This is a genomic window from Mesorhizobium sp. USDA 4413 (assembly GCF_056280365.1).
On record NZ_JBVPRP010000001.1, the window covers coordinates 3,340,422 to 3,445,808 of the forward strand.

The window sequence follows — 105,387 nt, forward strand, 5'->3', positions numbered from 1 at the left end:
CCCGGACCGACCTCGATCACCGTCGACTCGCCGAGATCTCCGGCCGCGCGCGCGATTTTGCTTGTGAGGTTGAGGTCGAGCAGAAAATTCTGCCCGAGCGCCTTCTTGGCTTGCAGCCCATGCCGCTCGATCACCTCGCGCAGCGGCGGCAACCCGTCGATCGTGGTGCGTCCGTTCAATGGAGCCTCATGCGGCGGCACGCCGTCCGCTGTCGGCCAGCCGGCGCGCCAGCCTCAGCGCGGCGATCAGGCTGTCGGCGCGCGCTATGCCCTTGCCGGCGATGTCGAAAGCGGTGCCGTGATCGGGCGAGGTTCGGATGAAGGGCAGACCCAGCGTCACGTTCACCGCCTCGTCGAAGGCTAAAGTCTTGGCCGGGATCAGCGCCTGGTCGTGATACATGCAGAGCGCCGCATCATAGGAGGCGCGCGCGCGCGGATGAAACATCGTGTCCGCCGGCAGCGGCCCGATCGCGTCGATGCCTTCCGCCTTCAACATCTCGACCGCCGGGGCGACGATTGCGGCATCCTCGGAGCCCATGGCGCCGCCTTCCCCGGCATGCGGGTTGAGCCCGGCGATCGCAAGCTTCGGCCGCTTGATGCCGAACCGGCTCTTGAGATCGGCGGCGGTGATGCGCGCGGTCGCGACGATCAGCTCCGTCGTGAGCACCTTTGCCACCTCGGCCAATGCGATGTGGATGGTGACCGGAACGGTGCGCAGTTCAGGTCCCGCCAGCAACATCACCGGCCTCACCTCCTTGCCGGTGTGGCGCGAGGCCAGATGCGCCAGATATTCGGTGTGGCCGGGAAAACCGAAACCGGCATCGTAGAGCGGCTTCTTGGCGATCGGGCAGGTGACGATCGCGGCGGCGCGGCCAGCGAGGCAGTCCGCGACGGCGCGCTCGATGGCTTCGATAGTGCCGGCGGCGTTGGCCGGGTCCGGTTCTCCCGGGCTGTCGAAATGGCGCGCATCGAGCGGTACGACGGGCAGGGCCCGGGCAAAGTGATGCGCTGCCTGTCCCGGCAGCGTCTCGGCAATCGTGACATTCGCGCCGACGAGCCGGGCACGGGCTTCGATGAGGGCGGGGTCGGCGATGAGATAGAAGGGCGGTACGCCGGCGCTGTCGCCCGCCTGCCAGGCGGCGATGGCGATCTCGGGTCCGATGCCCGAGGGATCACCGACGCTGAGCGCGAGCGGGGCATCGGTTTTCTGCATACTCATGCCGGCTCGCGGACCGGGCCGCTCATGGTTTGGGCGAACTCGCTGCTGTGTCGAGACACGCTTGTCGCTCTAGCGTTCGACGATCTTGGCCTTCTGGCGCAGTTCGGCGACGTATTTCTTGCTGAGCTCTTCGGCGTCCTTGTCGTTGCTGCCCTCGGCCTGGAACACCATCTGCGCGGCCTTGTCGTCGGAGACCTCGCGCGAGGAGCAGATGCCGATGAACTCGACGCCGCGTTCGGTCTCGCGCGTCGGCGTCGCGCCGCCGACCTTGGTCGCCTTGATCTGCTCGGCCCAGTCGGACGGCAATTGCGGCGCCAGCACGCGACCGAGGTCGCGCACGGTGACGTCGAGCAGGCCCTTGGCGAATTCGCGCGTGGTGTTGCAGCCGCTGAAGCGGGCACGCATGGCGTCGGCCTCGCGCTTGCGTTTGGCGAGCGTGGCGGCGCGCTCCGATGCCGGCACCACGAAGATCACCTGTTGCAGCATGTATTCCGTTGCGGTCGGCTTGGCGCCGCCCTTGTCCAGCATGCGCCGCACGGCGTCCTGCTCGGTCACCGAGCCGCCTTCCCCGGAGCGATAGCGCGCACTGAGCGCCTGGTTCCAGGCCATCTGGGCGCGGATGAATTCCTTGAAATGCTCCTTGGTGACGCCCGATTGCGCCATGATCGCGTCGAGCTTCGCCAGCGGCATCTTGTTGCCCGATGCGAAGCGCTGGTAGGCGGCGTCGACCTGCTGGTCGGTGATGCGGATGCCGAGCCGCTTGGCCTCGGCCAACCGCAGCGTCTGGTTGATCATCTCCTCCTTCGCATCGCCTTTCTTATGCTGAAGCTTGAAGAAGGCGGCGCGGTGCGCGATGTCCCCGGTGGTGATCGGTATGCCGTTGACGATATACTTGATCTCAGCGGCGAAAGCAGGCTGCACAACAGCCGTGACCGGGACCGTGGTCGCCGCCACCAGAAGCGCGAATCCCGCCGAAAAAAGGTATTTCCTCATCTTGCCTTCCCGATTTTCCCCACCATGACGGCGCCGCGCGTCCTCCGAACGCCTGCGCGATGCCGTCGACCCATGGCCCTCTTATGCGGCGAAACGATGTCGCCGGCCCATGACGCCGAGAATTGAGCCTATACTCAAGGGATCACGCGTCAAATCAAGACCCAAGCACCATGAGCACACGGCTCCGAGCCCATGCGCCGCGCCGTGGTCACTGGATCGAATCGACTGCGCTTGTTGACGAACCGAAATCGCCGAGCGTGCGGAACGACAGGTTGAAACCGATGTTCTGCGACACTTCCCTAGTGACGGTGTCGCGCGTCTGCGAATACGTCATGATGTAGGTGAAGCAGGAATCGTTATAGGCGAAGCCGACACCGTCCTTGACCAGCACATTTGTCTGGAGGTCGTAGGTGCCGGTGCCGAACAGCCGCCAATTCTGCGCCAGGTGCGTCGAGGCGCCGAGCGTGAGCTCGTGACGATCGGTGGTGAAGCCATAGAGCGGCTGCGCCCCGATGAAGGCATATTTGGCGCTGAGCGATATCGGCAGGCCGGAATAGGCGGCCTTTACTTCGGCGCGCCTGACCTCCCAACTCTGCTCGTCGAAACGCCCGCTCAGCGAGCCGGAGAAACCGCTCGGGCTGTTGAAGCCGACAAGGCCGACATAATCCGAGCTCCGCTTGTCCAGGCCGGACTCGGCCCCGACATTGACGAGATCGGGCGCGGCGAAGGAGTTTTCGCCGGCGAGCTGGTACGACTGGCCGAAGATGGCGTTCGTGGCCCAGCCATTGTCATAGGCGCCCGAGTACCGGAAGCCGACATTGGCGCGCGTGCCGCCTTCGATGCGGTCATAGCCGGAAAATTTATCGCGCTCGAACAGCGTCGTGGCATCGAAGACGAAACTCTGCGCGTCTTCGTTGGGGACGGCCAATCCGCCGACATATTGCTCGTTCGGACGCACGAAAACCTGCGCCGTCGGCTCCAGGACATGGCTGGAGCTAGGCATCGAGAACAGCAGTGGCCAGCGCGCCTCGAGGCCGAGGGTGGCCATGTAGCGGGCAAGCGAGGAGCGCATGTCGACGTTTTCGCCGAGATTCGTCGCCATCTGGTTGACGGCATCGAGCGAAGCCTGATTGGCGTTGACATAGCCGGCGTCGCCGCGGAAGGCGAGCAACGGGGTCAGTTGCAGACCGCCATCGGTTGTGAAGGTGCGCTTCCACTCGGCTTCCGCGCTCAGCCGGCTGGATTCGCCTTCGATACCGCGCACATTGTTGAAGGAAGTGTCGACAGCCGGGTTTGCCAGCACGGCGTCCAGCCGGTTGCGGCTGATCACGCGCGTGTTGACGTTGAACGACAACTGGCCACCGGCCACGGACGTGTCGGGGATATAGGCATAGTCGAGCGACGGCAGCACCCAGGGCTGCTTGGCGGAGCGCGACGTCGGATCGCTGGAGAGCGTGTCTTCCTGCACCTCGAAGCGCATGGCGCGGACGTCGAAATAGTTGCGGTCGCTCAAGCCTGTCAGATAGATCGACGACTGGTGGACGAGGTCGCTGTAGCCCTCGATATTGTAGGTGCGCGAGAATTCCTTGTCGGTCTGCAGCAGCACGTCCCAGCCGAAATTCCAGCGCTCGTTGATGGCGAACTGGCCCTTGGTGCCCATCATGCCGCGGAACTTGTTCGGATCGTCGGCAGGCCCCGAGTTCACATTATGGCCGGCGGAATCGATGAACGCGTCGGGATCCTGCTGATTGATGCCGGCGATCTTCAGCGTGTATTGGCCGTTGTTGAAGCGCTGGCGCCACTCGGCCTCACCGAGGAAACCCTGCTTGGTATAGCCGCTGCCGGTGACGGTCAGGTCATAGGTCGGAGACAGGGCGAAATAATAGGGGACTTTGACGCCGACGCCGAGATGGTTGTTGTAGACGATGCCGGGGATCAGGAAGCCGCTCTTGCGCTTCACCGTGGGGTCGGCGATCTCGAAGGCCGGCAGGTAGGCGAGCGGGAAGCCGAAGAACTCGAAATTCGAGTTCTCGAAGCGGACCGTTTTCTTCTCGCCGTTCCAGATGATCTTTCGCGCCTTGACGCGCCAGGTCGGCGCTTTGTCCGGCTTGTCCTCGCAAGGTTCGCAGGCCGTGTAGACGCCGTTGTGGAAGGTGGTGAGCACGCCGCCCATACGCTCGGCGCTCTCGGCGGCGAAATAAGCCTTGTCGATCGTCTCGACGCGCAGCGCGTTGAGAAAACCGTCGGCGAAATCGTCGGTGATGTCGATATGGTCGGAATTGACCTTGGTGCCGTCGCTGTTGATCAGCTCGACGGCGCCGCTGGCGACCAGCCGCTTGGTGTCGCGATTGTACACCACGCGCTGGGCGACCAGCTTGTTGCCGCCATAGTCGATCTGCACGCCGCCGACGGCCGTCACCGTATGCTTGTCATTGTCATAGACAAGCGTGTCGGCGGCCAGCAGCATCTGCGAACCGGACGGGACGGGCTTGGCAGTAATCTGCTGCGCCAGCGCGGGTGCCGTCGGCACCGCACAGGCGAACAGACATGCCAAAGCGGTCGCCCCATAGAGGCGTGCCAAACCGGCCTGCCTATGGTTGCGCAAGACCGCCTCCCTCACTAGCCGTCTTCCTTGTATAGCAGAAACGTCACCCCAAAGAACATAGCCACGACAACCGGAACCCATGCAGCCACCACCGTAGGCACGAATCCGGCTACACCGAATGCCTTGACCAGTACCGAAACGACATAAAGCAGAAAGCCGGCCACGACGCCACCCAGAATCATCGTTGCCGACTGCCCCATTCGCGCAAATCGCATTGAAACCGTTGCAGCAATCAGCGTCATGGCCACGAGAAGGAACGGCAACGCCACCAGCGAATCAAACTGCATGGCGAAGGCGTTTGCCTTGAGCCCGAAGGACCGGGCGATCTCGATCTTGTGCGGCAGCTCGTAGAAAGGGATGGTTTCCGGGCGCGCCAGGCGCTCCTGCACGAATTCCGGCTTGAGATTGGTCGGCACCTTGTCGAAGGCCAGCGCCTGGATGTTGCCGCCCTTGAAGACCTTGACGTCCTGCAGTTCCCAGTAGCCGTCGCGCAGGAAAGCCTTGGCGGCATCCTTTCGCTCGGCGATGTTGCCCTGCGGGTCGAGGACGAAAAACACCGCATCCGCCATCTCAAGCCCCTGGTTGAGGATGGCGCGGGCGCCGATGATGGTGTCGCCCGATTCGGTCTTTTGCCTCAGCCACGGCGTGACGTTGGTCGTGACGGCATTCGACTTGCCGGCCCTCAGGTCGTTCTCCATCTGCTCGGACCAGGAAAAGCCATGCGCGGCGATCGGGTTGATGATGGCGACCGACAGCACGCCGAACATCAGCGCGCCGACGCAGCAGGGGAACAGGAACTGCCAGGCCGACACGCCTGCCGAACGCGCGATTACCAGCTCATAGCGGCGGTTGAGCGACACCAGCGTCGCCATCGCAGAGAACAGCCCGACGAACGGCACCGTCTGCAGCATGATCATCGGCATCCTCAGCGCCGAAATGGCGAAGGCTATGCCGTAGGTGAAGCCGGGCAGCCCGGTCGTGCGGCCGGAAAGCTCGGTAAAGTCGATCAGGAACACCAGCGCCAGCAGGCCCAGGAAGAACCAGAAGGTGATCGAGACGTAGCGGAAGAAGAAATAGCGGCCCAGCGTCCAGCCCATGGTCAGGCTCCCTGGCCCGAAGCGCGCCGGGCGAGCCAGAGCTTGAACGTCGTCCAGTTTTCGCCGGCGCGCTTGGCAAGGCCCGTCAGCCAGTCGGCCCAACTGACCGGCAATTCCATAGTGCGGGACGAGACGATGAACCAGACCGAAACCGCGGAGGCGATGAGCGGTATGCCGTAGAGCAGATAGACATAGTACCAGACCTTGTCGGCTTTACCGGCGGCGAAGAAGCCCAGCCACCGCACGAAAAGCGCGATCGCGATCGCCGTGATCAGCGGATTGATGCGCGCTTCGCGATGCGAGCGCGCATCGCCCGCCACCGCAAGCGCGATGAGCGCGAACACCAGCGAATAGGACCATTCGGCGAAGCGCTGGTTGAGCTCGGCACGGTAGCTGCCCGGTTCGCGCTGGAACATCTTGTCGTTTGGATCTGGGTTGAGCAGATACGCGGTCGTGCGGTCCTTGGGCAAAAGCGTGATGTCGTTCGCCGCCGACATGAAGGCCGACATGTCGAAGGCGTAAGAGGTGAAGCGGATGACGGAGAGATCGCCGGTCACCGATTTGCGGTTGATGACGCCGTCATTCATCATCAGCACCTTCTCGTCGCCCTTTTCGACGATGCTGCCTGTCTTGGCATAGTAGGTGAGGCTGGCGCCTTCCTCGCGCGAATCGGCGACGAAGATGCCGCCCAGCCGGTTGCCGGGAAGGCGTTCGCCGACCTGCAGGTACAGGCCGTCATCGATCTTGCGGAACGTGCCTTCCTGGATGATCAGCGACACGAGGTCGGCGCGCGAAGCGGCTACCAGCTGTCGGTTCTTCTGCCTGGCATAGGGGTCTATCGCATTGTCGACGATGAAGGAAAAGGCGCAGGCAAAAGCCGCCAGCAGCAGGATCGGCCGCGCGATCGTCCAGCGCGAGGCGCCCGCGGCGCTGAGCACGGCCAGCTCCGAATCGGTGTTCATGGCGCTCAGCGTCTGCGCCACCGCCACCACCAGCGCGAACGGCACCACGATTGGGATGATGGAGGGGATGATGAGGGCCGCGACCTCGAAGAAGGTCAGCGCCGATTGGCCGTTGTCGGTGACGAGGTCGATCTTGGCCAGCACCTGCGTCGTCCACACGATCGCCAGCGTCCAGGCCAGCGCGGCGAGGAACATCGTCAGCGCCCGGCGCATGATGTAGCGTTCAACGACCTTCATGAAGGCTTTTCTCGATTTTGCCGAACGGCATCATGCCCGTCGACAAAGTAGTGATCCGGCGACGCGTGCACAACTGGGTCATAGGCGGCTCGCTCCGGATTGTCGCCCCACGCCGTCTGCCCCGGCGTGGCGGAGTCTCCGCGCCAATTGATAAGAAATGCGAAACATTGATGGTTAACAGCAGGTTACGGCTAAAAGCTGACGCCGTGCCGAGGCGAATCCTTTGTCTATTGTGGCGCTGATATAGACAGCGATTTCGGCCAAAGTCTTGCCAAATGGCTCAAAACGACCGAAATGTCGCGCACGCTTGCCAAACCTTTGCCGACCCCCGCGGCCATCCCCGAAAGCAGGACCTGATGACGTCGAGACCCTCCATTTCTTTCGCCAAATTCGCTGCGCCGAAAAAGGGCAGCGTCTTCGTATTCGCGGCAGATGGCGGCGGGCTTGGCGAGGCGGCGAAGGCCTGCGATCCGGCCGGCGCGCTTGCACGCGCGTTTCCGGTCGCGGATTTTTCCGGCAAGTTCGCAAGCTCGGCCGAGGTGCTGGCGCCGGAAGGAACGTCTGTCGACCGGCTTGTGGCGATCGGCGCCGGCAAGGTCTCGAGCCTTGACGACAATGCTTGGCTGAAGCTCGGCGGCGCCGTTGCCGCTTCGCTGCGCAAGGCGGCCGAGGTGGCCGTCGTCCTCGATCTGCCCGATCTGCAGCCGGATGGCCGCCAGGCGGCCAGCCTTGCCGCCGGCATCCTGCTGCGCAGCTATTCCTTCGACAAATACAAGACCAGGAAGGACAAGGAAGACGGGCAATCCGATTCAAAGGCGCCTGAGACCAAGAAGGCCGAGGCGGCCAAGCCCGCCAAGATAACCGTCCATTGCGCCGACCCCGCGGCCGCGAAGAAGGCCTTCGCCGGCGAGGAAGCGGTGGTGGACGGCGTTCTGCTTGCGCGCGACCTCGTCAACGAACCGGCCAATGCGTTAGGCCCGGTCGAATTCGCCGAACGCGTCAAGCTGCTGGAGCAACTTGGCGTCGAGGTCGAGATCCTGGCTGAAAAAGAAATGAAGAAGCTCGGCATGGGCTCGCTGCTTGGCGTTGCGCAAGGCTCGCCGCGCGGCGCCCGCCTTGCGGTGATGCGCTGGAATGGCGGCAAGGCCAAGGACGCGCCGCTTGCCTTCATCGGCAAGGGCGTCACCTTCGACACCGGCGGCAATTCGATGAAGCCGGCCTCCGGCATGGAAGACATGAAGGGCGACATGGGCGGAGCGGCCGCCGTCACCGGGCTGATCCATGCGCTCGCCGCGCGCAAGGCGAAGGCCAACGTGGTCGGCATCATCGGCCTCGTCGAGAATGCCGTCGACGGCTACGCCCAGCGGCCCGGTGACATCGTCACCTCGATGTCGGGCCAGACGATCGAAGTGTTGAACACCGACGCCGAAGGCCGCCTCGTGCTCGCCGATGCGCTCTGGTACGCCAACGACCGTTTCAAGCCGAAATTCATGATCAATCTGGCGACGCTGACCGGCGCCATCATGGTGGCGCTCGGCCAGCACTATGCCGGCCTGTTCTCCAACAATGACGAACTCGCCGGCCGGCTGTTCGGCGCCGGCCAGGCCAGCCAGGAGCGGGTCTGGCGCATGCCGCTCGGGCCTGAATACGACAAGCTGATCGATTCCAAGAACGCCGACATGAAGAACATCGGCGGCCGCTATGGCGGCGCCATCATCGCCGCGCAGTTCCTGCAACGCTTCGTCAAGGACACGCCATGGGCGCATCTCGACATCGCTGGCACCGCGATGGGCGCGCCGTCGAGCGAGATCAACCAGTCCTGGGGCTCGGGCTTCGGCGTGAGGCTGCTCGACAGGCTGATGCGCGATCATTACGAAGGGTAGGGGATGGCCGACATCCTCTTCTACCATCTGACCGAATCGACGCTGGAGGAGGCGCTGCCCGGCCTGCTCGAGCGCAGCGTCGAGCGCGGCTGGCGCGCTGTGGTGCAGACCGGCACGGAAGAGCGGCGCGACGCGCTCGACCAGCATCTGTGGACGTTCCGCGACGATTCCTTCCTGGCTCATGCCACCGACCGCGAGGCCTATCCGGCCGAGCAGCCGGTCCTGCTCACCACGGGTGAGGGCAACCAGAACGCCGCGCAGATCCGTTTCCTGGTCGATGGCGCCAGCCCGCCCGAGCTATCGGGATACGAGCGCGCCGTCTTCCTCTTCGACGGCCATGACGCCGCACAGCTCGAAGCCGCCCGCGGCCATTGGAAGACGATGAAGGAAGCCGGCCACGCCGTGACCTACTGGCAGCAGACGCCGGACCGGCGCTGGGAACGCAAGGCGTAGCATCACTTCACCATCGGTCCGGCGCTCAGACTTCCGCTGCCCGCCGAACCGAAGCGTCTTTGCGATCTTCAGCCCTTTGCCAGTACTGACAGCTGCTCAAGGCTGATCTTATGGACGAGCGGGTCGGCGTGCCGGTGCGCCAGCAGCCATTTGCCGTTTTCGCGGCGAAAAACCAGCGTCACCCTGAGCGGCCATTCCTGCTCCAGGCCACCAACCTTGCCATGCCCCCACTCGATGACGGCGAGCACCGCCATGTCGCCCGATGCGTAAGCTTGCACCAGTTCCATTCTTACCGTGCCGTCCTGAAAGTAGCTGGCGAGTTCGGCCAGATGTTTGGGGCTTCTGTCGAAACCTCTTGAGAACGGACCGCCGAACGGCTGCATCAAGGTGACGTCGGGCGCGATCTCGATCAGGTCGAGATAGGCTTTCATGTCGCCACGCACGAAGGCCGAACTGGCCGCCTCCGCCCTTGCCAGAAGCTCCTTCAGAGCCGCGTCGTCTATGGCCGCCTGCGGCGCGGCATTACTTGCGGCAGCTTGCATTGCCAGCGGCAGGGCGAGCGGCGCCGCCAGCGCCAGCCGCCTGGAAATTGCGTTGCTTCGGGCTTTCCGCTCGAGCGGCGCGCCGGCCTTGCCGGTCGTGTGTGTGGATTTGGACATAGAGAACCTCCTGGAAAGATCGGGAACCAAGCCAGACGACTTTCGCCGTCCGACCGATGCGGGACGATCTCACTTCAACCGAGATGAATCCAGTGATATGATTTCAGCAATATGCTGCACGAAATTGATCTATCGCGCGTCGACCTCAACCTGCTGGTCCTGTTCGAGACCGTCATGGAGGAGCGCCATGTCAGCCGCTCGGCGTCGCGGTTGAACCTGTCGCCGTCGGCGGTCAGCCATGGCCTCGGCCGGCTGCGCGGGTTGCTCGGTGATCCGCTTTTCCTGCGCACGCCGAGGGGCGTTGTGCCGACCGACCGCGCGCTGGAGCTCGCCGCGCCTGTCGCCGAAATCCTGGCGCGCGTGAGAAGCGTCGTCGCCAGCGCCGAGCCCTTCGATCCAACTCGCTCCAGCCGCCGCTTCGTCATCGGTGCGCCCGACGGCGCCTCCGCGGTCTTCCTGCCACCGCTGCTCGAAGTCCTGCGTCGAAGCGCGCCGGGCATCGACATCGGCATCCGCCAGCTGCTGCCGAGGGAAGGCGAGACCTCGCCATTGCCCGCCTGGAGCGATGTCATCGCCGAGCTCGAGGCAAGGCTCATGGATGTGGCGGTCATCCCGATCGACAATGCGCCCGAGCGCTTTCTTCGACGCACGCTCTATGAAGAGGATTTCGTCATTGCCATGCGCGCCGGGCACCGGTTCTCGCAGGACAGCGGCATCGAGGCATACTGCGCCATGGAACATCTCGTGGTGTCGCAGACAGGCGATGCGCTGGGCTTCGTCGATACCGCGCTTGCCGCGCATGGCCGGTCGCGGCGCATCGCGCTCACCGTCCCCAATTTCATGTTCGCGCTTGCCGTGCTGGCCGAAACGGACTTCGTCTCGGCGCTGCCGCGTCGTTTCGTGGGCATGCATGGGCGCCGCTTCGGCGTCATCGCCGTCGACGCCCCTGTGACGTTGCCGCGCTTTCAGATCACCGCCTTGGTGCCGAAGGTCGCGATGATGGACGCAGGTATTGCCTGGCTCGTCGAACGGTTAGAGCAGGCGGGACTGGCAGTTCGGCCGGCCAGCCCCGCCGCCGGTTGATCGACTCCGGAGTCGCAAGTGCCGCGCTTTTTGCTAGACAGGGCCAAGCTCATGCGGCGGGGGAGAATGCGGATCAAGATTGTCGGAACCGGCAGAGCGGTACCGGCTGAGCGGGTTACGGACGTGATTGGCAACGCGGCTGCTATCGACGCCCGCTGGCCGGGTCATTTCCGGCGCGGCTTTGGCTTTGAGGCCGCCGGCTTGTTCGGCCAGTGCCAGCCGTCGCCCTCGCCATGCGCGGGCTGCGGCCGCGCCACATAGGCGAGCGCGCCGTTGGCCTCCAGATAGACGCGCGACAGCATCTCGGCGAGCACGCCCGATGTCACCGCCTGCAGCCCGGCGATCACCAGGAAGAAGCCGGTGATCAGCATCGGCCTTGTGCCGATATCCTGGCCCCAGAAAACCTTGATCGCGAAGAGATAGGCCAGGATCAGCGAGCCGAGCACGCCGAGCACTATGCCGATGCCGCCGAAGAAATGGCCGGGCCGCGTGCGGTAGCGCAGGAAGAAGAACATGAAGACGAGGTCCAGCACCACGCGGAAGGTGCGCGAGATGCCGTATTTCGACTGGCCGTGGATGCGGGCGTGATGCGTCACCACTTCTTGCGCGATGCGGCGCGGCGTCGTCACGGTCGCGAGCCACGCCGGGATGAAGCGGTGCATTTCGCCATAGAGCCGGACGCTGCGGATGACGCTGCCGCGGAACACCTTCAGGCTGCAGCCATAGTCTTTGAGCTTGACGCCGGTGACGCGCGCGATCAGCCTGTTGGCGATGCGGGACGGCAGGCGGCGCAACCAGAACCCTTCTTTGCGGTCCTTGCGCCAGCCGGCGACGAGGTCGAGATCCTCGGTCAGCAGGCGATAGACCATGCGCGGAATGTCGAACGGATCGTTCTGCAGGTCGCCGTCGAGCGTTGCGATGACGTCGCCGCGCGCTGTGTCGAGGCCGGCTTGCATGGCGGCGGTCTGCTTGTAATTGCGCACCAGCTCCACGCCATGCACATGCGGCCCGTAGACTGCCGCAAGGCGCCGGATTTCGGCGGGCGTGGCGTCGGTGCTGCCGTCGTCGACCAGCACCACTTCCCAGGGCTGGCTGTAGTTTTCCATCGCCTGATGGATGCGGACCAGCAGCGGCTCGACATTGTCGGCCTCGTTGTACATCGGAATGACGATTGAGAGCTTGTGCTCGGGCATGACGGCGCCCTCGGGCAATCCCGATGCGGGGATGGGAAGCACGTTCATCGCGGTCATTTCCTTGCCGGTCCTGCCGCCGGGGTGTCCGGCAGCGTCGATTTCGAGGGGAACAGCCAGGCGATCGCACCGGTTGCGACCGCCGAGCACAGGATGAAGAGATGCAGCGCAAGCGCCGCCTGCAGGCCGTCCTTCATGGCGATGCCGGAATAAAGCAGCGCGGCGGCGGCGCCCGCCTCATAGGTGCCGAAGCCGGCGACGCCTTGCACCGGCAGGATGGCGGCGGCCTCCGCGCCGACGGCGCCGGGAAAGGCGGTCTGGAACGAGGTGCCAAGCAGCATCGCGAGCAGCCAGCCCTGCACGCCGAGCTTCAGCGCCCAGTTGGCGATCGTCCACCACCAGCCATAGCGCGAGCGCCCCGTCGCTTCGGTGAAGATGTCGCGCAATTTGCCGAGTTTTGAGACGATCCTGCCGCCCGCTGTCCAGTTGTGCGGCGCGCGCGCCCAGCGCGGCAGGTACCAGGCGGCGACGATCAGCGCCGCGATGCCGGCGGCCCTCAGCGCTGGATGCAGGCCCGGCCAGACCAGACAGGCCAGCACGCCGACGACGAAAGCGTCCTGCAGCCTGAACCACAGGAGCGAGGCGCTGGCGCGCACGATCGAGACGCCGAACACCTGGCGCAACAGGATCGGGAAGGCCGTCTCCCCGCCGCGGAACGGCACGATGTTGATCATCGCATTGTGGATCAGGATGACGCGCAGCGTTGCGCCGAAGCGACCGTTCACATCGTCGCGGAATTCGTCGCAGACGCGCAGCGCCCGGAGCACATAGGTGACAAACAGCGCCGCCGCGATCACCGCGAAGGCGCCGGGCGTGATGGAGACGAAGGCATCGCCGACCATCTTCCAGCGCTGGTCGCTGGCAAGCCATGCCAGCAGCGCCAGGGTGACGACTATCGATATCGCTCGCTTCAATCAGGTCTCCAAATGGGCCGCCCGGTTGGGGCGGAAGCGCAATCAGAGTCCCACACAGGGGCAACTCTCGGATGTCGGCCCGGCCGGCGCCGGTCCGATATCGGATCCGCGCCGGCTTTTTCAACGCGCTGTTCCTATAGAACAGCGGCGGCGGCGAATCCATAAGCTTGGTTGGAGCCTCGATCGGGGCGGCGAAAAGCGGGCGGGGTTCGCGCCCGCCCGCTTGCCGGATAAGTTATGCCGAGTAAGTCCTATTCTCCGCCTATCTCTTTCTTGAACTGGTCGAAATCGACCTGCATGCCGTTGAAGACGGTGCTCCAATGGCGCGTCAGCGCCGCCATCACGACGGCTTCTTGGATTTCCTCGTCGGTCGCGCCGGCGCGTTTGGCATCCTGCGTGTCCGACCAGATGCAGTATTGGCAGGGGATCTGCGCCGCGACCGCCAGCGAGATCAGCGACTTGACCTTTGGCGGCAGCGCCGTCTTGTCGCTGAGCTCGATGGCCTTGACCTCGGCCCACGCGCCGGGCAGACCGGCTTTCGGGAACTGTTTCACGAAGCTCGGCACGCCGCCCATCGTCGACTGGATGTCCTTGAGGGTGGCGTCGTAATCATCGGCCCGGGCAGGCCCGGACGCCAGCACGGCGGCAAACACGCCTGCAGCGGCGATGAGCGAGGCGGAACGAAGGCAGGAATGCACGGTTGAGGCGATGCGAATGACTGACATGATGTTCTCCTCTGGTTTTTGCTAGCCTTACGATGTAAGGTATACGGAAGATGAGCCTTACAGTGTAAGTTGTCAAGCGCCATGGATGCATCGAGCAAAAAAAAGCGAACCCGCGGAAAACTCTCCCGCGAGATGATCGAGGATGCCGCCTTCGAGGTGATCGAGCGGGAAGGGCTGTCCGGCTTTTCGATGCGCAAGCTCGCCGCCAGGCTCGGCTGCGAGGCGATGAGCATCTACCATCACTTCCCCTCGCAGGCGCATCTCTACGAGGCGCTGGTCGACCGCCAGATGAGCGGCCTCGTGATCCCAGACGACAGCCTGCCCTGGCGCGAGCGGGCCCGCATCGGCATGCAGGAATTCCGGCGCGTCGCGACCGAGCATCCGGCCTTCGCGCCTTTCATCGTCGTCTATCGCATGAACTCGCCGCCCTGCCTCGCCAAGCTCAACGCCATCATCGGCCTGTTCGAGGATGGCGGCTTCGGACCTGAGCTCAGCGCCCGTCTGTTCCGCGCCGCCGGCTATTATCTGATGGGCGCGGTCCTCGACGAGACAGCCGGCTACGCCAAGGGACCTTCGGCGGTCACCACCGTCAGCGACCAGGAGCTGGCGCGCGACTATCCGAGCGTCGCGAAAGCCGGCGCCTATTTCGGCACCACCGGCTTCGACAAGACTTTCGAGCTTGGCCTGGAAATGTTTCTGGACGAGATGGAGCGGGTCCGCGAAGCTGTCCGCGACCAAAACCGCTAGCAGGAAATGGCGGCTAGCCGAAAACAGCCAAGGCTCTGAATGCGCTTCCTCTCCGTCCTTCTCCTTATCGCCGGTGCCGCCATCGGCATCTTCTATCCTTGGGCGATGAGCAATTTTTCCGGCCATGCGATCGGCACTTACCGCGTCTATGAGGGCGGCCGCTTCCGGCCCGTCACCGTGCAGCTCTCCGCAGGCGACGCGCCGGTGCGGGTGTTGGTCGACCTGACCGCGCGGGCCGAACGGGTCGCCGGCCAGCAGCGCGCGGTGCTGACGCTGACGGCGGCGAACGGCGGCCGCACGGCGCTGGCCTCGGCGCTCTCCTTCAATCACACCGACAACCCGCGCCAGGCCAGCCCGCAACTGCCCGACAAGATTTTTCGCGACGAGGCCGGCGTCATCAAAACCGTCACGCCCGGTCCTTATGTCTTCACCGTCGGCCCCGGCGATGCCGACGGCATCGACATCCGCGCGGTCGATCTCATCCTGCGCGCCGGCACCGGCTCGATCGACGAACGCGCTGAGCCGGCCGGCTATACGCTGATGGGCGTCGGCCTTGCCGGACTGGTGCTGTCGCTGGTCTTCGGGCGCCGCGGCGGAGACCATCCGCAAAATCCCAATTCGCAGCCGCCACCGCCGCGCTGGGGCCGCAACGGTCCGCCACGAGCATGATGCCGAAAAATGTGAAGCGGTTTTCGGTCGACATCATGCTCTTGGGAGTGAGCCGCATATGAACTATCGCCACGCCTACCACGCCGGCAATTTCGCCGATGTCGTCAAGCATGCCGTGCTCGCGCGCCTCGTCGAATATCTCAAGCAGAAGGACAAGGCCTTCCGCGTCATCGACACCCATGCCGGCATCGGCCGCTACGATCTCGCCTCGGTGGAGGCCGGCAAGACGGGAGAATGGCAGGGCGGCATCGGTCGGCTGGCCGAGATTGCGCTCGAGCCGCAGGCAGCAGCGCTGCTTCAGCCCTATCTGGAAGCGGTGCGCGCGCAAAATCCCGACGGCGGCCTCCAGCACTATCCCGGCTCGCCGCTGATCGTGCGCCATCTCCTGCGCAACCAGGACCGGCTGACGGCGATCGAACTGCACCCCGAGGATGCCGCGCGGCTGAAATCCGTCTTCGCCGGCGATTTCCAGACAAGGGTGATCGAGCTCGACGGCTGGCTGGCGCTCGGCGCGCAACTGCCGCCGAAGGAAAAGCGCGGCCTCGTCCTCATCGACCCGCCCTTCGAGGAGGAGGGCGAGTTCTCCCGGCTCGTCGAAGGGCTTCGCAAAGCGCACCGGCGCTGGCCGGGCGGCATCTACGCACTCTGGTATCCGATCAAGGACCGCAAGGCGGTAACAGCCTTCCGCGCGGCGCTGAAGGAAGCCGGCATTCCGAAGCTGCTCGACATCGCCTTCGAGATCCGGCCCGCCTCGGACGAGCCCAGCCTCGATGGCAGCGGGCTGGTGGTGGTCAATCCGCCCTACACGCTGGAAGGCGAGTTGAAGGTCCTATTGCCCGCTCTGCACGAGGCGCTCGCCCTTCGGCAACCGTCGCGCTGGTCGCTCGAGTGGCTGGCGGGCGAATAGGGCGACCATGTCACCTTAAGTCAGCGCCGTAGGCGTCACGCCCGTCAGCCGCCGGCTTTCGCGGATCAGATGCGCCTGGTCGGCATAGCCGGCCTCGATGGCGAGCAGCGCGGTCGAGGCATCGCCTTGCTGCCGCTGCAGGCGCCGGTACCGATGGAAGCGCAGGATGCGGTCGAGCGTCTTCGGGCCATAGCCGAAGGCGTCCTCGAAACGCCGGCGCAGCGTCCGCTCGCTCATATGCAGCTGGCGTTGCAGGAACGGAACCAGCGGCGTTTCCGGCGGCAGGCCCTCGTCCAGGACGCCAAAGGCCCGGCCCATCTGTGGGTCGAGCGCCTCGCGGCCTTCGGTATGCATGCCGATCGTTTCTTCCAACTGCCGCAGCAAGGCCGGCAGGTCGGTCGCGGCCTTGATGCGGTCCGACAGTTCGCGAGCCCGCGTGCCCCACAATTCACCGAGGTCCAGCCGTCCGCCGACGATTTCGCCGGCCGGGACGCCGAGCCAGCCAGCGGCCGCGCCCGGCCGGAAGCGGAAGCCGACGATCACCGCACCGGCCGGCGGCGTCTCGATCTGCGGCTCCTTGTCCGGCCCGGCCACGCGGAAGCGGCCGTCGATCCATTGCAGGTCGATTGTTGCGTCCGGCGTGATGACGATCGGGGGAACGGCGCGCTCGTCCATGCGGTGAACCCAGACCGCACAGAAGGCGGCGGCGAGGCCGCCAGCGACGGGCCGCTCGCGAAAGAAGCCGGTGGTCTGCGCCAGAACCGGTTCCATTCTCTCTCCGATCTGCTCCAGCCGGGTTGCCGGATCGGTGCGACGGTCATTTTGGCCGAAATATTCAATGCCGGCCACCTCATCCATGGCAAAACGGACGCAACTTCATGGCGCTTCACGCGCTCGCATCAGACCGCGTCCGTTTGCGACTGTGGTCACGAATATAGAAAGGAGTGAAAGAAATGAAAGCTCGCATCACTGTATTGACGCTCGGCGTCGACGATCTGGAAACCTCCCTCAAATTCTATCGCGACGGCCTCGGCCTGCCGACCGAGGGCATCATCGGCCGCGAATTCGAGCATGGCGCCGTCGCCTTCTTCGAGCTTGCCGGCGGGCTGAAATTCGCCATCTACGAGCGCGCCAGCATCGCCTGGGATGCCACGGTGCCGCAAACCGGCCGCAGCCCTACGGAACTCACCATCGGCCACAATGTCGGCAGCGAGACCGAGGTCGACGCCGTGATGGCCGAGGCCGTCAAGGCCGGCGCGCGTGTGGTCAAGCCGGCGCAAAAGACCTTCTGGGGCGGCTATGCCGGCTACTTCCAGGATCCCGACGATCACCTGTGGGAGGTCGTCTACAACCCGGCCTTCATCCCCGAGGACTGAGCGAAGCAAGAAACGCCGCCGCAGGAGGCCGCCATGCCTGTTCAAACCATTCAAGCGCTTGGCGCTCTCCTCATCGGCGGCGTGTTCGTTTTCGCCGGGATCGAGCATTTCCTGAAATTCGGAGCGATGCGCGACTATCTGGCCGCGCAGAAATTTCCGGCCCCGGCCTTGATGCTGGCCGCCGGTTCGACGGTCGAGATCGTTGCGGGTTTCCTGCTTGCCATCGGTATCGCTCGGTCCTTCGCGGCCGGCGCGCTGGTCGTCTTCACGCTGGCGACGAACCTCATGCTGCTGCGTTTCTGGGTGAGCCAGGAGCCGGAGCGCCAGGTGCTGCGCAATGCGTTTCTGATCAACATTGCCGTCATCGGCGGGCTGCTGCTGGCCGGCACATTTTAGGTTGTATGGAGATGCAGGCGATGCCGGCATGACCTGAATCTCCACACAACCGAACTAGCTGGTGAAGTCTGGAACGAAGGTTTGCGGAAACCATTGTTTTCGCGACCGCTTGACCGCCGCCAAGCGAATCCGCACAGTGCGCGGAACCGACCTTGAGAGGCTATCATGACTCGCTTCGCTCATTCCGCTCTTGCCGCGCTGGTTGCGCTCTCCACTCCCTTTGCCGCTCCGCTGGGCTTCGGCCAGGCGGCGCAGGCCGCCGACCTTTCCGTCTACACTGAGGACGACGGCAGCGTCTGCGGCGAGGCATGGGTACTGAACAAGATCACCGACCGCTTCTCCTATCAGGTACATCACGTGCCGCATCTGCCGCAGGTCGCGATCACCGACTTCCGCAACATCCGCCAGCATCGCTACGAACCGGCGAGCGACGAATGGCCGATCGGCCGCCATTACTGCCGCGCCACCGTCAACCTGTCGGACGGCCGTGACCGCTCGATCTTCTACCTGATCGAGGAAGGCCAGGGCTTTGCCTCGATCGGCGACAATGTCGAATTCTGCGTCTTGGGCTTCGATCGCTGGCTGGTCTATAACGGCCGCTGCCGCGTTCTCAGATAATTGGCGCTGGCCGACAAACATTGAAGGCGCGCTCTACGGGACGTCCCTCTAGCCGCCGGGCATCTCCCCACGAGGGAAACTAGCGGCAGGGGCAGGGTCGCTGTCCCACCGACCTATCCTGAATGGCTTCTGGCTTTCAGGTCTCGTCGCGGGCCGCGGAAACAGGTCCGCTCGTAGCCTGCTCCGCTTCTGCCGACTCAGGCTACCTTGCCGCCCGATATGTAAACCTGGATCAGCTCGACAAGCTGCTTCTGCAGCTCCGGAGCGTCGAGCATGTTGCGCCGTGCCGCGTTGTGGATCACGCCCTCGACCGCCGAGGAGAGCACGCGCGCCATCGTCTCGGTATCCTTGCGGCGCTTGCGGTACTGCGCGACGGCCGCCGCGTAATGTTCGAGATAGCGCGCCTGGAACGAGGCATGCGCGGCGCGTGAGCCGCGGTCGCCGGGTGCCTCGTCGAGCAGCACCTGGTGCAGCGTTGGATGGATCGAGTGCGCGCCGATCATGCCGCGTACCAGCTCGCGCGCGAATTGCTTGAGCGGCTTCTCCTCCGCCGCCGCTTCGCGAATCACCGACAGCACATGATCGAAGTGACGGCGCCGGATCGCTTCGACCAGAGCCAGCTTGTCGGGAAAATATTGATAGAGCGAGCCGATGCTGACGCCTGCGGCTTCCGCCACCTTGTTGGTGGAGAAGCCCGCCCAGCCGAGCTCGCTCAGAACGTGAGCACCGGCTTCGATGATCGCCTCGACGGTGGCAATCGAACGCGCCTGGCGCGGCTGCTTGCGCATGCGTGTGGCCGGCTTTGCAATGCGAGTAGACATGCTGGCCTGTCTCCCGAGAATATAAACAAGATACTCACATTCATTTCACCAAAGCAAATGGGGCCGCGAGATGAGTGCCAAGACCTTGCTGAAGGGCATGCTCGCCTATCAGGCCTGGGCAAACGATGAGCTCGTGGAGAAGCTTGCCGGGATGGATCCGTCTCGGGACGGCCGGACAACGCCACGCCGCGCTCCGTCTGATGAACCATATCCATGTCGTGTCGCGGATTTTTGCCGCGCATCTGAAGGGCGTCGCCCATGAATATGCGAGCGACAATACGCCAGCCACGCCCGAACCGCGCGAGCTGCGCGTCGCCTTGGCCGAGGTCGATCGGTGGTATCTCGACTATCTGGAAACTGTTTCGGAGCAAGGGCTTGCCGAACCCGTCGCCTTCACCTTCACCGATGGCGACAAGGGCTGCATGACGAGGCAGGAGATGCTGACCCATGTCGTCCTGCACGGCAGCTACCATCGCGGCGAGATCGGCCGCATGCTGGCCGGGATCGCGGTCTCGCCGCCCTGGGATACCTACGCCGTCCATCTGCATCGCTCCGAGCCGGCGCGTCGCTTGCGGGCTGAACGCGAGCCGGCGGAGGTTCACGGCAGCGCTCGAATATGAGCTTTAAGCTCACTTTCAAATGCGCAAGCTTTGATCGTCTCCCCTGGCCGGTTCATCTGTAGATGTTTTCGCTGGACAAGATGAAGCCCGCGTTCGGCGGCGTGTTCTCTATTGTGAGCACTCTGCTCACATTGTGATATAAGCTTATGCCGCGGGCAGATGGATGATCGGGCGATAGAAGCGGGGCGAAAGTCTGCGGGCCGGGCCGTCACTTGGAAAGTGACAGATTCGCTCGCAATTTTTCCATACGATGCATCTTTGTGTAACCAAAATTCAATAACTGAAAATCATTGTGTTGCTTCGCTGGCTAGACAGTCGCGAGTCAGATATGCATAGACACGCCGGGTCACTCACGACCATCGGCAAAACGCAAGGGGCATCGCATGGCAAAGACGACAACCAAGGCGCCGGCAGCGAAAGCGCCGGCAAAGAAGCCGGCAGCTAAAGCTGCCGCGAAACCTGCAGCAGTGAAGAAGGCAGCAGCACCGAAGGCAGCCGCCAAGGCTCCGGCCAAGACAGCAGCCAAGCCTGCGGCCAAGGCCGCGGCAAAGCCCGCCGCCAAGGCAGCGGCCAAGCCGGCTGCCAAGGCAGCAGCCAAGCCCGCCGCCGCCAAGAAACCGGCAGCGAAGGCCGCGGCCAAGCCCGCCGCCAAGGCTCCGATGAAGGCCGCCGCCGCCAAGGCGCCGGCAGCCGTGAAGAAGGCAGCTCCGGCAAAGAAGCCGGCCGCCAAGAAGTAATCACGTAGCTTCGCTTGGCTGGCGCAAGCAGGTGAGGGCGGGTGCCACTCAGGCGCCCCTCTCGCCAGTTCGGTGTCAGAGCGAGCGAAGTCGGAGCGAACGCTCCTCCTAAAGCTCTCGGAAATTTTTGCTGCCAGCAAAACTTCCGGGAGCTTTTTATTGGCGTCTGCGCCGGCAAAAAGCATTGGCTAATCCGGTTCGGCCCGCTGGCCGTTGCCCTTCGGACCCTGCTCGGTCAACAGTGCCGCAAACAACTGGGAACCCGATCATGCCGAAACTGCTCTATGCTTCCACATCTCCTTATAGCTCGAAGGTCCGCATGGCGGCCGCCTATGCCGGCATTGCCGTCGACCTCGTGCCGGTCAAGACGGAGGACAAGCCCGCCGAACTGATCTCGGCCAATCCGCTCGGCAAGATCCCGGTGCTGGTGCTGGAGGACGGCCGCTCGATCCATGACAGCCGCGCCATCACCCAGCATCTCAACCGTCTGTCGAAGAATGCGCTGTTCCCGCGCAATCCGGACAAGCGGCTCGAGGCGGAAGTTCTGGAGGCGCTTGCCGACGGCATCTGCGACTGCGCGCTGTCGATGGTTTATGAGCGGCGCACGCGGCCGGAAGCAGTGGTCTATCAGCCCTGGCTCGACCGGCAATGGACGAAGATCACCACTGCGCTCGACCTCATCAACGCCAACCCGCCGAAGCTGCCGAAGAAGATCACCGCCGGCCACATGGCGCTGCGTGCAACGCTTGGCTATCTCGCGCTGCGCTTTTCCGGCCAATGGGAGAAGGGCCGCGGCCGCCTGGTCCGCTGGGCCGCAAGGTTCGATGAGAAGTTTCCGGAACTGAAGGGCAGCGTGCCGGGCTGAGGCGCGCTCCGACTGACCAAGGTGTGCGTCAAGTTGGAGCACCCCTCATCCGACCGAGCTTCGCTCGGCCACCTTCTCCCGCAAGGGGGGAAGGGGAAGATCGCGCACCATCTTGAACCCCACCCGCTTCCATGCTTGCCTGACATCACCCAAGTGGGAGCGGTGACATGGCAAAGCCCTCAACCAGCGTCGCACCCGACCCGATGGTCGCGCGCCTGCGCGCCGCCCTCGGCGGGCGCATCTTCACCGAGCAGAAGATGTTCGGCGGCATCTGCTTCATGATCAATGGCAACATGCTGATCGGCACCTCGAAGCGCGGGCTTCTGGTGCGTGTCGGCAAGGACGCGCATGCGGCCGCCGCAGCACGTCCTCATGCGAGCACGATGGAGATGGGCGGGCGCTCGATGGAAGGCTATATCCGTGTCGCGCCGGAAGGTACGATGACCGATGCCGATCTTGCCGGTTGGCTGCATCGCGCCTTGGCTTTCGTCGAGACGCTGCCGCCGAAGGCAAAGGCCAAACCGCCGAAGAGGTCGAAATGAGGGCTGGCTGAAGGACTGGCAACACTTGCTCGTTTCGCGGCACAAAAAAAGCCGGGCGCAAGGCCCGGCTTTTCCGTGTCGTGGCTTCTAAGACTTAGAACTTCATACCGACGCCGAACGTGACGCGATTGTCCTTCGACTTGACATTGCCGAGGGCGCCGAAGTCCTTGTCGCCGTAGTCGGTGTAGCGGTACTCGACCCGGCCGAACACGTTGTCGGTGATCTTGATGTCGGAGCCGACGCCGGCCGTCCAACCGAGCATTCCCTTGCTCTCGTCGGTGCCGGTGACGCTATCCGTGATCTTCTGGTTCTTGGCGGCGAGACCGCCGGTACCATAGAGCAGGATTTCCGGGGTCACCGCATAGCCGAGGCGCGCGCGCAGCGAGCCGTCGAGACCGCCCTTGGCGTTGATGCCAGCGCTGTCGCCCTTGACGCCGTTGTAGCCGAGATCGGCTTCGGCGCCATAGACGAAGTTATCCTGCTGCCAGTTATAACCGCCGAAGACGCCGCCGATGAAGCCCTTGGTCTTCACATTGACGCCCGCGTCACGAGCATCGGCATGGCCGCCGAAGCCGTAGCCTAGGCTGATACCGGCATAGGGGCCGGCCCAGGAAGCAACCGGAAGCTCGGCAACCGGAGCGGGAGCCGGCGGCTCTTCGGAAACGACGTCGGCCGCAAAGGCGGTGCCACCAAAGGCGAACAGCCCGAGAGCAGCGGCGAGCGGCGCGAATTTGAGATTGGTCTTCATTATATACTCCTTAAGCCACAAGACACTTAGGCTTGTTTGTCCATGAAACGCCCCGGGCCCGTCCGGGGGGATAAACGGGCTTGGCGCTCAACGGTTCCAAATGTCGTGTTGAAATGCGGCTGAAGCGAACCTGAACTTGGGTCATTCCCCGGCGCAAATGAGGCCGAAAGGTGACGTTGCATCTTCGCAACAGCGAATGTCAGCACGCTAACCATGTTGCGCCGCACACCGCTTGGTTCAACGGATCCAGCGACATATATTGCCCTGAACGATGCCCCAAAATCCGGCGGGGCGCAAGCACATCCGGGTCCTTCGCCACATTCCTGCCGCAGGTGGAAATGGCATTTAACGCTTGGCCCGTCATATTGTGCCGGCTTCCCGGAATCGTGAAGCTGATTGAGGATTGACACCATGAAACAAGCCACGGCCGTCGCGCTGGTGACGGGTGGAGCAAGACGGATCGGCAAGGCGATCGTCGAGGACCTTGCCGCCAATGGCTTCGCCGTCGCCATCCATGCCAACCGGTCAAGCGCCGAGGCCGAGGCGCTGGCGGGCAAGATCGCGGGTAAGGGCGGCCGTGCCGCCGTGGTCGCCGCCGACCTCACCGACATGGATGCCGTCGGCGATCTTGTCGGCAGGTCCGAGGCCACGCTCGGCCCTGTCACGCTGCTGGTCAATAACGCATCCTTGTTCGTCGACGACCGGGTGGAGGATTTTGACTGGAAGGCCTGGGACCGTCATTTCGCCATCCATGTGAAGGCACCGGCGTTGCTGGCGCAGAATTTTGCCCGTGCTTTGCCCGAAGGCAAGGAGGGGCTGATCGTTAACATGATCGATCAGCGCGTCTGGCGGCCGACGCCGCGCTATTTGTCTTATGCGCTGTCGAAATCGGCGCTCTGGACGCAAACGCAGATGCTGGCGCAGGCGCTTGGGCCGCGCATTCGGGTCAATGCCATAGGCCCCGGCCCGACACTGAAGAACAAGCGCCAGGATGACGAAGATTTCGGCAAACAGGTCGAGGGCCTGATCCTGAGGCGCGGCCCGCAATTGCCCGAATTCGGCGCCACGATCCGCTATCTCTGGCAGGCGCGCTCGGTGACAGGCCAGATGATCGCGCTCGACGGCGGTCAGCATCTTGCGTGGCAGACGCCTGATGTGACAGGCATGGTGGAATGAGTCCCGCCCAAAAACATAAGCGAAACGGCGCCGCTGACGATCTGCCGCCCGATGTCGAACTCGATATCGAGGACGAGGCGGCGGAGGAGATCGTCGAGCCGGAGTCAATTCCCGCCGGACCCGATGTCGCCTTCACCGCGATAGACTGGACGCCGCATGCCGGCGACGCCGACGGCATGGTCGGCGCCGAGGTGATCCAGACCTTCGTCAAGCGGCTGCCCAACCAGCCCGGCGTCTATCGCATGATGAACGCCGCCGGCGATGTGCTCTATGTCGGCAAGGCGCGCAGCCTGAAGAAGCGCGTCACTAACTATGCGCAGGGGCGTTTCCACACCGCCCGCATCGGCCGCATGGTGCGCGAGACGGCGACGATGGAATTCGTCGTCACCCGCACCGAGATCGAGGCGCTGCTGCTCGAGGCCAACCTCATCAAGCGGCTGAGACCCCGCTTCAATGTGCTGATGCGGGACGACAAATCGTTCCCCTACATCTTGCTCACCGGCGACCATGTCTCGCCCGGCATCTACAAGCATCGCGGCGCGCGCTCGCGCAAGGGCGACTATTTCGGTCCCTTCGCCTCGGCCGGCGCGGTCGGGCGCACCATCAATTCGCTGCAGCGCGCCTTTCTGCTCAGAAGCTGCACGGACTCCTTCTACGAGAACCGCACGCGGCCCTGCCTGCTCTACCAGATCAAGCGCTGCGCCGGTCCCTGCACCGGCGAGATATCGCATCAGGGCTATGCCGAGCTGGTCGCCGAGGCCAAGGATTTCCTCTCCGGCCGCAGCCAGAAGGTAAAGACGGAGATCTCGGCCGCCATGCAGCAGGCGGCGGAAGAACTCGATTTCGAGCGCGCCGCCATTTATCGCGACCGGCTTGCCGCACTTTCGCATGTGCAGGCGCATCAGGGTATCAATCCGCAGACGATTGAAGAGGCGGACGTCTTCGCCATCCATCAGGAAGGCGGCCAGACCTGCATCCAGGTGTTCTTCTTCCGCACCGGCCAGAATTGGGGCAACCGCGCCTATTTCCCCAAGGCCGATCCGGCGCTGGAGCCGGCCGAGGTGCTGGGCTCGTTCCTGGCGCAATTCTATGACGACAAGCTGCCGGCGCGCACGCTGCTTCTGTCACAGGCCGCGCAGGAGCAGGAGCTGCTCGCCGAGGCGCTCTCCACCCATGCCGGCCGCAAGATCACGATTTCGGTGCCGCAGCGCGGCGAGAAGAAGGACCTGACCGATCACGCGCTGCAGAATGCGCGCGAGGCGCTCGGCCGCAGGCTGGCCGAGACCTCGACCCAGGCTCGTCTGCTAAAGGGTTTTGCGGAGACCTTCGGCCTGGAAAAGCCGCCAGTGCGCATCGAGGTCTACGACAACTCGCACATCATGGGCACCAACGCGGTCGGCGCCATGGTCGTCGCCGGCCCGGAAGGTTTCGTGAAGAACCAGTACCGCAAATTCAACATCCGCTCGACCGAGATCACGCCGGGCGACGATTTCGGCATGATGCGCGAGGTGATGCAGCGGCGCTTTTCGCGGCTGCTCAAAGAGCATGGCGACGAGCAGCCTGGCGCCACCGCGGAAGACGAAACCGGCGAAGAAGATATGGTCACCGGCAATGGCGGCTTCCCGGCCTGGCCCGACGTCATTCTGATCGACGGCGGCCAGGGCCAGATGACGGCGGTGCGCAAGATACTGGCCGATCTCGGCATCGAGGACCGCGTCGTCGCTATCGGCATCGCCAAAGGCCAGGACCGCGACGCCGGCCGCGAGCGCTTCTTCGTCAAGGGCAGGGACTCCTTCATGCTGCCGGTGCGCGATCCGGTGCTCTATTTCGTCCAGCGACTGCGCGACGAGGTGCACCGTTTCGCCATCGGCTCGCATCGCGCGCGGCGCAAGAAGGAGATGGTGAAAAGCCCGCTCGACGAGATCGCCGGCATCGGCCCTGGCCGCAAGCGCGCCCTGCTGCTCGCCTTCGGCACCGCAAAGGCGGTCAGCCGCGCCGCGGTCGAGGACCTGGTCAAGGTCGACGGCATTTCCGAGCATGTGGCGAAACTGGTCTACAATCACTTCCACGAGAGCTGAGGACTGACCGCGAGCACGGAAGGTTGACGGATCGGACGATGGGCCGCAGGGTCTTCGGCAGACACGAATGCTATTTTTGCCTGGTCAATCGAATCTCGCCTGTTGACCCCCTACATTGGCTTCTGATTTGAGTACGTCTGGTGGAGGAGATTTCCCGAGACGACATGGTACAGCGCGCGTTCAATCTGCCGAACATCCTAACCTATGCCCGCATCGTCGCGGTGCCATTGGTCGTGCTGTGCTTTTTTCTTGAAGGACATCTGAAGTCGTCCGACTTCGCCCGCTGGTCGGCGCTGGTCATTTTCCTCCTCGCCTCCATCACCGATTACTTCGATGGCTATTTCGCGCGCGCCTGGCAGCAGACCTCCAACATTGGCAAGATGCTCGATCCGATCGCCGACAAATTGCTGGTCGCCACCTGTCTGCTTCTGCTCGCCGCCGATACCGACCGCCATGGCGGCATCGCCGGCTGGTCGCTGTGGGCAGCGATCATCATCCTGTGCCGTGAGATCCTGGTCTCGGGCCTGCGCGAATATCTGGCTGCCTTGAAAGTGTCGGTGCCGGTGACGCAGCTCGCCAAGTGGAAGACCACCATCCAGATGGTCGCCATCGCCTTCCTGCTGGTCGGCCCGGCCGGCGACAAGATCTTTCCGCTGACCACCCAGATCGGCCTGGTGCTTTTGTGGATCGCGGCCCTCGTCACGCTCTACACGGGCTACGATTATTTCCGCGCCGGCCTCAAGCACATCATGGACGAGTGAGAGCAATGTCCACGAAGCTCATTTATTTCGCCTGGGTACGCGAGCGGATCGGCAAGCCGGAAGAGGACGTCGAATTGCCTTCCGGCATCGAGACGGTCGCCGATCTGCTGCGCTGGCTGAAGTCGCGCGGCGAGGAATATGAGAACGCGCTGCAGTACCCCGAGGTCATCCGCGTCGCCATCAACCAGGAACATGTCGGCCACCGCGAGAAGATCGCCGGCGCGCGCGAGATCGCGCTGTTTCCGCCGATGACCGGGGGCTGAGATGGCCGGCGCCGTCGTGCCCGCCATCCGCATCCAGCGCGAGGATTTCGACGTCGCCGCCGAGATCGCCGGCCTGACCAAGGGGCATGCCGATATCGGCGCCGTGGTCACCTTCTCCGGCCTTTGTCGCGACGAGCAGGGCGCGCTGTCGGCGCTCGAGCTGGAGCACTATCCCGGCATGGCCGAGGCCGAGATCGGCCGCATCGCCGCCGAGGCGACGGATCGCTGGCCGCTGCAGGGGCTCACCGTCATCCATCGCCATGGAAAGATAGCGCCGGGCGAGAACATCGTGCTGGTGGTCGCGGCCTCGTCGCACCGGCAGGCGGCGTTCGAGGCGGCGAATTTCCTGATGGATTATCTGAAATCGCGCGCCCCCTTCTGGAAGAAAGAACACCGCGCCGACGGCTCCGAGGGCGGCTGGGTCGAGGCCAAGGAAGCCGACGATCGCGCCGCAGACCGCTGGAAGAAACAGGGCGAATAATGCATGTCGCCCAGAAGTGTGCAGCGGTTCTGGGGCAACGACATGCATCAGAAAAAACTCCCCTGCGGCCATCGAACGACCGCAATCCTTCCCAAGCCTGCCGGTTTGATTTGCTTGGCGGAGCAGGGTCATGCTGGACCGCATCGCGGAGTTCTTCATCTTCGGACTGGTGCCGCTGGTCGTCGGCGTGCTCGCCGTGCCGGAAATGACCAAGGCCGGCGAAAAGACGATCGCGGGCGAAGTGACCTACCGCGAGCGCATCGCCTTGCCGCCCGATGCCGTGCTCATGATCGAACTCGCCGACGTCTCAGTGGCCGATGCGCCGGCAACCGTCATCGCCAAGCGTAGGATAGCGCCCACCGGCCAGGTGCCGATCAAGTTCGACATCGGCTTCGATCCGAAGGCGATCCAGAAGGGCCGGACCTACGCGCTGCGGGCGCGCATCACGGTCGGCGAACGCCTGATGTTCATCACCGATACAAGCCACCAGCTCGACCCGCTGGATGCCAAGCCGCAGATGCTGCTGCTGAACATGGCGCGCTGACATCGGGCGCCCCGCTGGGTGCCCGACTTTTCAGCCTTGGAACCGTCTTCGCCGGAATAAACCGGCGGCGCCGAGCGTTGACTTATGCAGATGGCGGGCAGGCAAAGGGACAAACGCCCCTTCACACCGCCAGACCGAATGCGCGGGATCGATCTGGCACTCAATGGAGACCAGATATGAAGAAGCACATGCTCATACTCGCAGTCACAAGCATATCGCTGATAGCCTTCGCCGGCTTTGCCAGGGCGGACGATCATCTGTTCAATGCCACGCAGCATGGCCTCAGCCCCGACAGCCGGCCCTTCCAGACCAACAAAGCCGGTCATAGCGGCGACCTTGCACCTGGGCAGGGCAGCCCGTTCACCGGCGAGGAGACGAAGACGCCCTCCACCGACACCGAGGCGGCGAACGCCCACGCGAATGTGAAAGACCGCCAAGCCAAATGATTCCTTGCCCGCCGGAGGGGCGGTGGGAGCAATTCCAGGAAAAGTGGGGCGCGCTTCCGTCCCGGAATTGCAGAAAAAGGCCGCTAGAGCGGGGTCTCCGCTTCCGCGTTGATTCCGCTCTGGGGGCTGTGTCGACTGTCCTGTTTCTCATCCGAGAGCAGGGCAATTGACCGCGTCGCTACAACCCCCTAGGTTCCCTCAAAAATGGGGATGGGGTTCCCCCGAAACCGCCCTTGTGGCTGATGACTCCTGCCAGGCGTGCTGTTGCGCGGCAGGATTTGTTTTCCCGCTCGTATCATGCCTGATTTCGTGAAGTGATTCCGGTGCGGAATCGCGTTGGAAAGGCATTGAAACGATGACCCTTGCGGCTTGCGCCCTGGTCTTGATCGGCGGTTTCCTCGGCGGCATTTCCCGCTTTTTCCTGTCCGGCGTGGTCGGCCGTGGCGTCGGAGAGACCTTTCCCTGGGGCACGCTGGCGGTCAACGTCTCAGGCGCGCTGGCCATCGGCGCCTTTGCCGGCGCGGCGCGCTCGGTCGGCGGCGTCTTCGCCAGCGATCTCGTACGCGATCTGATCGTCGTTGGCCTGTTCGGCGGCTACACCACGGTATCGTCCTTCTGCCTGCAGACGCTGAACCTTGCGCTCGACGGCGAGGGGCGGCTCGCCGCCTTCAACGTCGTCGCTTCAGCGGCGCTGTGCGTGCTGTTCGTCGCCCTCGGCTTTTGGGCGGTCGTCTGGGCGGTTGGTTCAACCACCTGGGTGGTTGGTTCAACCACCGGGGTGCCGGGCTGAGCGATGACCGACAGGCAGATGGCTACCCGGCTTTATCTGGCGGTCGGTTGCGGCGCGGCGATCGGCTCTCTGACCCGCTTCCTGTCGGGCTATGTCATCGTCTCGCTGCTCGGCCTGAACGCGCTTTGGTCGACCGCGTTCGTCAATGTCGTCGGCTCCTGGGTCATCATGGCCTTCGCCACGCTGACCGGGCCGGACGGCCGCCTGATGGTTGGTCCCGCCAGCCGCAATTTTATCATGGCCGGCTTTTGCGGCGGCCTCACCACGTTTTCGGCGATGAGCCTCGACATCTTCCTCCTGCTGTTCGAGGGCGACTGGCCGCTGGCCGCGACCTATCTCATCAGTGTGGTCGGGCTGTCGCTGGCCGCCGCATGGCTGGGCTATCTCATGGCGTCCAGGCTCAACCGTCTGCCGGTCGACGGGTAACACGGGAGGAGAACATGGAACTTCCCGCGCAATGCGCGCTGCTCAGGATCTTCTTCGGCGAGGACGACAGGGCCGCCGACGGCAAGCCGCTGCACGAGGCGATCGTCATCAAGGCGCGCGAGGCCGGCATGGCCGGCGCCACGGCGCTGAGGGGTCCGCTCGGCTTCGGCCGTTCCAGCGTGCTGCACACAGCCAAGATCCTGCGCCTGTCGCAGGATCTGCCGATCGTCGTCGAGATCGTCGACGCCCCGGAGAAGATCGATGCGCTGATCCCCGGGATCAAGGCGCTGACCAAGACAAAGAGCTGCCTGATCACCAGGGAGAAGGTTGAGGTCATCCGCTACGGCGACGGGGATTGACCCAGCGAACCGCGCGATCAGCGGTGGCGTAGGCGACGGCCGATCGTGTCTTCGTCGAAAATGCCGGCGGAAAAGAGCCTCATGGCTTCGATGGCCAATTCGGAGGCCTCAGGGCTGCCGCGGGCGATGCCCCGCTCCTCGCAGACCTGGTCATAGATACGCTTAAGCAGAACGAGATCGTCCGGATATGCAACACCGCTTGTGGAAACATGAGGGTCGATCATGCTTCCCTCCCTATCTCCGGGCGGAAGTGCGACGGGCGCTCGCAGCCTGCGACGCCGCTATCACTTGATGCCCCTATCACTTGTCGCTGAAGACGCCAATCTAGGGCACGCGTCCTCCTTGCCCACCCGGTGCGACAAAAAAGGCGACCCTTAGGCCGCCTTCATTGCTTGACCTGCAGCTTGCCGCTTAGCCGACGATCTCGGTGTCGGAGAACCAGTAGCGGATCTCCTGCGCGGCGGTCTCCGGCGCATCCGAGCCGTGCACCGAATTCTCGCCGATCGACAGCGCATGCACCTTGCGGATGGTGCCTTCGGCGGCGTTGGCCGGATTGGTGGCGCCCATCACCTCGCGGTTCTTGGCGATGGCGTTCTCACCCTCCAGCACCTGCACAATGGTCGGGCCGGAAGACATGAACTCGACCAGTTCGCCGAAGAAGGGGCGGTCCTTGTGGACGGCGTAGAAGCCTTCGGCCTCGCGGCGGCTCATCCATACGCGGCGCGATGCCACGACGCGTAGACCCGCGTCCTCCAGCATCTTGGTGATGGCGCCGGTCAGATTGCGCTTGGTCGCATCCGGCTTGATCATGGAGAAGGTGCGTTCGATCGCCATAGGGTCGTCCTTGTTCTGGGAATGGAAATTGGAGTGGCGGGCTCTATACAAGCCGCTTAGCGGCTTGCCAAGAGGAGGCGGCTTCTGGTCAAGGCCGGCTCTTTGCGGGATAGTTAGATGGCGTTTTTCGCTAGGAGACCTGGAGCATCGAGCCAGGGAGTTGAAAGCGATGAACTGGCCCTGCCTCAGACGCGGCGACGTCGCCGGCATTCTCTTCATGGCCTTAGTTCTTGCCGTGCTAGTCCTTCTGCTGCTGTTCTTTCCGCTGCGCGACCGGAATTTCGGCTTCGGCCCGGAATGGCAGTGTGCACGGATGGAGCAGGGCGACCCGATCTGCGTCAGGCTGGTCGACAAGAACGCGCCGGACAAGGGCGCGCCGAACAGGGAAGCGCCGGACTAGACGCTAAAGCTCGAGCTCAATGATCACCGCCGGCACGTCGCCGGCCTTCAGCCCTTCGCGCTGCCGCACCAAGGCCTTGACGGGCAAAAGCAGGCTGTCCGATGCCTTGTCGGGGAAAAGCGACGTGCTCCATCTTGTCTTGCCGATCACGGCCGTGACGCCGAGCGAGCCCCACGGGCGCGCCAGTCCCGCCATCGCCGCCTTGATCCGCGCCGCGACGTCCGTCGGCAGCGTCAAAAAATGCCAACCGCCCTTGCCGGGGTAGACCCAAATCTCGGCCTGCATCTCATAGCGCAACATGACAGTCCGACGCTCGCGGCGTTCACGCCGCGGCCGCGACTTGCCGGCCGATCCCGCCGTGCAGGTCAAGGCAGCGCTCGAACCAACTGGCGATGCTGTCGCTATCGTCAAGCAACTGGAAGGGCGAGGCGATGCGCGCCCATTGCAGCGCGCCGAAGACGATGTAGTCGGCAAACAGCGGCGAGGCTCCGCCAATAAAGGGCTGGTAGGTGAGCATCGAGCGCAGCGGCTCCAGCGAGGCGCGGAAGCCGGCGAGCCCTGCATCGCGTCCGGCCACCACCTCTTCCAGCCGCTTGCCGTAGCGCCGTTCGCGATCCTCGCGGAAGTATTGGCCGTTCGTCTCATCCTGCATCCCATGCAGGTCGGTAAGGGCCACTGTTGCAATGTAAGGATGGATGGTGAGCTGCGACCAGCGCTCGATGAAGCGTGCCGTCGCCTTGCCGCCTTCACCGGCAAACAGCGTCGGCCGATCCGGATAAGCTTCGTCGAGATAAAGAGCGATGGCGAAGGAATCGGCCACCACCCGCTCGCCGTCGCGGATCACCGGCACCGTCTTCGACACGCCGCCTTCCACCTTGGGCACTTCGAGGAAGCGTGTCGGCATCTTGGTCGCTGCGAGCCCTTTGTGGGCCAGCGCCATCTTCGTCTTCCAGCAGTGCGGGCTGAACGGGCGTTCGGTGTCGTGGCCGACGAGGTCATAGAACAGAATGGTCATTACGGTTCCTGCGGGTTACGAAGAGCCTGGATTCGTTGTGAGCCGGATGGAAGAATGAAACAGCATTTCATGATGTTTGCGGCTTACAATCAATGGGCCAATACGCGCATCTATGATGCCGCCGCTGATCTCGACGAAGAGGAACTCGGCCGCGACGTCGGCGCCTTCTTCGGCTCGATGCTTGGCACGCTCAACCATCTGCTCGTCACCGACCGCGTCTGGATGAAGCGCTTTACGGGCGAAGGTGACGCGCCCTCGAATCTTGCGGCGATCCTCTATCGCGCCTTTCCGGGCTTGCGCGTGGCACGCGAGGCCGAGGACAGGAGGATCGTCGATTGGGTGGGCGGCATGACCGACAAGGCGTTCACCGGACGTTTTTCCTATATGACGACCGACATGCGCACCGTCTCGCAACGGCTGGCGCCGGCGCTCAGCCATCTTTTCAACCATCAGACCCATCATCGCGGCCAGGCGCATATGTGCCTCACCGTGCTCGGCCGGCCCTCGGTGCCGCTCGACCTGATGCTGTTCCAGCGCTCGGAGGAAGGCCGCGCCTACGCTTGAGCGCGGCCATCGCCACGGCTTTCCGACCGCCGATTGTTGATCGAACTCAAAGGAAGACTTGTATATCCCTTTGACAACGAATTGTTCCCTGAAAAATGGAACCCTGCCGGACTTGCATTGAACCTAATGAATTAGCACTTCGTTTGCGCTCCCGCTGCACAATGGGCCAATTGCAGTGGGAGCAATGCCATGCGCATCGATTTGTCCCCTACGAGTTGGGGCAGGGTTGTGGTGGTCACCGCCGCCGGCACCGCCTTCTTCATTGCGGCGGCCTTCTTCGTCGATTCCTTCAATTTCCCGTCGCTGCCGCCGCAGGCGCTGCTGTGGGCGAAACTCACGGACCTGTTCCTGCCGCTTCTCCTTGGCGGCTCCTTCCTGTTCTTCCTGATGTGGAAGATGCGCCAGCTCGCGATCGCCCAGAAGGAGCTCAGCGTCGTCGCCGCGACCGACAGCCTGACGGCCGTCTTCAATCGCGGCGCCTTCTCGATGCTGGTGGAAGCCTATCTCGAGCAGGCACGCAGCCATAACGTCGCCGATTCCGGTGCGCTGCTGATCGTCGACGCCGACCATTTCAAATCGATCAACGACCGTCTCGGCCATGACTGCGGCGACCAGGCGCTGAAGCTGATCGCGAGCACGATCCAGGGGCAGCTGCGCGGCGCCGACATTGTCGGCCGCATCGGCGGCGAGGAATTCGCGGTCTTCCTGCCGGGCGCCGACGCGACGCGCTCCTTCCTGGTCGCGGAATCGATCCGGCTGCGTATCCGCGAGGCTGAGTTCGCGCCCGGCGGTCAGCCATGGCCGCTTTCGGTCAGCATCGGCGGCATCGCCTTCAGCGGTCCAACCACCTATCAGGACATGTTCCAGGTCGCCGACAGGCATCTCTACAAGGCCAAGTCCAACGGTCGTGACCAGGTGAGCTTCGAGAGCCCGCGCGGTGTGCCGTCGGGCGAAGTCGCCGGCACGGTGCACTGAACGGCTCTTCGCGCCACGAGCTTGGGCTGAACCGCTCTCAACGGCGGTTGCGGTTGAGCAACGGCCTATGCTGGCGGATCAACTGGCGCTCGATATCGAGATAGGGCCTGACCAGGCCCGCCGCGGCCGGGGTCGGTTCCGGCTGATGCACCACTGCCGTCAGCATGCCGTGTTCGGCGAGCAGGTTCAGCCATTTCAGCGCTTCCCATTTGGGCGTCGTGCCGCCTCGGCCCGTGAGGCTCCAGTTGATATAGCCAGGATAGGAAAGCAGGCGTTTGCCCGCCGAGGCGCCGCAAGTGCCGATCCTGACCGGCTTGCCCCCGACGGTGATCCAGGCATAGACGGCTTCGCCGAGCTCGCACGCCTCGGGGTCGGTGATCGTCACCCGGATCGACGACCTGTCCCGGCTGAGCCGCATTTCTGCCGCCGGCTTGAAACGATCGCGATCGAGAAACATCCGCCCTCCTAATGCATGTCGCCCGGAAGTGTGCAGCGGTTCCGGGACAACGACATGCATCAAAACAAAGACTTGAAGCGCGTCCGCAACTGACATGGTGAATGCGAACGGTCCGTGCGGTGTTTCACGCAGCGGTCGAAAAGTTTCACGGGATCTCGCAGCGCCGCGCTGGGCGGCAGCAACGGTCCGTTCATCCTTTGGCGGCTAGTGTGGGACGCTGGCTTCAGCCGATCCGCGAGCGACCGTGTTCGATCTCATCGACTACAAGGCGGTGCTGGTCATCGCCCTCATCTTCATCCCGCTCGAGCAGCTCCTGCCGCTGCATGCCGGGCAATCGGTGACGCGCCGGCATTGGCTGAACGACGTCTTCTATCTGCTCTTCAACGGCATCGTCATCAAGTTCGGCATGCTCTTGGTGATCGGCGCCGCGATGCTGGTGGTCCGGCATGCCGTTCCCGGCGCGCTTCCCGCCGCCGTCCAGTCACAGCCTTTATGGCTGCAGGTGATCGAGGCCCTGCTCGTTGCCGACATAGGCTTCTATCTTGCCCATCGCGCCTTTCACGCGGTGCCGTTCCTGTGGCGCTTTCACGCCATTCATCATTCGATCGAGGAGATGGACTGGCTGGCCGCCCACCGCGTGCATCCGGTGGACCAGATCCTGACCAAGTCGGCTTCGTTCCTGCCGCTCTTCGCCCTGGGTTTTTCAGGCGAGGCGGTTCTCATCTACGTGCTGATCTATCATTGGCAGTCGGTGTTCATCCATTCCAACACCCGCATAAAGTTCGGGCCGCTGAGATGGCTGATAGCCTCGCCGCAGTTTCATCACTGGCATCATGCCAATGAACGTCAGGCCTATGACAAGAACTTCGCCGCCCAGTTGCCCGTCATCGACCTGATCGGCGGCACCCTATTCATGCCGCAACATATGCCGGAGAAATACGGTGTCGACGAGCCGGTGCCGCAACTCTATCACCAGCAGCTCGTCTATCCCTTCGTGACCACGGCCGAGCCAGCCGCGCCGATCGCCGAAGCTTCGCCGGCGGCCGCCAAGCCGGAATGACCTGTCGTCAGGCGGCGAAGCCGCCATGGCCGCGCGCCACCCGCTTGACCGAGGCGATCGGCTGCTCCGAAGGCCAGAGCACGCCGGCTGTCACCGCGAAGGTGATCAACGCATCGCGCGCGGCCTCGGTCGAGATTTCTCCGCTCCGCGCGTCTTCGCAGGCCTTCACCGCGGCGCCGTAGCTGAGGCGCCGGCGCGACGGCGGGAACTCGGTCAGGAAGTCGTGCATGTCGAACAGCGAGGCAATCATGCGCTTGTGGCCGGCGCCGACGCTGAGGGCGACCGGGGTGAAGAACGTCCTGTCGTGCATTCGGGACCTCGTCTGTTGGCTGTGGAGGCGGCGGGCCTCCGATCTGGGGGAAGGACGCCACACAACGCGACTTGCGGCGGGAGGTTCCGGGCATGCCGATTTTTTCTTCTCGGACTTGATCCGTCTTGAATCGGCAGGAGAGGGACAGGCGGCCTATTTCCACATGCCGCGCATGCGGGCGCCGAGATCGACCTTGACGCCCGGCCGCTGGCGCGGGTCGTCCTTGAGCGCGGCACTTGCCCAGGATGATTGCTCGAAGGCCGAAAGCATCGAGGCCGGGATGAAGCGGGTCCGCGAAGCATAGACGTGGCGGTCGCCGCGTGCCGCCTGATTGTGCGGATAAAAACGCTGCGGCACCACCAGATGCAGGCTGTCCTTGGCCCTGGTCATCGCGACATAGAGCAGGCGCCGCTCCTCCTCGATGTCCTCCTTGGTGCCGACGCCGAGATCGGCCGGGATGCAGCCGTCGACCGTGTTGAGCACGAAGACGTTCTTCCATTCCTGGCCCTTGGCCGAGTGGATGGTCGACAGGATGAGGTAATCCTCGTCGCGATGCGGCGGCCCGGCCTGGTCGCTTGTGGCGTCGGGCGGATCGAGGGTGAGCTCGGTCAGGAAGCGCTCGCGCGACGGATAGGTCGATGCGATCTGTTCGAGCTGGATGAGATCGGCGCGTCGCGTGATCGCGTCCTCATGGATGCGCTCCATATGCGGCTCGTACCAAAGCCTGATCCGTTCCAGATCCGCCGGCCATTTGGCACCGGCGCGCAGCCCGCTATAGATTTCGAGGAACACCGGCCAGTCGTGCGCGGCGCGCTGCGGCGGCCGGAACCGGGCAAGGCCCAGCGTCTCGTCGAGCGAGGTCGCCATGGCGTCTACGATCTGCGAGGCGGCGGACGGGCCGATGCCGGGCATCAGCTGCAACACGCGGAAACCGGCGACGCGGTCGCGCGGGTTCTCGGCGAAACGCAGCATCGCCAGCATATCCTTCACATGCGCGGCGTCGAGGAATTTCAAGCCGCCGAACTTGACGAAAGGGATGTTGCGGCGCGTCAGTTCCACCTCCAGCGGCCCGCTGTGACTCGAGGTGCGAAACAGCACCGCCTGCGCCTTCAGCGCCGTGCCGGCCTCGCGTTCGGCCAGGATCGCCTGGCAGACATAATTGGCCTGCTCGGCCTCGTCGCGCACGCTGACCAGCTGCGGCTTGTGCGAGGACCGGCGCTCGGTCCAGAGATTCTTGGTGAAGCGCTCGCTGGCCTCGCCGATCACCCTGTTGGCGGCGGCCAGGATCGTCTCGGTCGAGCGGTAGTTGCGCTCCAGCATGACGATCTCGGCGCCTTGCACGAACTGCTTGGGGAAATCGAGGATGTTGCGCACTTCCGCCGCGCGGAAGGAATAGATCGACTGCGCGTCGTCGCCCACCACGGTCAGCCCCGCGCCGTCCGGCTTCAGCGCGAGCAGGATCGAGGCCTGCAGCCGGTTGGTGTCCTGGTACTCGTCGACCAGCACATGGTCGAAGCGGGAGCCGAGATGCGCGGCGATCTCCGGCTCGGCCGCCATCTGCGCCCAGTAGAGCAGGAGGTCGTCGTAATCGAGCACGTTCTGCGCCTGCTTGGCCTCGACGTAGGCCGCGAAGAGTTCCTTCAACTGGTCCGCCCATGCCGTGCACCAGGGGTAGGCGGAGCCCAACACTTCGTCGAGAGGGGACTGCGCGTTCACGGCCCGTGAATAGATCTGCAGGCAGGTGCCTTTGGTCGGAAAGCGGCTTTCGGTCTTGGAGAAACCCAGCTCGTGCCGAGCAAGGTTCATCAGGTCGGCCGAATCCTCGCGATCATGGATGGTGAAGGCGGGATCAAGGCCGATCTGCTCGGCATAGTCGCGCAACAGCCTTGCGCCGATGCCGTGAAACGTGCCGGCCCAGGCCAGCGCGTCGGCGATGATCGCCGCGTCGCGCCCCAGCACCTCGCCGGCGATGCGCTCCACCCGCTTGGCCATCTCGGCGGCGGCGCGGCGCGAGAAGGTCATCAGCAGGATACGACGCGGATCGGCGCCCTTGACGATGAGATGCGCGACGCGATGCGCCAGCGTGTTTGTCTTGCCGGAGCCCGCGCCCGCGATCACCAGCAGCGGCGTCGCCACCTTGCCGTCGCCATGCACCACCGCCAGCCGCTGCTCGTCATTCAGCCGGGCAAGATAGGCGGGTCTCTCGAAGGACGAATCACGGGCGGCGATGTTCATCGCCCATCAAGCATCGTTTCCGCTTTGTTCGCAATAATTTCCTCGCTCCGCAAGCGGGAAGAGGTGGCCGCTAAGCGGCCGGAGAGGGGCTGCGCCGGCATTCAGGAAATGCGTTCACTGGAAGGGATATTCCCAGCCGAAAGAGCGTATTCCCCAATCCGCTTCGGCCTCGCCCGGCCGCCTTTCCTCCGCCAACGCGGGAAAAATCGCTACCGCTTCGGTTCCAACCCCATCGCCGCCGACTGCCGCCGCAGCCTGCGTCTTTCATCGCCCGGCATATCCAGCGGCGCGACGTTTCCCGGCACTTCGTCGATGATCCTCACGGCGACGCGATAGGCGGTATAGGCAAAAAGGCCGGCAAGCAGAAGGCGGACCATGATCAGTTCCTCGTTGCGTATTCGATTGGCTCGGGATTTCAACCGGACGCGGGCCGGTTGGTTCCCCGCGCCACGCAACCAAACCGCTATCGCCTCGTTTGCCCTTCATAAAGGGGCGAACGAGAGGAGGTCGTCATGAAGAAACTTCCTGTACTGCTGGCTCTCGCGGCAGGGCTCGTGCTCGCCGCCTGCGACAACAGCGTGCAGCCCACCAAGGCGCCGGGCGATGAAGTTAACCAGAATCCGCAGGTCGACAAGAACCCGGTGCCGAAATCGACCACCGGCGGAGATCAGCAGGGCACGGCGCCAAAGCAATAGGGCAGGGGCGGGTCGAGTTATCATCGGCCTTAAACGTCAAGTTATCGCCGGCCGAAACGAAGAAGGCCGGCGCTGCTTGGGAGGAAGCTGGGTAGCGCCGGCCAAGCGGGAAAATCAGGCCCGCCGCACGATCCAACATAGCTGAGTCTCCGCTTTGCGTCATGGCGTGATCGCGGTAGCCCGCTATGCAGCTTCGAAGAGACCGCGGGAAAATCCTGAAATTCTGCCGGGATTCGCCTTCGCGGGCTGGATGTTGTGTTGATGCACAAGTGGCGATCGACCCCGGCGGCCGGATATTGGAGGCCAGAGGCGTCGAGCAAGACATGCGCGAACGCTGGTAGCAATCCTGGCCCTCACGCCAGCGCCGAGCGTCCGTGCTGTCCGCCGGCGATCTCGATGTCCAGCTGGCGCTGTGTCAGCGCCGCTTCGGCCATGATCCACTGCTTGAATAGTTCCACCTTGCGGGCGCCGAGCGCCTTGATCGGGCTGACGAAATACCAGCCCGCGGTGTTGGGATGGTGGACCGCGAAGGGAGCCACCAGCCTCTCGGCGCGGATGTCGCTTGCCATATAGGCGCGGTTGGCGACGGCGAAGCCCATCCCGGCATTGGCCGCCTCGTAGGACATCATGCAGGAATCGAAATAGACGCTTCTCGTCTGGCCCAGCACGAAACTCGCGCCGGCGAAGCCCAACCACGACTGCCAGTTCTGCGTGCAGGTATCGGAGTGCAGCAGCGTGAAGTAGCGCAAGTCCTCCGGCACCACCTTCGACAGCGGCTTGTCGCCCAGCACCTCATGGAAGAGCTTGCGGCTGCACACCGGCGTCAGGTCTTCCTTGAACAGCAGGTCCGAAGTGAGGCCGGGGAAATTGCCGTCGCCGTAACGGATTTCGAGATCGTATTCGGAGGTCGAGAACTCATGCGTGGCGTAAGAGGTCGATACCCGCATCTCGATGTCGGGATATTGATGCTGGAAGGCCGAAAGCCGCGGAAACAGCCAGCGCGCCGCGAAGGTCGGCAGCACGCAGATGCGAAGCACATGCGCCTGCGACTGGCCGGTGGCCTCCATGCTGGCCGCCACGATGCGCTCCAGCGCCTCGCGTACGCGCGCCACATAGGTCTCGCCCTCCGGTGTTAGCGATACGGCATTGCCGCCGCGCTCGAAGATCTTGAAGCGCAGCTGGTCCTCCAGGCTTTTCACGCGCTGGCTGACGGCGGACGCGGTGATGAACTGCTCCTCGCCGGCGCGTGTGAAATTCTTGTGCCTCGCGGCGCTCTCCACGATTTTCAGCGAGTTGAGGTTGACCTGACTGAGCAGACGCACGGGGTTTCGACCTTAAGCTGGGCTTACGCTACCACCAGCATTCCTAAATTTACAGGGGAGGGCGCTTAAATGACTGTTAACCAAGTGTTGCCCCCACCTTGGAGAAAGTAGAATGAACGCCCACACAATTCCCGAACTGCGCTGTGCAATGAGCCGCGAGGCAATCATTGGTCACGAGACGGCCTGGAAAGTGTCGAGCTTCGGCGTCGCCCAGTATCGTCATGATTACGACCCCGCTCTGCTTGCCGCCATTGAGGAAGCCGCCCTGAAGTTGAAGGCCAGTCATGCCGTGCACAAGCATCTCGACCTCACCTTCATCACCGGTGCCGACCGCTATATTCCGGAGATCAAGGAACTTTTGCACGACAAGCTGCGCCTGGAAAGGCTGTCCGACATGATGGGAACCAAGCTCGAGCCGTATCCGCTGTCGATCGTCGGCTCGACTGTCACCTTCATGAATCCCAAGGACGGTGCGGTCGAATGGCATTGCGATGGCGTTCCGGTGACGGAGCTCATTCCGCTGTCGATCAGCGATCCGCTCATCGGCGGTCATCTCGAGATATATTGCGACGATTCCGAGACCGGCCGCTCGATCCTGGAATCCGGCCGCGACCTGCCGCGCAACAAGATCATGCGCATCGATCACAAGATGAACTACGCCACGCTCGGCCAGTTCCTCGGCGTGCTCCACCGCACGGCGCCGATCCAGCTCGGCGAGCGCGTCACGCTGGTGCTCAACCAGCGCTCGGCGACCAAACCCTATGTCGACGACAACCGCATGTTCTATCTCGCCGCCGACAACGACCATGACCGTGCCTGGGTGAACGAACTGGCCGAGGATGTCTGGACCAACCAACTGCCCGCCTATCGCCGCCATGCCGAGGAGCATCTCGTACCGAAGCCCGCTGCCGAACCTGTTTCGGGCGGGGCGAGGGAGTCGTGGTAATGACCAACGATCCGGTCGAGCGCCAGCCGCCTTCAGCGTCGCTGAGCCTCGTGCCGGACTGTCAAAACCGTGCCAGCGCCGCGCTGGGGCCGGCGCTGGCCTTCGCCCTCGGCGCCGTGGCGCTGTGGGCGACCAACGCCCTAGTCGGCAAGACGCTGCTTGCCCTCTATCCGGTGTCGCAAGTGCAGTTCCTGCAGTTTTGCGGCGCGGCTTTGATCTTCGCGCTGATCCGGCTCTTTCCTTCCCCCCTTATTGGGGAAGGTGGATCGGCGCGCAGCGCCGGGACGGACGAGGGGTGTTCCAGCGGAGCGAGACGTTGGCATTCCCTGGAACACCCCTCATCCGACTTCGCTACGCGAGGCCACCACCCGGGGGCGAGCCGCGGGTCTTGCCCCGTCCTCCGGAACCCACAAGGGGAGAAGGGGACGTCCGCACTCGCCTACCTCGTCGGCTTCCTGGGCTTGGTCGGCACGATGGTGCTGCAATATATCGGCTTCGCCTCGATGCCGGTTATCGAGGCAAATCTCGTCGCCTATACTTGGCCGCTGATGACCGCCGCGGCGGTCATCCTGCTTGGCCGTCCGCGCCGTCCGCTGCTGCTCGGGCTGGCGGCCGCGCTTGGCTTTGTCGGCGTGGCGCTGGTGATTTCCGGTGGCCGCGCGCAGACCTGGTTCGAAGGCGGCAGCTTCGTCGGCTATCTCGCAGCCTTCGGCTCGGCGCTCTGCATGGCCTTTTACTCGCTCGCTGTCGGCCGCCTTGCCGTGTCGCCGGAGCGTCTGCTTCTGCCCTCGGCGCTGATCGGCGTCGCGCTCACCTTCGCCTGGTGTCTGCATGACGGTGTCGTGCGCCCGAGCGGCGCTCACCTTCTGCTTGGCCTTTATCTCGGCGCCGGTCCGATGGGGCTCGGCTACTATTTCTGGTCGCGCGCGGCAAAGCTCGACCACGGCGGCAGGATAGCGGTCGTCGCCTATCTGACGCCGATCGCTTCCACGTTTCTGCTGACCTTGTCGGGCGAAAGCCTGTCGATGACGGCGATTGCCGGCGCCGTCCTCGTCATTGGCAGCTGCCTCGCGGTCGGCATCGAAGGTACGGAGACTAGGCACAATGTCCAAAATAGCCGTTGACGAGGACGAACGCCGCGCCAGGCAGGAGGCGCACTGGCTGGTCAGGGAGTTTGGCACGGAGGCGCCGCTCTACGCGGCTATGAAGGCGGAAAAAGCTATCGAGCAGAAGGATTTCGGCCGCTGCGCGCGCTGGAAGCGCGTGCTGGAAATCCTCGCGGACGAGCCGCCTGCGGAACTCAGGCGCGGTGTCGCCGGGAAATGAGCGATTTGCCACGCGAACGCCGAATCGAGCATGATCGGTTGTCTGGCGGCGGATTTGTCGTTGTCGTGCCGGAACTTTGCGTGAACTTCGATTTTTCAGCAACTCCTACCGTAAGTTGAAGTGCTATAGCCCCTTTTACGCATCCAGGCGGGTAGCCGGTGCTATAAAACGCTGTCTATAGCTATTAGAATTCCTAACTTGCGCGTTTCCAGTCCGTGTAGAAACATTGCGCGGTATTGAGTCTCGTGGCTTTACTGACTCTGGACGGTCCGTTGGGGGACCTGTCCAATTCGATACACCGACGAAAGTCTTAAAAAAGAGCTGGCGATTTAAGGGCCAGCAGAAGGTGAAAAAATTGTCCAACATCGACGACAAGACTGCAATCGAACTGACCGCCGACATTGTCTCGGCCTATGTCGGCAACAATCCGCTCCCTGCCTCCGGCCTGCCTGACCTGATCGCCAGCGTCAGCGCCTCGGTGCGCAAGCTCGCCAGCAGCAGCGTTGTCAAGGAGGCGGTGGCGCTGACGCCCGCCGTCAATCCGAAGCGCTCGGTTTTCCCAGACTACATCGTGTGCCTCGAGGACGGAAAGAAATTCAAGTCGTTGAAGCGCCACCTTGCGACAGATCACGGCCTGACGCCGGATGAATACCGCGCGAAATGGGGCCTGCCCGCCGACTACCCGATGGTGGCACCGAGCTACTCGGCGACCCGCTCGGCGTTGGCCAAATCGTCCGGCCTGGGCCGCAAGCCGGCCGGCGGCGATGCAGGCAAGGGCAGGCGCAAGGCCAAGGCCTGAGGCATGGTGCCCGCAACGGGTGACGTCGCGCCAACGCGATGGCGCGACCGCCAGGCTGCCCTCGGCGATTTGCGCCGCGGAGTGGCCGTCCAGTCCTCGGTGAACGCGGCCGACGGCGTCAGGGCGCGGCGCATCCTGTTCTCGTTGGGCGAAACGTCCGGCGACCTGCTCGTCGCGCTCGATGCACTTGACCGGTTCGAGCGCGCGATCGTCGAATGCGACGATCCGTCGGTCATCGAGGCGCGCAGGCTGAACTGCCTGGCCGTTCTGGACCGCCTTGCGGCAAATGGTCAGCCACACGCGGGCTGTTAAAGCATTTATCCCGAAAGCGGGAACCGCTTGCTTTAAGCAACTCCAAGGAAATGTGAGACGGCTGGAGCGTTTCACACTTCCCGTGAAACACCCAAGCGTTTCACCGTTTCACCAAGACGGCGAAACGCCCTATCTCTTTGTTTTACGCAATTCCGGAGGGAAGGCTACGGCGAAGTCGCCGAGCCGCTCGCGCTTTTCCCGCAATTGCGCTAGCGGCTGCCCTGAGATGGCTTGGCCGGCCGGCTGCGTTTGGGATCCTGCTCGCCGGCAAGGCTCTCCGCCTCCACCGCTGTCATCTCAAGAAGATAGACAAGCATTTGATAGCGCGTGCGCGAGAGCATTTTTGCCAGCTTGCGCGTGATCTCCGCGACATATCTCAACGTTCGTAAATCGCTGGGCGCTCCATCCATCGTGAGCTCCTGACACGGCCAAGTTATTTGGGCCAAGTTACGGGGACCAAGTTATCGTTGGCGCCTACTTCCGACTCACGGCGCGTCTATAGGTTTGCAGGTTTATGATAAAACTGAAATCAATTTTTTCATAAACATCATGCATGGCTCGCAAGATTTTTCCGCCCCTCTTTGGTGGCATCGTCGCTCGTCCCCCAATATTCAGCCGACGCCGAACTTGCGATTGTCTTGCCGCGCCAGGTTGATCTTCCGCCGGGGAATATGATCGCTGCGGCGGCAGGCAGCGCTGGTCAGTCTTTATAGGCGGAACAGAAAGCCGGCGGATTGTCATTGCCGATCATGGCGCAGCCGCGCTTGATCTCGTCGATCATCATGCTGCAGGCATTCTGCCCGTTGCAGGGCGGATTGGTCGCCGGCGACACTTGGATGCACTGCGAGACATACTGGTCCGACTTTGCCTTGCCGGCGGATTGCACGCACGGCCTCGTGTCGTTCTGGCTAGCCGGAACAAGAGCGGGTTTCGCAGGCGCGGCGCCAGCCGTCGCAGGCGCGGCCTTGGGCGCCGCAGGCGCGTTCTTCGTGGGCGCGGCATTGCCGCCGCTTTGCGGCACACAGGAGAGGTCGCCTTCCGGGCATTGCAATTGGTGCTGCAACTGCGCCAGCCGCACCTTGGTCAATTCCGCCTTACAGGTCTCGGCCAGGGTCGCATAGACCGAGCCGTCGGCATAAGGCTGGGTGCGGAAGGCGCATTCCTTGTCGCGGAACGGGATCCAGGCGCGCTGTGCGTCGCGCAGGCGCTTCAGGTCGGCGGGAGCGAGACGTCCCGCCAGCGCCCTGTAGACCGCGTTCAGCCCCGCGTCCGCCGAAGCAGCATTCGCGGCCGTGCAAGTAGCAAGATCGGCCTGTGTCTTCGCTGCCGCGCAGTCGATGGCTGCCGCACGGGCCGCGGAGATGGTGAGAAGCATAGCCAGCCCGGCGACGACTGCGAAAATCGCGACCGCCAGCGAGGCCGAAAGGAGCGTGGTCTTGCCCGACATCTGATCTGCCTTCCGTTGGATTCGACCCACCGCTCGCGCCAGCGTAGGTTGAGACAATAGCGGCGATCAACGCCAAACCTGCGACGTGGCAAGCAAAGTGTGACCGGTGATTGGCGAATGCGGAGGAGCTAACAATCTCCCTGTGTGGGGAGATGGGCTGGCAGGGCAGAGAGCGCTGTCTCCAACCTCTTAGTCAATCATGGATGAAGCTTAAGATGTCATTCCGGAATCAATCTGGATCACCAGATGTTCCGGCGCCCGCGTCTCTGGCCTGTTCGCAATCTTTCCCGCTTGCGGAGAGGCCGGTTGGGCCTGCGGTCCACTCGCAGGCTCGGTTGGGACTAAAATTTGAGTGGTCTGATCCTCGAACAGAACCACCTGCGTCGCCAGCGCGGTTGTCGTGGCGACCTGGAAGAAGATGAAGGCGAGGGCGAGATAGCGGATCACGGGCCTCCCAACGCTTTGGCCGGCAACTGGTTCCAGTCCGCCGGACTTCGACCGGATGGTACGCGGTCGCACATGTCGGGGCCCTCCAGGCGCTGGCTCTTGCGAAGCGCCGATGTCCCGTGCAAAAGCCCGCTTATGCTTATCATCAACGACCTTACGCTGCGCATGGCGGGGCGGCTGCTTCTCGATCATGCCTCATTGACGCTGCCGGCCGGCACCAAGGCCGGCCTTGTCGGCCGCAACGGCACCGGGAAGACCACGCTGTTCAAGGCGATCACCGGCGATTTCCCTTCGGAAACCGGCTCGATCAGCCTACCGAAGAACACGCGCATCGGCCAGGTGGCGCAGGAAGCGCCAGGGACCGAGGAGCCACTGATCGAGATCGTGCTGAAAGCCGATGTCGAGCGCCAGGCTTTGCTCGAAGAGGAGAAGACCGCGACCGACCCGCACCGCATTGCCGAGATCCACACGCGGTTGGCCGACATTGACGCGCATTCGGCCGAATCCCGCGCCGCCACCATCCTGGCCGGCCTTGGCTTCGACGATGCCGCGCAGAAGCGCCCCGCTTCGTCCTTTTCCGGCGGCTGGCGCATGCGCGTTGCTTTGGCCGCCGTGCTCTTCTCCGAGCCTGACCTTTTGCTGCTCGACGAGCCGACCAACTATCTCGACCTCGAAGGCACGCTCTGGCTGGAGAATTATGTCTCCAAATATCCGCACACGGTCTTGCTGATCTCGCATGACCGCGACCTGCTCAACCGCGCCGTCAACTCGATCGTCCATCTCGACCAGAAGAAGCTCACCTTCTGGCGCGGCGGCTATGATCAGTTCGAGCGCCAGCTCACCGAGCAGCGTGAGCTGCAGGAAAAGAGCCGCGCCAAGCAGGAAGCGCAGCGCAAGCACATGGAGTCCTTCGTCGAGCGTTTCCGCGCCAAGGCGTCCAAGGCAAGGCAGGCGCAATCGCGCCTGAAAGCACTGGAGAAGCTGAAGCCGATCGCGGCTGTCGTGAACGATACGGTGCGTCCGTTCTCTTTCCCCGAGCCGGTGAAGACGGTCGCCTCGCCGATCGTGGCGCTGAATGGCGTCAATGTCGGCTATACCGAGGGCAATCCGGTCCTGAAGAAGATGACGCTGCGTATCGATGCCGACGATCGCATCGCGCTGCTCGGCGCCAACGGCAATGGCAAGTCGACCTTCGCCAAATTGCTGGCCGGCCGGCTGAAGCCTGAGACGGGTTCGATGACGATCGCGCCGGGTCTGAAGGTGGCGATCTTCGCCCAGCACCAGCTCGACGATCTGCGCCCCGAGGAAAGCGCCTATGAGCATGTGCGCCGGCTGATGCCGGACGCGCCGGAAGCCAAGGTGCGCGCCCGCGTCGCGCAGTTCGGCCTGTCGACCGAGAAGATGAACACCGCCGCCAAGGACCTGTCCGGCGGCGAGAAGGCGCGCCTGCTGATGGGCCTGTCCGCCTTCGAGGGCCCGAACCTTTTCATCCTCGACGAGCCGACCAACCACCTCGACATCGACAGCCGTGAATCGCTGATCCATGCGCTGAACGATTTCCCGGGCGCCGTGATCCTGATCTCGCATGACCGGCATCTTCTGGAGGCGACGGCCGACCGGCTCTGGCTGGTCAAGGACGGCGCGGTCAATCCCTATGACGGCGACCTCGAGGACTATAAGACGCTGGTCACCGGCGTCTCCTCCAACCGCCGTGAGCAGAAGGAGGCGGACAAGGCCTCCAAGGCCGACCGCCGCCGCGAGGCCGCCCAGCGCCGCGCCGCGCTCGAGCCTTTGGCCAAGGAAATCCGCGCTACCGAGGCGCTGATGGATCGCATCCGCAAGCGCATCGACCTGATCGAGGATGAGCTCGCCAATCCGGCAGTCTACGAGAAAGACCCCTCGACCGCGACGCGGCTCGCCAAGGAGCGCTCGCAGCTGGCGCAGACCCTGGCCCAGAACGAAGACAAGTGGCTGACCATGTCGGCGGAATATGAGGAAGGGATTGCGGAGTGATTAGCTGATCTCCCCCCTTGTGAGGGAGATTGGCTAATTGTCTCTGGCTCTACACGCCATCCCCAAAACCCGCTACACACCCCGCATGAACCAGCACGCCAAGCTCCGGATCGGCCATTCGGCCTGTCCGCATGACTGCCCGTCCACCTGTGCGCTCGAAGTCGAGCTGCTCGACAACAACCGCATCGGCCGTGTCCATGGCGCCAAGGCGAACAGCTATACGGCGGGCGTCGTCTGCGCCAAGGTCGCGCGCTATGCGGATCGCGTGCACCATCCCGACCGGCTGCTGAAACCGCTGGTGCGCGCGGGCGCCAAGGGCGAGGGCACCTGGAAGGAAGCGAGCTGGGAAGCCGCGCTGGACCTCATCGCGGAAAAGTTCATCGCGGCGGAAGCGAAATACGGCTCGGAGACCGTCTGGCCCTATTTCTACGCCGGCACGATGGGATTGGTGCAGCGCGACGGCATCGAGCGGCTGCGGCATGCGAAGAAATATTCCGGCTTCTTCAGCTCGATCTGCACCAATCTCGCCTGGACCGGCTGGATGATGGGCGCGGGCGCCTTGCGCGGTCCCGATCCGCGCGAGATGGCGAAGTCCGACTGCGTGGTGATCTGGGGCACCAATGCCGTGGTGACGCAGGTCAACGTCATGACTCATGCGACCAGGGCGCGGAAAGAACGCGGCGCGAAGATCGTCGTCATCGACATTTACGAGAACGCCACGATGAAGCAGGCCGATCTCGGCCTGGTGCTGAAGCCCGGCACCGACGGCGCGCTCGCCTGCGCGGTCATGCATGTGCTGTTCCGCGATGGCATGGCCGACCGCGCCTATCTGGAGAAATACACCGACGATCCGCGCGGGTTGGAAGAGCATTTGCGCACGCGCACGCCCGAATGGGCGGCCGCCATCACGGGCTTGAGCGCCGATGAGATTCAAGCTTTCGCGCATTTGGTCGGCACGACGAAGAAAACCTACTTCCGCCTCGGCTACGGTTTTGCGCGCCAGCGCAACGGTTCCGTCAACATGCATGCCGCGGCCTCGATCGCCGCCGTCACCGGCGCCTGGCAGTATGAGGGCGGCGGCGCCTTCCATTCCAACTCAGGCATCTTCAAGCTGAACCAGGATGTGCTCGAAGGCACCGCGATGCGCGACCCGAACATCCGCTATCTCGACCATTCGCGCATCGGCCCGGTGCTGACGGGTGCTGAAGACGCGCTCTATGGCGGCCCGCCGGTGACGGCGATGCTGATCCAGAACACCAATCCCGCCAATGTCGCGCCGGAGCAGCGGCTGGTGAGAAAGGGTTTCCTGCGCGAGGACCTGTTCACCTGCGTGCACGAGCAGTTCATGACCGATACGGCCAAGCTCGCCGATGTCGTGCTGCCGGCGACGATGTTTTTGGAGCATGACGACATCTACAAGGGCGGCGGCAACCAGCACATCACGCTCGGGCCCAAGCTGATCGAGCCGCCGGAAGGGCCGCGCACCAACCACTACGTCAACGAGGAGCTCGGCAAGCGGTTGGGCGTCGGCGACCGGCCGGGCTTCGGCCTGACCGAGCGCGAGCATATCGACATCATCCTCGGCAAGCGCGGTCTCGGCAGCTTCGATGCTTTGAAGGAAAAGAAGTGGGTCGACCTGCAGCCCGATTTCGACGAGGCCCATTTCATCAACGGCTTCGGCCATGCCGACAGGAAATTCCACTTCCGGCCCAACTGGACCGGGCAGTCGGCGCCCAACCGACCGCCGAAAAGCATGGGCCTTTTCGGTCCGGTCGATCGGCTGCCGGAATTCCCCGACCATGTTGAGCTGATCGAGGTAGCGGATGAGGAGCATCCCTTCCGCCTAGCGACCTCGCCGGCGCGCAACTTCCTCAATTCCAGCTTTGCCGAGACACCGGTGTCGAAGGCCAAGGAGGGCAGGCCCGAGCTGCTCATCCACCGGGACGATGCTGAGGCGCTCGGCATCGAGGATGGCGGTCGCGTCGAGGTCGGCAACCGGCGCGGCGATATTGTGCTGCACGCCAGGTTCTTCGACGGCGTGAAGCGCGGCGTGGTGATCGCCGAAGGCATCTGGCCGAACAGCGCGCATGAGCGCGGCGAGGGCATCAACGTGCTGACGGGCGCCGACGCGCCGGCGCCCTATGGCGGCGCCGCCGTCCATGACAACAAGGTCTGGCTCAGGGCGCTTTGAGCACCTTCGCGGTCTGCCATTGCTTGGCGGCTCACCAAGTGGGGTCTCGGCCTTCGAGATCTTCGTCCGGGACAATCTGCGGTTGGCGACCAAGACCGGCGTAAGGGTCCACGTAAGCCATCTTGAGTGCATCGCCCACCAAACCCGATATGGCGCTGAGCGAAGCGCCGATTGCAAGCCTCGGAAAGCTTAGGCGTGCCAGTTTAAGGCGCCGGACGATCATCGGCGCTGTAGCGAGGATGTCGGCCATGATGTCCTCCTCTGACGGCGACAGTGGCACCGCTTCCCACCCAGGTCCTTGGCTTGAACCTGAAGAGTCCTGAACGGCTCTGAAATTGCTTGAGGCGAAGAAAGCCGAACGGCCCTGAAGTTCGCCTTCAGGGTCATTATGGATTATCCTGCCCGCAAGGGTGGTTCTTGGCCAATGGACTTGGAGTTTGGGAACTATCGTTTGAGACGAGCCGAACGGCAGTTGCTGGGTCCGAATGGGCCGGTGGAGCTTTCGGCGCGTTCCTTCGATATCCTCGCCATGCTGCTCGACAGGCCCGATGAAGTGATCGGCAAGGCCGAACTCTTCGATACGGTCTGGCCCGGCGTGGTGGTGGAGGAGAACACGCTGCAGGTCCACATTTCGGCGCTGCGAAAACTGCTGTCTGCCGAATTGATCGCAACCGTGCATGGTCGCGGCTATAAATATGCAGGCCCCAGGCCCCTGGCGGTTACGGCAGATGATACGGCGCCGTCCAGACCATCCATCGCCATACTTCCCTTCGAGAACATGAGCGGCGACCCGGAGCAGGATTATTTCAGCGACGGGATTACCGAAGACATCATCGCCGAGCTCGGCAAATATAAGGAGTTTCTGGTCATTGCGCGGAACTCCTCCTTCCAGTTTCGCGGCAAAGCGCATGACCCGGCGGAGGTAGCGGGCAAGCTTGGTGTCCAATATGTCGTCGAAGGCAGTGTGCGGAAGATCGGCAACAGGGTGCGGGTCGCCGTACAGCTAACCGATGCGTTGTCGATGGCCCATATCTGGGGCGAACATTACGACCGGGAACTCGACGATATCTTCGCCATCCAGGACGAAATCACCCGGATGATCGCAGCGCGTCTGGCCCGGCAAGCCAGAACCGCGATTGCGTCGCGCGCCAGGGCCAGACCAACCAACAACATGTCGGCCTACGAGTTTTACCTGCGGGCGCTGCAACTGGCAGCCGGCTACGACACGGTGCTCGAAGCGGAACCATTTCTGCGCCAGGCGGTAAAGCTCGATCCGCAGTTTGCGGCCGCCCACGCCATGCTGAGCTTTGTGGAGTCCATCAAATACTATTGGGATTACAACAATCCCGGTCATTTGCATTCAGGACTGGAGATCGCAAGAACGGCGCTGAGTCTTGACCCCGACGAAGCCTATGGACATCTGGCCACCGGCTTCGCTCACTTGTACCTGCGCCAATTCAAGCAAGCCGAAGTCAGCCTCGACCGAGGCCGCCGCGCTCAATCCGAACGATCCGTTCATCCTTAGCATCCGCGCTATTTTCCTCAATCACACCGACAGGCCGGAGCAAGGGCTTGATGAAATAACCGAAGCCCAGCGCCGCGATCCATACGCCGTGGGCTGGTATGACGACTTCCGCGGCGTCCTGCTGACGACGGCTGGGCGATATCGCGAGGCGGCCGCCTGCTACGCGAAAATGGTGACGGTAACGCCGTGGTCGCTCATTCGTCTTATCATCTGCCATTCCGAACTCGGCGAAATCAGGCAAGCGCAAGACGTGCTGGCAAAGGTCAAGGCACATTACCGCGGACTAAGCCTTGACCAGATCATCGATACCGAAGTGGATTTCTATCAGGACGCCGCTGTGTGCAACCGCTATCGCGCGATCCTGGAGCGCATTGACAAGGCGCAATAAGTCCGTCGCGGCCCGCAGCTCAGAGGCTTGCTACTTCGCCGCCTGCGCGTCCAGCGATCATGAATGTATAGTTCGCCCTCGGCTCGGCCTGATGTCGTCAACCGCATTCGTTTGAATCAATTTACCAAGGCGGCGTGCTAGAGGATTGTTCCGACTCGAGCTTTTCGACAAAGGATCGCCATGCAGCAGCCGCTCAGGATAGCCATAGCCGGCGCGCTCGGCCGCATGGGCCGGCAGATGGCGGAGACAGCCGCTGCCGATTCTCGGCTGGAACTGGTCGCCCGCTTCCATCGGCCGGGCAGCAGTGGCGAGGGGCTGGTCGAGCGCGACGAGGCGCTGGCGCTTGCCGATGTGATCGTCGACTTCACCACGCCGGCGGCTTCCGCCGAATTGGCCAAGGCGTGCGCCGCGCGCGGCGGTCCCGCGCTGGTCATCGGCTCGACCGGGTTTGATGTCGCTGCGCTCCAAGCCATAGCGGAAGCGGCGAAGGAGATCGCCATCGTCCGCTCGGGCAGCTATTCGCTGGGACTGAACACGCTGACCGGGCTTGTCGAACAGGCGGCGCGGGCACTCGGCCCTGACGATTGCGACATCGAGATCTTCGAAGCGCATCACCGCTTCAAGGTAGACGCACCGTCTGGCACGGCACTGATGCTGGGCGAAGCGGCTTCGCGAGGACGCGGCGTCGAGCTGGACGGCGTGGCGAAGCGCGCCCGCGATGGCCTCGTTGGTCCGCGCAACGCCGGCGAGATCGGCTTTGCCGTTATCCGCGGCGGCAGCATCGTCGGCGAGCACGGCGTGAGCTTCCTGTGCCAAGGCGAGACGCTCTCGCTCTCGCATGCCGCCGGCGACCGCTCGATGTTCGCGCGCGGCGCCATTGCGGCGGCGCTGTGGGTCGCCAGCCGACCGCCGGGCGAATACGACATGCGCGATGTGCTGGGCTTCACTGCCTCGTGACCGGAAGCCAAGCCGGATTCCGTTCCACGGCCGCTAAAACGGCTGAAAGCCAGCTGAAAGCTTGGCCGTGCGATGACGGTTTGTGGCGTTCGCCACATGAGCGGCTGGGAGTGGCCGCAAGGAGGAAATGCGGCGCGCTGCGCCGCCCAGTGGAGGAAGTTACGTGACCCGTCTCATCTCTAAACGCGTCCTGCGCCCGGTGGCGCTGATGCTTGCCATGGTTGGCGCCGGCGCTTCGGCGGCCTCGGCTGCCGACAAGATCACCATCATCGTCGGCGGCATGGAAAAGCAGATCTATCTGCCGGCCGCGCTCACCCAGCAGCTCGGCTATTTCAAGGATGAGGGGCTGGACGTGGAGTTGGTGAACTCCCGTGCGGGCGTCGAAGCCGAGAACGAATTGCTGGCCGGGGCGGTGCAGGGTGTCGTCGGCTTCTACGACCACACCGTCGACCTGCAGTCGAAGGGCAAATACATCCAGTCGATCGTGCAGTTCAGCCAAGCGCCGGGAGAGGTCGAGCTGGTCTCGGCCAAGCATCCCGAGATCAAGTCGCCTGCCGACTTCAAGGGCGCGACGCTCGGCGTCACCGGTCTCGGCTCCTCGACCGATTTCCTCACGCAATATCTTGCGGTCCGCAACGGCTTGAAACCCGGCGATTACACGCTGCTTCCGGTCGGCGCCGGCAACACCTTCATCGCCGCCGTCAAGCAGGACCAGATCCAGGCCGGCATGACCACCGAGCCGACCATCGCCAAATTGCTGCAGACCGGCGAAGCCAAGGTGCTCGTCGACATGCGCACGCCCGAGAAGACCAAGGAAGCGCTGGGCGGCGACTATCCGGCAGCCTCTTTCTACGTTCAGTCGAGCTGGCTCGAGGGTCACAAGGACGAGGCGCAGAAGCTTGCCAACGCTTTCGTCAAGACGATGAAGTTCATCGCCAACCACTCGGCCGAGGAGATCGCCGACAAGATGCCGAAGGACTATTACGCCGGCAACAAGGACCTCTATGTGCAGGGCCTCGCCGGCGGCAAGGCGATGTTCACGCCGGACGGCCGCATGCCGGCCGACGGCCCGGAGACGGTGCTGAAGGTTCTGTCGACCTTCTCCAAGAGCCTGCAGGGCAAGCAGATCGACCTGTCGAAGACTTACACGACCGAGTTCGTCGACGCGGCGAAGTAAGCGCCGGCAGGCGAGGGCGGACGGACCTATCCGCCCTTGAAAGCAAGAGCTTGCGGCGGCTGTCTGAATCAATTCGGCAGCCGCGTTTTCCGGATGTCGAGCCGCGTCAGGCCGATGAGCTTGAGCCGCCGGCATCCCCGCGCCACCACAACAGGAGTATGCCATGCAATCGCAGACCATGGCGGCGGAGAAATTGTCTCCCGCCGCGCCGCCGGCCGATGCCGCTATAGCCATCGACGATGTGACGCTGCGCTTCGTCACGCCGGACGGCCACATGATGACGGCGATCCGCGACTTCACCATGACGGTGGCGCGCGGCGAGTTCGCCTGTGTCGTCGGTCCGACCGGCTGCGGCAAGTCGACGACGCTCAACCTCGTCACGGGCCTGCTGCGTCCGACCACCGGCAATGTCCGTGTCATGGGCAATCCGGTCACCGACATCAGCCGCGATATCGGCTTCGTCTTCCAGGCCGACGCGCTGTTTCCCTGGCGCAGCGTCATCGACAATGTCGCCGCCGGCCCGCTCTTCCGTGGCATGCCGAAGGCGCAAGCCTATGACAAGGCGCGCGACTGGATCGGCCGCGTCGGCCTTTCGCGTTTCGAGAAGCACTATCCGCACCAGCTCTCGGGCGGCATGCGCAAGCGCGTGGCGCTTGCCCAGACCTTCATCAACCAGCCCAAGATCCTGCTGATGGACGAGCCCCTCAGCGCGCTCGACATGCAGACCCGCACCGCCATGCAGGACGAGCTCTTGGGCCTGTGGTCTGGGCTGAAGTCCTCCGTCGTCTTCGTCACGCATGATCTGGAGGAGGCGGTGGCCCTGGCTGACAAGGTCTATGTGCTCACCGCCGGCCCGGGCACGGTGAAGAGCGTCTACCGCATCGACCTGCCGCGCCCGCGCGTCATGGCCGATATCCGCTACGATCCGAAATTCATCGAGATTGCCAAGGTGATCTGGAACGATCTGCGCGAGGAAGTGCAGCTCGGCCAGAGCCGTGGCCTTCAGACCGGCCATTGAAAGGAGACCTGCCATGACCGCCATCTCTCCGACCGATCAAGCCGCCCGCGCCACCTCGATCGTCGCTGCCGAAGCGCAGGCGAGAGCGCGGCTGCGCAAGCGCCACACCGTGGTCATCGGCCTGCGCCTCGCGATCCTGATCGTCTTCCTCGGCCTTTGGGAACTCGGCGCCGATTACAACTTCATCGATCCGTTCTTCTTCTCCAGCCCGTCGGGCATCTGGGAGCAGATCTGGTCCTGGGTCACCGGGGGTACCTCGCAGGGGCCGCTCTGGCTGCAGATCTACGTGACTCTGGAGGAGACCTTCCTCGGCTTCGCCATCGGCGGCGTCGGCGGCATCGTGGCCGGCATCATTCTCGGCCGCAACAAGCTGCTGGCGGATGTCTTTTCGATCTACATAAAGATCGCGAATTCGGTGCCGCGCGTGGTGCTTGGCTCGGTGTTTATCATCGCGCTTGGGCTCGGCATGGCGTCTAAAGTGGCGCTGGCTGTCGTCATGGTGTTCTTCGTCGTCTTCGCCAACGCCTTCCAGGGCGTGCGCGAGGCCGACAGGGCGATGATCGCCAACGCCCAGATCCTCGGCGCCTCGCCGATGCAGATCACCACCTCGGTCATCATCCCCTCGGCGATGAGCTGGATCCTCGCCAGCCTGCATGTCTCGTTCGGCTTCGCGCTGGTCGGCGCGGTGGTCGGCGAGTTTCTCGGCGCCAAGCAGGGCATGGGCCTGCTGATTTCGACAGCGCAGGGCGCCTTCAACGCCAATGGCGTCTTCGCCGCCATGATCATCCTGGCGGTGATGGCGCTGGTGGTGGAGTTCCTGATCACCCGCTTCGAGAACTATGTGGTGAAATGGCGCCCGGCGCCGTTCAACGAGCAGGGGGCTTGATCGATCGCCGCATCATCATGTTTGCATAGTTAGATATCCGACCTTACCCAGGCGTATGACAAAGTCATGCATCGATGCTATGTTAAGGGGCATTGAGGAGACGGTCATGCGAAACTCTCAGCCCCTGACCATCACGCTGCCGCTCGAGATGGCGCAGATGGTCAAAGATAAGGTTGCCTCGGGCGAATACGCCACCGAGAGCGAGGTCATCCGTGATGGCTTGCGCACGCTTGCAGCGCGTGATGCGGCGGTTGAACGCTGGCTGCGCGAGGAAGTCGTGCCGACGATGCGGGACGCCCGCGCCCATCCCGAGAAGCTGTTGACGGCCGAACAGCTGCGCCGCAACCTCTCTGAGCACATTAACGCGATCGCCGCCAAGCCACGCTCCGGTGCATGAAGTATCAGGTCAGGTTCCACGCTGCCGCCGAGCGAGACATTGCCGAACTGCTGAGCCAACTGGCGCCCACAGCCGGCGCGGAAACCGCGTTGCGCTTTGTCGGGCGTATTGTCGACTATTGCCTCGACTTCTCGACTTTTCCGGAGCGTGGCACGCGTCATGACGAGATCGCCCTGGGTTTGCGTACGATAGGGTGGCGGCGGCGCGCGACGATCGCGTTCGAAATCGTGGATGACAAAGTGGTTATCCTCCGGATCCTCTACGCGGGTCGTACGCTCGAACTGCCGGACGAAGAGCTGGAACATTGACGCGCCGATGGCCTTAAGCCAGTGGCAGCCGCACCTCGACCTTGAGCCCTCCCGCGGCGGCGTCGCTGAGCGTGACGCTGCCGCCGGCATTCTCGACCACCTCGCGCACGATCGCCAGGCCGAGGCCGCTGCCTTCCTCGGTTGCGCCGGCAATACGGTAGAAGCGCTCGAAGACATGCTCCCGCTCTTCCGGCGGGATTCCCGGACCGGTATCGCTGACCGTGAGCTCGGCTTCGCCATCCGAGGCGGCGAGCCGCACCGTGACGCTGCCGCCTGGCTTGGAATAGCGCAGCGCGTTGTCGACCAGGTTCACGATCATCTCGCGCAGCATCGTGCCGTCGCCGACCACCGTCACCGGTCCGTTCTCCTCGAGGCCGAGGTCGATATCGCGCTCGATCGCCGCCGGCGCCTGCGCTTCAAGCACATGACGCGCGGCCTCGGTGAGGTCGATCCGATCGGCGCGCGGCCGCCGGCTGCCGGGTTCCGCTCTCGACAGCGTAAGCAGCTGTTCGGCCAAACGGGCCAATTTGCCGGAGCTCGCCTGCAGCGCTACCAGCGCCTCCTGGCGTTGGTCGGCCTTGGTCTCCCGCAAGGCATAACTTGCCTGCGTCGACAACAGCGCCAGCGGCGTGCGCAACTGATGCGCGGCGTTCGCAATGAAGCGCCGCTGCGCCGCCATCTGCGCCCGCACGCGCTCCATATAGGCGTTGAGCGCGTCGACCAGCGGCCGGATCTCACTCTGCGCGCCCGTAACCTCGACCGGATCGAGGTCGCTGCGGCTTCGCGAGCGCACGGCATCGCGCAGCCGGAGAAGCGGCGCCAGCCCGCGCCGCAGGCCGAGCAGCACGAACACGCCGGCAATAGCCACCAGGGCAAGCTGCTGGGCGAAGGCGCTGAGCCACAGCCGCTTCACCATCGCGTCGTGGCCGGCGAGCGTGACGCCGACCGTGACCTTGATCGGTGAATCCGTGCCGGCTCCGATCACCGCGTGGCTGAGTGTTGCCAGGCGCAGCCGGTGATCGCGATAGGAGGCTTCGAGGCCGCCGTGCTCCGGAGCCACGGGCAGGTCGGGATAGCCGGTCAGCAGCTGTCCGCCGGCGGTCTCGACGCGATAATAGACGCTGTCGCGGTCGCCGGTATCGAACATCTCGATCGCCGCCGGCGGCACCGTCGCGTCGAGCGCGCCGCCGGCCATCGCCACCTGCTCGGCGATCGCGCGCGCCGATCCGACCAGCATGCGATCGGTGACGAGGTCCGCCGTTGCCAGCGCGTTGCCATGGCTGGTCCACAGGTTGATGGCGGCGAGCCCGGCCAGCGGCAGCACCACCCAGGCCAGCAATTGCAGGCGAAGGCTGCCGATCCTGATCATGGCGCCGGATCGTCGTGGCGCAAAAGATAGCCGAGGCCGCGCAAGGTGACGATCTGTACGCGTGAGCCCTCAAGCTTCTTGCGCAGGCGGTGCACATAGATCTCGATGGCGCTGGGGTCGGCATCGGTCTCGAAGTCGTAAATCGCGGCCGACAGCGCCGCCTTGCTCACCGTGCGCCCTGCCTTGACCACGAGTTGTTCCAGCACGGCGTGCTCGCGCGGCGTCAGCGACAGCGTCGCGCCGGCAAGCGAGAACAGGCGGGTGTTGGTGTCGAAGACGAGATTGCCACAGGCGATGACCGGGGCGGTGCGGTCGTTGGCGCGGCGCAACTGCACGCGGATGCGCGCTTCCAGCTCCTCGATCTGGAAGGGTTTCGCCAGATAGTCGTCGGCGCCTTCGTTGAGGCCCTTGACCCGGCCGTCTAGGCTGGCATTGGCGGTAAGCACGATCACCGGCACGGGATTGCCGCGGGCCCGCAGCCTTTTCAGCACCTCCATGCCGCCCATGCGGGGCAGGGCAAGGTCGAGGACGATCAAAGCGTGATCGCCGGCGGCCAAAGCATGCTCGACATCCTCGCCGTCATGGACGACGTCCACGACATAGCTCGCCTGGCGCAGCGTCTTGGCCAGCCAATCGGCCAGTTCGCGATTGTCCTCGACAAGTAGCAGCCGCATCGGTTGTCGCTGTTTCCTCCCAACGGCGCCGGCCTCCGCCTAAGGGCGGCCGCGGCGTCCAAACTGGTCCTGAGGCAACCGATAGTATCGATCGGTCCGCAAGGCAAATGTGGTTTACGGCGGTCGTCACCGTGTCATGGCGCCTGCCGAGCCGCCTGCCGACTCGTTCAAGTAATGAAACCGAACCGTTCGGTTCAATTAATGTTGACGGTTCGTGTAACCACGGTGAACGCCAGTGCCTCAGATGCGGGTGCCGCTTCGCAGGACAGTCACGCTAACTACTTGATATTGAACGATAAGAATGTGGCCGCTGCATCGTTCACGTAGTTTCAAGATCGAACCGAACGGTTCGGTTCACAACTTTTCGTGATTGGAAATGGCAACAGGGCCGACCCATTTCGAGGTGGTCCGAGCGACGCGATTTCCATTACGGCACGCCACTAGACGGACACGACTTTAAAATCTGGAGTACCTAAAATGAACAAGATTGCTTTTGCCGCGGCTGCCTTCCTCATTGCCACGGGCAGCGCCTTCGCCGGCAGCGACCACTATGGTTCGGACAACGTCAATCAGCCGGCCGTGACCGCTCCTGCGGGCAATGTCGACAACACCGTCACGGGTTCGATCCGCAAGTTCGAGCAGCGCGACCTCCACATCAAGCCGGCTCAGAACCAGCCGGAATCCGGCCAGGGCATCTGGGGCCGCTAAGCGGTCCCTCCCTGACCACGTCAACCACTTTGAATCTGGAGTAACTCAAATGACCAAGATCGCTCTTACCGCCGCTGCCCTTCTCGTCGCCACCGGTGCCGCTTTCGCCGGCTCCGACAACTACGGCTCGGCCAACGCCAATCAGCCGGCCGCTTCGGTCGACACCTCCTACACCGCTTCGGTCAAGAAGTCGGATGCGGATGCCCAGAAGCCGGTCGTCCAGGGCGCCAACCACGACCCTTTCGGCAACCACTAATCGGGTTCGCCCAGGCGAACCTTCGACCAACAATTTTGAATCTGGAGTAACTCAAATGACCAAGATCGCTCTTACCGCCGCCGCCCTTCTCGTCGCCACCGGTGCCGCTTTCGCCGGCTCCGACCACTACGGCTCGGCCAACGCCAACCAGCCGGCCGCTTCGGTCGACACCTCCTACACCGCTTCGGTCAAGAAGTCGGATGCGGACGCCCAGACGTCGGTCGTCGCGGGTGCCAACCACGACCTGTTCGGCAACCACTAAGCGTTCTGTCCTAGACGAACCTCAAAGCGGCGGGCTTGTCCCGCCGCTCTGCTTTTATGCAGCCGGCTATCCGAAGGACCGGCTTTGCGGCTGCTGATCAAGCATTCATCACGAAGCGGTGATGCCTGTAACGGGGCCTTGGCTGCCATCGAAGTGGGAGCAAGGGCCGTTAGACGGGGCCGATGCAAGGAAATTCAAGCGAGTGGAACGAGCGGGCAGCACCCCGGGCGATGTCCGAGGTCGTCCTGGCACCACTGCGTCATCGGATCGTCAACCGTGCCCGATCGAAAAGCGCAACCCCAGAACCAGGAGTATTTGAAATGACCAAGATCGCACTCACCGCAGCCGCCATTCTCGTTGCCACGGGCTCTGCCTTCGCCAGTTCCGACCATTACGGCTCGGCCAACGCCAACCAACCGGCCATCACCATCGACCGGACCGTGACGACCTCGATCACGAAGTCGGACGCGGATGTCCGCAGGCCAGTCGCCGCGCAGAGCACCAATCACGACCTGTTCGGCAACCATTGATCCGGTGCGGAAAATACCAGCGGCGGGCCTGTCCCGCCGCTTTGCATTTATACAGCCGGCTACCGGCAATATGAATCACTTCACAAGTTTCTGTATCACAAGCATTTGTAATCGCTTGCGTTTTTTGGAGCGAAGTCGAAGCCGACGCTGCTCCGGCCGCTGAAAAGGCGAACGCGCCGGGAATAAATCGCGGCCGCCGCGGGTCTTCTCGGCAGCGGGGCCATCCTCCCAAGGCCACCGCGATGGAACGACACAACAAGGAAATCGAACATGACCAGGATTGCATTCGTCGCGGCCGCCATACTTGCCGCCGCCATGGGCACCGCATCCGCTGGCAGCGATCACTACGGCGCTGATGGCATGAACCAGGCAACCGTTGGCGCCGACACCAACGTCACGGCCTCGATCCTGAAGCACAAGACAGTCAAGCCGGCTCCGAAGGTTGATACCGAGATGAAGACTGGCGCGACCGGCGCTGCAGATTGGCCGGGTCCGCCATCGGACAACTGGGGCAATTGAGCTCGTCTTTGAAAATATTGAAGGCGGCGGGCTTGCCCGCCGCTTTGCTTATGGGCCGGCAGGCCTTGGGCTCTACGTCAAATCCTTCGGCCGAAGGCAATGGGTCAGCCGCGCGCCGTGGAAGTCGAGATTTGCCCAATCCCCGTCCAGCGTGAAGCGGGCAAGCGCTGCCGTCGGAAACTTCGCTTCGATCTTCTTGAATGCACCCTCATTCGACCCGGCGCCGGCCAGCCGCAGCGCAAAATGCTGCAGGCCGGGATTGTGGCCGATCACCAGCAGGTTCGTCGCCCTGGCCTGCCGCACGCGTGCCAGAATGGCGGCTGGCGCGGCCTCATAGAGCTCCTCCGCGAATTCCGCCTGCGCATGCTTCGGCAGTTCCTGGGCGACCAGCCTCCAGGTGTCGCGTGTGCGCAGCGCTGGCGAGACCAGCGCCAGATCCGGCAACCAGCCGCGCCGCGAAAGCTCCCGGCCCATCAGCGGCGCCGTCTTCAGCCCGCGCGGGGCGAGAGGACGGGTCGAAATCCTCAAGCTTGGGATCGTCCCAACTCGACTTGGCGTGGCGCAGGATGAGCAGTTGTCTGAGGGGCATTGCAGCCTCTACGGCGTGATCCGCGCCAACTGTTCGAGGTCCGTCTCCTCGCGCAGCGGGTCGGGCGCCATCACCACCGAGGTGGCGTTGTCGGCGTCGTCGGCGAAATGGGCAAGCACGGTGTGGCCCTTTTCCATACGCGCCTTGCCTTCCGCGACGAGACCCAGCGCCAGCGGGTAGAGCCGATGCTCCACCTTCAGCACTCGCGCGGCTAAAGTGTCCTCATTGTCGCCGACCATCACCGGCACGGCGGCCTGCGCGATAATCGGGCCGTCATCCATCTCGGGCGTGACGAAATGCACCGAGCAGCCATGAATGCGAACGCCGGCGCGGATCGCACGCGCGTGCGTATCCAGACCTTTGAAGGCCGGCAGCAGGGCAGGGTGGATGTTGACCATGCGCCCCTGCCATTTCTCGACGAGGCCACGACCGAGGATCCGCATATAGCCGGCCAGGGCGACGATATCGGCGCCGAAGCCGGTGAGCGCCGCATCGATTGCGGCGTCATAGGCATCCTTGCTCGGATGGTCGGCGCGCTGGATGACCTTGGTGGCGATGCCGCGCGACTGCGCGATGCCGAGACCGGCGGCGTTGGCGCGGTCGGAAATGACGCCGACGATCTCCGCTGGATAGGCAGGATCGGCGGCGGCGGCGATCAGCGCCGTCATGTTGGAGCCGCGTCCCGAGATAAGGACGACCGTGCGTTTCCTGCTCATAGGCCGATCGAGCCCCGGTAAATGACGCCCGCGTCGCGGCGCGGCACGATGCGGCCGATCGGCGTCACCGTCTCGCCGGCTTCCTGCAGCACCGCCGCCACCTGAGCCGCCTGGCCGGAGGCGACGGCGAGGATCATGCCGACGCCGCAATTGAAAGTGCGCATCATCTCTTCCGGCGCGACGCCGCCGGTCCTGGCCAGCCACGAGAACACCGGGGGTACGTCGATCGCCTCGAGGTCGAGCTCGGCGGAAAAATCCTTCGGCAGCACGCGTGGAATGTTTTCCGGGAAACCGCCGCCGGTGATGTGGGCGAGGGCTTTGATGCCATGCGTGTTGCGGATCGCCTTGAGGATCGACCTCACATAGATGCGCGTCGGCTCGAGCAGCGCCTCGGCGAGGCTGAGCTCCTCGTTGAACGGCGCCGGATCGCTCCAGTCAAGCCCGCTCGCGGCAACGATGCGGCGCACCAGCGAAAAGCCGTTGGAATGCAGGCCGGAGGAGGCAAGGCCGAGCAGCACGTCGCCCTCGACGATATCGTCGGTCGGCAGCAACTGGCCGCGTTCGGCCGCGCCCACGGCGAAGCCGGCAAGGTCGTAGTCCTTGTCGTGATACATGCCGGGCATCTCCGCCGTCTCGCCGCCGATCAGCGCGCAGCCTGCCTGTCGACAGCCCTGCGCGATGCCGCCGACGATCGAAGCGCCCTGGTCCGGATCGAGTTTGCCGGTGGCGAAATAGTCGAGGAAGAACAAGGGCTCCGCGCCCTGCACGACGATGTCGTTGACGCACATGGCGACGAGATCGATGCCGATCGTGTCGTGCTTGCCGGACTCGATGGCGATCTTGAGCTTGGTGCCGACGCCGTCATTGGCGGCGACCAGCACCGGATCGGTGAAGCCTGCGGCCTTCAGATCGAACAACCCGCCAAAGCCGCCGATCTCGCCCTCGGCGCCCGGCCTGCGCGTCGCGCGCACCAGCGGCTTGATCTTCTCGACCATCAGATTGCCGGCATCGATATCGACGCCCGCCTCGGCATAGGTGAGCCCGTTCTTGCGCTTGGCCTTGTCGCCCTTGCTCATCGTCGGCTCGTCCCTGTTTCCATTGCGGGCTCTTCGCATGAATGGTTTCGGGGAGCAAGGATGACGGATGTTGAGATGGACAAAACCGTGGAAAGTGGACGAGGCGCCGAAGCCGCCCCCGCTACTTGCGCCGCGCCGCCCATCTCCCTCATCTATTCCCTATAACCCACGACGGGACATGCGGTGACCATCCCCAACCTGATCACCATCCTGCGCTTGCTGCTCGTGCCCGCCGTGGTGCTGGCCATGCTGCAGTCGCTTTGGGGTTGGGCCTTCGCCGGTTTCCTCGTCGCCGGCATCTCCGACGGCGTCGACGGCTTCATCGCGCGCCGCTGGAACCAGTCCTCCCGCCTCGGCGCCTATCTCGATCCGGTCGCCGACAAGCTCCTGCTGGTCTCGGTCTTCGTCGTCATGGGCTTTGCCGGCGAACTGCCGCTCTGGCTGGTGGTGACCGTGGTCTCGCGTGACGGGCTGATCGTCTGCGCCGTGCTCTTGTCCAGCGTGATGAGCCATCCGGTCGAGGTGAAGCCTCTCTTCGTGTCGAAGGCCAACACCGCCGCACAGATCGTGCTGGCGGCGCTTGTGCTGGGCGAGCTTGCTTTTTCGGTGCATCTCGGCCCGCTTCGGACCGCGCTCATATTGCTGACCGGGGTCTTGACCGTGGCTTCGGCCGCAGCCTATCTCGTGGCTTGGCTAAAGCATATGAGCGGCTATGGCGAAGGCTCCCGGACGAGCAACTCCCAAACCGGCGACATCGAGTCGGGCGACACCAAGTCGGACATCGGCAAATCGGGCGGCTCCGGCGCGGACGCCTGACAGCGATGGCGCGGTGATCGTCGCCGACGACGTCTCGGGCGGGCTTCGCCGCCAGATCTTCTTCTGGTTGGCGACGGCCGTGTTGCTGGCGCTGTTCCTCTACATCTTCTCGGGCATCCTCCTGCCGTTCGTGGCCGGCATGGTGCTCGCCTATTTCCTCGACCCGGTCGCCGACTGGCTGCAGCGGCTCGGCCTTTCGCGCCTCATGGCGACGGTGGTGATCCTGATCGCCTTCATCGTCGTTGTGGTGCTGGCTTTCGTCATCCTGGTGCCGGTGCTGGCGACCCAGATGGCCGATTTCGCCCGCAAGCTCCCGGAATATCTCACCCGCCTGCAGTCGCTGATCACCAGTTTCGACCCGAAATGGCTGGAGCAGCGCTTCGGCGTCAACGCCGCCGGCCTGCGCGAAGGGCTGAATTCGCTCTTGACCTCCGGCTTCAGCCTGCTCACCACCGTCTTCACCTCGATCTGGAGCTCGGGCGTGGCGCTGGTCTCGGTGGTGAGCCTGTTCGTCGTCACCCCGGTCGTTGCCTTCTACATGCTGCTCGACTGGGACCGTATGGTGGCCGAGGTCGATGGCTGGGTGCCGCGCGACCATGTCGAGACGGTGCGTGCGCTTGCCCGCGACATCAACACCGCCACCGCAGGCTTCGTGCGCGGGCAGGGCACGCTCTGCCTGGTGCTCGGCGCCATGTACGCGACCGGACTGACGCTGACCGGCTTGAACTTCGCCATCCTCATCGGCTTCTTCGCCGGGCTGATCTCCTTCATTCCCTATGTCGGTTCCTTGACCGGACTGGTGCTCGCCGTAGGCGTGGCCTTCGTCCAGTTCTGGCCGGACTGGACCATGGTCGTTGCGGTCGCCTGCGTGTTCTTCGTCGGCCAGTTCATCGAGGGCAACATCCTGCAGCCGCGGCTGGTCGGAAAGAGCGTCGGCCTGCATCCGGTATGGCTGATGTTCGCGCTTTTCGCCTTCGGCGCGCTGTTCGGCTTCGTGGGCCTTTTGATCGCCGTACCGGCCTCGGCGGCGATTGCGGTCCTGGTCCGCTTCGCCATCGCCCGCTATCTCGAATCGCCGCTTTACCAGGGCCACGCCGCCGAGCCCGTGCCGCCATTGCCGGCCGATCGCGGCGGCGGCCACCGCTCGACGCAGGGCTGAAATGGCTGCTCAGCCAGCAGATACGCCGCGCCAGCTGCCGCTCGATCTCGGCCACGGCACCGGCTATTCGCGCGACGAGCTCGTCGTCTCGGGCACCAATGCGCAAGCGGCATCGCTGATCGACCGCTGGCCGGACTGGCCGTCACCGGTCGTGGTGCTGGCCGGGCCGCCCGGCTCAGGCAAGACGCATCTCGCCCGGATCTGGCAGGATAGGGCGCATGCCGTCGCCATCGATTCCGGCCGGATCGGCGACCACATAGCCGGTCTCGGCAGCAAGCCGGTGCTCGTCGACGACATCGACAAGGCGGCGATCGACGAGCCAGGCCTGTTCCACCTGATCAACGCCGTGCGCGGCGCGGGCTCGACGCTGCTGCTCACGGCGCGGCGTTTCCCCTCAGCCTGGCGCGTCGCGCTGCCGGATCTCGTTTCGCGGTTGAAGGCGGCAGCGACGATCGAGATCCACGAGCCCGACGATCTGCTGCTCGCCGGCGTCATCACGAAGCTCTTCGCCGACCGTCAGGTCGAGGTCGAGCCGCATGTGGTGCAATATCTGGTGCGCCGCATCGAGCGCTCGCTCGGCACCGCCATGCGCGTCGTCGAGCGACTCGACCGCGCAGCCCTCGAGCGCAAGACGCCGATCACCCGTGCGCTCGCGGCCGAGACCGTCAGCGCCATGGATGAGGGGCAGGGCGAGTTCGATATCTGATGTTGAACTGCCCGCGCGACGTTAGAGTGGCTGTCCCATTCCGGAACAGTCTTTCCGGCATCGCTCTTGCAACGCAGACAGTGCCGGCTGACCCCGGCCCCGATCGCGTTTCAGATCGGGTTGTAGGCTCGCCGGGCTCGAGGTGTTGGGGTTCTCGCCCGGCGGGTTTACCGTTCTAGCGGCACGAAATGGGCTAGGTCCGCGTACCCTTGAGCCTGTCCCGCAGCCTTCGCCATTTTCGCCGCCACCATGGTTTGGGTTTGCGCGGGACCAGCACCATCTTGCCGTCGATAACGGCGTCATCCACCCAGTCATGCACCTGCATGCGCCAGCTGGCCGAGACGCGGGCAAGCAGGGGAAGCGGATCGTCACCGTCGATCCGCACCAGTTCCGGATCCTTCAGCACGAGGTGGAAATCGAAACCCTGGGCGATGAGCGCGCGCAGGAAGACGATCTGCCGGCCCATGCGATGGAAGTCGGTGCCCTCGCCATTGACCATCGTGCGGGCGCCGATCCACTGATGGAGGCGGGCGCCTCTTAGTGTTTCGGCGGGCGGGCGGAAGGAAACCTGTTGGCGCCCGTCTTCGATGCGGCTTGTCGGTGTCAGCGGATAACAGAAATCGAGCGGCGCGCGGATCGGCACCCTGATGCTGGCGCTGGCAAGCGCGGCCTCGGTCGCGCCGCGCCGGAGGCAGATCGCGCTATCGGCCATAAATCCCAGTCCCGCCAGCGCGTCGAGCAGCAACTTGCCGCCACCCATGGCGAAGGCTGCATTGACGCGGTCATTTATGACGGGAGACCACAGGTCGCGCGGCACCCATGTCAACCGTCGCTTGGCGCCATCCACGACGACGATGATGTCGGTATTGGCGTCCCAATTGTCCCTGTCGAGGATCGCTACGACCACCGCTGCCAAGGTGAGATCCCCTCTGGCCGGAATGCAAGGACGCCGAGACCGGCTCGGTTCTGTCTAGGAAGGAAGCGATGGTCGGAGTGGCGTGATTCGAACACGCGACCCCCTGATCCCAAATCAGGTGCGCTACCAGGCTGCGCTACACTCCGACATCCCGCGGCGTATAGGGGGCGCGCGCCTGGAAGGCAACACAAAAACGGAGGTCGAAAGTGACCGTTCAGCTCAGCGCTTCTGGCCGGCGATCTTCCTGGCGATCGCGGCGCCCTGGATTATTGCGTTGGCAAAGCAGCCGCGAATGCTCGGCCGCATGCCGGTGAACCAGAGTCCAGGGAGCTTCGGATCATTCGCGGCGCCGTTGAACAGCGGCACGCCCTTGGCGTCGAGCACGCCAAGCCCACCCAGCATCGTCTCCAGCCCGGTGCGATAGCCGGTGGCCGCAATGACGATATCCGGCGCGATCGTCTGGCCGTTGTCGAGCACGACGCCATCGGGCCTGAATTCGCGCAATTGCGGCACGACGATGATGCGCCCGGCCTTGATGGCTTCGACCGCGCCGTCATCCGCGGCGATCGCCGTATAGTCGGAACCGAGCCGGCTGGCCCCGCCCGCCGGGGCAGGCGGCAGGCCGTATTTCGTCAGATCGCCGAACACAAGACGCTGCGTTGCCGCCATGGCCGCGTCAGCGAGCCTTGTCGGTAGGCTGGCCATGAGCGGCGATATGCGGTGCACGGCGATCTTGGCAATGCGTTTGGGCAGCAGGGAAGGTCCGTTGCGCGCCGCAAGCCACATCTGGCCTGTCTCGACATGGGAAAGATGGTTGAGCGCGTCGAAACCGGAATTGCCGGCGCCGACCACCAGCACCTTCTTGCCGGCATAGTCGCTTGCCTTGCCGAAATCGGCGGAGTGGATGATCGATCCCGAAAAATCCTCCATGCCCTTCCAGGCCGGAATGAAGGGTTGCCGGTCGCGCCCGGTGGCGATCACCACGGACCGCGCCGCCATCAAACCCGTATTTGTGCGCAGCAGCCAGTGGTCGTCGCGAAATTCGATTTCGTCGACCTTGACGCCGAAGGAGATCGGCAGCCGGTGCGTTTTGGCGAAATCGTTGAGATGGCGGATGACGGCGCTTCGATGCGGGAAAGCCGGCGTCCCTGCCGGATAGGAAACGCCGGGCAATGAGGAGAGGTCGCGATGCGTGTTAAGATGCAGGTTGTCGTGACGGCGATGCCAGGGCTCGGCCAGCCGCCCCTCGCGCTCCAGGATTTGCACCGTCACGCCGGCCCTGGCCAGCGCATGCGCGGCGGCAAGCCCCGCGGCGCCTGCGCCGATGACAATCGTGCCGTCCAGTATCGCTGGCTCGCCGACCCCCGACGGCAAGACTTTCGCTTCCGCGCCCATTCGTGTCTTTATCGTCGTCATCATGCCTTCAAGTGGCACGATCATGTATCTGACATATGCCGCCTACCCGCCAAAACGAATAGGTGGCTGTTGCAAAAACCGCCGGCATTGTGTCGCGGGTTTTACAAATGCTGGCTAATGAACCGGGTCGGCGTGGCGATGCACCAGCTTGAAGGCGCCATCCTCCAGCCGGAACACTTCCGTCACCCGCAAGGTCATCTCGGTCGACTCGCCGTTTCTGCCCATGCGGGTTTTGGCATGCTGCAAGCCGGTCCAGAAGGCCAGATCGCCGCTCGCTGAAGCCTGCAGCACCTCGAGGTCGGTGCTGCCGCCCTTGTGGAAGCTCGCAGCATCGCGCTCGTAGCGACCCGCAACCGCCTCGGCGCCTTCGAGATGGTCGCCGCGCGGCGAAAAGAATCTCGCCGGCCCGGCATGGGTGACGATCGCCTTCAGCGAGGTGGCATCGCCGTTGACATAGTCCTCCGCGATCTTCTCGCGCTCCTTCATGAAGGCATCGAAGGACGAGCCGCCGGGATGCACCCTCCTGATCCAGCTTTCCAGGCCGGCCATGAAGGTCTGGAGAAAGGCTGCGGTGTCGGCATTGGTAACGGCGCCCTTGTCGTCGAGCAGCTGCGCGACATTGCCAATATAGGCCTCCGGCTGCTGCATGACCGGCATGTCGAGGAAGACGAAGGTCTGCCGAAGCGCCTGGTTGGAACCGAAGGCGCCGATCTTGCTCGGGCTGACGCTGACGACCCCGGCGGGCAGGCCTTTGAACACGCTCTTGCCCGGCGGACGCGAGCCGACATCGAGCGCATTCTTCAGACAGCCCGGGATCGAGCGGTTGTATTCCGGGGTGACGAACAGCACCGCGTCGCATTCGCGTATCGCCGCGCGGAAGGTCGACCACGCCGCCGGCGGGCTGTCGCCGTCCAGATCCTCGTTGTAGAGCGGCAGCTCGCCGATCTCGACGAAGCGGCAGCGCACCGAATCCGGCGCGCGGGCGGCTAGCGCCTTGGCGATCTTGCGGCTGAAGGATTGGGCACGCAGGCTGCCGACAAGCACGGCGAGCTGCAGGACGGCATGTTCGGTTGCATCGGTCATGGCGAAACGTCCGTTTTGGTGGTGGCTCACAGGGAAGGCCGGCACGGCCCGGCCGACGTTTCGATAATGTCGGCAGCGGAGCGAGGTTCCCCGCGCCGTCGCGGGAGCCCCTCGGCGCTTGCGGCCTTGCCGCCGCGGTGATTGCACAGTAATGACGGGTTGGCGTGAGATTTCAGGCTCCCGACGGATCCTGGAAATAGCGCTGAACAACGGGCCCGGTCTTCGGGCGACAAAGAGGTGGTCATGTCCGCGCGCATTTTCAGTCCAGCCAAAACCGCGATGCAGTCCGGCAAGGCCAAGACCGGGTATTGGGTGCTGGAATTCGACCCCGCCCAGCGCAAGAAGATCGACCCGCTGATGGGCTACACCAGCTCGGGTGACATGCTGAGCCAGGTGAAGCTCACCTTCGACACGAAGGAAGAGGCGATCGCCTATGCCGAGAAGGAAAAGATCGCCTACCGCGTCGAAGAGCCGAAGGAAGCCAAGCGCCGGCAGATTTCCTATTCGGACAATTTCCGCTATGACCGCAGGACGCCTTGGACGCACTGACTCTATTATTGCGTCGCCTCGGCATAACATCAGCCGGCCCGGCCGGCCGACGGTCCCGTAGCTCAGCTGGATAGAGCACCGGCCTTCTAAGCCGATGGTCGCAGGTTCGAATCCTGCCGGGATCGCCAGTTGGGCAATTCTTGTCGATTGCAAATGTACGCGTGTTGCTTACATGAGATTGACTCGTGTACGCTATCTGCTTACGTGAGGCATGATCAAGTCATTCAAGAGCAAAGCGCTGGCCGATTTGTTCGAGACCGGGAAAACCGGGAAGATCGACGTCAAGATGCATAAGCGCATCCTGGTCAGGCTTGATCGCCTTGAGGCATCCGAGCGGCCGGAAGATATGAACCTGCCGGGGTTTGATTTTCACGCGCTGAGAGGCTTCGACCCGACCCGCTATACGGTTCACGTGAACGGCCCGTGGTGCATTACATTTGAATTCGACGGCGAAGACGCCGCCCGCGTCGATTTCGAGCAGTATCATTGAGGCGGACAGACTGGGGAAGTTTGATTGATGAGCGAGCACAAGCCGAAGCGTCCGATTGAGCGTTGCCCGTCCCACCCGGGAGCGCTGCTTGAGGACATCATCCCGGCGACTGGAAAGACCAAGGTGGAAATTGCCAGGCTGCTCGGAATCTCCCGACAGCAGCTCTACGATATCACCCGCGAACGGAAGCCGGTATCGCCGGCCGTTGCGGCTCGGCTTGGAAAAATGTTCGGCGACGGCGCTGCAGTCTGGCTTCGCATGCAGGCAGCCCATGATGCCTGGCACGCCGAACGGGAAGTGGATGTGAGCGCTATACCGACTTTGCACGCGGCTTAGAAGTTTGCTCGGCGGTCCCGTAGCTCAGTTGTAAAGAGCATCGGTCTTCTAAGCCGATGGTCGCAGGTTCGAATCCTGCCGGGATCGCCAGTTTTGTTCAATGGCTTACGGAATCCGGTTGACTCTGGATTTAAACTTTCGCCAAGAGATCTGCCACGAAATCCACGAACGCCCGCACCTTGGCGGTGCGGTATTGTCGCGAAGGGTAGATCGCGTGGAGCGGGAAGAGTTCGTCCCGCCAGTCGGGGAACAGCTCGATCAGCCGCCCGTCGCGCACCTGCTCGCGCGTCGCGAATTCCAGGACCTGCGCGATACCGGCGCCAGCAAGGCAGGCGTTGAGCATGGTCGGCGCGTCCGAAGTCATCAGCCTGGTCTCGACGCTGACCGGCAGCACCTCGTTGCCGCGGCGAAATTCCCACTCATAGGCGCGGCCATGCGCGGCATCCCAGAAGTCGATGGCGTCGTGGTCGGGCAGATCGGAGGGGCACTGCGGGCGGCCCCGGCGCTCGATGTAAGCGGGAGCGGCGACGGTGAGTATGCGCGTCTCAAACAACTTGCGCGCGGTGAGCGAGCCGGACGGCGGATCGCCGAAGCGCAAGGCGAGATCGAACCCGTCGGCCACCAGGTCGCCCACCGCGTCGCGCATGATGAGTTCCAGGCGCAATTCCGGATATAGGGACAGAAACCGGCCGGCATGCCCGGCCAACACCAGTTGCGAGAAGAACGGGTCGACATTGACGCGCAGCCTGCCGCGAACCACCAAAGTGGCACCTGTGGCCTCTACCGCCGCTTCCTCGATGCCGTCGAGGTGAGGGCCGACCCGCTCGTAGAAGCGTCGCCCTTCGTCGGTCAGGTGCATGGTGCGCGTCGTGCGGTCGAGGAGCCGCACCCCGATACGGGCCTCCAGCCGCTGGACGGCGCGGCCTACGCCCGAGGCGGTCATGCCGAGCGCGTCTGCGGCCCGCGCCATTGAGCCTGCTTCGACCACCGCCATCAGGACCGTCACGCCGGACAGCAATCTTCCGTCATAAGGCATGTGTCATTCCCAACCTGAAGTCCGGATTATGATGACATATCGGCGCTGGAATCAGCAAGAAAAGGGTGGGACAAGGCCGGCCACCGATTTCCGCTGGCCTGGTTCCTGTTCCGTCGGCCGCGATCCCGATCAACCAGAACGATCCGAAAGGCATAATCATGTTCGCTGTTACAGCAATCACCGGCCGCGTGGGCAGCGCCGTAGCCGAAACGCTGCTCAAGTCCGGGCGCAAGGTTCGCGCCGTTATTCGCGACCAGGCCAAGGCCGCGCCCTGGCTTGCCAGGGGCTGCGAGATTGCGATTGCGGATCTCGGCAATGCCGGGCCGCTCGCCGAGGCGCTTTCGGGCGTCGAGGGCGCATTCATCCTGTTGCCGCCGGTCTATGATGCCGAATCCGGGTTCCCGGACGTGCTGCCGAAGATCGCCGTCATCCGCGAGGCGCTGCACAGGGCGTTGCCGCCCAAGGTCGTCGTGCTGTCGACGATTGGCGCAGATGCCGCGGAGCCCAACCTGCTCAACGTGTTGCGCCTGTTGGAAGAGGCGCTCGCCGATCTGCCCGTGGCCGTGACGTTCCTGCGTGCCGCCTGGTTCATGGAAAATGCCCAGTGGGATCTCGCCGCGGCGCGCGAGGGCGTCATCGACAGCTACCTCCAGCCGCTCGACCGACCGGTCGCGATGGTCGCTGCCGCCGATGTCGGCAGGACCGCTGCGGAACTTCTGCTGGAGGATTGGAGCGGCCACCGGGTGATCGAACTGGAAGCGCAACACAGAGTGTCGCCGAACCAGATCGCCGCGGCCTTCGGCAAGGCCCTCGGCCGCAGGGTGGAGGCGCGTACCGTCCCACGCGAACGCTGGGAGACGATCTTCCGCGACCAAGGCATGCGCCATCCCGCCATGCGCATGCGCATGCTCGACGGCTTCAATGAGGGCTGGATCGATTTTCGCGAGCCGAACGCCCTAAGACGGCAAGGAAGGATTGGCATCGAGGAGGCGATCGCCAAAATCGCCGGGGCGGCTTGCCGTACCTGACAACTGCCGACTTAAAACGACCACCTATCCCGCTGGCGCCATAGGTCCATGGGAGTTCGCCACAAGCGATACCAGCCGGCTCTCCTTATCTGCTCCGCAATTGGAGCGTCACCGTACATCTCGAAGAATTGCAGCACGCGCGGACTGGCAAAAGCTTTCTTTCCGCGGGTGTTGTAGTCGCTGACCGGAAGGTGGTGTCGGCTGACAGCCAGCTCATTTCGGGAGAGCGCAACACCGATGCAGAACTGCTCCGGTGCATCGGTATTGGTCAGTTCGCGTACAGCCAGCATCGCGGCATAGGCCTCGGTCAAGGCGCTGATGCTGGCCCGATGAATGCCAAGGATTCCGCTTTGCCACATCGGTTCGTCGCCCGTCAGAGTGTAGTCTCCGATCTTGACGCCTTTGCCTGAGAGAACCGGATAACGCCGATGCCGGCCCTCACACTTGCGCATGAAAGAGCGTATCGGGGTAATTTGCCGAAATCCTCTGGTCGGATCGAGATAAGGGTAGTGGTCGGAGTCCATGAAGATGAGGCGGTCCGCCCGATTCAGGATTTCGATCAGGCACGCAGCCTTGATTCCGAAATGATAGCGCCAGCCGAAAGACATCAGCTCTTTCTGGCCGGCCGTTATGGTCATCGTCTCGACGGGGTATGGACGAAAGAGTTCGGGCCTGTCTGTTGCGACGATTATTTTGGCATGAGGGCAATGGTACAAAAGCTTAAGTGCGCTTAGCAGCGCGCCAAAATGATAAACCTCATTATCGCCATAGGCGACATAGCCAAAAACGTCGTTCATTCGATCATTTGGGAGAAGTGTCTGGGATGCTCCCACTACCAACACGCGCAAATCCAATCCACCCAAAAGTTCCCATGGAGGAGCTAGGTTTGGTGGATCGATCCCTTGCGCCGGTACAAAGTTTATTGGTTGATGCGTCGATCGGGTCCACGTCGCACGAGCGTTGGGGAGGTATCTGGAATGTCGGGGCTTTCCAAATGGCTGAGGGACCTGCGTTCCAAATTGCCGGAACACGTCAAGGTCGGCCGTCACACTTACGGCGTGACATGGCGAAAGGTCCTGTTTCCCGCAAAGGACGCTCCGCTGGAAATCGGCGCCTTCTGCTCGGTCGCCGGTCAAGTGCTTTTCATTTGCTCTGGCCAGCATCCAACTGAGAGTGCAACCTCGTTTCCGATTTACAGCCGGTTGCTGAAGCAGCCCGAGCCGGTCGCAAATGCCGGCAGGCCAGGCGGCATTGCCGTCGGCAATGATGTCTGGATCGGCAACGGCGCGATGATCTTGCCGGGTGTGGAAATCGGCGACGGTGCTGTCGTCGGGGCAGGGGCGGTGGTCACGAAGAGCGTGCCGCCTTACGCGATCGTCGGCGGGTCACCGGCAAGGTTGATCAGATACCGCTTTTCGCAGGACGTCATCTCGAAACTGCTCGCCATCCGGTGGTGGCATTGGGACGACGAGAAGATCAAAGCCGAGGCGGCCGCGCTGACCGGCCCGATTGAGACTTTTATCGAGAGGCATTCTGTGGCAGGCACCGCGACGAAATGACGGGCAGCGGTTAGCGGAACGATGAAGTCGTGTTTCTTCCTGGCGACGGATGCCGACTACTTTCCGTATGCCTGCCTGACAGTGCGCCGGATACTGGATGTCTCTGCACCGATCGACGGCTTTCTGCTTTACACCGGTGCGAGCGAAACGGATCTTGAAGTCGCCAGCCGCCTGTTGGAAGGCAGGGTTGAGCTGGTCGATGTCACGGACTTCATGACGAATTTCGGCTTCCGTTTCGGAACCTACAGCATTGCCGCTTACGTTCGGCTTTTCGCCGACCGGTTTCCGTTCTTCGAGCCATATGATCGCATCGCATACACAGACTGCGACGTTCTCTTCAATCGAGACATCAATGACCTGGCTGGACAACCGCTGCGCGCCCCTCTGCTCGCCGCGCATGACGACTATATGTATTTCAGGCCTTCTTACCGGCAAAGGCTCAAGCTGGCGCCCGGTGCGCCATACTTCAATTCCGGTGTCGTTGTCTTCGATATGAACGCCGTTCGCGAGAGTGCCCTGTTGGAGCAGACGCGAAAGACCGCCGTCGAAGGTCAGATGAACGACCAGAACGCTCTCAACATCGCCTTCGAGGGCAAATGGCAGACGATGCACCCGAACTGGAATTTGCAATCGCTGGGGACAAGGGAATTTCGCTTCTCCCAGGCCTGGGCCAGGCATTTCGCCGGCGGCAAGCCGTGGGGCAACCAGGTCGGGGTCGAGCTGGAAGCGCTCAGCATCTGGCGCGACCTGGCAAAGGACACGCCCTGGCGTAGGCCGTTCGAGCAGCGCATACCTTTCGAGCGCGGCGTGATGAAGCGCTTCTTCCGCCGTTTCGACGCCGTCGCCGGTCTTTTCGGCAAGGATATCCAGCGCCGCCGCGCCAGATATGACGGCGCGAAAATGCATCAGATCTACGCCCGGCAGGCTGAAGAAGGCGCACTGGCGGTCCAGTTCCCGGAAGTGATTGGTGGCTTTGCCTGATCCGGCCGCGCGCCCGATTGGCCCCGCGCCATTGTGGATAATAACCGCCCGTTTACCATGTCCCTGTGCTCGCGTTGCGGCCTGCCGGCCGACTCGCCGAAATGCAACGGCCTGAACCCGTCAGGCAACCCCGAAGCCAGGCGGCCGGCGTTTTCATGTATTCCCACGGGACGCGTGCTTGAACGCGTTCCAAGTATGCGTCGGCCGTCACTGCATTAAAAACGCAAGCCCGCCGCGGCAATGGGAAACCGCGACGGGCTCGGTGGCGCCGCTCATAGGGCGCCGTGGGAAAATCGGGGCTACGCCAGCAGGCCGGCGACCTTGGCAGCCTTGCGCAACGTCTTGCGGGCCTCCACCGGGCTGCGCAGGCCATCGAGCGCGTCGCGGCAGACACGGCTCGCCGAGCGCCAGGTGCGGTCGCGCGCCTGTCTGGGCCAGCGCTGGTCAAGACATTCCATGGCCTCGAAGCAACTCGAAACCTTGCGCTGGCCGTTTGGTTGGAAATCGATCACGACTGGCTCGGAAAACCAGACATCGTTCATCACTTCCTCCGTTCTTATGATCGTCTTTTGAGCAAGCAATCGGCGCCGAACGACGCCCGATGCGGCTCCGCGATTGCGGACCCGCGCGTTAACCAAATTCCCGGCGTTAGGTTCCGAAGAATTTCAAGCCCAGGCATTCCAGGCAAGGTGCGAGCGGTTAAGCTCCGGCAGCTTCGCTGTAGCTCCTCTCCGGAATTGTGTAAAAACAAAGAGATAGAGCGATCCCTCGTTCTGCGAAATGATGAAACGCTCTAGGACAAGCCCCATCCGGACGGGGGTCAAGTGTCGGCCCATCGGTGCTGATGCTTTTATGGCTTCACTAGGCGGGCCTATGGAGCGCCGAGGTCCGCCATGCTCTATTCCACCAGCACATGCGCCTCGCGCGCGGCGACGATGAAGGCCTCCCTGGCGTTGTCCGCCGCAACGTCGCCGCGCATCGCCCGGCGGCAGGCGCGCAGTGCCGCGCCATGCAGCGCACTGCCGGCATCACGCCATTGGCCGGTCAGCAGTTCGATGGCCTGCTCGGCGTTGGATATATGGCGGATCGAGCCCGAGACCCCGACGGCGACTTCGACCGGCCTGGAAAACCATCCCTGGATCATCGCTGAAACCTCCCGAAGTATCGGATCACGATATATTTTATCGTGGAGTTGCGCCGCGAAACGTCAACTTAACGTGAAGTCGTTCCATGAAGGCGGCGCAGGCTCCTCATCTTCCAAGCGGCTTCCGCGAAAGCTCGATCAGTTCCGCCTCGTCGGTGATGCCCGCCATGTAATTGGCGATGATGCGCGAGGCGCGCGCCTCCTTCTGCTCGGCAGTCTCGCCTTCGAAATTGCCGTTTTTGTAGACACGGCGAAGCATGGCCGTCTCATCGGGATTGAACGTGTTGCGTACGATGGACATGGCTTCCTCCTCCAGCCCGGCCCCTCTTGCCCGGCTAATAATAGCACGCTTCGAGACTGGGAGTGAGTCGCGGCAAGATCATGGCCGAGGGTCTCTTCAGCCAAGTACGCGGGTTGCTGTGCTTCCTTGCCTGCAACTGGCTGTTGTTTGCCAGCCTCGTTATATTCTTGCCGAACGAGCGCTACGCTGATACGCATTAGCAGCGCGGAATTTTTCCGAGTCTGCATTGACTTGAGCCCAGAAAAACGCCGCGCGTTCTGTCCGAGACCAGTGACCCCGACGTGGTGGCAACCGGGTTTGCGAAGGGGTTCTGGTCGAAAAGAAGCAGGGCAGGTCCCGTGTCCAAACCGGGGCAGGCTCATCAACGCTCTGGAACTCTGAAGCCATTGCCCCCGTGGCCTTCGGAAGAGCTTGAACCATGGGGAAATCGATGGTTACCAAGAAACTTACCGCCAACGCAGAAAGCGCGGCAGCCTTTCTTGCGGTGATGGGCAACGAGAAGCGTTTGCTCATCATGAACTACCTCGCCGAGGGCGAACTCTCGGTCGGCGTGCTCGCCGACAAGGTCGAACTCAGCCAGTCAGCGCTGTCGCAACACCTGGCCAAACTGCGCAGGTTTGGCCTGGTCGAAACCCGCCGCGATCGTCAGATGGTCTATTATTCCTGCAAGTCTTCGGCAGCGCGCGAGCTTCTGGCGCTGCTCGATGGTCTGCTGGCCACGGAAAAGCCGCTTGCCGGACCGGCAAGACAGGCTTTAGTCGAGAGAATGCGGCGGCCGCAAGCTGCCTGAACGGACCGCCACGCACGGACGAGGCCGGGGGGCCTTCGTCCGCCGCGGCGCCCCGATGGCGCGGATGCAAAGAGACGGCAATCGGGGGGCTCTACCGCAGGCGTCTCGTCCCTTCGCCGAAGTCTTACGAATTCTTAATTTAGCGGCCACACGTCTGCCAGGAACGCGTTCGAAACGGGAACCCTGTCAAACGGAGCCGCACAGCATGGCCGTCGCTAGTACCTACACGTCCGCCCAGAAGTTTCTTCACTGGACGTTGTTCGTCCTTGTCGTCCTGCTCTACGCCCTGACCTACGGCGACGCCTTCTATGCCCGCGGGGAGCCGGCGGTAGCATTCTTCTGGCGATTGCACATCTCGTTCGGCCTTCTGTTGGCCGCTCTCGTGTTTTGGAGGGTGGTGCTGCGCAGCCTTCGGGGCGCGCCTGACCTTCCATCGGAAATGTCCACTGCCGAGCGGGCCGCGGCGAAGATCGGGCATTTCATCCTTTATGCCCTGCTGATCGCCATTCCGGTCCTCGGCATTTTGTTGACCTGGTTCCAAGGCGACGCGCTGAGCTTCTTCGGCCTGTTCACGATTCCCGCGCCCTTCGCTCCGGACAGGACGACCGCGCGGACCATTCGCGAGATTCATTCGCTATGCGCGAATGGCATACTGATCGTGGCCGGCCTGCACGCCTTGGCTGCGCTCTATCACCACCTGATTCGCCGGGACGCGATCCTGACCAGAATGCTGCCGGGAAATCGCTAGCCACCGGGGCTCCGTGCTGCGGCGGACAGGCCTTGGTCGTGCCGGTGCCCCATCACTTTTGATTGAAGGGCACTGCGCCGGCGGCCGAGAATGTTTGCAAGGCTATGATAATATGTCTCTTTTGCCGGCGCCGCTCGATCCTGCCGGCGCGAAGATTACGGATTTGTAAGTCGCCCGGCCGGGCGCTGTTGGCTAAATTCCGAGCCGATCCACACCCCCGGATCATCACGGCGCCGAACTTCCACTTCGGCCCGTAAGAGGCTCGCCGCTCCCGGCGGGCCTCTTCGTTTTGAGGTCCCGTGCCTTGCTGCGTCGACCAAGGGCGATCATCGGTTTGATATCGCCGGAAGGTTCCCATGGCAGGTTCGGCCGCGTTTCGGTCAGGTTTGTCTGGGTTTCAGCGTGCGGCGCGCTGCCTTGTGACGACGCTGCGAACGACGAGTACCAGCACGGTGATGATGATCAGGATCACCGAGAGTGCCGCGATCGCCGGGTCGATATTGTCGCGCAGGCCCATCCACATCAGGCGGGGCAGGGTGATGGCGTTGACCGAGGTAATGAACAGCGTCACGCCGATCTCTTCCCAGGAGAGCACGAAGGAGAGCAGCGCCGCGGTGACGATGCCGAATTTGATGTTGGGCATGATGACACGCGTCGCGCGTTCCCACACGGTTGCGCCAAGCCCGCGCGCGGCAAGGTCGATACGGCGGTCGAGTTGGCTGAGCGAAACGAGGATCAGCACCGTCGCGAATGGCACCGTCATCACCGAATGCGCCATGGCGACGCCCAGCCAGGTGTCGTAGCCGAAGAACGAGGTGAGGCCGGAGACCGAGGTGAGCAGGAAATAGAGCGTCACCGCCGAGACCACCGGCGGCACCACCATCGGCAACAGCACGAAGCCGACAAGGGCGGCGGTGAAGCGCGGCTGGAACATCCAGACACCAAGGCTGAAGGTGAGGGCAAGCGCGGTGGAAAGGATGCTGCTCACGATGCCGATTCGGAGCGACAGCAGGATCGAATCCAGCCAGCGCGGATCCTCGATCAGCGAGCGGTAGTGGCGCAGCGACAATTCGCCCGTCGGCATGGTCAGCATGCGACTCGGCGTCAGCGACACCGGGATGACCGCAAGCAGCGGCATCAGCAGGAACAGCGCCACCAGCACGGCGAGGATCAGCGAAACGGGACCGGGACGGTAGGTCGGCATCGCGCTACACCAGTTGCTTCGGTTTGACGTAGCGGAACAGGAGCGCCATCAACGCGCCGACGAACACCACCAGCACCACGCTGATCGCCGCACCCAGCCCCCAATCGGGACTCTGGAAGATGCGCAGATAGATCAGCTCCGCGATCATCACGCTGCGGCCGCCGCCGAGGATCGCCGGCGTGACGAAGAAGCCGAGCGAGAAGACGAAGGTGATCAGGGCCGAGCCGATGATGCCGGAGCGCGTCATCGGCACGAACACCGTCCAGAAGGTGCGCATGCGGCTGGAGCCAAGCCCGCGCGCCGCGAGCAGCACGCGCTCGTCCAGGCTGCGCATGGCGGACGCCAGCGGGAACACCGCGAAGGGAATGAGGAAATGCGACATGCCGACGATGACGCCGAATTCGTTGCGAACCAAAGTCAGCGGCTCGGAGATGAAGCCGATCGATTGCAGCCAGGTGTTGATCAGGCCGCGGTTGGACAGCAGCGCCACCCAGCCGAAGGCGCGCGTCAGCACCGAGATCCAGAACGGCACCAGGATGCAGAATTCGGCGAGCACGCGCTGCACCGGGCTGCCGCGCACCCACACCACGGTGATGGCATAGGCGGCGGTGACCGAGACCACGGTGACGATCGCCGCGATGCGCAGCGTGCGGATGAACACCGACTGCACCAGATCGTCGGTGAGCAAGGCGTGGTATTGGCCGAGCCCGGGCGTCGGCAGGGTAAAACTCCACTTCACCACGCCGAGGAACGGCCAGGCATAAGCAAGGATCAGGAACAGGAGCAACGGCGCCATCAACAGCGCCGCGCCCATCCTGTCGGAGAGGGGTCCTCTCATCGCCAAGTAGCTCTCGGCCCGTCAGGCCGAGATGATCTTGGTGTATTCGTCGAGTGCTGCGCCGTAATTCTTGGCGTACCACTCCATGTCGAGCGGGATCTGCTTCGACATGTTCGCCGGATCGACCGGGTTGATGCGCTTCTTGTCGGCCGGGATCAGCGCGTCTGCGGCCGGGTTGGCCGGGCCCTGTCCAAGCTTGTCGAACATCACCAGTTCCTTTTGCGGATCCTGCGTGCTGGCGATGAACTTCATCGCTGCTTCCTTGCCGCCTGGGTTGTTCTTCAGGACCGCCAGCGCGCCGGGCGATATCAGGCCCTGGTCCCAGATGAACTTGATCTGGCCGCCAGAGTCCTGCTCGATCAGCGAGGCGCGTGTCGACCAGACGATCGCCATAGAGGCCTCGCCGTTGAGCAGCACGCTCTGGCTCTCGGCGCCGCCGCCCCAATAGGAGACGACGTTTTCCTTAAAGGCGGCGATCTTGTCATGCGCTCGCTTGAGGTCGAGCGGATAGAGCGAGGCGGGAGCGACGCCGTCGGCGAGAAGGGCGGCTTCCCAGCTCGACACGCCCCATTTGTAGAGCGAGCGCTTGCCGGGGAATTTCTTGACGTCGAAGAAGTCGGCCATGCCTGTCGGCGCGTTGGAGCCGAATTTCTGCGAGTCGTAGGCGATCACATAGGAGAAGAAATAGGTGGACGCCGCATATTCCCAGCCAAAGCCCGGCCGCATCTTGCTCTTGTCGACGATCTTGTAGTCGATCGGCTCGAGCATGCCCTGGCCGCCGAGCGTGATGGCCGAAAACGGATCGACGTCGACGAGGTCCCAGGTCGGCGCGCCGCTCTTGAACTGCGCGGCGATCGCGCCTTCGGTCGGGCCCGAACCGTCCATCTTGACCGGGATGCCGGTTTCCTTGGTGAAGGCCTGGCCGTAAGCGGCGTCGTAGGCGGTGATGGCGTCGCCGCCCCAGTTCACCAGCACCAGCCCCTTGGTCTCGGCTTGAGCGCCGGTCGAGCGCAAAAGCATGGGCGAGCCGGCGAGCACCAGCCCCGCGAGCTGCGCGAACTGGCGGCGCGAGATCTCGCCGCGCTTGGTCCGCTCGGCGAGGGATTCGATCGTCTGTTTCTTCGTATCGTTCATGTCAGTTCCCCTTGTTGTCGTTGATCTGAACCGGATGCCGATGCGGCGAGTTCAGCCGCAGCGGCGATGCTTACTGTCCTCCGTCCGGAAGGAGGAAGCCCTTTTCCGCCGGCCAGGTCAGCCAGACGGAATTGCCCTTGCTCAAGGCAGCCGCCGCGACCTCGTTCGGTACTGAGACGGTGACCTTGGCGCCCTGGCGGGTGGTGAGGTCGAGCTTGGTCGCCGCACCCAGATAAGTCGAGGCGACCGCGGTCGCGGCAATGCCGTTCTGGTTGGCCGACGCTTCCGGCGCGATCGACATGTCCTCGGGGCGGATGGCGAGGATCGCGTCGCCTTTGATCGCTTCCGCCTTGCAGCGCATGTTGACCGCGCGGTCCTCGCACAGCCCGGTGGCGCCGTTGTCGGCGGGGCGCACGCCCTTCACCGGCAGCATGTTGATTTCGCCCAGGAACTCGGCGACAAAGCGGTTGGCGGGCCGGTCATAGACCTCGTCCGGCTTGCCGACCTGCAAGAGCTTGCCGTGATTGAAGATGGCGACGCGCGACGACAGCGCCAGCGCCTCGCTCTGGTCGTGAGTGACGAAGACGAACGTGGTGCCGGTCTCCTGGTGCAGGCGCTTCATCTCGGCCTGCATCTGGCCGCGCAGGCTCTTGTCCAGCGCCGAGAAGGGCTCGTCGAGCAACAGCACGCCGGGTTCGAACACCAAGGCGCGCGCCAGCGCCACGCGCTGCTGCTGGCCGCCGGAAAGCTGCGCCGGCAACTTCTTCTCGTGGCCCTTGAGGCCGACGCGTTCGATCATCTCGCCGACACGGCTTTTGATCTCTGCCGCGGATTTCTTGCGCACCTTGAGCGGGAAGGCGATGTTCTGCTCCACGCTCATATGCGGGAACAGCGCATAGCCCTGGAACACCATGCCGGCGGCGCGCTGCTCGGCCGGCCGGTCGGTGATGTCGACGCCGTCGCTGAAAAGCCTGCCTTCGCTCGGCTGCACGAAGCCGGCCAGGATCATCAGGAAGGTGGTCTTGCCGGAGCCGGACGGACCGAGCAGGGTCAGGAACTCGCCGCGGCCGATATCGAGCGTAAGATTGTCCAACGCCCGGAACGAGCCGAAGCTCTTGCCGATTCCGTTCGCCTTGATCTCCGCGGCCCGGCCGGGTTGCTGCATCCTGGCTCTTTCCTCAGTTCCCAATGAAATCGTAGGCATGGCTGCGGCTCACCGCAACCGAATAGTTTTCGCCTGATCGGCAAATTTGATTCACGGGTGGCGAAGGCGGCGGCGCTGGAGCTGCCAATCTCAATACTTCGCCAGACTGCTCTCCGACAGCTTCGCCCTCAGCCAGTCGCCGAAGGCATTGAGCACCGGGTGCCCGGCCTTGGCGTGCTCGAAAACCAGGAAATAGGATCGCGGCGAGGGCACCGACGCCTCGAAAGGCTTGACCAGCCGGCCTTCGCTCAGCGCCTGGCGGCCGGTCAGCTCGTCGCCGAGCGCAATCCCCTGGCCGGCAATCGCCGCCGAGAAGACGAGGTTCATGTCGGAAAAGAAGATGCCGCCCTCGGTATTGGGATTTTCCACCTTGGACAGCGCCAGCCAGCGCGCCCAGTCCTCGGTGTCGGAAAGATGCAGCAGGTTGGCGCGCAGCACGTCGGCGGGCTTTGAAAAGCCGCCGACCTTGTTGAGCAGTCTCGGACTGCAGAGCGGCGTGAAGGATACTTCGCAAAGCAGTTCCACGGCCCGGTTCGGCCAGTTGCCGACGCCGAAGGCGATGAAGGCGTCGGCATCCGGATTGCTGACATCGTCGAGCCGCCGCGGCGTCAGCACCGACAGCGTCACGTCCGGATACATTTGCTGGAACTCGCTGATATGCGTGCATAGGAACATCGAGGCGAAGCCCGGCGGGCAGGAGATGGCGAAGGAGCCGCCGACTCCGGCGCCGCTGTTCTGGGTCCTCGCATCACCGAGGACGGTCAACGCCTTTCGGACGTCGGCCGCGTAGCGCTGGCCGCGCGGCGTCAGCGCCACGCCCTTGCCGATGCGCTGCAAAAGATCGAAGCCGAGGTCGCGTTCGAGCAGCCTCAGCTGGTGCGAGACGGCGCTGCGGGTGAGATGAAGCTCGTCGGCGGCGCGCCACACGCTGCCGTGACGGGCGAAGCTGTCGAGGGCGCGCAGCGCCTGCGTGGAAGGTATTCGCAAGAGGCCTCAGGTGAACCGAATTTGCACGAGCCGGGAAAACATATCACTTTTTGATGAGCCGCTTCACTGCTTTCTTTGGGGCATGGACAAACCGGTGACGACCTCGGCGCAAGAAACCGCGCTCGCCTGCATCGACAGCATCCAGCCGCTGCTGTCGGCCTGGACGCGCACCATCTTCGATTTCGGCGAGACCGCCTGGCGCGAGTACCAGTCGGCGGCCTGGTATGTGGATCGGCTGAAGCGCGAAGGTTTTTCGGTCGAGGAAGGGTCCGGCGGCATGCCGACGGCCTTCTGCGCCCATTGGACGAATGGCGACGGACCCACGATCGGCATGTATGGCGAGTACGACGCCGTTCCCGGCAATTGCCAGGATGCTTCAACGGTCAAGCGGCCGCGCGAAGGTCTGGGCCTCGAGGCCGGCGGCCACACCGACCCGCATTCGGGGCTTGGCATCGGCAGCCTCGGCGGATTGCTCGCCGCCAAGGCGGCAATGCTCGAACACGGCATCAAGGGCACGCTGCGCTTCACCGGCGAGCCGGCGGAGAAGGTGAGGGGTTCGAAGCCGATCCATGCGGCAAAAGGCTATTATGACGGCCTCGCCGGCATGATCTCCTTCCATCCCTTCTATATGCTGCCGCTCTGCAACACCGCGCGCTGGGACACGCATTGCGGCGCAGCCTATTCGATGATCTACCGCTTCATCTGCGACGAGCCTGAAAACTGGGTCCGCGCCGGCGATAGTGCGCCGATCCCGCAGGCGCATTCGGCGATCAGGGCGCCCGGCGCCAACGACGCGCTGATGATGATGTACATGGCTTCCAAGGCGCTGCGCGATTCCATGCTGACCCATCAAGGCGGCTGGTCGATCAGCGAGGCGATCCTGACGGCAGGCCAGGCGACCGCCGACAACCTGCCGGCGCGCCTCGCCGAGCTCCAATACATGATCCGCGTGCCGACCATTGCCATGGCCGAGCAGGTGACAGCCGTGCTCGACCGCAATGCGGAAGCGGCGGCCAAGATGAGCGGCTGCCGCCACGAGCGCCATTGGGTCTCGAAGTCGCGGCCGGGGCTCGCCAATCACGCCATGGCTGAGATCACCTATCAAGCACTCTCCACCGTCGGCGCGCCGCGCTGGAGCGAGGAGGCGAAAGGCATCGCGCGCGAGGTCCAGGTCAATGCTGGCGGGGAGGCGACCGAGAACCCGTTCATCGACGAGCTGGAGCGGCTGATTTCGCCGCAGGAAGCCGAGGCTATCCTGCGCCGCGACCTACCGCCTTCGCAGGTGAATTCCACCTCCGACGACTACACCGACATGAGCTGGCATGCGCCGACGTCGCGCTTCTACATCGCCCGTCCGGCGCTGCGCGCGGCCGGCGGCCACACCTATCCGGCCTGGGTGATGAACGCGCTGGGCGGCATCCCCGCCACCATCGATCCGATGGTGACCTGCGCTGCCAAGACGGTCGCGCTGACCGCGCTGCGCCTACTGGAAGACAAGGCCGCGCGGGACGCCGCCATGGACGAGTTCGTCAAGCGAACCGGGGGCGGCGTTGGCGGCTCGAACTGGATCGCGCCGCTCTGCGATTACGAGCCGCCGATCAACTTCCGCTGGCCGGAATATGTCACCACGCCGCGCGGGCGCGACTGGTGGATCCCTTCCACTTCCACCGCATGACCGATCAACAGAATAGTCCAGAGGAGAACCCCATGACCGTCCATGACCGCATCGTCGCCGAGCCGTTCTCGCTGCAGCGCCGCAACCCCAACGGCGGAACCAAGCCGCTGACCGGCTGGGGCTTCGCAAACGAGACGGATGTGCTGACCGACGTGCTGCTCGGCTCGCCCAATTTCCTCCGGCATCTGTCGACCAGCTCGCTGTCGCGCAAGCATTTGCGCGAGGCGCCCTGCAACATCCAGATCGCGCAGGCACAGCACAAGGACCTCGTCGCCGCCTACGAACATTTCGGCGTCAACATCCATTGGCACGAGCCGACGCCGGAACTGCCCATGCAGGTCTATTCGCGCGACTCCAGCGTCATGACGCCCTATGGCGCCTTCATCACCGCCATGGCCAACTGGTGGCGGCGCGGCGAGAACTACGCCGCCATCCGCACTTATGAAAAGCTCGGCATCCCGATCTACGACATGGTGACCGCCGGCACCTTCGAAGGCGGCGATTTCAACGTCATTGAGGAAGGCGTCGTGCTGATCGGCTGCGGCGGCGCCCGTACGCAGGAGGAGGGCGCCCGCCAGGTGCAGGCCTGGTTCGACAAGGAAGGCTGGGAGACGCGGCTCGCCTTCATCGACGAATATTACGTCCATATCGACCTGATGGTGGTGCCGATCGCCGAAAAGCTCACCGCCGTCTGCCTCGCCTGCACCGAGCCCGGCATCGTCGACTGGCTGAAAGGCAAGGGCCATGAGATCATCGACGTGCCCTTCCAGGACACCATGGCGCTCGGCTGCAACTTCATGTCGCTCGGTAAGGACAGGGTGATCGCGCCGACTTCGAGCAAGACGCTGATCGGCCAGTTGAAGGCGCGCGGCTTCGAGGTCGCGGCGGTCGACATGAGCGAGATTTCCAAGACCGGCGGCGGCATCCACTGCATGGCGCAGGCGCTGAAGCGCGTACCGGCATAACGGGCTTCAAGGTCCAAACCACGAAGGGGAACGCTTATCCCCTTGGCCGCCGGGCCAAGGGGATATTTTTCTTTGTCGGTCCGGCATGTCAGGAGGCTTCGCCGTGGCCGTTCCGATCATTTCGGCGCTGCGCTAGGCTCCGGTCAGCCGAAACAGGATTGCCGCAACAATGATCGTTCAGGCCTGCATCAATGGCGCTCGTTCCGCCGATTTCCATCCGGCGCTGCCGCTCGACCCTGAGGCAATGGCGCGCGATGCGACGGCCTCGATCGCGGCGGGCGCGGCTGAGCTCCATGTTCATGCGCGCGGCGCCGACGGCCGCGAGAGCCTGGCGCCGGAAGCGATGGACAGGACGGTCGCGGCACTGCGCCGCGCCTGTCCGGGCACGCTGATTGGCGTCTCCACCGGCGCCTGGATCGAGAAGGACGATCTGCGCACGCTGGTCGCCATCTCCGGCTGGCGCGAGCTGCCGGACTATGCCTCGGTCAATCTGAGCGAGACGGCGGCGCCCGTCGTCATGGAGAGCCTGCGCCAGCGCGGCATCGGCATCGAGGCTGGTCTGGCGTCCATCGCCGACGCCGAGCGCTTGGTCGGGCTCGACCATGGCGGCCGGGTGCTGCGCGTGCTGATCGAGATTTCAGAGCAGACGCTGGACGAAGCCTTTGCGGTGGCCGACGGCATCGAGAAGGTCTTGCAGCGCGCCGGCATCCGCCGCTCGATCCTGCTGCATGGCGAGAACGCGACCGTATGGCCCTTTGTGGAGAGGGCGGCTGCGCGGAAGCTGTCGACGCGGGTCGGGCTAGAGGACGGCAAGGAGTTGCCGGACGGCAGCGTCGCGGGCGGCAATGCGGCGCTGGCTGCGGCGGCGGTGGAGATTTATCGCGGGGCGTTATGACAGCTAATCTCCCCCCTTGCGTGGGAGATCAGCGCTCGGGCCTCACTGCGTGTCCGCGTTGGCCCTCAGCTCGGCGCGTTTCTCGTCCGACACCACGGCAAGGTCCAACACTTTCTGCAGTCCCGCCGCGTGGCGGAAGTTGGGCTCGGTCTGCACGCCGCTCCTCACCGCTTCGGCGAAGCGCTGATAGTTGGTAGGCACGGTGCCGGCGTCGAGCTCTTCCCATTTGGCGTTTTCCACATTGTCGCCAACGCAAGCCTTGAGGAGCGAGCCGTCGAGATTGTGCACCACTTCGACGGCGCCCTTGTCGCCATAAATGCGTAGGCGCAGCTCGTTGATATGGCCGGTGGCCCAGCGGCTGGCATGGACCACGCCGAAGGCGCCGTTGGCGAAGTCGAGCGTCATGGCGAAACTGTCGTTGGCGTCGAACTGATACTCGCCGATGCGGTTGCCCGGCGCCTTGTCGAAGGCGCGCAGCCGGCAGAAGACATGGTCGATGCCGAGCGCGGCGCCATAGCTGGCGAAATCGAGGATGTGGATGCCGACATCGCCGAGCACCCCGTTGGAGCCATGGCCGCGCGACAGCCGCCACAGCCATTTCGGATCGGTGCGCCAGTCCCCCCAGAATTTCGACACCAGCCAGCTCTGCAGATAAGACGCCTCGACATGGCGCACCGTGCCGATCTCGCCGGCCTGCACCATCTGGCGCGCCTTCTGCAGCGCGGCCACGTTGCGATAGGTGAGGTTGACCATGTTGACGACACCGGCGGCTTCCGCGGCATCGGCCATCTCGCTGGCCTTGCCGAAATTTTCCGCCAGCGGCTTCTCGCACAGCACCGGCTTGCCGGCGGCGACCAGCGCCATGGTGGTCGGGTGATGGATGCGGTCGGGCGTGACATTGGCGACCGCGTCGAAATCGCCCCAGTCGAGCGCCGCCTCCAGCGAGGTGAAGCGCTTCGGGATCTTGTAGGCGTCGGCATATTCGCCGACGCGGGCCGCATCGACATCGACCGCGCCGACGATGTCGACGCCTTCGATGGCGCCGAAGCGGCGGGCATGTTCCTGCGCCATCCAGCCGGTGCCGAGTATCAAAAGCCGCATTTTCTGCTCCTTCGAGCGGTTTGGTTCGATTCAATAATGGAAGGCGAATGTGACCCAGGCACTGTTTCCGCGCAATCCCAAGCGAGGCGGAGAGGCGCCTTTTCTAGCGGAAGCCGGCCTCGCCATGCGCGTGCAGCTTGGGCCCGCGCTCCTCGATCGGCTCCAGCGCCTTCTCCACCGGCACGTTCGGCGCATCGAGAATGGCGGGCTTCGAGCCTTGCGGGTTGTGTGCCCATTTCACCGCGTTGCGCAGCACCTTCTGCACGGTGGCGTCGCGATAGGTCGGATAGGTCTCGTGTCCGGGGCGGAAGTAGAAAATATTGCCGGCGCCGCGGCGATAGGTGAGGCCCGATCGGAACACCTCGCCGCCCTGGAACCAGGAAATAAAGACGGTCTCCTGCGGCTCCGGCACGGCGAATTGCTCGCCATACATCTCCTCGTTCTCTAGCTCGAAATACTCGCCGACGCCTTCGGCGATCGGATGGCTGGGGCTCGTCACCCAAAGCCGCTCCCGCTCGCCGGCCTCGCGCCATTTCAGTGTGCAGGGCGTGCCCATCAGCCGCTTGAAGATTTTCGAGAAATGGCCGGAATGGAGGATGATCAGCCCCATACCCTCCCAGACGCGGCGGGTGACACGCTCGACCACCTCGTCGGCCACCGCGCCATGATCTTTGTGTCCCCACCACACGAGGACGTCGGTATCTGCAAGGCGGGATTCCGGCAGGCCGTGCTCCGGCTGCTCCAGCGTCGCGGTCGAGGCGGAGATCGCCTTGTCGGCATTCAGCGCTTTGGCGATGGTCGCGTGCATGCCTTCCGGATAGATGGAGGCCACCACCTCATTGGTCCGCTCATGGATGTTCTCGCCCCAGACGACAGCGCGAATTGTCATGGATTGCCTCGTGAGTGATTGGGAGCCGCCCCGCGCCATAGATAGCGCCTTCGCCCGGTATTGAAAGCGGTTTTCGAGCTTCGCGTCGATGCACATGCCGGCTTCGGCTTTCGCGCGCCGCACAATGGCACCGTCGTCTTCACGCGTCTCGTTTCCGGAGCGCTGGTAGCGGCGGCGGTCTGTTTGATCATCGACATGGACAGCCCTTCTCAGGCCCGATCCAGGTCTCGCCGGCGCCCCTGCAAAGGGCGCTGGCGCAACTGACGACGCAATGAGTTCACCGGCCGGATTGGCCGAGCAATTCAATCAGCAGCCTTGCCGCTACTTCGGCGCCGTCGCCACGAATCCTGCCAGCCGCGGCCCCTGCGCGAGCGCGGGTTGCAGGCGCCAGCGCCGTCTCCAACGCATCCGACAATGACTGTGCCGTCGGCAACGGACCGTCATGCGCGGCGCCGATGCCCAGTTCGGCCGCGCGCCGCGCCCAGTAAGGCTGGTCGCCGATCTGCGGCACGATCACCTGCGGCGCCCCGGCCCGCGCGGCGGCGACGGTGGTGCCCGCGCCGCCATGATGGATGACGGCGGCGACACGGCCGAACAACGCCTGCTGGTTGACCTCGCCGACGGCGAGGCAGTCGTCGCCATCGTCGACGGGGCCGAGCTCGGCCCAGCCCTGCGCGAGCACCGTGCGGAGGCCCTTGGCACGGATCGCCTCGATGGCCGCAGGCCCGGCTTCGCTCTCGACCGATATCGAGCCGAAGCCGACATAGACGGGCGCCGGGCCGGCACCGAGGAAGGCTTCCAGCGCGTCGGGGAGGGGCCGCTCATCCGGCAGGATGAAAGCGCCGGTCTGCACGGCATCGATCAGATCCGAGGGCAGCCATGGTCCCAATGTCGGATCGCAGGCGAGCAGAACGGGATTGCCGTAGACGTAATCCCGGACATTTTGCGCCGGGGGCAGTCCCAATGACGCTCGCTGCCCGTTGATCGCCTCGCCGAAGAGGGCGTTCTTGGTCCGGACGTCCATCTCCCACAAGAGCCGGTTGTCGGTCGCGCCGGGCGGCAGCGGATGGCTTGGATATTCATGCGGCCGGTTGTGTGGCGACGGCAGCCAGATGGGGCAGAACGTGCCGAGCATGTAACGCATGCTGCGTTGTTCCGCGACCAGCCGCGCGGCTGCGCAGGACGGGAAGAGGCCGAATGCCACCACGGCGTCGCAGCCTTCGGCGGCCGCGCTCAGCGCCTGATATTGCCTGGCGACGATCTCGGCCGCCTGGCCGGAAATGAGCCTGGCCCGGTCCTCGGGCGAGGCCGATCGGGACCGGTTGATCATTTCCTTCGCCCATTCGCGTACCGGCGCGAAGGCCGGTGCCAGCGGCACGCCGGCGCGCGCCAGAAGCGCGGCAAATTCCGCGTCGGCCGGCGCGCTCACCCTGGCCTCGACGCCATGCGCCTGCAAGGCCGCGCCTAGCGCCGCCAATGGCTCGACATCGCCGCGCGAGCCGTAAGTCGATAGCAAGATCCGCATTCCATGCTCCGTTGTGGTTTTTCGGAGCAGCGTTGATACGCCATGGCCGGGGGCTTGCCGCAAGCCCGGGCCGCGCCATATCTATATCCTGGGAAGGGTCGTTATCGCTTCCTCGGGTGAGACGCTCGCCATGGTTTAAACGGCGATGGCAAACGCCCGAGTGCCTCTTGGCACCCGGCCTTCCGATCAGCAAGTGGGGTCGATAAAAGCTGGCGACCCGTTCGCCGGCCAATGAAGATTTAACCCTGGCGGCCTTCCTGGGCGACCTGGGTGAGGGGCCTTGTGAGCCGCGGGACGACGACAAGGCGCTTGATCTTGCCCTTTTTGTAGGCGGCAAGGAAGCGGTGATAATCCTTGAAGACGACGCAGCCGTTGGACTCGGCGCGACCGCCGCGCAGCATATAGGTGTGCGCGAGCAGTCCGTTGCGACCGTATTTGTTCCGGCCGCTGGCCGGTGTCAGGCGGATAGCCTCGACGCCATGGAAGCGCGATTCACGTATCGACAGATTGTAGGTGTCGGGCGGCGTCGGACCGACATTCTTGCGGTCGACGAAACGCGGCTGGTCGACCATCGAACCCAGGCCTGAATGCGCTTCGAGCTTCGAGCCGTCGGGCATGTAGACGGTTCTCGCCGAGATATCGTAGACGGCGACACCATTGCCCGTGGAAGGACCGTTGAAAAGATTGCGGAAGGCGCTGCCGAGGCCGCCGCTCTCCGGTGTGTCGGGCTTGGCATAGGCGAGCATCTCGGATGCTTGCGCCTTGCGCTTGCCGGGCTTGGACTCGGCAACCATCGGCTTCGAGCCCGCCACGCCCGGCAGGGCCTGGTCGCCGCTTCTGGGCGAGACTGCCGTCGGCGTGCTTTGCGCAGTGTCGGCCGCGGCCGGCTGTGGCCTTGTCTTCACGGTCTGCGGCCTCGCGATCTCCGGCTTCTGCGGCTTGGCCGCGTTCTGTTCGGGCGCCTGGATGGCGCGCTCGAGCGTGGTGCGCGGGCGAAGGCCGGGCACGGCGATCGTGTCGGGCAAATCGTCTTGCGGCGGTAGTGAGGCGACCTGGTACGCGCCGTCCTGGCCATTGTCCGGCTTGTCGGCGACTTCAGGCGCATCGCTGTTTTGCAGCGCTACGGCGGTTGGAACGTCGGCCGTCTCCTCTGGCGATATGTTGGCGAGCGCGAGCGCCAGCTCGGAAGCGCCGGCGATTTCGGCAGGCTGCGAGCCAAAGCGGGCTTCGATCGGCGCCTCCGGCTGCGCGCCGCCGAAGCGGCTCGCCGAAGGCAGGCTGGCGAGCAGGAACGGCGCGTTCTCGGCGCGGGCAAAGGCATTGGCGAGCTTTTGCGGCGAAAGCGCCGCGCGCTTCACCACGCTATCGAAACGGTCGGCGGCTCCGGCGGCCGAAGCCACCACCACGACCTTTTCCTGCGCGACGCTGTCAGGCGCCGGCAGCTTGAGCCGCGCCATCTTGCCGCCGCCGCCTTCATTCTTCAGCTTTTCAAGAGCTTGGCCGTCATGCCTGAAGCTTGCCGCGAGGCTGAAGCAGCCGGCGTCGCAACCGCCGGTGAGCGAACCGGCCTTGTAGCCGCCAGTGTCCGTCAGATGCGATGCCCAGGCATTGGCGATCTGCCGGCGCTGATCGCCAAGCGCGATGTTGCGCGGCGAAAGCAGGCTCTGCGGCAATCCGTTGGAAGCGGCGGTCAGCGAGGTGCTTACCGAATAGAGGCCCGCCAAGGTGCCGGCAGACCACAGGGCAAGGGCGGCGCCGACAGCAGGCACCACGAGCCAACGATGACCAGACCTTTTCGAAGTTATCTCCCCATGAGGAGCGTCACCCCGGTTTCTCAAACGCAAAAACGCCATACGACCACTCTCAATCGGCATGCCGGTCTGCGGACCTGGCACCCGTCACGATCACAGTTCGCCGGTGCCCCCTGCACCTTCACGCGTCTGTTGCCGATTGATTCAAAAGATGGACAAAGATGGTTAACCAATCCCTCCACCAATCGCCGATTTGGCGACGGTCCATGCGAAAAAAGAGCCCTCCATGGTCTCCGCCACGGTAAAAATGCTCTCCCTCACCCGCCTTGCTGCCCGTTTTTCCGGCCTCTGTCAAGAAACCGTGAACAACGGAACCGCAGCAATCCTGGCCGCCTATCGAGCGATTTGGGTCAAAATGCGGCCCGCACGCCTGGCGCTGGAACAAGCCGGCCAAAGATGCGGTGGGCCAGCCGGTAAAGCAGAGGGAAGATATTTGGGGGCCGGAACACCCCAAAAAAGTTACCTCCGCCGGGGGCGGAGGCGACATGAAGAGAGGAACTAGAAGTTGCGGCGCCTTTCGACCGGCGGCCGCATCAGGTGCTAGCCGGCCACGCTGGCGCCTTCAACGCGTGTCGTCCGTTCCATCGGCGACACCGACATGATGCCGGTAAACCATTCCCCAGCCTTTCCAGCCGGTGAACAGAAGCATGAGAACAACGATCAGCGACAGCACCAGGCCGACCGGCACAACGGCCGCCTCCGCGTGAGCATATCGCGAATACCAATTGTAAAGTTCGATCAGGACGACAATCACATTGCCGCCGGCGTGAAGCCATGCGTCGCCGAGATTGCGGATCTGGGCGTCACCCAAAACGTCGGTTAGCCCGGCAAGGGCGGCCAGCGCGGCCATGATCAGGCCTGCGCCGAGAAGCCAGAGCGAAGCGGTGACCCAGCCTGGATTGCCGGTTCGCCAGAAGATGAGGTCGCAAACGAAGGTCGCGACGAAGAAGGCGATGGGGAACGGTATCAGCATTGCATGGATGGGATGGCCGGCAATGCTTGCGGTGCTGTGCGGATTGTGGGGGATCGTATGCTGGGCCATGGTGATGCCTCCCGCAGGCGTGGCGAGCGCTGCCTCGTGCCTTCGCGACACAGGCTTGGCGGCAAAGCCGGATCGCATACCAAACTCCGGCCGTCCCGGAATGTTCCATAACCCGAGGCGCGCTCATGGAGCCACGCGTCCGGTCAGCCAAAACCCGGCGCCGCCCTCGTCTTGCCGCTGAGCCGCGCGCCTAAAGCCAGCGCTTGCGGAAAATTGCCGAAAACCGCTCTCAGCATGGGGCCGCCGCCGGGGCCAATGGCGATGCGCGCGATGGCTTCTGCGGCGAGGATGCGGGTCGAGAATAGTTCTCTCCAGCCCGCCTCGTAGCGTCTGCCGACCGCTTCGCGTCTCGCCTGCCCACTTGCTGCCGCGCCGAGTTCCAGCGCCAGGAGCCAGCCGGATTGAAGCGCCATCGATATGCCCTCTGCGATGATCGGATGCGACTCGCCGGCGATGTTGCCAACGCGAAAGATGTCCCCGTCGTAGCCGGAGCGGATGCCCGGCCGGATCGGGCCGGCGGCAAGCCACGGACCGTCGAGATTGGCTCCCTCCAGCGTCTCTCGCGCGCCCCGGCACGTCGCCCTGAGATGATGCTCGACGGTTTCAGCCGCCGAGACCTGGCGCCCATGCTCGCGGGCAAGCCTGCCGCGCAACCGGGCGAGCACATCGCGCCTTATGCAGCAGGAGATGGACATGCGGCCATGGTCTGCGAGCACCATGCCGCCATAGCCGCCGGGAAACGTCAGCAGCGGCATCAGGTCGGGCGGCAGCGTCGATCCTGAAAAATGCGCCTTGAAGCCGAGCAGGTCCGAGGGACGGCCGTTCTTCTTGAGCTGAGTCGGCAAAGGTCCCGGTTCCCACGAACCATGCGCGGCGACAATCACCGGTGCCCGCAGGATCGTCGCCTCGTCGCGGGAATTCCCGGCTCCTGCCTGGACCCGCACCGCTTGGCAGGCGCCATCGCGTTCGATGGCGACGGCGCGGCAGGGCTGGAAGACCTCTGCGCCGGCCGATCGGGCCGCATCCAACAGCAGGGTGTCCAGTATGTCGCGGCCAAGCGCTCGGCCGAAACCGTCTCCTGCCGCGGGCACGGATTTCGCACGCGGCATCGGCGCCTCGATGCTGATATCGCCGGAAAAGAAGCCGACCCGGCGAATTTCGGGACCGGCCTCGGCCCGCCACGCATCGAGGATCTCCAGTCGCTCGAGGAGCGCGAGATTGCTTGCCGAGATATATTCGCCGCACACCTTGCGACGCGGAAACACGCTCTTTTCCACAATCGCCACGGTCCAGCCGCGACGGGCCAGCGCCAGCGCCGCCGACGTGCCTGCCGGGCCGGCACCGATGACGATCGCATCGTGGGTCGATGTCGGTCTCATGGCACACCTTTGGCAGGCATCGACGCGGCACCGGCGAAGACATGGGAGAAGGGGCCGGCGCGCCGCTCCTCGAGCGGCCGGCCGCCGGCAGCGCTCCAGAGGTCGGAAAGTTCGCTGCCGCGAAAGCCGGCGCGCACGCTCTGGGCGGCGTCATGCCTGGTGACGTCATTGGCGCCCATCGCCGGCAGAAGGCGGGTCGTCGCAAGCGCCAAGCCTGCCCTCAGCGGTTCCGTCGCCAGGAGCAATGGCGCCCTGCGAACCAACAGCGAAAACAGACGTAGCAGTCGGGTGTTGTCGAAATGATGCAAAAACAGGTTGACCGTGATCACATCGAAGGCCCCGCCATCCGCTTTCTGCGCCCAGTCGAAAACATCGGCGGTGAACGTTTCGAGCTTCCATCCCAGACCGGCGAAATCCGCCGTGAGCTCGGGCGTGACGAGGCCGACGCGATCGAGCATCGTCAGCTCCACCTCCGGCCAGTCTTTTGCCATGCGCCGGGCCACTTTCAGCATGAAGGTGCCGTCGCCGGCGCCGATCTCAAGCATGCGGCAGGGCGCCTTGGCCAAGAATTTTCTCATGAGCGATGCCATGATCGGCGCCTGGAACATCAGCGCGTTGATCCGGCGCAGATCGCGCCGCGAGTGGAGTGCCCGCGGATCGTCGGCGGCGAGCCGATCGAGGATTTCCGGGACAAGTGTCCGTTGATCGAGCGCGTTCATGAGGCGGTCCGGAACAACATGGTCTCGGCCGTCAGCCCGGGTCCGAACGACATGCCGCAGCCGAGTTGGCCGCCCGGCGCCTTCAGCATCTCTTGCATTACGAACATCACCGTCGCCGACGACATGTTGCCGTATCGGCGCAGCACCTCGCGCGACGGCCCGAGTGCGGCTGGCGCGAGGTCGAGCGCCCTTTCGACGGCATCGAGAATACTGCGCCCACCGGGATGCACGGCCCAGAGGTCGATCGCCTTCGGCGGCCGGCCGCCGAGGATAGCGTCCCGGTTGCCTCGCAACGTTTCCTGGACCGCCGCAGGCACCTTGCCGGAGAGAAACATATCGAAGCCGTGGTCGCCGATATCCCAGGTCATCAATTCCCGCCGCTCTTCAGCGACTGTGCAGCGGAAGGAGTTGAGCTCGATACCGGACGGCTCCGCGGTTACGAGCGTCGCCGCACAGCCATCGCCCCAAAGACAGAAGGACAGCAACTTTTCCAGTTCGGTGGTTTCCCTCAGATGCAGGGTGCAGATCTCGATATTGACCAGGAGGACCCTGGCCCGCGCCTCGGAGCGGACAATGTGGCGGGCAAGCTTGAGGGCATTGACCGCGGCGTAGCAGCCCATGAACCCGATCATCGTGCGTTCGATACCGTCTGACAGGCCGCATCGCGCGGCAAGGTCGAGGTCGATGCCCGGCGCGGAGAAGCCGGTGCAGGTGGTGACGATGAGATGAGTGATGCGCGACGCCTCATCGCCAAGCCGTAGTCCGTCGATTGCCTTTTGCGCCAGAATGGGGGCTGCTTGGCTGAACATTGTCATCCTGGCCGCCGTTCCGGGAAACGCGCCGCGCCTGAAGGTGCCGGCAAGGTCGGCTGACGGCCCTTCGGGATCGAGAGCGGGCGCAAAGCAGGAAAAGCGATGCTCGATGCCGGCAAGGCCGGCCATGCGTTGGAATATCCTCCTGCGATCGGCGGTCAGCATGGAGGCCGCGTAGCGCAGGTAGAACTGATGGACGTCATGCTCCGGAACCGCTGTCGCGATCCGGTTGATATAGGCGTTGGCGGACATCTGCTGTCTCCCTGGGCCTCGGGCGCGGAGCGCGCTGTCGCCGGAAGGGTTCCTTGCTCATGAGCGCCCTCGTCAGGCGCCAGACGCTGAGCGTTGCCTGTTCGATAAACGTTTCGGAAAACCTGTTTCTTCCCTGGCGCGTGATCCCGAACGTAAAAGATTGGGAGAGAATGATAGGCAAAAACAAAGCATTACAGCCTTCTCCCTGCCTTGGTGGGCAAGGACTTCGGGCCGATCACTTGCTGCCCTGCGCCGCGCCGGGCACGATCAGCGCTCCCTGATCGCGCTCCGAATATCTGAAGCCCATAAAGAACACGGCAATGATGACGAGACAGACCGCCAGCACGGTGACGAGGATCCTTCCCAGGTTTTCGGCAGGCGGTTTGTTTTCCATGGCGGTACGCCTCGCACATAAACCCTGCGAGAACGGCAAGGGTTCCGAAGGCGGGTTGTCGGGCTGGGGAATGCGGAGCGCGCCAGCGTGATCACGTGACGTCGATAACAATCATCAGACCGCCGCCGCCCTTTTCCTTCGGCATTGTTGTTCGCAGTGAATCAGCATCAGCGGCCATTCGAAGTTCCGGCAAAAGCCACCGTAAAAGCTGTCACCGGCAAGCGCTTTTCTGCACAATTTAATCAGTTTGTGCTAATGTACGAATGCCATGCTCATCCGTGCATGACAGGTCTAGGGAGGATGCGATGAAAACGATGAATCGCAGGTCTGCAATCGCGCTCGGCGTGACGGCTGCAACGGTTGCTCCCTGTTCGCAACGGCGACATTTGCGAAAACCAAGAAGTACGCTGCGAATGAAGGCAAGGAGATCGCGCCCGGCGTCAGGATAGTGGAAGTCGGCACCGGCAATTCCGACATTCCCGCCTACAAGAGCATCACCCTCGTCGATGCGGTCTTTCAGCCAGGAGCCACGGCTCCTGCGATGGTGATGGACAACGATATGGTGTGCACGATCACCTCTGGCGCCTTCACGATCAAGAAGGTGGACAAGGAGTTCAAACTCAAGGTTGGTGACGTGTACACTTGCTCCAAGGGCAAGACCGACCAGGCGACGAATACGAGCAAGGACGTCGGCGTGCATCGGATCGCCATCCTGATCCCAGCGTAACAGATAGCGCGGTTGAGCTTTTGGATAGATCGCTGCACCACTCCAACTGCTTGTTCTTACTGCCCCTGACGGAAGGCCTTGGCGATTTGCCAAGCCTTCCTGGACGGTGACGACACGGCTCGCAACTCGTCCGTCGACACGGCTGCGCTCGGCGCGCCATGTGGCAGCGCGCCGACTTTCGCCACGAAAATCTTCAGCGACGCCGGCTCCAATTCCATCGGCGCGTATCACAAAAGTGACGCGCTCGATCCGCTATATGCTAGGCTCCTGCCGCCAAAACAGGGTTCATCATTATCGATGCCAGCGAATTGCAGGCCATAGGTGATACGCTGATGCGCGTTGTCACCCCCGATATGAAACCGAAAGACCTGCTCAAGGCGGTGCGAAAACTGCATCCGGGCGCCAAGAAGAAGGACATCGCCCGCGCGGCCTTCCACGCCATCATCGCCAATGCCGACCAGGATCCCGGCAAGTCGCGCAATCTCCAGGCCTTCGCGCTTGCCGAGCGTACCCAGCAATCGGAATAAATTGCCGCGAATTGTAGTGTTGGGCTTGCCGGAAATTTAATAAGCGATTTCTAATTTAATGGCTCAGCCGGCAGCTAGCCCCAACCGGTAGTGCGCTCATGACCAAAAACCTCGGCAATGCCAAACCCAGCGCTCCCGCCAAGGAGATAAACCCCTCGCTGTTCAGCAAGGCCGCGCCGGCGCTGTTTCCGCTGGTCGTCGCGGCGCTCGGCTATCTCGTCGGCCGGCATTTCTTCGGCTTTTGACGCGACCGGCGTTCGACACGTTTTCACAGTCGGTCCAAGCGCAACCGGGCGTGTGGGCGTACCCGTGCAGCTTTGGTCTTAGGGCCTAGGTCGTTCTTGTCCTTGGCCGGGTCCAGGCGCATGCTCATCGTAGCCGGCGGCCTCGCAAACTCCGGTCAGGCCCGGCCGCCGAACCCAGTATCACCCCCCCCAGGCTGCCGGGCCGCCGCCGTGCGGCGAATTCGTCCGCACTCGCGCACGGCCAAGTGCCGGACCGCGCGATCCACGCTTCCACCCGGACATTTTAGACATCCACTGCCGCGCCGTCTCGCAGACCGAAATATCGTAGTGAAGTCGAACTCCGCTGCGCCAAGATGCAACGGCATGCCTGCTCCGCCATGTTCGTTTCTGTTCGCGAGGCTCCGCAAAAGTGTTGAATAACGGCGAGCCGTTTTGCACTAGAGGCTGATAGGCCCCACTTTTCGGCAACTCCAGGCGCATTAGATCATATTGGGTCGGAGTTAGGCAATTCTTCGAGCGAAGAGCAGGAGCTGTATATGGTAACGAGCGAGCCAGACAGTGTCCGCGTAAAACCCGTCAATGACCAATGGATCGTGCGTGTCGTGGATGGCGGCAGGCTGAGACAGAAAGTGTTCGATGTTCATGCGCAGGCCGAGACCTTCGCCGAGGAAGAGCGGCTGCGATTGGGTCTGCCGGGGGAGCCGCCGACCGAGGAGCCGGTCGGGCCGCTGCAACGCGGGCAGCCTCGCTAGCTTATCTGCCCACGAGGGGGAGACGGCCCGCTAGCCCAGATGCTCAGCCCTGAGCCGCTCTTTCATCCGCTCGAGCGCCGGCTCCCCGCCGGCCGCCAGTCCATCCGCTATCCGCGCCAGCTTGTCGTCGGCGTTGCGGTATTTGCTGCCCCAGACGCCTAGCGTCACCAGCACCGGCAGCAGGTCGATGCCGGCTTCGGTCAGCCGGTAGATCGCCTTCAGCGCGTGAGCCGGGTCGTCGCTGCGGGTGACGATGCCTTCGTCCTGCAGCGTCTGCAGCCGCTCGGCGAGCGTCCGGGACGAAATGCCTTCGTCGGATTGCAGGAATTCGCGAAAATGCCTTTTCCCGGCGAAGACCAAGTCGCGGATGATGAGCAGCGTCCAGCGGTCGCCGACGAGTTCGAGCGAAAGGCTGATCGGGCAACCGGACCTTTCTCGCGTCGCCATCTCTATAATTCCATTTTTAAATCACTTTACTATTGACACCACTCTTTGGGTGCGTCAAACGGTTCCAAAAGTAAAGCGTCGAGGTGAGGAAACGGACATGAAAAAGCTCGTCCTGCAGATGCAGATGTCGGTCGACGGTTTTGTGGGCGCCGATGAGGACCACCGCTGGCAGCTCTGGGAGTGGGGCGACGACAGTGCCTGGGACGAGGAGCTCAAGCAGGACTTCAACGCCGTCTTCACGACCATCGACACTATCCTTTTGAGCCGCAAGATGGCTGAGGAGGGCTACCTGACCCATTGGGGCAATGCGGCAAAGAAATACCCGAATGACCCTTTCTATGCCTTCGCGCGGCGCGTCGTCGAGGCTGAGAAGGTGGTGGCGAGCGATAAGCTCGAAACATCGCGCTGGGAGCGCACGCGCGTCGTAAGCGGAGACCTGCCGCGCGAGGTGCGCAGGCTGAAGCAAGGCGAGGGCGGCGACATCGCCGTGTTCGGCGGCGCCGGATTTGCCTCGGCGCTGGTCGCCGCCGGCCTTGTCGACGAATACCAGCTCTTTACCAATCCGGCGGTTCTAGGCAGGGGCCGCCGCATCTTCGACAAGGGCGGTTTCAGCAGGCTGAAGCTCCTCGGCTCGAAGCCCTATGCCTGCGGCATGGTGGTGAGCCGCTATGCACCGGCGCAATGAGGGCCAATGATTGAGGCGCTGCCCTGAATCAATCTGGCAGCGCGTCCTCTCAACCGGCTGGTTGGCCATGCCTTTCCCGGATCGACCGGGAGCGGCCTCCGCTGACGAGCCGCAATTGCCCGGCTGGCCGGCCGGGCCGCGGCCAGGCTGCATGGTCGTTGCCCGCGGCGACGAACCAGCGGGCCTCGCGCGATGTCAGGCCGATAAGCACCCGGCCGGCATATTCCGCCGGCGCCCCATTGCCCGCATCGAACACCGCCCAGCTGCTCCCAGGCGGCTCCTGCACCGCGATGAACCTCATCGGAGACTCCATCTGTGAAGAGATGGGCAATATAGCAAGTGCGGCTTGGTGTTCCTATGACGTGGCTCACATTGGCACACATTTGCGGTGGATAGCAGAACTCAGACCGGGGCCGTCGCGCCCCGAAATTGTCCTGGCGGCGCAGCCTACTGCCCCGCTTGGTCCGCGTCGGTCAGCGTGCCGAGGAAGGCAACGATGTCGTCGATCTCGGCGTCGGTCAGCGCCGGCTTGTCGCCCGGCTTTCTGCCGTTGAACGGCGGATCGGTGTTGAGGTTCGGCCAGTAGGCTTTAGGCAGGTCATCGAATTTGTCGACCGTGCCGTCCGCCTTCCTCGGATACCAGCGCCCCGGGTCGCTGTCGCGGCTGGCGTAGAAGGCGACCGCCTCGCGCAGCGTGTGGAAATAGCCATTGTGGAAGAAGCTTTTCCGCAAGGCCACGTTGCGCAGGGTCGGGGTCTTGAACAGGCCGCAATATTCGGCGCGGCTCCTGAAGTCGGTGCGCAGCGGACCGCACAGGCCGAGGTCGACATAGTTGGGATCGGCATTCGCTGGAATCGCCGGATTGCGCGGTACGGCAATCGCGATCAGGCCGTAATCGGTGAATTGCGGCGGCTCGCCGTCATTGGCGGGCTCGCTCAAATGGCAGCTCGCGCAATTGCCCTTCGACTCGTCCTCGAACAGCATGCGGCCGCGCAATTCCTGCGCGGAAAGCTGCGCCTTGCCGGCGAGGAAGGCGTCGTAGCGGCTGGAATAGGGGTAGAAGTCGGCGCTGCTCTGCTCGAATGTGCCGAGCGCCTCCACCGCGGCATCGAAGGCGTCCTGCGGATGGTCGAAGACATCGGCGCCGAACGCTGCCTTGAAGGCATCGGCATAGGGCGCCTTGCGCAGGCTGGCGACCACCTGGGCCGCGTCCTTGTTGCCCATCTCGAAGGGAGAGAGCAGCGGGATCTTCGCCTGGTCCTTGCCATGGTCGGCGCGACCGTCCCAGGTCAGGCCGCCGGTCGGGCCATTGTCGACGCTTTCGTCCCCTTCGTCCTCGGAGTCGTAGAAATGCTCGGTGAAGGCGGGGGCCGCCTGCAGGTAGCGCAGCGACGGCACGGCGCGGACGCCGGGCTGGTCGAGCTTCGCTCCGCCCGTTTCGACCGGCGAGGCCGAGGCCGGTCCGAAAGCATGGTTGGGATCGTGGCAGGACGAGCAGGCCTGCTTGCCCGATGCCGAGAGCGACGGGTCGAAAAACATCTGCCGCCCAAGCGCCGTCAGCGCGTCGGCGCGGGCGAAGGCCTCCTTGCGCGACATCGGGCCGGGATGGACGCCGAAGGGTTCCGCGGTATTGGCAGGCGCGGTCAAGCCGACAATCGAGGCCGCCAGAAGGGCGATTGCGTGATTTTTCCGTACCATCGTCCGCGGCGACATCCGTGATTTCCTTCGCTCGATTTCGCTCGCGTAAGGTTCGAGTGCAACGGATTGATGACCGGCTGTCTCCCTCACGAAACCGTGTCCGGAGGCTGCAGAACTGTCACATAGGTGACAAGGCATCGAAGTAGCTGGGCATTGATGCAGCTGCGTTCCTGCATTGCCGTCCTCCAGCCATTCCCAAGCCACGAGGCATTTCCCGATGACCCGAACCTTTCTCTCTCTTTGCATCGCCTCCACGGCGCTGGCATCGCTCTCTGCTGCTGCCCAGGCGGCTCCTCCCGGCTATGACAAGATCGACACCGTCGTTGTCATCTACGCCGAGAACCGCAGCTTCGACAATCTATATGGCGGCTTTCCCGGCGCGAACGGCCTGGCCAACGTGTCGCCCGACCAGGCGCGCCAGCTTGACCGCGACGGCAAGCCGCTTTCCGAACTGCCGCCGGTCTGGGGCGGGCTGACCGGCAAGGGTGTCACGCCAGCGGTCACGGAGGCGCAGAGCGCGCATCTTGCCAACGCCACCTTCGCTATCGACGACCCCAAGGGCTTCAACGAGGGCACCAGCGTCATCACGCACGATCTCTGGCACCGCTTCTACCAGGAGCAGATGCAGATCGACGGCGGCCGTAACGACAAGTTCGTCGCCTGGGCCGATTCCGGCTCCCTGGTCATGGGCCATTATGACGGCTCCAACCTGCCGATGTGGGCGATCGCCAAGAAATACGTGCTGGCGGACAATTTTTTCCAGGGCGCGTTCGGCGGCTCCTTCCTCAACCACTTCATGCTCGCCTGCGCCTGCGCGCCTTACTATCCGAATGCCGACACCAGTCCTGTGAAGGGCCAGATCGCCGTCGTCGAACCGGACGGCGTGACGCTGAAACCGGCCGACAATTCACCGCCTTCGGCGCTGGGCGGCGTGCCGAAATTCGTCAATGACGGCGCCATCACGCCGGACTTCTACGCCGTCAACACCATGCAGCCGCCTTACCAGCCGAGCGCCAACAAGCCGGCCGAGGGCGGCGACAAGGCGCTGGCCGATCCGGCTGTGCCCACCACGCTGCCGCCGCAGCACGAGATCACCATCGGCGATCTGTTGTCGCTGAAGGGCATTTCCTGGGCCTGGTATTCGGGCGCCTGGCAGGCGGCGCTTGACGGCAAGAACGCGGCCCCTGTGCCCAATTTCCAGTTCCACCACCAGCCCTACAACTATTTCGCGGCCTATGCGCCGGGCACGGCCGCCCGAGCCGAGCACCTCAAGGATGGCGGCCTTGACGGCGGCGAGTTCATCAAGGCGATCGACGACGGCAAGCTGCCGGCCGTGTCCTTCTACAAGCCGCAGGGCAACCTCAACGAACACGCCGGCTATGCCGACGTGACGTCCGGCGACCGCCATCTGGCCGACCTCGTCTCGCATCTGGAGAAGAGCCCGCAATGGGCTCACATGCTGGTCGTCATCACCTATGACGAGAATGGCGGCTTCTGGGATCACGTCGCGCCGCCCAAGGCCGATCGCTGGGGTCCGGGCAACCGCATCCCGGCCTTCATCATTTCGCCCTATGCCAAGATGGGCATGGTCGATCACACGCAGTATGACACCACCTCGATCCTGCGCTTCATCACCAACCGCTACGACCTGCCGGTGCTGCCCGGCATCGTCGCCCGCGACAAGGCACTGCGCAACAACGACCAGCCGCCGATGGGCGACCTGACGGCGGCGCTCGATCTGACGAAGTAGCATCTCAGAACTTGGGTTCCTCTCCCCACATTCGTGCGGGCGAGGAAGCGCCAGTCGCCTAACGCCTTGCCCCAGCGAATTCCCGTCCGCTATCAATGGCTTCCAAATCGGAGGCCATGCGATGGCGGACCTTAAAGTCAGAACCCGAAACGCCGGCGCTCTCGCCGTCCTGCCACCGGGCGACCTGCCCACCATAACCACCCCGACAGGCGGCACTGTCGATGTGGTCACGCAGGTCAGTGCCCCGGGCTTCAGCCCGCTCGACCTGCTCTATGCCTCTTTGGCCGCCTGCATGGTGCTCAGCGCCCGCATCGCGGCGACTCGGCTTGGTATCGCCGACCGGCTTGGCGAGGTGAGGGCGGAGGTCACCGGCGAGAAGGCGAAGGACGAGCCCGCGCGGGTCGAGACGTTCACCGTCAGGCTCGAGATCACCGGCGACCTGGATGCCGCGATGAAAGAGCGGATCCTGGCGGATGCCGAAGACATCTGCACCGTCTCAAACACCCTGCGCGGCGCGCCGGCACTTCACGCGACGGTGGGGTGAGTGTGAGGGCGCAGCTTTCGCCGATTGACTACGCCGCCGCCTCGGAAGACATCCGCGCCGAGCACGACCGCGAGCTCGCGCTGCGCGGCCGCATGACCAACATGAAGCGCATCCTGCTTCGCTCGCCCGCCGCCCACCGCATCTACGCCGAATGGTTCACGCTGCGCGACCTGCTGAAGCCGACGCTCGACGACCGCGCCATCTGGCTGTTCTCGAAAGCGATCGCCGAGACGATGCGCGCCGAGATCCCGGTGACCTTCTTCCGCCGCGCGCTTATCGACAGCGGCCTCGATCCCGAAGCGATCGAGCCCATTGCGCATGAGGCGCTGCTGATGAAGTTCGGCAAGGCGGTCGCAACCGATGCCAATGCCGTTCCGGACGAGGTCTGGGCCGCGCTCAAGGCGCGCTATGACGAGACGCTGCTCGTCAACCTCACCGCCTTCGCCGGCATCATGGTGGCGACCTGCGTCTTCACCAATGCGGTGAAGGTGGATCTCGATCCGGAGCTGGAGAAGTATCGCAGGCTGTGAAGCTGCCAATCTCCGCCCTTGCGGGGAGATTAGCGCTGCCGCGCCTCGCCATCTTGTCGTGTATCGGGTGGCTGCGTCCCGTCGCGCGCCCCATCTTCGTGGGCAAGCAAGGAGTCAAGCCATGACCATCCATTCCTTCAACACCAAACGCACCAGCCGCTCCGCCGAATCCCGCGTCGCCGCGCAGGAATGGCGCGGCATCGTCTCCGAGCTCAACGCCCATGGTTGCGCCGTCATGCCGGGCCTGCTCTCGCCAGAGGAATGCGCCGAAATCGCAGCGCTCTATCCGCATGAAGAGCATTTCCGCAGCCATGTGGTGATGGCCCGCCACGGCTTCGGCAAGGGCGAATATCGCTACTTCAAATATCCGCTGCCGGACCTGGTCGACGGCTTGCGCACGGCCCTCTATCCGCGCCTCGCCACCGTCGCCAACGACTGGAACGAGA

The 105,387-nt window shown here is 63.8% G+C and carries 126 protein-coding genes, 3 tRNA genes, 1 pseudogene and 1 riboswitch (2 of these 131 running past the window's edge); of the genes and pseudogenes, 73 read left to right on the forward strand and 57 right to left on the reverse strand.

Features of this window, described 5'->3' with window-relative positions; translation table 11 throughout:
* The 6 genes from rsmA to lptF all read right to left on the reverse strand — a co-directional run.
* Positions 1-179, reverse strand: partial view of a 16S rRNA (adenine(1518)-N(6)/adenine(1519)-N(6))-dimethyltransferase RsmA gene (gene rsmA / locus ACVMIM_RS15930; RefSeq protein ID WP_476113104.1) — the beginning only. Its footprint begins 667 nt before the window's first position; only the first 179 of its 846 coding nucleotides appear in the window; its start codon is at positions 177-179; its stop codon lies beyond the left edge, outside the window.
* A gap of 7 nt (positions 180-186) precedes the next feature.
* Positions 187-1,212, reverse strand: coding sequence for a 4-hydroxythreonine-4-phosphate dehydrogenase PdxA (gene pdxA, locus ACVMIM_RS15935; RefSeq protein ID WP_476117247.1), 1,026 nt, complete (start codon positions 1,210-1,212; stop codon positions 187-189).
* A gap of 75 nt (positions 1,213-1,287) precedes the next feature.
* Complete coding sequence (locus tag ACVMIM_RS15940) at positions 1,288-2,211, reverse strand: SurA N-terminal domain-containing protein (RefSeq protein WP_476113106.1); 924 nt, start codon at positions 2,209-2,211, stop codon at positions 1,288-1,290.
* A 208-nt stretch (positions 2,212-2,419) separates the two neighbouring features.
* Entirely contained in the window at positions 2,420-4,831 is a 2,412-nt protein-coding gene (locus ACVMIM_RS15945) for an LPS-assembly protein LptD (protein WP_476113108.1), read from the reverse strand.
* A complete protein-coding gene (gene lptG, locus ACVMIM_RS15950; protein WP_476113110.1) occupies positions 4,831-5,913 on the reverse strand; it encodes an LPS export ABC transporter permease LptG in 1,083 nt (360 codons plus the stop codon). Before lptG ends, ACVMIM_RS15945 begins: the two co-directional genes overlap by 1 nt.
* A gap of 2 nt (positions 5,914-5,915) precedes the next feature.
* The gene (gene lptF / locus ACVMIM_RS15955) at positions 5,916-7,112 is read right to left on the reverse strand and encodes an LPS export ABC transporter permease LptF (RefSeq protein WP_476113112.1); all 1,197 of its coding nucleotides are present in this window, start codon (positions 7,110-7,112) and stop codon (positions 5,916-5,918) included.
* Positions 7,113-7,468: 356 nt separating this feature from the next.
* On the opposite strand from lptF, the gene ACVMIM_RS15960 reads away from it, so the two are divergent.
* Both ACVMIM_RS15960 and ACVMIM_RS15965 read left to right on the forward strand, forming a co-directional pair.
* Complete coding sequence (locus tag ACVMIM_RS15960) at positions 7,469-8,995, forward strand: leucyl aminopeptidase (protein WP_476113114.1); 1,527 nt, start codon at positions 7,469-7,471, stop codon at positions 8,993-8,995.
* Positions 8,996-8,998: 3 nt separating this feature from the next.
* The gene (locus tag ACVMIM_RS15965; protein WP_041008379.1) at positions 8,999-9,448 is read left to right on the forward strand and encodes a DNA polymerase III subunit chi; all 450 of its coding nucleotides are present in this window, start codon (positions 8,999-9,001) and stop codon (positions 9,446-9,448) included.
* A 68-nt stretch (positions 9,449-9,516) separates the two neighbouring features.
* On the opposite strand, the gene ACVMIM_RS15970 is transcribed toward ACVMIM_RS15965, so the two are convergent.
* Complete coding sequence (locus ACVMIM_RS15970; protein WP_476113116.1) at positions 9,517-10,107, reverse strand: YybH family protein; 591 nt, start codon at positions 10,105-10,107, stop codon at positions 9,517-9,519.
* Positions 10,108-10,218: 111 nt separating this feature from the next.
* Here ACVMIM_RS15970 and ACVMIM_RS15975 point away from each other — a divergent pair, with 111 nt between their 5' ends.
* Complete coding sequence (locus ACVMIM_RS15975) at positions 10,219-11,190, forward strand: LysR family transcriptional regulator (RefSeq protein WP_476113118.1); 972 nt, start codon at positions 10,219-10,221, stop codon at positions 11,188-11,190.
* A 164-nt stretch (positions 11,191-11,354) separates the two neighbouring features.
* Here the strand turns inward: ACVMIM_RS15975 and ACVMIM_RS15980 are convergent, their stop codons facing one another.
* The 3 genes from ACVMIM_RS15980 to ACVMIM_RS15990 all read right to left on the reverse strand — a co-directional run bounded on the left by ACVMIM_RS15980 (position 11,355) and on the right by ACVMIM_RS15990 (position 14,079).
* Positions 11,355-12,431 (reverse strand): glycosyltransferase family 2 protein, encoded by a 1,077-nt coding sequence (locus ACVMIM_RS15980; protein ID WP_476113120.1) that lies wholly within the window; start codon positions 12,429-12,431, stop codon positions 11,355-11,357.
* Between the two features lie 5 nt (positions 12,432-12,436).
* Entirely contained in the window at positions 12,437-13,354 is a 918-nt protein-coding gene (locus ACVMIM_RS15985) for a lysylphosphatidylglycerol synthase domain-containing protein (RefSeq protein WP_476113122.1), read from the reverse strand.
* A gap of 251 nt (positions 13,355-13,605) precedes the next feature.
* Entirely contained in the window at positions 13,606-14,079 is a 474-nt protein-coding gene (locus ACVMIM_RS15990) for a carboxymuconolactone decarboxylase family protein (protein ID WP_476113124.1), read from the reverse strand.
* 132 nt (positions 14,080-14,211) lie between these two features.
* On the opposite strand from ACVMIM_RS15990, the gene ACVMIM_RS15995 reads away from it, so the two are divergent.
* The 3 genes from ACVMIM_RS15995 to ACVMIM_RS16005 are packed head-to-tail and all read left to right on the forward strand — an operon-like array spanning position 14,212 to position 16,402.
* Positions 14,212-14,826 (forward strand): TetR/AcrR family transcriptional regulator, encoded by a 615-nt coding sequence (locus tag ACVMIM_RS15995; RefSeq protein ID WP_476113126.1) that lies wholly within the window; start codon positions 14,212-14,214, stop codon positions 14,824-14,826.
* Between the two features lie 39 nt (positions 14,827-14,865).
* Positions 14,866-15,495, forward strand: coding sequence for a hypothetical protein (locus ACVMIM_RS16000; RefSeq protein WP_476113128.1), 630 nt, complete (start codon positions 14,866-14,868; stop codon positions 15,493-15,495).
* 58 nt (positions 15,496-15,553) lie between these two features.
* The gene (locus ACVMIM_RS16005) at positions 15,554-16,402 is read left to right on the forward strand and encodes a 23S rRNA (adenine(2030)-N(6))-methyltransferase RlmJ (RefSeq protein ID WP_476113130.1); all 849 of its coding nucleotides are present in this window, start codon (positions 15,554-15,556) and stop codon (positions 16,400-16,402) included.
* 15 nt (positions 16,403-16,417) lie between these two features.
* On the opposite strand, the gene ACVMIM_RS16010 is transcribed toward ACVMIM_RS16005, so the two are convergent.
* The gene (locus ACVMIM_RS16010; protein ID WP_476113132.1) at positions 16,418-17,173 is read right to left on the reverse strand and encodes an AraC family transcriptional regulator; all 756 of its coding nucleotides are present in this window, start codon (positions 17,171-17,173) and stop codon (positions 16,418-16,420) included.
* Positions 17,174-17,355: 182 nt separating this feature from the next.
* Between ACVMIM_RS16010 and ACVMIM_RS16015 the strand changes: the two genes are divergently transcribed.
* From ACVMIM_RS16015 to ACVMIM_RS16025, 3 genes are all read left to right on the forward strand, one after another.
* Positions 17,356-17,778: a VOC family protein gene (locus ACVMIM_RS16015; RefSeq protein ID WP_476113133.1), complete on the forward strand. Its 423-nt coding sequence runs from the start codon at positions 17,356-17,358 to the stop codon at positions 17,776-17,778.
* A 33-nt stretch (positions 17,779-17,811) separates the two neighbouring features.
* Positions 17,812-18,174, forward strand: a complete 363-nt coding sequence (locus tag ACVMIM_RS16020) for a DoxX family protein (protein WP_476113135.1) — start codon at positions 17,812-17,814, stop codon at positions 18,172-18,174.
* A gap of 165 nt (positions 18,175-18,339) precedes the next feature.
* Positions 18,340-18,792 carry a hypothetical protein gene (locus ACVMIM_RS16025; protein WP_041001897.1) on the forward strand — a complete coding sequence of 151 codons (453 nt, stop codon included), beginning with the start codon at positions 18,340-18,342 and terminating at the stop codon, positions 18,790-18,792.
* A gap of 197 nt (positions 18,793-18,989) precedes the next feature.
* Here the strand turns inward: ACVMIM_RS16025 and ACVMIM_RS16030 are convergent, their stop codons facing one another.
* On the reverse strand, positions 18,990-19,580 hold the full coding sequence (locus ACVMIM_RS16030; RefSeq protein WP_278051022.1) for a TetR/AcrR family transcriptional regulator: 591 nt from the start codon (positions 19,578-19,580) through the stop codon (positions 18,990-18,992).
* 176 nt (positions 19,581-19,756) lie between these two features.
* Between ACVMIM_RS16030 and ACVMIM_RS16035 the strand changes: the two genes are divergently transcribed.
* The 4 genes from ACVMIM_RS16035 to ACVMIM_RS16050 all read left to right on the forward strand — a co-directional run bounded on the left by ACVMIM_RS16035 (position 19,757) and on the right by ACVMIM_RS16050 (position 22,377).
* Positions 19,757-20,233, forward strand: coding sequence for a DinB family protein (locus ACVMIM_RS16035; RefSeq protein WP_476113138.1), 477 nt, complete (start codon positions 19,757-19,759; stop codon positions 20,231-20,233).
* 383 nt (positions 20,234-20,616) lie between these two features.
* The gene (locus ACVMIM_RS16040) at positions 20,617-20,970 is read left to right on the forward strand and encodes a hypothetical protein (RefSeq protein ID WP_041002797.1); all 354 of its coding nucleotides are present in this window, start codon (positions 20,617-20,619) and stop codon (positions 20,968-20,970) included.
* A 268-nt stretch (positions 20,971-21,238) separates the two neighbouring features.
* Positions 21,239-21,835, forward strand: a complete 597-nt coding sequence (locus ACVMIM_RS16045) for a glutathione S-transferase (RefSeq protein ID WP_476113140.1) — start codon at positions 21,239-21,241, stop codon at positions 21,833-21,835.
* A 167-nt stretch (positions 21,836-22,002) separates the two neighbouring features.
* Positions 22,003-22,377 carry a TfoX/Sxy family protein gene (locus ACVMIM_RS16050; RefSeq protein ID WP_476113141.1) on the forward strand — a complete coding sequence of 125 codons (375 nt, stop codon included), beginning with the start codon at positions 22,003-22,005 and terminating at the stop codon, positions 22,375-22,377.
* Positions 22,378-22,471: 94 nt separating this feature from the next.
* On the opposite strand, the gene ACVMIM_RS16055 is transcribed toward ACVMIM_RS16050, so the two are convergent.
* On the reverse strand, positions 22,472-23,125 hold the full coding sequence (locus ACVMIM_RS16055) for an outer membrane protein (RefSeq protein WP_041001885.1): 654 nt from the start codon (positions 23,123-23,125) through the stop codon (positions 22,472-22,474).
* A 411-nt stretch (positions 23,126-23,536) separates the two neighbouring features.
* Between ACVMIM_RS16055 and ACVMIM_RS16060 the strand changes: the two genes are divergently transcribed.
* From ACVMIM_RS16060 to ACVMIM_RS16105, 10 genes are all read left to right on the forward strand, one after another.
* Positions 23,537-24,301, forward strand: coding sequence for an SDR family oxidoreductase (locus ACVMIM_RS16060; protein ID WP_476113143.1), 765 nt, complete (start codon positions 23,537-23,539; stop codon positions 24,299-24,301).
* Positions 24,298-26,379: an excinuclease ABC subunit UvrC gene (gene uvrC / locus ACVMIM_RS16065; RefSeq protein ID WP_476113145.1), complete on the forward strand. Its 2,082-nt coding sequence runs from the start codon at positions 24,298-24,300 to the stop codon at positions 26,377-26,379. The genes ACVMIM_RS16060 and uvrC overlap by 4 nt, the downstream gene beginning before the upstream one ends.
* A 164-nt stretch (positions 26,380-26,543) precedes the next feature.
* Positions 26,544-27,140, forward strand: coding sequence for a CDP-diacylglycerol--glycerol-3-phosphate 3-phosphatidyltransferase (gene pgsA, locus ACVMIM_RS16070; protein ID WP_476113147.1), 597 nt, complete (start codon positions 26,544-26,546; stop codon positions 27,138-27,140).
* A 5-nt stretch (positions 27,141-27,145) separates the two neighbouring features.
* The gene (gene moaD / locus ACVMIM_RS16075; protein ID WP_476113149.1) at positions 27,146-27,403 is read left to right on the forward strand and encodes a molybdopterin converting factor subunit 1; all 258 of its coding nucleotides are present in this window, start codon (positions 27,146-27,148) and stop codon (positions 27,401-27,403) included.
* 1 nt (position 27,404) lies between these two features.
* Positions 27,405-27,884: a molybdenum cofactor biosynthesis protein MoaE gene (locus ACVMIM_RS16080; RefSeq protein WP_476113151.1), complete on the forward strand. Its 480-nt coding sequence runs from the start codon at positions 27,405-27,407 to the stop codon at positions 27,882-27,884.
* A 130-nt stretch (positions 27,885-28,014) separates the two neighbouring features.
* Positions 28,015-28,428, forward strand: coding sequence for a YbaY family lipoprotein (locus ACVMIM_RS16085; protein WP_476113153.1), 414 nt, complete (start codon positions 28,015-28,017; stop codon positions 28,426-28,428).
* 176 nt (positions 28,429-28,604) lie between these two features.
* Entirely contained in the window at positions 28,605-28,874 is a 270-nt protein-coding gene (locus ACVMIM_RS16090; protein WP_476113155.1) for a hypothetical protein, read from the forward strand.
* Between the two features lie 197 nt (positions 28,875-29,071).
* Positions 29,072-29,133, forward strand: a riboswitch (Fluoride riboswitch).
* Positions 29,134-29,229: 96 nt separating this feature from the next.
* On the forward strand, positions 29,230-29,664 hold the full coding sequence (crcB, locus tag ACVMIM_RS16095; protein ID WP_476113157.1) for a fluoride efflux transporter CrcB: 435 nt from the start codon (positions 29,230-29,232) through the stop codon (positions 29,662-29,664).
* Positions 29,665-29,667: 3 nt separating this feature from the next.
* Positions 29,668-30,090, forward strand: coding sequence for a fluoride efflux transporter CrcB (crcB, locus tag ACVMIM_RS16100; protein WP_476113159.1), 423 nt, complete (start codon positions 29,668-29,670; stop codon positions 30,088-30,090).
* A gap of 14 nt (positions 30,091-30,104) precedes the next feature.
* Complete coding sequence (locus ACVMIM_RS16105; RefSeq protein WP_476113161.1) at positions 30,105-30,449, forward strand: DUF190 domain-containing protein; 345 nt, start codon at positions 30,105-30,107, stop codon at positions 30,447-30,449.
* A gap of 17 nt (positions 30,450-30,466) precedes the next feature.
* On the opposite strand, the gene ACVMIM_RS16110 is transcribed toward ACVMIM_RS16105, so the two are convergent.
* Entirely contained in the window at positions 30,467-30,673 is a 207-nt protein-coding gene (locus ACVMIM_RS16110) for a hypothetical protein (RefSeq protein ID WP_278050950.1), read from the reverse strand.
* Between the two features lie 187 nt (positions 30,674-30,860).
* Positions 30,861-31,283 carry a nucleoside-diphosphate kinase gene (gene ndk, locus ACVMIM_RS16115; RefSeq protein WP_278050951.1) on the reverse strand — a complete coding sequence of 141 codons (423 nt, stop codon included), beginning with the start codon at positions 31,281-31,283 and terminating at the stop codon, positions 30,861-30,863.
* Between the two features lie 169 nt (positions 31,284-31,452).
* Here ndk and ACVMIM_RS16120 point away from each other — a divergent pair, with 169 nt between their 5' ends.
* Positions 31,453-31,683 carry a hypothetical protein gene (locus ACVMIM_RS16120; protein ID WP_476113163.1) on the forward strand — a complete coding sequence of 77 codons (231 nt, stop codon included), beginning with the start codon at positions 31,453-31,455 and terminating at the stop codon, positions 31,681-31,683.
* A 3-nt stretch (positions 31,684-31,686) separates the two neighbouring features.
* Here ACVMIM_RS16120 and ACVMIM_RS16125 read toward each other — a convergent pair whose 3' ends face one another.
* Together ACVMIM_RS16125 and ACVMIM_RS16130 are read right to left on the reverse strand one after the other, a co-directional pair.
* On the reverse strand, positions 31,687-31,983 hold the full coding sequence (locus ACVMIM_RS16125; protein ID WP_476113165.1) for a DUF1905 domain-containing protein: 297 nt from the start codon (positions 31,981-31,983) through the stop codon (positions 31,687-31,689).
* Between the two features lie 22 nt (positions 31,984-32,005).
* Complete coding sequence (locus ACVMIM_RS16130; RefSeq protein WP_476113167.1) at positions 32,006-32,698, reverse strand: glutathione S-transferase family protein; 693 nt, start codon at positions 32,696-32,698, stop codon at positions 32,006-32,008.
* Between the two features lie 54 nt (positions 32,699-32,752).
* On the opposite strand from ACVMIM_RS16130, the gene ACVMIM_RS16135 reads away from it, so the two are divergent.
* A complete protein-coding gene (locus ACVMIM_RS16135) occupies positions 32,753-33,262 on the forward strand; it encodes a DinB family protein (protein WP_476113169.1) in 510 nt (169 codons plus the stop codon).
* A 189-nt stretch (positions 33,263-33,451) separates the two neighbouring features.
* Complete coding sequence (locus tag ACVMIM_RS16140; protein ID WP_476113171.1) at positions 33,452-34,237, forward strand: GGDEF domain-containing protein; 786 nt, start codon at positions 33,452-33,454, stop codon at positions 34,235-34,237.
* A gap of 37 nt (positions 34,238-34,274) precedes the next feature.
* On the opposite strand, the gene ACVMIM_RS16145 is transcribed toward ACVMIM_RS16140, so the two are convergent.
* Complete coding sequence (locus ACVMIM_RS16145; RefSeq protein ID WP_476113172.1) at positions 34,275-34,694, reverse strand: hypothetical protein; 420 nt, start codon at positions 34,692-34,694, stop codon at positions 34,275-34,277.
* Between the two features lie 244 nt (positions 34,695-34,938).
* Here ACVMIM_RS16145 and ACVMIM_RS16150 point away from each other — a divergent pair, with 244 nt between their 5' ends.
* Positions 34,939-35,754 carry a sterol desaturase family protein gene (locus ACVMIM_RS16150; protein ID WP_476113173.1) on the forward strand — a complete coding sequence of 272 codons (816 nt, stop codon included), beginning with the start codon at positions 34,939-34,941 and terminating at the stop codon, positions 35,752-35,754.
* 7 nt (positions 35,755-35,761) lie between these two features.
* On the opposite strand, the gene ACVMIM_RS16155 is transcribed toward ACVMIM_RS16150, so the two are convergent.
* The 3 genes from ACVMIM_RS16155 to ACVMIM_RS16165 form a co-directional block, all read right to left on the reverse strand.
* Positions 35,762-36,064: a DUF982 domain-containing protein gene (locus tag ACVMIM_RS16155; RefSeq protein WP_476113175.1), complete on the reverse strand. Its 303-nt coding sequence runs from the start codon at positions 36,062-36,064 to the stop codon at positions 35,762-35,764.
* A gap of 153 nt (positions 36,065-36,217) precedes the next feature.
* The gene (locus tag ACVMIM_RS16160; RefSeq protein ID WP_476113177.1) at positions 36,218-38,299 is read right to left on the reverse strand and encodes an ATP-dependent helicase; all 2,082 of its coding nucleotides are present in this window, start codon (positions 38,297-38,299) and stop codon (positions 36,218-36,220) included.
* Positions 38,300-38,508: 209 nt separating this feature from the next.
* Positions 38,509-38,676: a hypothetical protein gene (locus ACVMIM_RS16165; protein WP_476113179.1), complete on the reverse strand. Its 168-nt coding sequence runs from the start codon at positions 38,674-38,676 to the stop codon at positions 38,509-38,511.
* A gap of 135 nt (positions 38,677-38,811) precedes the next feature.
* Between ACVMIM_RS16165 and ACVMIM_RS16170 the strand changes: the two genes are divergently transcribed.
* Positions 38,812-38,994: a hypothetical protein gene (locus ACVMIM_RS16170; protein ID WP_041001850.1), complete on the forward strand. Its 183-nt coding sequence runs from the start codon at positions 38,812-38,814 to the stop codon at positions 38,992-38,994.
* A 353-nt stretch (positions 38,995-39,347) separates the two neighbouring features.
* Here ACVMIM_RS16170 and ACVMIM_RS16175 read toward each other — a convergent pair whose 3' ends face one another.
* Positions 39,348-40,316 (reverse strand): LysR substrate-binding domain-containing protein, encoded by a 969-nt coding sequence (locus ACVMIM_RS16175; protein ID WP_476113181.1) that lies wholly within the window; start codon positions 40,314-40,316, stop codon positions 39,348-39,350.
* 112 nt (positions 40,317-40,428) lie between these two features.
* Between ACVMIM_RS16175 and ACVMIM_RS16180 the strand changes: the two genes are divergently transcribed.
* The 5 genes from ACVMIM_RS16180 (at position 40,429) to ACVMIM_RS16200 (ending at position 43,699) form a co-directional block, all read left to right on the forward strand.
* A complete protein-coding gene (locus ACVMIM_RS16180; protein ID WP_476113182.1) occupies positions 40,429-41,262 on the forward strand; it encodes a hypothetical protein in 834 nt (277 codons plus the stop codon).
* The gene (locus ACVMIM_RS16185; protein ID WP_476113183.1) at positions 41,262-42,386 is read left to right on the forward strand and encodes a DMT family transporter; all 1,125 of its coding nucleotides are present in this window, start codon (positions 41,262-41,264) and stop codon (positions 42,384-42,386) included. The genes ACVMIM_RS16180 and ACVMIM_RS16185 overlap by 1 nt, the downstream gene beginning before the upstream one ends.
* A complete protein-coding gene (locus tag ACVMIM_RS16190) occupies positions 42,367-42,588 on the forward strand; it encodes a hypothetical protein (RefSeq protein ID WP_476113185.1) in 222 nt (73 codons plus the stop codon). Before ACVMIM_RS16185 ends, ACVMIM_RS16190 begins: the two co-directional genes overlap by 20 nt.
* A gap of 355 nt (positions 42,589-42,943) precedes the next feature.
* Entirely contained in the window at positions 42,944-43,387 is a 444-nt protein-coding gene (locus ACVMIM_RS16195; protein WP_476113186.1) for a Ros/MucR family transcriptional regulator, read from the forward strand.
* Between the two features lie 3 nt (positions 43,388-43,390).
* Positions 43,391-43,699 carry a hypothetical protein gene (locus tag ACVMIM_RS16200; RefSeq protein ID WP_476113188.1) on the forward strand — a complete coding sequence of 103 codons (309 nt, stop codon included), beginning with the start codon at positions 43,391-43,393 and terminating at the stop codon, positions 43,697-43,699.
* Between the two features lie 209 nt (positions 43,700-43,908).
* On the opposite strand, the gene ACVMIM_RS16205 is transcribed toward ACVMIM_RS16200, so the two are convergent.
* From ACVMIM_RS16205 to ACVMIM_RS16215, 3 genes are all read right to left on the reverse strand, one after another.
* Complete coding sequence (locus ACVMIM_RS16205) at positions 43,909-44,109, reverse strand: hypothetical protein (RefSeq protein ID WP_476113190.1); 201 nt, start codon at positions 44,107-44,109, stop codon at positions 43,909-43,911.
* Between the two features lie 290 nt (positions 44,110-44,399).
* The gene (locus ACVMIM_RS16210) at positions 44,400-45,146 is read right to left on the reverse strand and encodes a lysozyme inhibitor LprI family protein (protein ID WP_476113191.1); all 747 of its coding nucleotides are present in this window, start codon (positions 45,144-45,146) and stop codon (positions 44,400-44,402) included.
* 210 nt (positions 45,147-45,356) lie between these two features.
* Positions 45,357-45,593 (reverse strand): hypothetical protein, encoded by a 237-nt coding sequence (locus ACVMIM_RS16215; RefSeq protein ID WP_476113192.1) that lies wholly within the window; start codon positions 45,591-45,593, stop codon positions 45,357-45,359.
* A 135-nt stretch (positions 45,594-45,728) separates the two neighbouring features.
* Between ACVMIM_RS16215 and ACVMIM_RS16220 the strand changes: the two genes are divergently transcribed.
* Together ACVMIM_RS16220 and ACVMIM_RS16225 are read left to right on the forward strand one after the other, a co-directional pair.
* A complete protein-coding gene (locus ACVMIM_RS16220; RefSeq protein WP_476113194.1) occupies positions 45,729-47,606 on the forward strand; it encodes an ABC-F family ATP-binding cassette domain-containing protein in 1,878 nt (625 codons plus the stop codon).
* Positions 47,607-47,691: 85 nt separating this feature from the next.
* Positions 47,692-49,797, forward strand: coding sequence for a molybdopterin-containing oxidoreductase family protein (locus tag ACVMIM_RS16225; protein WP_476117249.1), 2,106 nt, complete (start codon positions 47,692-47,694; stop codon positions 49,795-49,797).
* A gap of 31 nt (positions 49,798-49,828) precedes the next feature.
* On the opposite strand, the gene ACVMIM_RS16230 is transcribed toward ACVMIM_RS16225, so the two are convergent.
* Entirely contained in the window at positions 49,829-50,047 is a 219-nt protein-coding gene (locus ACVMIM_RS16230; protein ID WP_476113195.1) for a hypothetical protein, read from the reverse strand.
* A gap of 201 nt (positions 50,048-50,248) precedes the next feature.
* Between ACVMIM_RS16230 and ACVMIM_RS16235 the strand changes: the two genes are divergently transcribed.
* From ACVMIM_RS16235 to ACVMIM_RS16270, 8 genes are all read left to right on the forward strand, one after another.
* Positions 50,249-51,322 carry a winged helix-turn-helix domain-containing protein gene (locus ACVMIM_RS16235; RefSeq protein ID WP_476113197.1) on the forward strand — a complete coding sequence of 358 codons (1,074 nt, stop codon included), beginning with the start codon at positions 50,249-50,251 and terminating at the stop codon, positions 51,320-51,322.
* An 88-nt stretch (positions 51,323-51,410) separates the two neighbouring features.
* A complete protein-coding gene (locus ACVMIM_RS16240; protein WP_476113199.1) occupies positions 51,411-51,710 on the forward strand; it encodes a hypothetical protein in 300 nt (99 codons plus the stop codon).
* A gap of 180 nt (positions 51,711-51,890) precedes the next feature.
* Positions 51,891-52,667 carry a 4-hydroxy-tetrahydrodipicolinate reductase gene (dapB, locus tag ACVMIM_RS16245; protein WP_476113201.1) on the forward strand — a complete coding sequence of 259 codons (777 nt, stop codon included), beginning with the start codon at positions 51,891-51,893 and terminating at the stop codon, positions 52,665-52,667.
* 208 nt (positions 52,668-52,875) lie between these two features.
* Positions 52,876-53,844, forward strand: a complete 969-nt coding sequence (locus ACVMIM_RS16250; protein WP_476117251.1) for an ABC transporter substrate-binding protein — start codon at positions 52,876-52,878, stop codon at positions 53,842-53,844.
* Between the two features lie 163 nt (positions 53,845-54,007).
* A complete protein-coding gene (locus tag ACVMIM_RS16255; protein WP_476113202.1) occupies positions 54,008-54,862 on the forward strand; it encodes an ABC transporter ATP-binding protein in 855 nt (284 codons plus the stop codon).
* A gap of 13 nt (positions 54,863-54,875) precedes the next feature.
* Positions 54,876-55,748 carry an ABC transporter permease gene (locus ACVMIM_RS16260; protein WP_476113204.1) on the forward strand — a complete coding sequence of 291 codons (873 nt, stop codon included), beginning with the start codon at positions 54,876-54,878 and terminating at the stop codon, positions 55,746-55,748.
* A gap of 106 nt (positions 55,749-55,854) precedes the next feature.
* Positions 55,855-56,145, forward strand: coding sequence for a ribbon-helix-helix domain-containing protein (locus ACVMIM_RS16265; RefSeq protein WP_476113206.1), 291 nt, complete (start codon positions 55,855-55,857; stop codon positions 56,143-56,145).
* A complete protein-coding gene (locus tag ACVMIM_RS16270; RefSeq protein WP_476113207.1) occupies positions 56,142-56,453 on the forward strand; it encodes a type II toxin-antitoxin system RelE/ParE family toxin in 312 nt (103 codons plus the stop codon). The genes ACVMIM_RS16265 and ACVMIM_RS16270 overlap by 4 nt, the downstream gene beginning before the upstream one ends.
* Positions 56,454-56,466: 13 nt before the next feature.
* On the opposite strand, the gene ACVMIM_RS16275 is transcribed toward ACVMIM_RS16270, so the two are convergent.
* Positions 56,467-57,819, reverse strand: a complete 1,353-nt coding sequence (locus ACVMIM_RS16275; protein ID WP_476117252.1) for a sensor histidine kinase — start codon at positions 57,817-57,819, stop codon at positions 56,467-56,469.
* Positions 57,819-58,496 carry a response regulator gene (locus tag ACVMIM_RS16280; RefSeq protein ID WP_476113208.1) on the reverse strand — a complete coding sequence of 226 codons (678 nt, stop codon included), beginning with the start codon at positions 58,494-58,496 and terminating at the stop codon, positions 57,819-57,821. The genes ACVMIM_RS16275 and ACVMIM_RS16280 overlap by 1 nt, the downstream gene beginning before the upstream one ends.
* A gap of 477 nt (positions 58,497-58,973) precedes the next feature.
* Here ACVMIM_RS16280 and ACVMIM_RS16285 point away from each other — a divergent pair, with 477 nt between their 5' ends.
* The 5 genes from ACVMIM_RS16285 (at position 58,974) to ACVMIM_RS16305 (ending at position 60,771) form a co-directional block, all read left to right on the forward strand.
* Complete coding sequence (locus ACVMIM_RS16285) at positions 58,974-59,204, forward strand: DUF680 domain-containing protein (RefSeq protein WP_278050974.1); 231 nt, start codon at positions 58,974-58,976, stop codon at positions 59,202-59,204.
* Between the two features lie 49 nt (positions 59,205-59,253).
* Positions 59,254-59,460, forward strand: coding sequence for a DUF680 domain-containing protein (locus ACVMIM_RS16290; RefSeq protein ID WP_476113209.1), 207 nt, complete (start codon positions 59,254-59,256; stop codon positions 59,458-59,460).
* 55 nt (positions 59,461-59,515) lie between these two features.
* Positions 59,516-59,722, forward strand: a complete 207-nt coding sequence (locus ACVMIM_RS16295) for a DUF680 domain-containing protein (protein WP_476113210.1) — start codon at positions 59,516-59,518, stop codon at positions 59,720-59,722.
* 320 nt (positions 59,723-60,042) lie between these two features.
* On the forward strand, positions 60,043-60,252 hold the full coding sequence (locus tag ACVMIM_RS16300) for a DUF680 domain-containing protein (protein WP_476113212.1): 210 nt from the start codon (positions 60,043-60,045) through the stop codon (positions 60,250-60,252).
* A 270-nt stretch (positions 60,253-60,522) separates the two neighbouring features.
* Positions 60,523-60,771 carry a DUF680 domain-containing protein gene (locus ACVMIM_RS16305; RefSeq protein WP_476113213.1) on the forward strand — a complete coding sequence of 83 codons (249 nt, stop codon included), beginning with the start codon at positions 60,523-60,525 and terminating at the stop codon, positions 60,769-60,771.
* A gap of 72 nt (positions 60,772-60,843) precedes the next feature.
* On the opposite strand, the pseudogene ACVMIM_RS16310 reads toward ACVMIM_RS16305, so the two are convergent.
* The 3 genes and pseudogenes from ACVMIM_RS16310 to purM all read right to left on the reverse strand — a co-directional run bounded on the left by ACVMIM_RS16310 (position 60,844) and on the right by purM (position 63,152).
* A pseudogene (locus ACVMIM_RS16310) lies at positions 60,844-61,360 on the reverse strand (SixA phosphatase family protein).
* 8 nt (positions 61,361-61,368) lie between these two features.
* Positions 61,369-62,076 (reverse strand): phosphoribosylglycinamide formyltransferase, encoded by a 708-nt coding sequence (gene purN / locus ACVMIM_RS16315; RefSeq protein ID WP_041001810.1) that lies wholly within the window; start codon positions 62,074-62,076, stop codon positions 61,369-61,371.
* Positions 62,073-63,152, reverse strand: coding sequence for a phosphoribosylformylglycinamidine cyclo-ligase (gene purM, locus ACVMIM_RS16320; RefSeq protein ID WP_476113214.1), 1,080 nt, complete (start codon positions 63,150-63,152; stop codon positions 62,073-62,075). Before purM ends, purN begins: the two co-directional genes overlap by 4 nt.
* 183 nt (positions 63,153-63,335) lie before the next feature.
* Here purM and ACVMIM_RS16325 point away from each other — a divergent pair, with 183 nt between their 5' ends.
* From ACVMIM_RS16325 to hdaA, 3 genes are read left to right on the forward strand one after another with little or no spacing between them, the layout of a single operon-like run.
* Positions 63,336-63,968: a CDP-alcohol phosphatidyltransferase family protein gene (locus tag ACVMIM_RS16325; protein ID WP_476113216.1), complete on the forward strand. Its 633-nt coding sequence runs from the start codon at positions 63,336-63,338 to the stop codon at positions 63,966-63,968.
* Positions 63,969-63,981: 13 nt separating this feature from the next.
* Positions 63,982-65,127 (forward strand): AI-2E family transporter, encoded by a 1,146-nt coding sequence (locus tag ACVMIM_RS16330; protein WP_476113217.1) that lies wholly within the window; start codon positions 63,982-63,984, stop codon positions 65,125-65,127.
* Between the two features lies 1 nt (position 65,128).
* On the forward strand, positions 65,129-65,833 hold the full coding sequence (gene hdaA / locus ACVMIM_RS16335; RefSeq protein ID WP_278050982.1) for a DnaA regulatory inactivator HdaA: 705 nt from the start codon (positions 65,129-65,131) through the stop codon (positions 65,831-65,833).
* A gap of 193 nt (positions 65,834-66,026) precedes the next feature.
* Here the strand turns inward: hdaA and ACVMIM_RS16340 are convergent, their stop codons facing one another.
* The 4 genes from ACVMIM_RS16340 to ACVMIM_RS16355 form a co-directional block, all read right to left on the reverse strand.
* Complete coding sequence (locus ACVMIM_RS16340) at positions 66,027-66,749, reverse strand: hypothetical protein (protein WP_476113218.1); 723 nt, start codon at positions 66,747-66,749, stop codon at positions 66,027-66,029.
* A 69-nt stretch (positions 66,750-66,818) separates the two neighbouring features.
* Positions 66,819-66,895, reverse strand: a tRNA-Pro gene (locus tag ACVMIM_RS16345).
* Between the two features lie 73 nt (positions 66,896-66,968).
* The gene (locus ACVMIM_RS16350; RefSeq protein ID WP_476117254.1) at positions 66,969-68,144 is read right to left on the reverse strand and encodes a flavin-containing monooxygenase; all 1,176 of its coding nucleotides are present in this window, start codon (positions 68,142-68,144) and stop codon (positions 66,969-66,971) included.
* Between the two features lie 135 nt (positions 68,145-68,279).
* Complete coding sequence (locus tag ACVMIM_RS16355; protein WP_476113220.1) at positions 68,280-69,248, reverse strand: NAD(P)H-dependent oxidoreductase; 969 nt, start codon at positions 69,246-69,248, stop codon at positions 68,280-68,282.
* A gap of 243 nt (positions 69,249-69,491) precedes the next feature.
* On the opposite strand from ACVMIM_RS16355, the gene ACVMIM_RS16360 reads away from it, so the two are divergent.
* From ACVMIM_RS16360 to ACVMIM_RS16380, 5 genes are all read left to right on the forward strand, one after another.
* The gene (locus ACVMIM_RS16360) at positions 69,492-69,797 is read left to right on the forward strand and encodes an ETC complex I subunit (protein ID WP_041001802.1); all 306 of its coding nucleotides are present in this window, start codon (positions 69,492-69,494) and stop codon (positions 69,795-69,797) included.
* A gap of 51 nt (positions 69,798-69,848) precedes the next feature.
* A tRNA-Arg gene (locus ACVMIM_RS16365) sits at positions 69,849-69,925 on the forward strand.
* An 83-nt stretch (positions 69,926-70,008) separates the two neighbouring features.
* On the forward strand, positions 70,009-70,287 hold the full coding sequence (locus tag ACVMIM_RS16370; RefSeq protein ID WP_476113221.1) for a type II toxin-antitoxin system RelE/ParE family toxin: 279 nt from the start codon (positions 70,009-70,011) through the stop codon (positions 70,285-70,287).
* Between the two features lie 27 nt (positions 70,288-70,314).
* Positions 70,315-70,623 (forward strand): HigA family addiction module antitoxin, encoded by a 309-nt coding sequence (locus ACVMIM_RS16375; RefSeq protein ID WP_476113223.1) that lies wholly within the window; start codon positions 70,315-70,317, stop codon positions 70,621-70,623.
* A 13-nt stretch (positions 70,624-70,636) separates the two neighbouring features.
* A tRNA-Arg gene (locus ACVMIM_RS16380) sits at positions 70,637-70,713 on the forward strand.
* A 40-nt stretch (positions 70,714-70,753) separates the two neighbouring features.
* On the opposite strand, the gene ACVMIM_RS16385 is transcribed toward ACVMIM_RS16380, so the two are convergent.
* Positions 70,754-71,659: a LysR family transcriptional regulator gene (locus tag ACVMIM_RS16385; protein WP_476113224.1), complete on the reverse strand. Its 906-nt coding sequence runs from the start codon at positions 71,657-71,659 to the stop codon at positions 70,754-70,756.
* A gap of 158 nt (positions 71,660-71,817) precedes the next feature.
* Between ACVMIM_RS16385 and ACVMIM_RS16390 the strand changes: the two genes are divergently transcribed.
* Complete coding sequence (locus ACVMIM_RS16390) at positions 71,818-72,687, forward strand: NmrA family NAD(P)-binding protein (protein ID WP_476113226.1); 870 nt, start codon at positions 71,818-71,820, stop codon at positions 72,685-72,687.
* Positions 72,688-72,698: 11 nt separating this feature from the next.
* Here ACVMIM_RS16390 and ACVMIM_RS16395 read toward each other — a convergent pair whose 3' ends face one another.
* A complete protein-coding gene (locus ACVMIM_RS16395) occupies positions 72,699-73,484 on the reverse strand; it encodes a hypothetical protein (RefSeq protein ID WP_476113228.1) in 786 nt (261 codons plus the stop codon).
* Positions 73,485-73,664: 180 nt separating this feature from the next.
* On the opposite strand from ACVMIM_RS16395, the gene ACVMIM_RS16400 reads away from it, so the two are divergent.
* Both ACVMIM_RS16400 and ACVMIM_RS16405 read left to right on the forward strand, forming a co-directional pair.
* Positions 73,665-74,246 carry a CatB-related O-acetyltransferase gene (locus ACVMIM_RS16400; RefSeq protein ID WP_476113229.1) on the forward strand — a complete coding sequence of 194 codons (582 nt, stop codon included), beginning with the start codon at positions 73,665-73,667 and terminating at the stop codon, positions 74,244-74,246.
* Positions 74,247-74,267: 21 nt separating this feature from the next.
* Positions 74,268-75,227 carry a glycosyltransferase family 8 protein gene (locus ACVMIM_RS16405; protein ID WP_476113231.1) on the forward strand — a complete coding sequence of 320 codons (960 nt, stop codon included), beginning with the start codon at positions 74,268-74,270 and terminating at the stop codon, positions 75,225-75,227.
* A 299-nt stretch (positions 75,228-75,526) separates the two neighbouring features.
* Here ACVMIM_RS16405 and ACVMIM_RS16410 read toward each other — a convergent pair whose 3' ends face one another.
* The 3 genes from ACVMIM_RS16410 to ACVMIM_RS16420 all read right to left on the reverse strand — a co-directional run bounded on the left by ACVMIM_RS16410 (position 75,527) and on the right by ACVMIM_RS16420 (position 76,672).
* Entirely contained in the window at positions 75,527-75,769 is a 243-nt protein-coding gene (locus ACVMIM_RS16410) for a DUF982 domain-containing protein (RefSeq protein ID WP_041001790.1), read from the reverse strand.
* Positions 75,770-76,125: 356 nt separating this feature from the next.
* Positions 76,126-76,371 (reverse strand): DUF982 domain-containing protein, encoded by a 246-nt coding sequence (locus ACVMIM_RS16415; RefSeq protein WP_476113233.1) that lies wholly within the window; start codon positions 76,369-76,371, stop codon positions 76,126-76,128.
* Between the two features lie 106 nt (positions 76,372-76,477).
* Positions 76,478-76,672: a hypothetical protein gene (locus tag ACVMIM_RS16420; protein WP_476113235.1), complete on the reverse strand. Its 195-nt coding sequence runs from the start codon at positions 76,670-76,672 to the stop codon at positions 76,478-76,480.
* Positions 76,673-77,102: 430 nt separating this feature from the next.
* Between ACVMIM_RS16420 and ACVMIM_RS16425 the strand changes: the two genes are divergently transcribed.
* Complete coding sequence (locus tag ACVMIM_RS16425; RefSeq protein ID WP_041001784.1) at positions 77,103-77,462, forward strand: ArsR/SmtB family transcription factor; 360 nt, start codon at positions 77,103-77,105, stop codon at positions 77,460-77,462.
* A gap of 205 nt (positions 77,463-77,667) precedes the next feature.
* Positions 77,668-78,210 carry a cytochrome b gene (locus tag ACVMIM_RS16430; RefSeq protein WP_476117256.1) on the forward strand — a complete coding sequence of 181 codons (543 nt, stop codon included), beginning with the start codon at positions 77,668-77,670 and terminating at the stop codon, positions 78,208-78,210.
* A 397-nt stretch (positions 78,211-78,607) separates the two neighbouring features.
* Here ACVMIM_RS16430 and ACVMIM_RS16435 read toward each other — a convergent pair whose 3' ends face one another.
* The 5 genes from ACVMIM_RS16435 to ACVMIM_RS16455 form a co-directional block, all read right to left on the reverse strand.
* Positions 78,608-79,414, reverse strand: coding sequence for an ABC transporter permease (locus ACVMIM_RS16435; RefSeq protein ID WP_476113237.1), 807 nt, complete (start codon positions 79,412-79,414; stop codon positions 78,608-78,610).
* Between the two features lie 4 nt (positions 79,415-79,418).
* On the reverse strand, positions 79,419-80,252 hold the full coding sequence (locus tag ACVMIM_RS16440; RefSeq protein WP_140698522.1) for an ABC transporter permease: 834 nt from the start codon (positions 80,250-80,252) through the stop codon (positions 79,419-79,421).
* A 21-nt stretch (positions 80,253-80,273) separates the two neighbouring features.
* The gene (locus ACVMIM_RS16445; protein WP_476113238.1) at positions 80,274-81,386 is read right to left on the reverse strand and encodes an ABC transporter substrate-binding protein; all 1,113 of its coding nucleotides are present in this window, start codon (positions 81,384-81,386) and stop codon (positions 80,274-80,276) included.
* A gap of 70 nt (positions 81,387-81,456) precedes the next feature.
* Complete coding sequence (locus ACVMIM_RS16450; RefSeq protein WP_278050997.1) at positions 81,457-82,551, reverse strand: ABC transporter ATP-binding protein; 1,095 nt, start codon at positions 82,549-82,551, stop codon at positions 81,457-81,459.
* A gap of 129 nt (positions 82,552-82,680) precedes the next feature.
* Entirely contained in the window at positions 82,681-83,577 is an 897-nt protein-coding gene (locus ACVMIM_RS16455) for a LysR substrate-binding domain-containing protein (RefSeq protein ID WP_041001773.1), read from the reverse strand.
* A gap of 82 nt (positions 83,578-83,659) precedes the next feature.
* Between ACVMIM_RS16455 and ACVMIM_RS16460 the strand changes: the two genes are divergently transcribed.
* The 3 genes from ACVMIM_RS16460 (at position 83,660) to ACVMIM_RS16470 (ending at position 87,112) form a co-directional block, all read left to right on the forward strand.
* Positions 83,660-85,252, forward strand: a complete 1,593-nt coding sequence (locus tag ACVMIM_RS16460; RefSeq protein ID WP_476113239.1) for a zinc-binding metallopeptidase family protein — start codon at positions 83,660-83,662, stop codon at positions 85,250-85,252.
* A gap of 32 nt (positions 85,253-85,284) precedes the next feature.
* Positions 85,285-86,217, forward strand: coding sequence for a dimethylarginine dimethylaminohydrolase family protein (locus ACVMIM_RS16465; protein ID WP_041001769.1), 933 nt, complete (start codon positions 85,285-85,287; stop codon positions 86,215-86,217).
* A gap of 169 nt (positions 86,218-86,386) precedes the next feature.
* On the forward strand, positions 86,387-87,112 hold the full coding sequence (locus tag ACVMIM_RS16470) for a 3-keto-5-aminohexanoate cleavage protein (protein ID WP_476113241.1): 726 nt from the start codon (positions 86,387-86,389) through the stop codon (positions 87,110-87,112).
* Between the two features lie 42 nt (positions 87,113-87,154).
* Here ACVMIM_RS16470 and ACVMIM_RS16475 read toward each other — a convergent pair whose 3' ends face one another.
* The 9 genes from ACVMIM_RS16475 to ACVMIM_RS16515 all read right to left on the reverse strand — a co-directional run bounded on the left by ACVMIM_RS16475 (position 87,155) and on the right by ACVMIM_RS16515 (position 97,036).
* Positions 87,155-88,213: a Gfo/Idh/MocA family protein gene (locus tag ACVMIM_RS16475; RefSeq protein ID WP_476113242.1), complete on the reverse strand. Its 1,059-nt coding sequence runs from the start codon at positions 88,211-88,213 to the stop codon at positions 87,155-87,157.
* A 103-nt stretch (positions 88,214-88,316) separates the two neighbouring features.
* A complete protein-coding gene (locus tag ACVMIM_RS16480) occupies positions 88,317-89,102 on the reverse strand; it encodes a ThuA domain-containing protein (RefSeq protein WP_476113244.1) in 786 nt (261 codons plus the stop codon).
* Between the two features lie 277 nt (positions 89,103-89,379).
* The gene (locus tag ACVMIM_RS16485; RefSeq protein WP_476113245.1) at positions 89,380-90,627 is read right to left on the reverse strand and encodes a glycosyltransferase; all 1,248 of its coding nucleotides are present in this window, start codon (positions 90,625-90,627) and stop codon (positions 89,380-89,382) included.
* A 239-nt stretch (positions 90,628-90,866) separates the two neighbouring features.
* Positions 90,867-92,480 (reverse strand): DUF2778 domain-containing protein, encoded by a 1,614-nt coding sequence (locus ACVMIM_RS16490; RefSeq protein ID WP_476113246.1) that lies wholly within the window; start codon positions 92,478-92,480, stop codon positions 90,867-90,869.
* A gap of 520 nt (positions 92,481-93,000) precedes the next feature.
* On the reverse strand, positions 93,001-93,465 hold the full coding sequence (locus tag ACVMIM_RS16495) for a DUF2231 domain-containing protein (RefSeq protein ID WP_476117258.1): 465 nt from the start codon (positions 93,463-93,465) through the stop codon (positions 93,001-93,003).
* 158 nt (positions 93,466-93,623) lie between these two features.
* Entirely contained in the window at positions 93,624-94,859 is a 1,236-nt protein-coding gene (locus ACVMIM_RS16500; RefSeq protein ID WP_476113248.1) for an NAD(P)/FAD-dependent oxidoreductase, read from the reverse strand.
* Positions 94,856-95,578: a class I SAM-dependent methyltransferase gene (locus tag ACVMIM_RS16505; protein ID WP_476113249.1), complete on the reverse strand. Its 723-nt coding sequence runs from the start codon at positions 95,576-95,578 to the stop codon at positions 94,856-94,858. Before ACVMIM_RS16505 ends, ACVMIM_RS16500 begins: the two co-directional genes overlap by 4 nt.
* Positions 95,575-96,642, reverse strand: a complete 1,068-nt coding sequence (locus ACVMIM_RS16510) for a type III polyketide synthase (protein WP_476113251.1) — start codon at positions 96,640-96,642, stop codon at positions 95,575-95,577. The genes ACVMIM_RS16505 and ACVMIM_RS16510 overlap by 4 nt, the downstream gene beginning before the upstream one ends.
* A 235-nt stretch (positions 96,643-96,877) precedes the next feature.
* A complete protein-coding gene (locus tag ACVMIM_RS16515) occupies positions 96,878-97,036 on the reverse strand; it encodes a hypothetical protein (RefSeq protein WP_476113253.1) in 159 nt (52 codons plus the stop codon).
* A gap of 448 nt (positions 97,037-97,484) precedes the next feature.
* On the opposite strand from ACVMIM_RS16515, the gene ACVMIM_RS16520 reads away from it, so the two are divergent.
* From ACVMIM_RS16520 to ACVMIM_RS16535, 4 genes are all read left to right on the forward strand, one after another.
* On the forward strand, positions 97,485-97,763 hold the full coding sequence (locus tag ACVMIM_RS16520) for a hypothetical protein (RefSeq protein WP_476113255.1): 279 nt from the start codon (positions 97,485-97,487) through the stop codon (positions 97,761-97,763).
* Positions 97,764-98,095: 332 nt separating this feature from the next.
* A complete protein-coding gene (locus ACVMIM_RS16525; protein WP_336619403.1) occupies positions 98,096-98,290 on the forward strand; it encodes a hypothetical protein in 195 nt (64 codons plus the stop codon).
* A gap of 98 nt (positions 98,291-98,388) precedes the next feature.
* Positions 98,389-98,535, forward strand: coding sequence for a hypothetical protein (locus ACVMIM_RS16530; RefSeq protein WP_201414544.1), 147 nt, complete (start codon positions 98,389-98,391; stop codon positions 98,533-98,535).
* Between the two features lie 536 nt (positions 98,536-99,071).
* Positions 99,072-99,287 (forward strand): hypothetical protein, encoded by a 216-nt coding sequence (locus ACVMIM_RS16535; protein WP_041001749.1) that lies wholly within the window; start codon positions 99,072-99,074, stop codon positions 99,285-99,287.
* Positions 99,288-99,317: 30 nt separating this feature from the next.
* On the opposite strand, the gene ACVMIM_RS16540 is transcribed toward ACVMIM_RS16535, so the two are convergent.
* Entirely contained in the window at positions 99,318-99,734 is a 417-nt protein-coding gene (locus ACVMIM_RS16540) for a winged helix-turn-helix transcriptional regulator (RefSeq protein ID WP_476113257.1), read from the reverse strand.
* 97 nt (positions 99,735-99,831) lie between these two features.
* Between ACVMIM_RS16540 and ACVMIM_RS16545 the strand changes: the two genes are divergently transcribed.
* Positions 99,832-100,419, forward strand: coding sequence for a dihydrofolate reductase family protein (locus ACVMIM_RS16545; RefSeq protein WP_476113258.1), 588 nt, complete (start codon positions 99,832-99,834; stop codon positions 100,417-100,419).
* Between the two features lie 49 nt (positions 100,420-100,468).
* Here ACVMIM_RS16545 and ACVMIM_RS16550 read toward each other — a convergent pair whose 3' ends face one another.
* Positions 100,469-100,720, reverse strand: a complete 252-nt coding sequence (locus tag ACVMIM_RS16550; protein ID WP_476113259.1) for a hypothetical protein — start codon at positions 100,718-100,720, stop codon at positions 100,469-100,471.
* Positions 100,721-100,866: 146 nt separating this feature from the next.
* Entirely contained in the window at positions 100,867-102,132 is a 1,266-nt protein-coding gene (locus ACVMIM_RS16555; RefSeq protein ID WP_476113260.1) for a cytochrome-c peroxidase, read from the reverse strand.
* A gap of 202 nt (positions 102,133-102,334) precedes the next feature.
* Between ACVMIM_RS16555 and ACVMIM_RS16560 the strand changes: the two genes are divergently transcribed.
* The 4 genes from ACVMIM_RS16560 to ACVMIM_RS16575 form a co-directional block, all read left to right on the forward strand.
* Entirely contained in the window at positions 102,335-103,867 is a 1,533-nt protein-coding gene (locus tag ACVMIM_RS16560) for an acid phosphatase (RefSeq protein WP_476113262.1), read from the forward strand.
* A 121-nt stretch (positions 103,868-103,988) separates the two neighbouring features.
* The gene (locus tag ACVMIM_RS16565) at positions 103,989-104,411 is read left to right on the forward strand and encodes an OsmC family protein (RefSeq protein WP_476113264.1); all 423 of its coding nucleotides are present in this window, start codon (positions 103,989-103,991) and stop codon (positions 104,409-104,411) included.
* Between the two features lie 2 nt (positions 104,412-104,413).
* Complete coding sequence (locus ACVMIM_RS16570) at positions 104,414-104,941, forward strand: carboxymuconolactone decarboxylase family protein (RefSeq protein ID WP_476113265.1); 528 nt, start codon at positions 104,414-104,416, stop codon at positions 104,939-104,941.
* 121 nt (positions 104,942-105,062) lie between these two features.
* Positions 105,063-105,387: the start of a 2OG-Fe(II) oxygenase gene (locus tag ACVMIM_RS16575; RefSeq protein ID WP_476113266.1), read on the forward strand. It continues 422 nt past the right edge of the window; 325 of the gene's 747 nt are visible here — the first part of the coding sequence; it begins with the start codon at positions 105,063-105,065; the stop codon falls past the right edge of the window.

Bases quoted from the DNA above. Each gene is read 5' to 3' on its own strand.
- pdxA (WP_476117247.1), bottom strand. From the start codon at position 1,212: ATGCAGAAAACCGATGCCCCGCTCGCGCTCAGCGTCGGTGATCCCTCG.
- ACVMIM_RS15940 (WP_476113106.1), bottom strand. From the start codon at position 2,211: ATGAGGAAATACCTTTTTTCGGCGGGATTCGCGCTTCTGGTGGCGGCG.
- lptG (WP_476113110.1), bottom strand. From the start codon at position 5,913: ATGGGCTGGACGCTGGGCCGCTATTTCTTCTTCCGCTACGTCTCGATC.
- lptF (WP_476113112.1), bottom strand. From the start codon at position 7,112: ATGAAGGTCGTTGAACGCTACATCATGCGCCGGGCGCTGACGATGTTC.
- ACVMIM_RS15960 (WP_476113114.1), top strand. From the start codon at position 7,469: ATGACGTCGAGACCCTCCATTTCTTTCGCCAAATTCGCTGCGCCGAAA.
- ACVMIM_RS15965 (WP_041008379.1), top strand. From the start codon at position 8,999: ATGGCCGACATCCTCTTCTACCATCTGACCGAATCGACGCTGGAGGAG.
- ACVMIM_RS15970 (WP_476113116.1), bottom strand. From the start codon at position 10,107: ATGTCCAAATCCACACACACGACCGGCAAGGCCGGCGCGCCGCTCGAG.
- ACVMIM_RS15975 (WP_476113118.1), top strand. From the start codon at position 10,219: ATGCTGCACGAAATTGATCTATCGCGCGTCGACCTCAACCTGCTGGTC.
- ACVMIM_RS15980 (WP_476113120.1), bottom strand. From the start codon at position 12,431: ATGAACGTGCTTCCCATCCCCGCATCGGGATTGCCCGAGGGCGCCGTC.
- ACVMIM_RS15990 (WP_476113124.1), bottom strand. From the start codon at position 14,079: ATGTCAGTCATTCGCATCGCCTCAACCGTGCATTCCTGCCTTCGTTCC.
- ACVMIM_RS15995 (WP_476113126.1), top strand. From the start codon at position 14,212: ATGATCGAGGATGCCGCCTTCGAGGTGATCGAGCGGGAAGGGCTGTCC.
- ACVMIM_RS16000 (WP_476113128.1), top strand. From the start codon at position 14,866: ATGCGCTTCCTCTCCGTCCTTCTCCTTATCGCCGGTGCCGCCATCGGC.
- ACVMIM_RS16005 (WP_476113130.1), top strand. From the start codon at position 15,554: ATGAACTATCGCCACGCCTACCACGCCGGCAATTTCGCCGATGTCGTC.
- ACVMIM_RS16010 (WP_476113132.1), bottom strand. From the start codon at position 17,173: ATGGAACCGGTTCTGGCGCAGACCACCGGCTTCTTTCGCGAGCGGCCC.
- ACVMIM_RS16015 (WP_476113133.1), top strand. From the start codon at position 17,356: ATGAAAGCTCGCATCACTGTATTGACGCTCGGCGTCGACGATCTGGAA.
- ACVMIM_RS16020 (WP_476113135.1), top strand. From the start codon at position 17,812: ATGCCTGTTCAAACCATTCAAGCGCTTGGCGCTCTCCTCATCGGCGGC.
- ACVMIM_RS16025 (WP_041001897.1), top strand. From the start codon at position 18,340: ATGACTCGCTTCGCTCATTCCGCTCTTGCCGCGCTGGTTGCGCTCTCC.
- ACVMIM_RS16030 (WP_278051022.1), bottom strand. From the start codon at position 19,580: ATGCGCAAGCAGCCGCGCCAGGCGCGTTCGATTGCCACCGTCGAGGCG.
- ACVMIM_RS16040 (WP_041002797.1), top strand. From the start codon at position 20,617: ATGGCAAAGACGACAACCAAGGCGCCGGCAGCGAAAGCGCCGGCAAAG.
- ACVMIM_RS16045 (WP_476113140.1), top strand. From the start codon at position 21,239: ATGCCGAAACTGCTCTATGCTTCCACATCTCCTTATAGCTCGAAGGTC.
- ACVMIM_RS16050 (WP_476113141.1), top strand. From the start codon at position 22,003: ATGGCAAAGCCCTCAACCAGCGTCGCACCCGACCCGATGGTCGCGCGC.
- ACVMIM_RS16055 (WP_041001885.1), bottom strand. From the start codon at position 23,125: ATGAAGACCAATCTCAAATTCGCGCCGCTCGCCGCTGCTCTCGGGCTG.
- ACVMIM_RS16060 (WP_476113143.1), top strand. From the start codon at position 23,537: ATGAAACAAGCCACGGCCGTCGCGCTGGTGACGGGTGGAGCAAGACGG.
- uvrC (WP_476113145.1), top strand. From the start codon at position 24,298: ATGAGTCCCGCCCAAAAACATAAGCGAAACGGCGCCGCTGACGATCTG.
- pgsA (WP_476113147.1), top strand. From the start codon at position 26,544: ATGGTACAGCGCGCGTTCAATCTGCCGAACATCCTAACCTATGCCCGC.
- moaD (WP_476113149.1), top strand. From the start codon at position 27,146: ATGTCCACGAAGCTCATTTATTTCGCCTGGGTACGCGAGCGGATCGGC.
- ACVMIM_RS16080 (WP_476113151.1), top strand. From the start codon at position 27,405: ATGGCCGGCGCCGTCGTGCCCGCCATCCGCATCCAGCGCGAGGATTTC.
- ACVMIM_RS16085 (WP_476113153.1), top strand. From the start codon at position 28,015: ATGCTGGACCGCATCGCGGAGTTCTTCATCTTCGGACTGGTGCCGCTG.
- ACVMIM_RS16090 (WP_476113155.1), top strand. From the start codon at position 28,605: ATGAAGAAGCACATGCTCATACTCGCAGTCACAAGCATATCGCTGATA.
- crcB (WP_476113157.1), top strand. From the start codon at position 29,230: ATGACCCTTGCGGCTTGCGCCCTGGTCTTGATCGGCGGTTTCCTCGGC.
- crcB (WP_476113159.1), top strand. From the start codon at position 29,668: ATGACCGACAGGCAGATGGCTACCCGGCTTTATCTGGCGGTCGGTTGC.
- ACVMIM_RS16105 (WP_476113161.1), top strand. From the start codon at position 30,105: ATGGAACTTCCCGCGCAATGCGCGCTGCTCAGGATCTTCTTCGGCGAG.
- ACVMIM_RS16110 (WP_278050950.1), bottom strand. From the start codon at position 30,673: ATGATCGACCCTCATGTTTCCACAAGCGGTGTTGCATATCCGGACGAT.
- ndk (WP_278050951.1), bottom strand. From the start codon at position 31,283: ATGGCGATCGAACGCACCTTCTCCATGATCAAGCCGGATGCGACCAAG.
- ACVMIM_RS16120 (WP_476113163.1), top strand. From the start codon at position 31,453: ATGAACTGGCCCTGCCTCAGACGCGGCGACGTCGCCGGCATTCTCTTC.
- ACVMIM_RS16125 (WP_476113165.1), bottom strand. From the start codon at position 31,983: ATGTTGCGCTATGAGATGCAGGCCGAGATTTGGGTCTACCCCGGCAAG.
- ACVMIM_RS16130 (WP_476113167.1), bottom strand. From the start codon at position 32,698: ATGACCATTCTGTTCTATGACCTCGTCGGCCACGACACCGAACGCCCG.
- ACVMIM_RS16135 (WP_476113169.1), top strand. From the start codon at position 32,753: ATGAAACAGCATTTCATGATGTTTGCGGCTTACAATCAATGGGCCAAT.
- ACVMIM_RS16140 (WP_476113171.1), top strand. From the start codon at position 33,452: ATGCGCATCGATTTGTCCCCTACGAGTTGGGGCAGGGTTGTGGTGGTC.
- ACVMIM_RS16145 (WP_476113172.1), bottom strand. From the start codon at position 34,694: ATGTTTCTCGATCGCGATCGTTTCAAGCCGGCGGCAGAAATGCGGCTC.
- ACVMIM_RS16155 (WP_476113175.1), bottom strand. From the start codon at position 36,064: ATGCACGACAGGACGTTCTTCACCCCGGTCGCCCTCAGCGTCGGCGCC.
- ACVMIM_RS16160 (WP_476113177.1), bottom strand. From the start codon at position 38,299: ATGAACATCGCCGCCCGTGATTCGTCCTTCGAGAGACCCGCCTATCTT.
- ACVMIM_RS16165 (WP_476113179.1), bottom strand. From the start codon at position 38,676: ATGGTCCGCCTTCTGCTTGCCGGCCTTTTTGCCTATACCGCCTATCGC.
- ACVMIM_RS16170 (WP_041001850.1), top strand. From the start codon at position 38,812: ATGAAGAAACTTCCTGTACTGCTGGCTCTCGCGGCAGGGCTCGTGCTC.
- ACVMIM_RS16180 (WP_476113182.1), top strand. From the start codon at position 40,429: ATGAACGCCCACACAATTCCCGAACTGCGCTGTGCAATGAGCCGCGAG.
- ACVMIM_RS16185 (WP_476113183.1), top strand. From the start codon at position 41,262: ATGACCAACGATCCGGTCGAGCGCCAGCCGCCTTCAGCGTCGCTGAGC.
- ACVMIM_RS16190 (WP_476113185.1), top strand. From the start codon at position 42,367: ATGTCCAAAATAGCCGTTGACGAGGACGAACGCCGCGCCAGGCAGGAG.
- ACVMIM_RS16200 (WP_476113188.1), top strand. From the start codon at position 43,391: ATGGTGCCCGCAACGGGTGACGTCGCGCCAACGCGATGGCGCGACCGC.
- ACVMIM_RS16205 (WP_476113190.1), bottom strand. From the start codon at position 44,109: ATGGATGGAGCGCCCAGCGATTTACGAACGTTGAGATATGTCGCGGAG.
- ACVMIM_RS16210 (WP_476113191.1), bottom strand. From the start codon at position 45,146: ATGTCGGGCAAGACCACGCTCCTTTCGGCCTCGCTGGCGGTCGCGATT.
- ACVMIM_RS16220 (WP_476113194.1), top strand. From the start codon at position 45,729: ATGCTTATCATCAACGACCTTACGCTGCGCATGGCGGGGCGGCTGCTT.
- ACVMIM_RS16225 (WP_476117249.1), top strand. From the start codon at position 47,692: ATGAACCAGCACGCCAAGCTCCGGATCGGCCATTCGGCCTGTCCGCAT.
- ACVMIM_RS16230 (WP_476113195.1), bottom strand. From the start codon at position 50,047: ATGGCCGACATCCTCGCTACAGCGCCGATGATCGTCCGGCGCCTTAAA.
- dapB (WP_476113201.1), top strand. From the start codon at position 51,891: ATGCAGCAGCCGCTCAGGATAGCCATAGCCGGCGCGCTCGGCCGCATG.
- ACVMIM_RS16250 (WP_476117251.1), top strand. From the start codon at position 52,876: ATGCTTGCCATGGTTGGCGCCGGCGCTTCGGCGGCCTCGGCTGCCGAC.
- ACVMIM_RS16255 (WP_476113202.1), top strand. From the start codon at position 54,008: ATGCAATCGCAGACCATGGCGGCGGAGAAATTGTCTCCCGCCGCGCCG.
- ACVMIM_RS16260 (WP_476113204.1), top strand. From the start codon at position 54,876: ATGACCGCCATCTCTCCGACCGATCAAGCCGCCCGCGCCACCTCGATC.
- ACVMIM_RS16265 (WP_476113206.1), top strand. From the start codon at position 55,855: ATGCGAAACTCTCAGCCCCTGACCATCACGCTGCCGCTCGAGATGGCG.
- ACVMIM_RS16270 (WP_476113207.1), top strand. From the start codon at position 56,142: ATGAAGTATCAGGTCAGGTTCCACGCTGCCGCCGAGCGAGACATTGCC.
- ACVMIM_RS16280 (WP_476113208.1), bottom strand. From the start codon at position 58,496: ATGCGGCTGCTACTTGTCGAGGACAATCGCGAACTGGCCGATTGGCTG.
- ACVMIM_RS16285 (WP_278050974.1), top strand. From the start codon at position 58,974: ATGAACAAGATTGCTTTTGCCGCGGCTGCCTTCCTCATTGCCACGGGC.
- ACVMIM_RS16290 (WP_476113209.1), top strand. From the start codon at position 59,254: ATGACCAAGATCGCTCTTACCGCCGCTGCCCTTCTCGTCGCCACCGGT.
- ACVMIM_RS16295 (WP_476113210.1), top strand. From the start codon at position 59,516: ATGACCAAGATCGCTCTTACCGCCGCCGCCCTTCTCGTCGCCACCGGT.
- ACVMIM_RS16300 (WP_476113212.1), top strand. From the start codon at position 60,043: ATGACCAAGATCGCACTCACCGCAGCCGCCATTCTCGTTGCCACGGGC.
- ACVMIM_RS16305 (WP_476113213.1), top strand. From the start codon at position 60,523: ATGACCAGGATTGCATTCGTCGCGGCCGCCATACTTGCCGCCGCCATG.
- purN (WP_041001810.1), bottom strand. From the start codon at position 62,076: ATGAGCAGGAAACGCACGGTCGTCCTTATCTCGGGACGCGGCTCCAAC.
- purM (WP_476113214.1), bottom strand. From the start codon at position 63,152: ATGAGCAAGGGCGACAAGGCCAAGCGCAAGAACGGGCTCACCTATGCC.
- hdaA (WP_278050982.1), top strand. From the start codon at position 65,129: ATGGCTGCTCAGCCAGCAGATACGCCGCGCCAGCTGCCGCTCGATCTC.
- ACVMIM_RS16350 (WP_476117254.1), bottom strand. From the start codon at position 68,144: ATGGGCGCGGAAGCGAAAGTCTTGCCGTCGGGGGTCGGCGAGCCAGCG.
- ACVMIM_RS16355 (WP_476113220.1), bottom strand. From the start codon at position 69,248: ATGACCGATGCAACCGAACATGCCGTCCTGCAGCTCGCCGTGCTTGTC.
- ACVMIM_RS16360 (WP_041001802.1), top strand. From the start codon at position 69,492: ATGTCCGCGCGCATTTTCAGTCCAGCCAAAACCGCGATGCAGTCCGGC.
- ACVMIM_RS16370 (WP_476113221.1), top strand. From the start codon at position 70,009: ATGATCAAGTCATTCAAGAGCAAAGCGCTGGCCGATTTGTTCGAGACC.
- ACVMIM_RS16375 (WP_476113223.1), top strand. From the start codon at position 70,315: ATGAGCGAGCACAAGCCGAAGCGTCCGATTGAGCGTTGCCCGTCCCAC.
- ACVMIM_RS16385 (WP_476113224.1), bottom strand. From the start codon at position 71,659: ATGCCTTATGACGGAAGATTGCTGTCCGGCGTGACGGTCCTGATGGCG.
- ACVMIM_RS16390 (WP_476113226.1), top strand. From the start codon at position 71,818: ATGTTCGCTGTTACAGCAATCACCGGCCGCGTGGGCAGCGCCGTAGCC.
- ACVMIM_RS16395 (WP_476113228.1), bottom strand. From the start codon at position 73,484: ATGAACGACGTTTTTGGCTATGTCGCCTATGGCGATAATGAGGTTTAT.
- ACVMIM_RS16400 (WP_476113229.1), top strand. From the start codon at position 73,665: ATGTCGGGGCTTTCCAAATGGCTGAGGGACCTGCGTTCCAAATTGCCG.
- ACVMIM_RS16405 (WP_476113231.1), top strand. From the start codon at position 74,268: ATGAAGTCGTGTTTCTTCCTGGCGACGGATGCCGACTACTTTCCGTAT.
- ACVMIM_RS16410 (WP_041001790.1), bottom strand. From the start codon at position 75,769: ATGAACGATGTCTGGTTTTCCGAGCCAGTCGTGATCGATTTCCAACCA.
- ACVMIM_RS16415 (WP_476113233.1), bottom strand. From the start codon at position 76,371: ATGATCCAGGGATGGTTTTCCAGGCCGGTCGAAGTCGCCGTCGGGGTC.
- ACVMIM_RS16420 (WP_476113235.1), bottom strand. From the start codon at position 76,672: ATGTCCATCGTACGCAACACGTTCAATCCCGATGAGACGGCCATGCTT.
- ACVMIM_RS16425 (WP_041001784.1), top strand. From the start codon at position 77,103: ATGGTTACCAAGAAACTTACCGCCAACGCAGAAAGCGCGGCAGCCTTT.
- ACVMIM_RS16430 (WP_476117256.1), top strand. From the start codon at position 77,668: ATGGCCGTCGCTAGTACCTACACGTCCGCCCAGAAGTTTCTTCACTGG.
- ACVMIM_RS16435 (WP_476113237.1), bottom strand. From the start codon at position 79,414: ATGCCGACCTACCGTCCCGGTCCCGTTTCGCTGATCCTCGCCGTGCTG.
- ACVMIM_RS16440 (WP_140698522.1), bottom strand. From the start codon at position 80,252: ATGAGAGGACCCCTCTCCGACAGGATGGGCGCGGCGCTGTTGATGGCG.
- ACVMIM_RS16445 (WP_476113238.1), bottom strand. From the start codon at position 81,386: ATGAACGATACGAAGAAACAGACGATCGAATCCCTCGCCGAGCGGACC.
- ACVMIM_RS16450 (WP_278050997.1), bottom strand. From the start codon at position 82,551: ATGCAGCAACCCGGCCGGGCCGCGGAGATCAAGGCGAACGGAATCGGC.
- ACVMIM_RS16460 (WP_476113239.1), top strand. From the start codon at position 83,660: ATGGACAAACCGGTGACGACCTCGGCGCAAGAAACCGCGCTCGCCTGC.
- ACVMIM_RS16465 (WP_041001769.1), top strand. From the start codon at position 85,285: ATGACCGTCCATGACCGCATCGTCGCCGAGCCGTTCTCGCTGCAGCGC.
- ACVMIM_RS16470 (WP_476113241.1), top strand. From the start codon at position 86,387: ATGATCGTTCAGGCCTGCATCAATGGCGCTCGTTCCGCCGATTTCCAT.
- ACVMIM_RS16475 (WP_476113242.1), bottom strand. From the start codon at position 88,213: ATGCGGCTTTTGATACTCGGCACCGGCTGGATGGCGCAGGAACATGCC.
- ACVMIM_RS16480 (WP_476113244.1), bottom strand. From the start codon at position 89,102: ATGACAATTCGCGCTGTCGTCTGGGGCGAGAACATCCATGAGCGGACC.
- ACVMIM_RS16485 (WP_476113245.1), bottom strand. From the start codon at position 90,627: ATGCGGATCTTGCTATCGACTTACGGCTCGCGCGGCGATGTCGAGCCA.
- ACVMIM_RS16490 (WP_476113246.1), bottom strand. From the start codon at position 92,480: ATGGCGTTTTTGCGTTTGAGAAACCGGGGTGACGCTCCTCATGGGGAG.
- ACVMIM_RS16500 (WP_476113248.1), bottom strand. From the start codon at position 94,859: ATGAGACCGACATCGACCCACGATGCGATCGTCATCGGTGCCGGCCCG.
- ACVMIM_RS16505 (WP_476113249.1), bottom strand. From the start codon at position 95,578: ATGAACGCGCTCGATCAACGGACACTTGTCCCGGAAATCCTCGATCGG.
- ACVMIM_RS16510 (WP_476113251.1), bottom strand. From the start codon at position 96,642: ATGTCCGCCAACGCCTATATCAACCGGATCGCGACAGCGGTTCCGGAG.
- ACVMIM_RS16515 (WP_476113253.1), bottom strand. From the start codon at position 97,036: ATGGAAAACAAACCGCCTGCCGAAAACCTGGGAAGGATCCTCGTCACC.
- ACVMIM_RS16525 (WP_336619403.1), top strand. From the start codon at position 98,096: ATGCGCGTTGTCACCCCCGATATGAAACCGAAAGACCTGCTCAAGGCG.
- ACVMIM_RS16530 (WP_201414544.1), top strand. From the start codon at position 98,389: ATGACCAAAAACCTCGGCAATGCCAAACCCAGCGCTCCCGCCAAGGAG.
- ACVMIM_RS16535 (WP_041001749.1), top strand. From the start codon at position 99,072: ATGGTAACGAGCGAGCCAGACAGTGTCCGCGTAAAACCCGTCAATGAC.
- ACVMIM_RS16540 (WP_476113257.1), bottom strand. From the start codon at position 99,734: ATGGCGACGCGAGAAAGGTCCGGTTGCCCGATCAGCCTTTCGCTCGAA.
- ACVMIM_RS16545 (WP_476113258.1), top strand. From the start codon at position 99,832: ATGAAAAAGCTCGTCCTGCAGATGCAGATGTCGGTCGACGGTTTTGTG.
- ACVMIM_RS16550 (WP_476113259.1), bottom strand. From the start codon at position 100,720: ATGAGGTTCATCGCGGTGCAGGAGCCGCCTGGGAGCAGCTGGGCGGTG.
- ACVMIM_RS16555 (WP_476113260.1), bottom strand. From the start codon at position 102,132: ATGTCGCCGCGGACGATGGTACGGAAAAATCACGCAATCGCCCTTCTG.
- ACVMIM_RS16560 (WP_476113262.1), top strand. From the start codon at position 102,335: ATGACCCGAACCTTTCTCTCTCTTTGCATCGCCTCCACGGCGCTGGCA.
- ACVMIM_RS16565 (WP_476113264.1), top strand. From the start codon at position 103,989: ATGGCGGACCTTAAAGTCAGAACCCGAAACGCCGGCGCTCTCGCCGTC.